Annotated in this window: 96 protein-coding genes, 7 tRNA genes, 1 other RNA gene, 1 pseudogene and 1 riboswitch (2 of these 106 cut by a window edge); of the genes and pseudogenes, 72 read left to right on the top strand and 33 right to left on the bottom strand. The window is 38.6% G+C overall.

Going from position 1 to position 115343, the window contains the following annotated elements:
• A protein-coding gene (locus RICGR_RS04055; RefSeq protein ID WP_006036013.1) for an ankyrin repeat domain-containing protein crosses the window boundary here: on the bottom strand, nt 1-3445 show its 5' portion. It extends 3395 nt beyond the left edge of the window; only the first 3445 of its 6840 coding nucleotides appear in the window; its start codon is at nt 3443-3445; its stop codon lies off the left edge, out of view.
• Nucleotides 3446-3534: 89 nt separating this feature from the next.
• Between RICGR_RS04055 and RICGR_RS04050 the strand changes: the two genes are divergently transcribed.
• Nucleotides 3535-4473 carry a hypothetical protein gene (locus tag RICGR_RS04050; RefSeq protein WP_006034800.1) on the top strand — a complete coding sequence of 313 codons (939 nt, stop codon included), beginning with the start codon at nt 3535-3537 and terminating at the stop codon, nt 4471-4473.
• 37 nt (nt 4474-4510) lie between these two features.
• A non-coding RNA gene (ssrS, locus tag RICGR_RS08165) (6S RNA) lies at nt 4511-4671 on the top strand.
• Between the two features lie 51 nt (nt 4672-4722).
• On the opposite strand, the gene RICGR_RS04045 is transcribed toward ssrS, so the two are convergent.
• Entirely contained in the window at nt 4723-5478 is a 756-nt protein-coding gene (locus tag RICGR_RS04045) for a pteridine reductase (RefSeq protein ID WP_006035378.1), read from the bottom strand.
• 29 nt (nt 5479-5507) lie between these two features.
• On the opposite strand from RICGR_RS04045, the gene RICGR_RS04040 reads away from it, so the two are divergent.
• From RICGR_RS04040 to RICGR_RS03960, 17 genes are all read left to right on the top strand, one after another.
• Nucleotides 5508-6686, top strand: a complete 1179-nt coding sequence (locus RICGR_RS04040) for a class I SAM-dependent methyltransferase (protein ID WP_006034945.1) — start codon at nt 5508-5510, stop codon at nt 6684-6686.
• 58 nt (nt 6687-6744) lie between these two features.
• Entirely contained in the window at nt 6745-6963 is a 219-nt protein-coding gene (locus tag RICGR_RS04035; protein WP_006035557.1) for a hypothetical protein, read from the top strand.
• A 19-nt stretch (nt 6964-6982) separates the two neighbouring features.
• On the top strand, nt 6983-7546 hold the full coding sequence (icmQ, locus tag RICGR_RS04030; protein WP_006035473.1) for a Dot/Icm secretion system protein IcmQ: 564 nt from the start codon (nt 6983-6985) through the stop codon (nt 7544-7546).
• Between the two features lie 102 nt (nt 7547-7648).
• Entirely contained in the window at nt 7649-8761 is a 1113-nt protein-coding gene (gene icmP / locus RICGR_RS04025) for a type IVB secretion system coupling complex protein DotM/IcmP (RefSeq protein ID WP_006035248.1), read from the top strand.
• A 98-nt stretch (nt 8762-8859) separates the two neighbouring features.
• Nucleotides 8860-11211 carry a TraM recognition domain-containing protein gene (locus RICGR_RS04020; RefSeq protein ID WP_006035697.1) on the top strand — a complete coding sequence of 784 codons (2352 nt, stop codon included), beginning with the start codon at nt 8860-8862 and terminating at the stop codon, nt 11209-11211.
• Nucleotides 11212-11575: 364 nt separating this feature from the next.
• The gene (locus RICGR_RS04015) at nt 11576-11797 is read left to right on the top strand and encodes a hypothetical protein (RefSeq protein WP_006035301.1); all 222 of its coding nucleotides are present in this window, start codon (nt 11576-11578) and stop codon (nt 11795-11797) included.
• 33 nt (nt 11798-11830) lie between these two features.
• Nucleotides 11831-12469 carry a type IVB secretion system apparatus protein IcmL/DotI gene (locus tag RICGR_RS04010; RefSeq protein WP_006034711.1) on the top strand — a complete coding sequence of 213 codons (639 nt, stop codon included), beginning with the start codon at nt 11831-11833 and terminating at the stop codon, nt 12467-12469.
• Nucleotides 12470-12472: 3 nt separating this feature from the next.
• Nucleotides 12473-13408: a DotH/IcmK family type IV secretion protein gene (locus RICGR_RS04005; protein WP_006035539.1), complete on the top strand. Its 936-nt coding sequence runs from the start codon at nt 12473-12475 to the stop codon at nt 13406-13408.
• A gap of 4 nt (nt 13409-13412) precedes the next feature.
• Nucleotides 13413-15584: a TrbI/VirB10 family protein gene (locus RICGR_RS07495; RefSeq protein WP_006034910.1), complete on the top strand. Its 2172-nt coding sequence runs from the start codon at nt 13413-13415 to the stop codon at nt 15582-15584.
• 32 nt (nt 15585-15616) lie between these two features.
• Nucleotides 15617-16330, top strand: a complete 714-nt coding sequence (locus RICGR_RS07490; protein ID WP_006035659.1) for a hypothetical protein — start codon at nt 15617-15619, stop codon at nt 16328-16330.
• Nucleotides 16331-16335: 5 nt separating this feature from the next.
• A complete protein-coding gene (locus RICGR_RS03990) occupies nt 16336-16953 on the top strand; it encodes a hypothetical protein (protein WP_006035147.1) in 618 nt (205 codons plus the stop codon).
• A 41-nt stretch (nt 16954-16994) separates the two neighbouring features.
• Nucleotides 16995-17417 carry a hypothetical protein gene (locus RICGR_RS03985; RefSeq protein ID WP_006035789.1) on the top strand — a complete coding sequence of 141 codons (423 nt, stop codon included), beginning with the start codon at nt 16995-16997 and terminating at the stop codon, nt 17415-17417.
• Nucleotides 17418-17451: 34 nt separating this feature from the next.
• A complete protein-coding gene (locus RICGR_RS03980; RefSeq protein WP_006035176.1) occupies nt 17452-17850 on the top strand; it encodes a DUF6750 family protein in 399 nt (132 codons plus the stop codon).
• 12 nt (nt 17851-17862) lie between these two features.
• Entirely contained in the window at nt 17863-18456 is a 594-nt protein-coding gene (gene icmJ / locus RICGR_RS03975; RefSeq protein WP_006034709.1) for a type IVB secretion system protein IcmJDotN, read from the top strand.
• A 12-nt stretch (nt 18457-18468) separates the two neighbouring features.
• The gene (locus RICGR_RS03970) at nt 18469-21489 is read left to right on the top strand and encodes a hypothetical protein (RefSeq protein ID WP_006035698.1); all 3021 of its coding nucleotides are present in this window, start codon (nt 18469-18471) and stop codon (nt 21487-21489) included.
• 85 nt (nt 21490-21574) lie between these two features.
• On the top strand, nt 21575-23407 hold the full coding sequence (locus RICGR_RS03965) for a hypothetical protein (protein WP_006034952.1): 1833 nt from the start codon (nt 21575-21577) through the stop codon (nt 23405-23407).
• A gap of 57 nt (nt 23408-23464) precedes the next feature.
• Nucleotides 23465-24559: a methyltransferase domain-containing protein gene (locus RICGR_RS03960; RefSeq protein ID WP_006035057.1), complete on the top strand. Its 1095-nt coding sequence runs from the start codon at nt 23465-23467 to the stop codon at nt 24557-24559.
• Nucleotides 24560-24561: 2 nt separating this feature from the next.
• On the opposite strand, the gene RICGR_RS03955 is transcribed toward RICGR_RS03960, so the two are convergent.
• Nucleotides 24562-24813, bottom strand: a complete 252-nt coding sequence (locus tag RICGR_RS03955) for a BolA family protein (RefSeq protein ID WP_006035843.1) — start codon at nt 24811-24813, stop codon at nt 24562-24564.
• A gap of 5 nt (nt 24814-24818) precedes the next feature.
• Entirely contained in the window at nt 24819-25358 is a 540-nt protein-coding gene (locus tag RICGR_RS03950) for a septation protein A (RefSeq protein WP_006034743.1), read from the bottom strand.
• 69 nt (nt 25359-25427) lie between these two features.
• Here RICGR_RS03950 and RICGR_RS03945 point away from each other — a divergent pair, with 69 nt between their 5' ends.
• The 5 genes from RICGR_RS03945 (at nt 25428) to RICGR_RS03925 (ending at nt 31188) form a co-directional block, all read left to right on the top strand.
• Complete coding sequence (locus tag RICGR_RS03945; protein ID WP_006035455.1) at nt 25428-26054, top strand: L-threonylcarbamoyladenylate synthase; 627 nt, start codon at nt 25428-25430, stop codon at nt 26052-26054.
• 84 nt (nt 26055-26138) lie between these two features.
• Nucleotides 26139-27509, top strand: coding sequence for a glutamate--tRNA ligase (gene gltX, locus RICGR_RS03940; protein WP_006034698.1), 1371 nt, complete (start codon nt 26139-26141; stop codon nt 27507-27509).
• A gap of 109 nt (nt 27510-27618) precedes the next feature.
• Nucleotides 27619-30051: a hypothetical protein gene (locus RICGR_RS03935; RefSeq protein ID WP_006035315.1), complete on the top strand. Its 2433-nt coding sequence runs from the start codon at nt 27619-27621 to the stop codon at nt 30049-30051.
• A gap of 92 nt (nt 30052-30143) precedes the next feature.
• Nucleotides 30144-30219, top strand: a tRNA-Ala gene (locus RICGR_RS03930).
• 159 nt (nt 30220-30378) lie between these two features.
• Nucleotides 30379-31188 carry an HAD family acid phosphatase gene (locus tag RICGR_RS03925; protein WP_040615489.1) on the top strand — a complete coding sequence of 270 codons (810 nt, stop codon included), beginning with the start codon at nt 30379-30381 and terminating at the stop codon, nt 31186-31188.
• A gap of 112 nt (nt 31189-31300) precedes the next feature.
• Here RICGR_RS03925 and RICGR_RS03920 read toward each other — a convergent pair whose 3' ends face one another.
• Nucleotides 31301-33637: an Rne/Rng family ribonuclease gene (locus RICGR_RS03920; protein ID WP_006035803.1), complete on the bottom strand. Its 2337-nt coding sequence runs from the start codon at nt 33635-33637 to the stop codon at nt 31301-31303.
• 690 nt (nt 33638-34327) lie between these two features.
• Between RICGR_RS03920 and RICGR_RS03915 the strand changes: the two genes are divergently transcribed.
• From RICGR_RS03915 to RICGR_RS03900, 4 genes are all read left to right on the top strand, one after another.
• A complete protein-coding gene (locus tag RICGR_RS03915) occupies nt 34328-34660 on the top strand; it encodes a hypothetical protein (RefSeq protein ID WP_006035197.1) in 333 nt (110 codons plus the stop codon).
• A gap of 331 nt (nt 34661-34991) precedes the next feature.
• Nucleotides 34992-37571, top strand: coding sequence for a DNA gyrase subunit A (gyrA, locus tag RICGR_RS03910; protein ID WP_006035985.1), 2580 nt, complete (start codon nt 34992-34994; stop codon nt 37569-37571).
• Between the two features lie 23 nt (nt 37572-37594).
• The gene (gene pyrE, locus RICGR_RS03905) at nt 37595-38146 is read left to right on the top strand and encodes an orotate phosphoribosyltransferase (protein WP_006035387.1); all 552 of its coding nucleotides are present in this window, start codon (nt 37595-37597) and stop codon (nt 38144-38146) included.
• A 101-nt stretch (nt 38147-38247) separates the two neighbouring features.
• Nucleotides 38248-38760 carry a CvpA family protein gene (locus tag RICGR_RS03900; protein ID WP_006034787.1) on the top strand — a complete coding sequence of 171 codons (513 nt, stop codon included), beginning with the start codon at nt 38248-38250 and terminating at the stop codon, nt 38758-38760.
• A gap of 16 nt (nt 38761-38776) precedes the next feature.
• On the opposite strand, the gene RICGR_RS03895 is transcribed toward RICGR_RS03900, so the two are convergent.
• Together RICGR_RS03895 and RICGR_RS03890 are read right to left on the bottom strand one after the other, a co-directional pair.
• Nucleotides 38777-40621, bottom strand: a complete 1845-nt coding sequence (locus RICGR_RS03895) for a hypothetical protein (protein WP_240992217.1) — start codon at nt 40619-40621, stop codon at nt 38777-38779.
• 16 nt (nt 40622-40637) lie between these two features.
• On the bottom strand, nt 40638-41384 hold the full coding sequence (locus RICGR_RS03890) for a UDP-2,3-diacylglucosamine diphosphatase (RefSeq protein WP_006035686.1): 747 nt from the start codon (nt 41382-41384) through the stop codon (nt 40638-40640).
• Nucleotides 41385-41497: 113 nt separating this feature from the next.
• On the opposite strand from RICGR_RS03890, the gene gltX (RICGR_RS03885) reads away from it, so the two are divergent.
• Together gltX (RICGR_RS03885) and cysS are read left to right on the top strand one after the other, a co-directional pair.
• Complete coding sequence (gene gltX, locus RICGR_RS03885; RefSeq protein WP_006035981.1) at nt 41498-42904, top strand: glutamate--tRNA ligase; 1407 nt, start codon at nt 41498-41500, stop codon at nt 42902-42904.
• Nucleotides 42888-44288 (top strand): cysteine--tRNA ligase, encoded by a 1401-nt coding sequence (gene cysS, locus RICGR_RS03880; protein WP_006035199.1) that lies wholly within the window; start codon nt 42888-42890, stop codon nt 44286-44288. The genes gltX (RICGR_RS03885) and cysS overlap by 17 nt, the downstream gene beginning before the upstream one ends.
• Before the next feature lie 36 nt (nt 44289-44324).
• Here the strand turns inward: cysS and RICGR_RS03875 are convergent, their stop codons facing one another.
• Nucleotides 44325-47351, bottom strand: coding sequence for a hypothetical protein (locus tag RICGR_RS03875; RefSeq protein WP_006035411.1), 3027 nt, complete (start codon nt 47349-47351; stop codon nt 44325-44327).
• A 184-nt stretch (nt 47352-47535) separates the two neighbouring features.
• Nucleotides 47536-49047: an MFS transporter gene (locus tag RICGR_RS03870; protein WP_006034918.1), complete on the bottom strand. Its 1512-nt coding sequence runs from the start codon at nt 49045-49047 to the stop codon at nt 47536-47538.
• A 100-nt stretch (nt 49048-49147) separates the two neighbouring features.
• On the opposite strand from RICGR_RS03870, the gene RICGR_RS03865 reads away from it, so the two are divergent.
• Both RICGR_RS03865 and RICGR_RS03860 read left to right on the top strand, forming a co-directional pair.
• Entirely contained in the window at nt 49148-50065 is a 918-nt protein-coding gene (locus tag RICGR_RS03865; protein ID WP_006035216.1) for a L,D-transpeptidase, read from the top strand.
• A gap of 139 nt (nt 50066-50204) precedes the next feature.
• On the top strand, nt 50205-50738 hold the full coding sequence (locus tag RICGR_RS03860; RefSeq protein ID WP_006034802.1) for a DedA family protein: 534 nt from the start codon (nt 50205-50207) through the stop codon (nt 50736-50738).
• A gap of 85 nt (nt 50739-50823) precedes the next feature.
• Here RICGR_RS03860 and RICGR_RS03855 read toward each other — a convergent pair whose 3' ends face one another.
• Both RICGR_RS03855 and RICGR_RS03850 read right to left on the bottom strand, forming a co-directional pair.
• Nucleotides 50824-54234 carry a UvrD-helicase domain-containing protein gene (locus RICGR_RS03855; protein ID WP_050764013.1) on the bottom strand — a complete coding sequence of 1137 codons (3411 nt, stop codon included), beginning with the start codon at nt 54232-54234 and terminating at the stop codon, nt 50824-50826.
• Nucleotides 54215-56884 (bottom strand): PD-(D/E)XK nuclease family protein, encoded by a 2670-nt coding sequence (locus RICGR_RS03850; RefSeq protein ID WP_006035141.1) that lies wholly within the window; start codon nt 56882-56884, stop codon nt 54215-54217. The genes RICGR_RS03855 and RICGR_RS03850 overlap by 20 nt, the downstream gene beginning before the upstream one ends.
• Before the next feature lie 366 nt (nt 56885-57250).
• On the opposite strand from RICGR_RS03850, the gene RICGR_RS03845 reads away from it, so the two are divergent.
• A complete protein-coding gene (locus RICGR_RS03845; RefSeq protein ID WP_006035751.1) occupies nt 57251-57655 on the top strand; it encodes a DUF4383 domain-containing protein in 405 nt (134 codons plus the stop codon).
• A gap of 24 nt (nt 57656-57679) precedes the next feature.
• Here RICGR_RS03845 and RICGR_RS03840 read toward each other — a convergent pair whose 3' ends face one another.
• The 5 genes from RICGR_RS03840 to thiM all read right to left on the bottom strand — a co-directional run bounded on the left by RICGR_RS03840 (nt 57680) and on the right by thiM (nt 64514).
• On the bottom strand, nt 57680-61384 hold the full coding sequence (locus RICGR_RS03840) for a hypothetical protein (RefSeq protein WP_006035159.1): 3705 nt from the start codon (nt 61382-61384) through the stop codon (nt 57680-57682).
• A 173-nt stretch (nt 61385-61557) separates the two neighbouring features.
• A complete protein-coding gene (tenA, locus tag RICGR_RS03835; protein ID WP_006035566.1) occupies nt 61558-62202 on the bottom strand; it encodes a thiaminase II in 645 nt (214 codons plus the stop codon).
• Nucleotides 62187-63023 carry a bifunctional hydroxymethylpyrimidine kinase/phosphomethylpyrimidine kinase gene (gene thiD / locus RICGR_RS03830; RefSeq protein WP_006034908.1) on the bottom strand — a complete coding sequence of 279 codons (837 nt, stop codon included), beginning with the start codon at nt 63021-63023 and terminating at the stop codon, nt 62187-62189. Before thiD ends, tenA begins: the two co-directional genes overlap by 16 nt.
• A 5-nt stretch (nt 63024-63028) precedes the next feature.
• Nucleotides 63029-63655, bottom strand: a complete 627-nt coding sequence (gene thiE / locus RICGR_RS03825) for a thiamine phosphate synthase (RefSeq protein ID WP_006035213.1) — start codon at nt 63653-63655, stop codon at nt 63029-63031.
• Nucleotides 63645-64514 (bottom strand): hydroxyethylthiazole kinase, encoded by an 870-nt coding sequence (gene thiM, locus RICGR_RS03820; RefSeq protein WP_006034673.1) that lies wholly within the window; start codon nt 64512-64514, stop codon nt 63645-63647. The genes thiE and thiM overlap by 11 nt, the downstream gene beginning before the upstream one ends.
• Nucleotides 64506-64617, bottom strand: a riboswitch (TPP riboswitch). Its footprint overlaps the gene before it by 9 nt.
• A gap of 73 nt (nt 64618-64690) precedes the next feature.
• Here thiM and scpB point away from each other — a divergent pair.
• The 11 genes from scpB (at nt 64691) to RICGR_RS03765 (ending at nt 76852) form a co-directional block, all read left to right on the top strand.
• Nucleotides 64691-65257, top strand: coding sequence for an SMC-Scp complex subunit ScpB (scpB, locus tag RICGR_RS03815; RefSeq protein ID WP_006035059.1), 567 nt, complete (start codon nt 64691-64693; stop codon nt 65255-65257).
• A 119-nt stretch (nt 65258-65376) separates the two neighbouring features.
• Entirely contained in the window at nt 65377-66114 is a 738-nt protein-coding gene (gene rluB, locus RICGR_RS03810; RefSeq protein ID WP_006035908.1) for a 23S rRNA pseudouridine(2605) synthase RluB, read from the top strand.
• A gap of 263 nt (nt 66115-66377) precedes the next feature.
• Nucleotides 66378-66749 (top strand): succinate dehydrogenase, cytochrome b556 subunit, encoded by a 372-nt coding sequence (gene sdhC / locus RICGR_RS03805; RefSeq protein ID WP_006035314.1) that lies wholly within the window; start codon nt 66378-66380, stop codon nt 66747-66749.
• Complete coding sequence (gene sdhD, locus RICGR_RS03800) at nt 66743-67126, top strand: succinate dehydrogenase, hydrophobic membrane anchor protein (RefSeq protein ID WP_006035883.1); 384 nt, start codon at nt 66743-66745, stop codon at nt 67124-67126. The genes sdhC and sdhD overlap by 7 nt, the downstream gene beginning before the upstream one ends.
• A complete protein-coding gene (gene sdhA, locus RICGR_RS03795) occupies nt 67101-68867 on the top strand; it encodes a succinate dehydrogenase flavoprotein subunit (RefSeq protein WP_006034825.1) in 1767 nt (588 codons plus the stop codon). The genes sdhD and sdhA overlap by 26 nt, the downstream gene beginning before the upstream one ends.
• A 58-nt stretch (nt 68868-68925) precedes the next feature.
• Nucleotides 68926-69624 (top strand): succinate dehydrogenase iron-sulfur subunit, encoded by a 699-nt coding sequence (locus RICGR_RS03790; protein WP_006035622.1) that lies wholly within the window; start codon nt 68926-68928, stop codon nt 69622-69624.
• Nucleotides 69625-69757: 133 nt separating this feature from the next.
• Complete coding sequence (locus RICGR_RS03785) at nt 69758-72547, top strand: 2-oxoglutarate dehydrogenase E1 component (RefSeq protein ID WP_006035514.1); 2790 nt, start codon at nt 69758-69760, stop codon at nt 72545-72547.
• A 30-nt stretch (nt 72548-72577) separates the two neighbouring features.
• Nucleotides 72578-73789, top strand: a complete 1212-nt coding sequence (gene odhB, locus RICGR_RS03780) for a 2-oxoglutarate dehydrogenase complex dihydrolipoyllysine-residue succinyltransferase (RefSeq protein ID WP_006035876.1) — start codon at nt 72578-72580, stop codon at nt 73787-73789.
• A gap of 89 nt (nt 73790-73878) precedes the next feature.
• On the top strand, nt 73879-75051 hold the full coding sequence (gene sucC / locus RICGR_RS03775) for an ADP-forming succinate--CoA ligase subunit beta (RefSeq protein WP_006035297.1): 1173 nt from the start codon (nt 73879-73881) through the stop codon (nt 75049-75051).
• A gap of 41 nt (nt 75052-75092) precedes the next feature.
• Complete coding sequence (sucD, locus tag RICGR_RS03770; RefSeq protein ID WP_006035775.1) at nt 75093-75962, top strand: succinate--CoA ligase subunit alpha; 870 nt, start codon at nt 75093-75095, stop codon at nt 75960-75962.
• Nucleotides 75959-76852, top strand: a complete 894-nt coding sequence (locus tag RICGR_RS03765; RefSeq protein ID WP_240992216.1) for a PLP-dependent cysteine synthase family protein — start codon at nt 75959-75961, stop codon at nt 76850-76852. Before sucD ends, RICGR_RS03765 begins: the two co-directional genes overlap by 4 nt.
• A gap of 96 nt (nt 76853-76948) precedes the next feature.
• Here RICGR_RS03765 and RICGR_RS03760 read toward each other — a convergent pair whose 3' ends face one another.
• From RICGR_RS03760 to RICGR_RS03745, 4 genes are all read right to left on the bottom strand, one after another.
• On the bottom strand, nt 76949-78676 hold the full coding sequence (locus RICGR_RS03760) for a hypothetical protein (RefSeq protein WP_006035230.1): 1728 nt from the start codon (nt 78674-78676) through the stop codon (nt 76949-76951).
• A gap of 110 nt (nt 78677-78786) precedes the next feature.
• A complete protein-coding gene (ychF, locus tag RICGR_RS03755; RefSeq protein WP_006035512.1) occupies nt 78787-79878 on the bottom strand; it encodes a redox-regulated ATPase YchF in 1092 nt (363 codons plus the stop codon).
• A gap of 5 nt (nt 79879-79883) precedes the next feature.
• Entirely contained in the window at nt 79884-80480 is a 597-nt protein-coding gene (pth, locus tag RICGR_RS03750; RefSeq protein ID WP_006034914.1) for an aminoacyl-tRNA hydrolase, read from the bottom strand.
• Nucleotides 80481-80485: 5 nt separating this feature from the next.
• On the bottom strand, nt 80486-81199 hold the full coding sequence (locus tag RICGR_RS03745) for a 50S ribosomal protein L25/general stress protein Ctc (RefSeq protein ID WP_006035637.1): 714 nt from the start codon (nt 81197-81199) through the stop codon (nt 80486-80488).
• Nucleotides 81200-81492: 293 nt separating this feature from the next.
• Between RICGR_RS03745 and RICGR_RS08035 the strand changes: the two genes are divergently transcribed.
• From RICGR_RS08035 to RICGR_RS07485, 3 genes and pseudogenes are all read left to right on the top strand, one after another.
• The gene (locus tag RICGR_RS08035) at nt 81493-81624 is read left to right on the top strand and encodes an Rpn family recombination-promoting nuclease/putative transposase (RefSeq protein WP_081441685.1); all 132 of its coding nucleotides are present in this window, start codon (nt 81493-81495) and stop codon (nt 81622-81624) included.
• Between the two features lie 23 nt (nt 81625-81647).
• Nucleotides 81648-81905 (top strand): annotated as a pseudogene (locus tag RICGR_RS08030) (Rpn family recombination-promoting nuclease/putative transposase); the annotation flags it as partial.
• A gap of 11 nt (nt 81906-81916) precedes the next feature.
• A complete protein-coding gene (locus RICGR_RS07485) occupies nt 81917-82258 on the top strand; it encodes an Rpn family recombination-promoting nuclease/putative transposase (protein WP_240992215.1) in 342 nt (113 codons plus the stop codon).
• A gap of 181 nt (nt 82259-82439) precedes the next feature.
• On the opposite strand, the gene RICGR_RS03735 is transcribed toward RICGR_RS07485, so the two are convergent.
• From RICGR_RS03735 to lolB, 4 genes are all read right to left on the bottom strand, one after another.
• Nucleotides 82440-83390, bottom strand: a complete 951-nt coding sequence (locus tag RICGR_RS03735; protein WP_240992263.1) for a ribose-phosphate pyrophosphokinase — start codon at nt 83388-83390, stop codon at nt 82440-82442.
• A gap of 51 nt (nt 83391-83441) precedes the next feature.
• Nucleotides 83442-83516, bottom strand: a tRNA-Gln gene (locus RICGR_RS03730).
• Nucleotides 83496-84371: a 4-(cytidine 5'-diphospho)-2-C-methyl-D-erythritol kinase gene (ispE, locus tag RICGR_RS07690; protein ID WP_006035475.1), complete on the bottom strand. Its 876-nt coding sequence runs from the start codon at nt 84369-84371 to the stop codon at nt 83496-83498. The genes RICGR_RS03730 and ispE overlap by 21 nt, the downstream gene beginning before the upstream one ends.
• A 3-nt stretch (nt 84372-84374) precedes the next feature.
• Entirely contained in the window at nt 84375-85040 is a 666-nt protein-coding gene (gene lolB, locus RICGR_RS07480) for a lipoprotein insertase outer membrane protein LolB (protein ID WP_006034887.1), read from the bottom strand.
• A gap of 97 nt (nt 85041-85137) precedes the next feature.
• Between lolB and RICGR_RS03720 the strand changes: the two genes are divergently transcribed.
• From RICGR_RS03720 to uvrY, 7 genes are all read left to right on the top strand, one after another.
• Complete coding sequence (locus RICGR_RS03720; protein WP_006035571.1) at nt 85138-85863, top strand: 16S rRNA (uracil(1498)-N(3))-methyltransferase; 726 nt, start codon at nt 85138-85140, stop codon at nt 85861-85863.
• Between the two features lie 239 nt (nt 85864-86102).
• On the top strand, nt 86103-88325 hold the full coding sequence (gene rnr / locus RICGR_RS03715; protein ID WP_006035405.1) for a ribonuclease R: 2223 nt from the start codon (nt 86103-86105) through the stop codon (nt 88323-88325).
• 46 nt (nt 88326-88371) lie between these two features.
• A complete protein-coding gene (rlmB, locus tag RICGR_RS03710; protein WP_006034806.1) occupies nt 88372-89133 on the top strand; it encodes a 23S rRNA (guanosine(2251)-2'-O)-methyltransferase RlmB in 762 nt (253 codons plus the stop codon).
• 113 nt (nt 89134-89246) lie between these two features.
• A complete protein-coding gene (locus RICGR_RS03705) occupies nt 89247-89480 on the top strand; it encodes a hypothetical protein (RefSeq protein WP_006035363.1) in 234 nt (77 codons plus the stop codon).
• An 86-nt stretch (nt 89481-89566) separates the two neighbouring features.
• Nucleotides 89567-90049, top strand: coding sequence for a tRNA adenosine(34) deaminase TadA (gene tadA, locus RICGR_RS03700; RefSeq protein WP_006034758.1), 483 nt, complete (start codon nt 89567-89569; stop codon nt 90047-90049).
• Nucleotides 90050-90393: 344 nt separating this feature from the next.
• Nucleotides 90394-90483 (top strand) — tRNA-Ser (locus RICGR_RS03695).
• A gap of 34 nt (nt 90484-90517) precedes the next feature.
• The gene (gene uvrY / locus RICGR_RS03690; protein ID WP_006035331.1) at nt 90518-91195 is read left to right on the top strand and encodes a UvrY/SirA/GacA family response regulator transcription factor; all 678 of its coding nucleotides are present in this window, start codon (nt 90518-90520) and stop codon (nt 91193-91195) included.
• Here the strand turns inward: uvrY and RICGR_RS03685 are convergent.
• Complete coding sequence (locus tag RICGR_RS03685) at nt 91192-92046, bottom strand: hypothetical protein (protein WP_006035933.1); 855 nt, start codon at nt 92044-92046, stop codon at nt 91192-91194. The genes uvrY and RICGR_RS03685 overlap by 4 nt on opposite strands.
• Nucleotides 92047-92348: 302 nt before the next feature.
• Here RICGR_RS03685 and RICGR_RS03680 point away from each other — a divergent pair, with 302 nt between their 5' ends.
• From RICGR_RS03680 to RICGR_RS03605, 16 genes are all read left to right on the top strand, one after another.
• Nucleotides 92349-92648, top strand: a complete 300-nt coding sequence (locus RICGR_RS03680; protein WP_040615153.1) for a hypothetical protein — start codon at nt 92349-92351, stop codon at nt 92646-92648.
• Nucleotides 92649-92830: 182 nt separating this feature from the next.
• Nucleotides 92831-94657 carry an excinuclease ABC subunit UvrC gene (gene uvrC / locus RICGR_RS03675; protein ID WP_006034882.1) on the top strand — a complete coding sequence of 609 codons (1827 nt, stop codon included), beginning with the start codon at nt 92831-92833 and terminating at the stop codon, nt 94655-94657.
• Between the two features lie 109 nt (nt 94658-94766).
• A complete protein-coding gene (pgsA, locus tag RICGR_RS03670; protein WP_006035351.1) occupies nt 94767-95315 on the top strand; it encodes a CDP-diacylglycerol--glycerol-3-phosphate 3-phosphatidyltransferase in 549 nt (182 codons plus the stop codon).
• 37 nt (nt 95316-95352) lie between these two features.
• Nucleotides 95353-95428: transfer RNA gene (locus RICGR_RS03665), tRNA-Gly, on the top strand.
• 126 nt (nt 95429-95554) lie between these two features.
• Nucleotides 95555-95628, top strand: a tRNA-Cys gene (locus RICGR_RS03660).
• A gap of 20 nt (nt 95629-95648) precedes the next feature.
• Nucleotides 95649-95734 (top strand) — tRNA-Leu (locus RICGR_RS03655).
• A gap of 53 nt (nt 95735-95787) precedes the next feature.
• Nucleotides 95788-96111, top strand: coding sequence for a ferredoxin FdxA (fdxA, locus tag RICGR_RS03650; protein ID WP_040615469.1), 324 nt, complete (start codon nt 95788-95790; stop codon nt 96109-96111).
• Between the two features lie 87 nt (nt 96112-96198).
• Nucleotides 96199-97872, top strand: coding sequence for a hypothetical protein (locus RICGR_RS03645; RefSeq protein WP_006035736.1), 1674 nt, complete (start codon nt 96199-96201; stop codon nt 97870-97872).
• A gap of 119 nt (nt 97873-97991) precedes the next feature.
• Entirely contained in the window at nt 97992-98690 is a 699-nt protein-coding gene (gene tsaB / locus RICGR_RS03640) for a tRNA (adenosine(37)-N6)-threonylcarbamoyltransferase complex dimerization subunit type 1 TsaB (RefSeq protein WP_006035019.1), read from the top strand.
• On the top strand, nt 98683-98874 hold the full coding sequence (locus tag RICGR_RS03635) for a Trm112 family protein (protein WP_006035441.1): 192 nt from the start codon (nt 98683-98685) through the stop codon (nt 98872-98874). The genes tsaB and RICGR_RS03635 overlap by 8 nt, the downstream gene beginning before the upstream one ends.
• Before the next feature lie 55 nt (nt 98875-98929).
• Entirely contained in the window at nt 98930-99955 is a 1026-nt protein-coding gene (gene pheS, locus RICGR_RS03630) for a phenylalanine--tRNA ligase subunit alpha (RefSeq protein WP_006034650.1), read from the top strand.
• A 1-nt stretch (nt 99956) separates the two neighbouring features.
• On the top strand, nt 99957-102326 hold the full coding sequence (gene pheT / locus RICGR_RS03625) for a phenylalanine--tRNA ligase subunit beta (RefSeq protein WP_006035634.1): 2370 nt from the start codon (nt 99957-99959) through the stop codon (nt 102324-102326).
• Nucleotides 102327-102333: 7 nt separating this feature from the next.
• On the top strand, nt 102334-102642 hold the full coding sequence (locus RICGR_RS03620) for an integration host factor subunit alpha (protein ID WP_006034897.1): 309 nt from the start codon (nt 102334-102336) through the stop codon (nt 102640-102642).
• A 77-nt stretch (nt 102643-102719) separates the two neighbouring features.
• Nucleotides 102720-102796: transfer RNA gene (locus RICGR_RS03615), tRNA-Pro, on the top strand.
• Between the two features lie 125 nt (nt 102797-102921).
• Entirely contained in the window at nt 102922-103368 is a 447-nt protein-coding gene (locus RICGR_RS03610; RefSeq protein ID WP_006035046.1) for a universal stress protein, read from the top strand.
• 145 nt (nt 103369-103513) lie between these two features.
• Nucleotides 103514-103738: a DUF378 domain-containing protein gene (locus RICGR_RS03605; protein WP_006035834.1), complete on the top strand. Its 225-nt coding sequence runs from the start codon at nt 103514-103516 to the stop codon at nt 103736-103738.
• A gap of 126 nt (nt 103739-103864) precedes the next feature.
• Here the strand turns inward: RICGR_RS03605 and RICGR_RS03600 are convergent, their stop codons facing one another.
• Complete coding sequence (locus RICGR_RS03600) at nt 103865-105064, bottom strand: DNA recombination protein RmuC (protein ID WP_240992214.1); 1200 nt, start codon at nt 105062-105064, stop codon at nt 103865-103867.
• 23 nt (nt 105065-105087) lie between these two features.
• Here RICGR_RS03600 and RICGR_RS03595 point away from each other — a divergent pair, with 23 nt between their 5' ends.
• Nucleotides 105088-106941 (top strand): transglycosylase SLT domain-containing protein, encoded by a 1854-nt coding sequence (locus RICGR_RS03595; protein WP_006035975.1) that lies wholly within the window; start codon nt 105088-105090, stop codon nt 106939-106941.
• Nucleotides 106942-107076: 135 nt separating this feature from the next.
• On the opposite strand, the gene RICGR_RS03590 is transcribed toward RICGR_RS03595, so the two are convergent.
• On the bottom strand, nt 107077-107406 hold the full coding sequence (locus RICGR_RS03590) for a BON domain-containing protein (RefSeq protein ID WP_006035488.1): 330 nt from the start codon (nt 107404-107406) through the stop codon (nt 107077-107079).
• Nucleotides 107407-107725: 319 nt separating this feature from the next.
• Complete coding sequence (gene ssb, locus RICGR_RS03585; RefSeq protein ID WP_006035212.1) at nt 107726-108184, bottom strand: single-stranded DNA-binding protein; 459 nt, start codon at nt 108182-108184, stop codon at nt 107726-107728.
• 261 nt (nt 108185-108445) lie between these two features.
• On the opposite strand from ssb, the gene uvrA reads away from it, so the two are divergent.
• Nucleotides 108446-111319 carry an excinuclease ABC subunit UvrA gene (gene uvrA, locus RICGR_RS03580; RefSeq protein WP_006035414.1) on the top strand — a complete coding sequence of 958 codons (2874 nt, stop codon included), beginning with the start codon at nt 108446-108448 and terminating at the stop codon, nt 111317-111319.
• 84 nt (nt 111320-111403) lie between these two features.
• Here the strand turns inward: uvrA and RICGR_RS03575 are convergent, their stop codons facing one another.
• The 5 genes from RICGR_RS03575 to RICGR_RS03555 all read right to left on the bottom strand — a co-directional run.
• Nucleotides 111404-112051 carry an outer membrane beta-barrel protein gene (locus RICGR_RS03575; protein WP_006034988.1) on the bottom strand — a complete coding sequence of 216 codons (648 nt, stop codon included), beginning with the start codon at nt 112049-112051 and terminating at the stop codon, nt 111404-111406.
• A 197-nt stretch (nt 112052-112248) separates the two neighbouring features.
• A complete protein-coding gene (locus RICGR_RS03570) occupies nt 112249-112851 on the bottom strand; it encodes an outer membrane beta-barrel protein (protein ID WP_006034920.1) in 603 nt (200 codons plus the stop codon).
• Nucleotides 112852-113064: 213 nt separating this feature from the next.
• Nucleotides 113065-113685, bottom strand: coding sequence for an outer membrane beta-barrel protein (locus RICGR_RS03565; protein WP_006034874.1), 621 nt, complete (start codon nt 113683-113685; stop codon nt 113065-113067).
• Nucleotides 113686-113969: 284 nt separating this feature from the next.
• Entirely contained in the window at nt 113970-114545 is a 576-nt protein-coding gene (locus RICGR_RS03560; protein WP_006035848.1) for a porin family protein, read from the bottom strand.
• Nucleotides 114546-114713: 168 nt separating this feature from the next.
• Nucleotides 114714-115343, bottom strand: the 3' portion of a protein-coding gene (locus RICGR_RS03555; protein ID WP_006036004.1) for an outer membrane beta-barrel protein. It continues 9 nt past the right edge of the window; 630 of the gene's 639 nt are visible here — the last part of the coding sequence; its start codon lies beyond the right edge, outside the window; the stop codon is at nt 114714-114716.

Below are 115343 nucleotides of genomic sequence, written 5' to 3'. Positions count from 1 at the left end.
TAACACCGATCCACGCTTCCGTATTATGACTATCCTTTTTTAATGCTTTAATTTGTTCGTACATATCATACGCAATGAGTAACCCTGTTCCGCGACGGATAACAGGGGTAACACCCGTTCGCAAAATGCGAGCTTGACTGTTTTTTCCAGCGGCTAACAAACGTGTTGCTTTTTCATCCAAACGTTTCGCGAGATTTACAAATAAATGACTCGAACCGGTAAAGGTCGCTAAATTAATGGCGGCAGTCGGATCACCACTGAATAAATTGACGATTGCTTTTTCAGAAAAAAGGATGCCCATGAAGCGAGAAGAAAATTGGTTGACTTTATTAAGATGCGTCATTATTTTTGCATGATGCGTTAATCGGGCTACTTCTTCTTTTTTTGTTCCACCCATGCGTCTCCATGAAGAAAGATAGTTTAAAATTTTAGTGGGTGTGCTGCCTTTTAATTTTTTCAGATAATCCAATAGTAATTGACTATCTATGATACATTGGGCAGCACGTTTACGTTTCGTCCCCTCCAAGCAGGGTAGTTGTTCAGGATCAAAATCGAGCGGAATAGTTCCGTCCATATCTATTGCGATGTTCCTGATGATATCGTTATTTCGTTGTTCAACGAAGACTGCTGAATCGGGATCGTTCTCATTGGTATTCACGACGTCGCTTTTAACAAGCGGCGTTCGTAGGGCTTGATGAGAGTCCAGTGCTGCTCTTCCGACCTGCTCGTTATAGAATGCCAACAAGGGATAAAATCGTTGATGGTTCCATGCTTCTGTTTGACCCGCAACTTTTTCATAATGAAGAAATTGTTCCTGTATTTGCTGCTGCTCCTCGAAAGAAAAATTTATTTTTCGTGTTGCTTCATTTTTTGAAAAATCAACACGATTTAATGGGCGTAAATAATCTCCTTTTATCCATTGCAATTGAAAATTAACTTCGCGTGATTCAAGACTCGTATCCGGGAAATTGGGTGCAGCATGGATTAATCGCTGGGATTCCACATCAAACACAATCGCTTCGGGTGATGGTTTATCACCCAGATCAGACGATTTAATCACGAATCGATCTTTCTCCGCGTAGATTTGTTTTAAAACTTGCTCGATGTTGTTATCTGATATGGTGCTTGTGTGGGATGCGAGACTGATCCGATCTCGTGCGCCACTGAGATAAAGATCGATTTTAGATCCTTCCGAAAATTCCCGGAGTAGTTGCTCGATAAAACTTAAAGGGCCTGAAAATTGGTCAAAATGAGAAAGGACGACTTTTTTACGGATTGGATCAAACGCAACAACAGCAATACACTGTTGAATATTATACGTCCCTAATGGCGCATTCTTCGCTATTCCTAATTCCCGCTGTAATACGGTATGTGCCATATTATCCAATGGACCTTGCGTCATTTTATAGATTTGATAAAAATAATACGATTTTCGATCCATCAGTGCATAAAGCGTCTTTGTTGAGAGAGGAAAAGATAAAGAGGATGGTCTATAGATTGCTTGCTCCATTAATTCGTTATAAAGCGTTGCAAGTGCTAGATGACCCTGTAATTTTTCCTGTTGATCCAAAGACTGCACTTTATTTAAATTGATCGCTTCATACGCTGCGATTGTCGATGGTCCCTGGGAAAGGGTTATTTTCGCTAGCATTTGATACGCGTTTTCGAGCGCTCCATACGCGTTTAAGCGATGATAAATTTCAATCGCAGCTTCTATATGCTCCTTTGCGTCATTATAATTATAATTATTTATTTGTTCTTCAGCGCTCGATAAATAGAGCGAAGCTTGAATGTGATCAGTTTGATACGCTTGACTATCCATCGTCATTAAATCGGGAAAACTGCTGGGTAATTTTAAGAGTTGATTTTTCCAGGAAAAATACTCTTCTTGCCGGACGCTCGTTAAGCTTTCAAGATACTTTTTATCCAGAAAGTTATTATTGATATCGTCTCTTATTTTCATTGCTTGACAATGATAGTTATCCACCGCTTCGATTAACAAATGATCGTTTTGAGAGGATGCGAGTTCATCAAAATTTTTTAAGTGAAGCGATAACCGGTTGATATCCTTGATGATCTCAAAATCTTTCATGGCAGCGTTAAAAAACGCATTATTTTTTAACGAGGTGAGTGCTGAATCTATGTGATTAATGGTTTCTCTTAATTGAATGAGTTGATCACTCGTTAAGGGTTCCCATTCAAATGTTTTATGGATCGTACCATCATTTAGGTTTTGTAAATCACTCATGCGATAACCGAAACGATCCATCAACTTATCGAGTTTTTTTTCTGACGTCTTTAATTCCTGAATGAAGGAATCAATGCGCGTCGATTCCTGTAATAAATCTTCAGCGATATCTTTTGCAGTTTTACCTTCATAATTGACAATAGCCAGTTCGTCGTTCGTTGCAACACGTAAGAGGAGTTTTAAAATGTTCGGTCCCCGTCTCGCCGCTTTAACCGCTTCATGTAAGGCAGTATTGCCTGCTTTATTGGGTATACTTAAAAGCTTACGATTTTGAAATAAATAGTCTTTTTGATAAAGTAACTTAACCACAAACTCGTTACTTCGGATAACAGCAGTATGTAAAGGTGTGTTTCCGAATTTGGTTTCTTTCATTTCAAGTGTGTCGAGATACGGAATCATTAATTCAGCAATTTCTTTTTCTTTCTGCATCACATCCCGTTGAAATTTTTTTTCGATTTGACTTCGATAGTTGGCAACGATATGTAAGGCTGTTTCACCGTCGCGATCAATAAGATAAGGATTGGCTTGACCTGAATGGATGAGTTCCTGAATCAGTAACGTGTATTTATACGTCACTGCACGATGTAAGGCTGAAAAATGGTCTGGTCCTGTTTGTAGATTAACATTGACACCGCGACTAATTAATTCTCTTACAATCGATGCGCCTTTTTGTTCTGAGGAATGGTCAATTGTTAGATCAGAAAGATCGCCCGTGTAGGGTTGGTTTAATGTATCTGTTAATTGTTCGAACGCAAGCGTCGTTATGCTATCAATAGTCGCGACTAACGGGACCGTTTCACCCTGATAATCGACTAATTCTTCACCTCCATCGTCATATCGATTTCCGTGGAGTATTTGGTTGCTATTGCCTAAATTTGGATCGGCTCCGTGATATAATAATTGATTGACTGAATCAACGTTTAATCGACTACATGCATCATATAAAGGTGTTTTATATTCATTATCCAAATAATTAATCTCATGACCCATTTTTATAAGCAAATTAAGAAGTTCAAGATCTTCTCGTTTGGCCGCTTCATGTAAAAGTGATTGACCGTTTTCTTTATTAATAATAAAAAAAGATCCAGGATTTTTATCCTCTATTATTTGAGCGGATAACGAAAGTGAAAAAGGATCGGCCAACGCATTATATCGAGTATAAAATTCCTCTGGAGGTACCCCTCTATAATCAAGCATTTTTTATTTTCCATCCATTGATAAGTGTATGTTCCGCGCTTATAGTATCCACATTAAATAAAAATAAAAATAACAAAAAAGGTAATTTTATGCCAACTTTTCTAGAAGATTTTGAATGGGTTTCGAGAGATTCAGAACGCGATCAAGAATCAATAACGAAACCATTAACGCGGCCAAGCAACAATTTTCGTCATTTTCGTTTAAACGCAACCCAATTAAATAATCTTAATTTATCCTATCTCATTCGGTTTGCTACTGAAAATCAGTATGTTATTCAAGAGGGGGTGATAGAAACAGAAGATCGAAATATTTCCACTCACTATAAACAACTATCCAAAAATAATAAAAATACTTTTGTTATCTTTCAAACCGTTTCTGATGTTAAATCATCCACGACACTTAATAATCTCGCTTATATTAATCAGGTTATTCAACGTTTTATAGAAAAAAATCCCGAATTAAATGCCATTTTACTACTTCCATTCAATCAGAGTCGTTTCGGAAAACGACACAGTGTTTTAGTTGAAGTGTTGCTCAGAAAAACAGAATTAATTAAAATAATCCTTCATAATTCGCAATCCAAATGGGCCAGCATTTCCTATCCCAATTGTTTAAAAGATTTAAAACAAACGCTACAAATTAAAGATATTCAACAGTTCAATTATGGAAAACAAAACGATACAATTTCCTGTGGATTTTTCGTCCATCGTTATATTCAATCCATTTTGGAAAATAAAAACGCCAACCGATTAGTGGATGTTTATGTTACGTTGAAAGCGAGGGAATCTAATCCGACCTTAATAGAGGATACACTGAATGAAAATGTGTTAAAAAAATACCCTGATGCGCGAAAAATAACCGAGTCGGGTTCTCCATTACCGTGGGTAGAAAACGATCTTGAGAGAACATTGAATAAAAGGTGTTATGAAACCTTAAATGGTTTAAAGCTCGATTTTGATGACTTCGAGGGAGCTCTTTGCGAAAAAACACAAGAAACGCATGAGCATACCATGGCTTTTAGACGATAATTTGCAATTTCGTCTAAAAAGACTACACTGAAGGGTGAAAGTTCCGTTAGATAGCGCTTGAAGTTTGATCCGAAACGGTTGGGGATAGTCTTGATGCATGGTGTGCAAGCCTGCTTAAAGTAGGAAGCCTAAAGTGCATCACAAATCACCATCATAGCATTGTTGCTTTCAAGTCAATAGGCCACTGACGGAACTTTTTCTATTTTATGGATTAAATGTTAATTACATTCAGTGGCTTTCTTCATTTGACTAATAACCGAGCGATCGACCTCCATCGACAGTCATCACTTGTCCTGTCATAAAGTCGGCGTCTTTCATTAGAAAAGCGACTGTTTTTGCAATATCGCGGGGTGTTCCAGCACGCTTTAAGACACTCCGTGCAATAATTTTTTCACGTAAATCGGCATTAAATTCAGTGTCGTCATCCGGCCATAAAACAATGCCCGGTGCAATCGCGTTTACCCGAATGTGAGGTCCTAATTCTTTGGCAAGACTTTTTGTGAGCATCACTAATCCCGCTTTGGCAATACAATAAACGGAATAATTTTTTAAGGGGCGTTGTGCTTGAATGTCAACCAGATTAATAATACACCCTTTTTGTTTTTTGAGATAAGGCGTTGCGAGCTGGGATAAAAAAAAGGGGGCTTTTAAATTGCTGGCCATCATATCGTCCCAGATATCGAGCGTTGCGCTTGCAAAAGGCGTTGGATAAAAAGAAGAAGCATTATTGATTAACACATCCAGCCGCCCCCATTGGTTGATAACCGTATCGATTAAATGCTGAAGGGACGTTGTTTTACATAAATCGGCGCCAACGGAAAGGGCGGAATCAGGTCGTTGTTGATTGAGATGACAGCATAATTGTGTCGCCTGTGATCGTGATGTTCGATAGTGGATGGCAATCCGCATTCCCAACAGGTGACAATAGCGCGCTATTGTGGCGCCGACGCGTTTTCCCGCTCCTGTGATTAGCAAAACTTTATTTTCTGATTTAGAATCTGACATTGATTTGACCTTATTTGATTAGCGTAACAATGATAACGATACCCTTAGATTTACCCGTCCCAACGTCGGCATTACAAGTGCAAAGTGATGCCTTATGCCAACTCATTCGCGAAGAAATAAATCGAGCTGCTTCGCTCTCTTTTTCACGTTTTATGACGCTTGCATTATATGAACCCACGTGGGGATATTATACAGCGGGTTTAGAGAAGTTGGGTAAACGGGGTGATTTTATAACGGCTCCAGAAATTTCCCCTTTATTTTCACAGTGTGTGGGTCGGCAATATCAACAAATCGTTATGCATTTAGGCCAAAGTAACATTTTGGAAATAGGTGCGGGAACGGGCCAAATGGCGGTTGATTTATTGCTCTTTTTAGAACAACAACACAGTTTGCCCGACACGTACATGATTTTTGAAATGAGTCCAACCCTGAAGCAACGTCAAAAAGAACGTTTAAAACAAGCTATTCCTCATCTATTTCCATTCATTCAATGGCTGGATGATTGGCCGAAGAAGCCGATAAAAGGGGTTATTTTAGTAAATGAGGTGGTGGATGCCTTGCCTGTGGATCGGTTTGTTTGGCATGGCGAATGTATTTATGAGCAGCGTGTCAGTTATAAAAAAGGTCGCTTTTGTTATCAGTTGAGTCCCGTTAGGAACGGATCTTTATTGAATCAGTTAACCCAATTAAAAAAAAATTATTTTCTGACGACGCCGATTTATCAATCGGAAGTATGCCAGCAATTGGAACAGTGGGTGAATAAACTCAGTGACGCTTTAGAACAAGGGGTCGCATTCATTATGGATTACGGTTACACCGCGAAAGAGTATTATCACGCCGATAAGGTGAACGGAACGCTTCGGTGTTACTACCAACATCGAGTCCATCAGGATCCGTTAACGTTGATTGGGTTACAAGATATCACAGCGTCAGTGGATTTTAGTCGTTTAGCCCATGCTGCAGTGCACACCCAATTTAAAGTGGCGGGCTATATCCCCCAAGCTGCTTTTTTACTGAATAATGATTTGTTACCGCTCGTAGAAAAATGTTATGATGGACTCTCCTCGTTGGATGTCAATCGACAGGTGCATTTACTCACGTCGCCGAGTGAAATGGGGGAGCTTGTTAAAGTCATGGGCTTGACCCGCAACTGTGATTTTTTCTCACTAAATGGATTTAAATTTTATGATAAACGGATGCGTTTATAGATTGAATGAATTGAATTAATTAAAGAGTGGTTAAACTACAATAAGGGATAGGTCAACTATGATTTTTTCTAACCGTAAAAATGAAAGCAGTCTTGAGCGTGAAGTTTTAGTGGTATTAGAGGGCTTGGATTATTTGAGTCAAAGAGCGCGCGTTTTTTCTGATAAAATACAGCATTCAAACCCACAGCTTTTCCCTGCTGCGGATTGTTTAACAACCATGGCGAATAAAATTGAAAAACTGGCATTTAAATCAACACCAGGATTGAACCTGAGTTAAAAAATTTGGAGCGCAATGTATGCTTCACCATGAGCAAGAAAAGGAGGTTGCTTTAGCGATAAAAAAAATATTAGATGAAGGGATAGCACAAGGACCCTGGCAAGCCAATTTATTTTTAAAAGGGATTAAAAAAAAATTAGAAGAGATGCGTAATGTATTTGTGAATCGAATCGGGTTGGATTATTTCAATGAAGAACACAGAAACCCTGATGCAACCATCGAGGAACAAAATATTGAACTTTATATTGCTCTCTATCAATCACAAGGGTGCAATATGAATAAATGGCAAGAAGTTGTTTTATCGCTAACAAACTATACAATGGGACGGCGCATTTATGACAATGAAACAGATGTTAAAGCAGCGGTTCGTTTAAGCGATAGAAATTTAAATCATGCCTATGTGGTCGTTAGCGTACCCCGCGATGCAATATTCGAAGATACAACAGAAAGCTTACGCACCGATCGTGAAGGGCGCCAATTAGTGAGTTTGCGCCCAAAGGCCATACAAATAAAGAATATCAATCGTTTGGTGCATGCCACCGGAGAATATAAAATGATTAGAAATTTTTTAGTCAAAAATTAATGCTGCTGTTTCAATGAATGACAGCTTAAGCAGAGATAACGGATATATTTAGGCATAATCCCAACAAAAATTTAAGACCGAAGTCGGTAAAAAAAAATCATTATGGCCGCTCCTGCACAACAACAATCCGCTGATAATTCACTTGCACCTTTATGGATTATTCTTTGCATCTTTCTTTTAGGATGGTTGCTGTGGGCTTTTTTTCATACACAAATTGTTGCATTTGCTTTGCAGATTAAGTTTTGGGAGTCGCGTTTAATTGCCTGGGTCATACCCACAGAGACACAACTTCCTTTAGATATTCATCGCCTTATTCCTTCACAGGTTTCTTTTTCGCAATTACTCGATGTGAGTTCTGTTCTGGGTCATTATCTTCGTTATCCAATCATGCTTCTACTCGTTGTGTTCGCTTTAATCATTTATTTTAGTCATGTTAATTTGCAATTTAAAAAATTTTATACTATGCAAACGCTTGCTGAAGCCGAACGAAAAAATTGGCCCCAAATTTCACCCGTTATTAAGCTGGATTTAGTGAAAGAAGATATTGATAAAGGACCTTGGGCTATGGCGTTATCACCCATGCAATTTGCCAAAAAATATCACCTTTTACATGAAGAAAAAATTATTCCGTCCATGACAATGACCGCCAAAAAACATAATCAGCGAACCGTATCCATAAAAAGGGAAGCTGCACGTCAAATATTTATTATGCAATGCGGAGAATATTGGCAAGATATTGACGCCTTAAAGCCCGCAACGAAAGCATTATTTGCCATTTTTGCCGCAAGAGCGAATCGCGACAGGGATGGCGCATTAAAAGTATTATTACAAATTGCAGAGTCAACATTCTACGGACGGCTTAACTTTTCAGGCGTTGATGCCTTATTAAGCAAACATAAAAATACGCATACAGTCCAAGGGGTGATACACCATCATGCGTACGTTTTAACCGTTATGGCCTCGATGTTAGAATGGGCAAGAAAAGACGGCGTTTTAGCCACTGCAGATTTTTTATGGCTTAAACCAACCGACCGAATATTGTGGTTTATGTTAAATTCAGTGGGTCGTCAAACCGCCTTTGCAGAAGTGAGTGGACCTTTTGCGCATTGGAATGTTGAACGTGCAATGGGTCGGCGGCTCATGATGCCTCGTGTAGAAGAGGCAGTCAATGGCTTAGAAGCCGCTGTTAAAGATACACTTTATATTCCCGATTGACGTTTTAGATCGTCTTTCAATAAGAAACACAGGGACCAATTAAGCATGAACTTAAAAAAAACGTTTTTTTCAAATACTCCTTTAGGGTGGGGTACCTGATGGTAGTCGCGCGCGGTTTAGAACAAAAACACGAACAGGATCCGCGACGATTATTACGCGATACGCGTATACTTTCTCAACGCTTTGTCGATTTTTTCAAAAATCCGCAAGCAGTAACCATTTTATTAATCGGTTTTGCGGCTGGCGCTTTTTTTATTCCAGCAATGGCGGATATTATCTTTTTATTGGGTATTTTTTCCTTTTTTTATGCCTATACCCGTAAAACTAGTTTACCTTTTCGAATGCCCCAACGCGCGCATCAACTGGATTATAATGATTTAAAACCCGGAAGTAATAAGCCGCAAAAAGCACGGGGTATTTGTTTGTTTGGGAACGAGTTATCCAGCAAAGAAGAACTCTGGTTTAGCAACGACGATATGCGGACACACTGCTTAATTTTTGGTTCGACGGGCAGTGGTAAAACCGAAGCGTTAATCTCTTTAGCATATAATGCGTTAGTTCAGGGGAGTGGGTTTATTTATGTCGACGGAAAAGGGGATAACAGTTTATTTGCTAAGGTTTTTTCAATGGCGCGCTCTATGGGCCGTGAAGATGATATTTTAGTGGTTAATTTTATGACCGGTGCCCGCGATATTGTTGGGCCTCAAGAAAAACGATTATCCAACACGATGAATCCTTTTGCCAATGGCTCTTCAAGTATGTTATCCCAGCTTGTTGTTAGTTTAATGGATGCGAGTAGCAATACTCCTGATGGAGATATGTGGAAGGGGAGAGCGATTGTATTTGTTGAAGCCTTAATGAAACTGTTGGTTTATATTCGTGACCAAGGTGGGATTCTACTGGATGTGAATGTGGTGAGAAATTATTTTGAACTATCGCGCGTCGAAAATATTGTTGTTGATAAATTATTTCCACGCGATGGTCAAGAACCCTTAAGTTTAATGGATGTTCCCGATGTCGTGTTAGAACCCATTACGAATTACCTCATTAATTTACCCGGCTATGATAAATCTAAAAAAGGAAAGCAAGTCTCCCAAGTTTTGGAACAGCACGGTTTTATTACCATGCAGTTAACGCGTGTGTTTGGTTCTTTAGCGGATACCTACGGTCATATTTTACGAACAAATTTAGCGGAAGTCGACTTAAAAGACGTCGTACTGAATCGCCGTATTCTTTTAGTCTTGTTACCGGCTTTTGAAAAATCACCGGATGAATTATCGAATTTAGGTAAAGTGATTATTGCCTCTTTAAAAGCAATGCTCGCGGCAGGCTTAGGCGAAGAAGTTGAAGGCGATTATCGCGATATCATTGAACGTAAACCAACCAATGCGTTAACGCCTTATTTATGTGTATTAGATGAATATGGCTATTACGCCGTTCCAGGGTTTGCTGTCGTTCCTGCTCAGGCACGTTCGTTAGGATTTTCCATCGTTTTTGCAGGACAAGATTTGCCTGCCTTTCAAAAGGCATCAAAAGAAGAAGCGGCCTCAATTGGTGCCAATTGTAATATTAAATTGTGTATGAAATTGGAAGACCCTTTAGAAACCTGGGATTTTTTCTCAAAAAGTGCCGGTGAAGCATGGGTGACTAAAGTGGATGCTTTTCAAACGCGAGTTGAAAGTGTATTAAATAATTATGCAGATACACGGAGCGCTTCTTCGGAAAAGCGAGCGCGTATTGACTTATTGGATTTAAAAGAACAGCGTGAAGGCGAAGCGCACATTTTGTTTAAATCAAAGATTATTCGTGCACAATTATTTTACGCGAATCCACGCCCTGTTGCTCGAATGCGATTGAATCAATTTTTGAAAGTAGGATTACCGACGAATCGTTATTTATTAGATCTACAATCACGGCTACAAAATTTTCAGACAGTGACCCGCAAAACACAATTTTTATTGAATAAGCTGGATGAATCACCGCTGATTGCTCAATTATCGCAAATTTTAGCGCAGCATGCTGAACGGACCCCTATTAAAGCGGCCCTATCTGCTTTATTTGCAATAGAGCCCAAAGAGACGATAAGAGAAGAAACGCTCGTGGAAGAAGAAATCTTAACGGATAATGAATTAAATATATTTAAACCACTGTTAATCACGCCGCAACTTGCCAATGTGATATTAATCAATAATCCTCAGTTTAATGAGGCGTTTTTAAAACGATCAACGACGCAAAAATTGCTGGCCGTGATAGAAAAGGTTTCAGGTAAATTTGAAAAACATGCGCAGAGTATCGCCGCTGAAATTATTCATGATATGGCGCTAGCGACGCATTATCCACCCGCGCTCAATCATCTCTTATCAGGGGAGGAGATCGCAAAAGAGGTAAATAAACTCGTATTAGCTATTCAAGAAGAACAGGCGTTGAATGAACAAAAATCGGATAATTAAATGAATGGATGGCAAATCAAAATCGCGATAGCCGTTATTTTTCCTTGCTTGTTAGATAGAGCGCGCATTCAAAAAATGAATGAAAAGTGATGCCATCAATTTATCTACTCACATGAGAATCGATTGTTTTTCGAGGCGAGTGAGAAAGCGAAACGATAATGCTTCTTTTTATCGTTAAGTGAGCAACATTCTGTTTTTGGTGAGTTTTTTTCGAAAAAAAACTGAAAAAAACAACACGTGATGGTGTAATAAGCGCTTGAATAAAATGTTGAAAAAATTGAAGAGGGGGTAGCTTTTTTAACGAGAATTGAGTTATAGTTCATAAAAATAGGGCTAAGTTAAAAAAAAGAGGTCCGTAGTGGGGATGCGACTTGAATTGGTTAAATCACGAAAAGGGTTTTACCGAGATAATTATAACCGGGTTTGTACTGCACTTTTGATGACTTTATTGATTATTTTTATACTGAGTTTATTCGTTCTTTATTTCACTATTTTTTCCCCTACACCGGATTTTTACGCAACTGCTCAAAATGGACAATTAACCCGTTTAATTCCCTTAAAACAGGTAACCGATAGGCGTATTTAATTAATAAAAATAAGTTAGAAAATTGAGATGATCATGAAAGAAGATGCGCTACAAATCGTTAAATTACGTAACGAGTTTTATCGAGATAATTATAGAAAAGTTGTTGCCGCGTTATTATTTAGTCTTTTCGTCATCTTCATTTTAGCAGGCGGCTTATTTTATATCGTGACCCATCCTCCTGCACCGCGTTATTTTTCCACGAGTAATGATGGCCGTATTGTTCCTTTAGTTCCTTTTTCGCAACCTAATTTAAGTAATGCAGCCCTATTGGAATGGGCGAATACAGCGGCAACCGCGGCCTATAGCTATAATTTCGTTAATTATCGGCAAGCACTGCAGCATGCTGCCGATTATTTTACGCCGGAAGGTAAACAAATGTTTTTTTCGGCAATAAAAAATTCGAATAATTTACATGCCGTGATTAGTAAGAAATTAATTGTTTCAGCAGTGGCGACAGGTGTCCCTGTCATCTTAGAGCAAGGATTATTAGCGAATCGTTATACGTGGAAAGTACAAATTCCAATGCTCATTACGTTCCAAAGTGCAAGTCAATTTTCCCAACAAGCAGTGACGATCACATTGTTAATTGTTCGTGTTTCAACGTTAACATCGCCACAGGGTATTGGTATTGCGCAATTTATTGTATCGGGAGACGGAGGAGTAACCGGTTAAACTATGTATTTTTTTAATGTTCAAAAAGGAAATCGTCGTTTTATTTTTAATGGTTTAGTCGGGATCGGTTTAATGGCTTTATGCACGCTCTCATGGGCCGTGACACCGGATCTTGCTCACCATGGAGTAGAAACCCTTGCAGAAGGGAATAAAGATTCAGTTTCAGTGCACGACCTTAACAAAGTTGCATTTGGTTCGATGACGCAAGCCATGTTGCCGATGTCGCCGGAGCAAATAAAACGCTTAAGAGCGCTTTTTAATCAAACGCAAGCGGCCGCAGCGACAACACCGGGTACACCACCGCGCCCTACGATTTCCTCTCAATTTGTTCAATTAGAACCGGGCGCGACTCCAACGGTTATTCGTTTAGCCGAAGGTTATGTCACAACCTTGGCATTTCTTGATTCAACCGGTCAACCTTGGCCTGTGGAGAATTACGATATTGGCAATCCACAAGCATTTAATATCCAATGGGATAAAAAAAGTAATTTGCTCATGATACAGGCAACTTCATTATATAACGTTGGAAATTTAGCGGTTCAGTTACGTCATTTAGAAACGCCTGTGATGGTGACACTGATTTCAGGTCAAAAAGCGGTTGATTATCGCGTTGATTTACGTATTCCCGGCAATGGCCCTCATGCGAAAGCCCTTTTAGGGAGAAATCTTCCACAACGTGCTAATCCGGTTTTATTAAATGTATTAGAAGGCGTTCCTCCGCCGAAAAATGTCGCATTAAAGGTTTCAGGCGGTCTCGCGCAAGCGTGGTTAATGGACAATCATCTTTATCTACGAACGCGTTTAACCTTAATTTCACCGGCTTGGATCGCGTCCATGTCGAGTCCTGATGGGATGAAAGCGTATGAAATGCCTAAAACACCGCTTATTTTGGGTTTTGAAGACGGACAATCGATTCAATTAAAAATTGAAGGATTTTAAAAAAATGAAACTTCAATTAAAAAATATGATCTATTTATTTAAAAATATCCGTACGCGTAGCATTATTATAGTCACAGGATGCATCCTTCTATTTGGTTTTTTATATGGGTTTATGCACCTTACCAACAAAAAACCACCCGTTGAAAATACATCCATACAACTGAAAGAAACGCCGGATATTGATTCCATTCCGGGAGGATTAAAAAAACCACCGTCTACGGATTATCAACGTTTGCAAGCACAACAGAATCTTGAACAAGCGGCGCGTGCTGAAAAAACGGGTGTCAGTGTTATTCCGACACTACTCGATTCAAATCAATTTCATGACGAGGAAAATTCACTCCAAATGAATCGCTGTCAAAAAATGAATAATGCCTGTTCTCCCACTTCCTGTGATAACGGTGCAAAAGTCTCCTGCGAAAATACTCTCTTCTCAATGAATGGACCCTTATCCTTTTTACAACCCAGTCAATTGAAATCAGGAACGTTAATTTATGATATGCAAGGAAAAGTCATCGGACATCTCGGTGCTGATGGCAAAGTGCGGGATGAATCTGGGCAACGGATAGGCAAAGTAGGGCCAGATGGTTTAGTTCGCCGGGCAGAAGGGAACGTTATCGGTAGCGCAGCAGTGCCTGCACGGGGTGATTCTGTTTATGATGCCACAGGTCGTTTGATTGGAACAGTAGGTTGGGAAGGAAAAGTTCGTGATCCAAAAGGGCACCTGATCGGCATGGTCGGCCCGGACGGTATTGTACGCGATGCTCAACATAACGTTATCGGTAAAGCAGGTGTTAACAGAGTCGGTGCACCCGTCTATGATACAGAAGGTCATCGGTTAGGTACGATTGATGCAGAAGGTCGGTTAAGTGATGCGTCAGGTAAGGTGTTGGGTGATGTTGATTCGAATGGTGTTGTGCGTAATTCTTCGAACGACATCATTGGCCATGCTGACTTAAGAGGAATTCATGAAAAAAGGCAAGCGATTCCAGGCGCGCCGGTTTATGATCATCAGGGTCGATTAATCGGTACATTGAATAGTGATGATGACGTTCGCGATGAGCACGGGAACGTGATCGGTCAGTTAGATAAGGAGGGGCTAATTCGTGGATTAGAGGGGAAAATTATTGGCAAACTGGGTGCCACGGCGCCTGGCGCGCCGGTTTATGATCGCCAAGGTCGTTTAGTCGGAACGGTCAGTAGCGATGGTATTGTAAGAGATGTGCAAGGAAAAGCATTAGGAAAATTAAGTTCAGATGGAATGATTCGCGATGCGCAAGGAAAGGTTTTGGGCAGCATCGCCGCTTTTCATCCCAAAAACCTTGAATTAGGTACGAGCAATGAGCCAACACCAGCGACAGTTCGTTTACTTCCGGATACGATAAGTAATTCATCTAATCCAGAATTACAACGCGTTTTAGAGAGACAAGCACAACAAATTTCTGCTCAAAAGGCCGATCAGTTACAAGAACAAATGCAAACGGCGATGAGTACGCAAGCCAGTCAGTTGTTTACAGCATGGGCTTCACCGAATCAACGCTATGTAACGGGCATCCCTGATGTCGATCGCATCCAGGATGGATTGAACACCCCATTGGCCGAAAAAGGGGATACAAAACCGCCTGCTGTTAAAGCCGGAACGATCTTGTATGCCATATTATTAACGGCTGTTAATAGTGATGAACCGGGTCCCGTACTTGCAGAAATTGTACAGGGAAAATTTAAGGGTGCACGTTTAATGGGAACGTTGAGTAATCAGGGTCAAAAAATTTTACTTTCTTTCAACACGCTAACCCTTCCTCATTTATCCAAAAGCGTAGCCATTAATACGGTCGCTATTGATGAAAATACCGCGCGTACTGCATTATCAAGTGATACGAATAATCATTATTGGTTACGTTATGGAACGTTATTTGCTTCTGCTTTCCTTCAGGGCTATGGTCAATCGTTTTTAGATTATGGTAATAATTATTCTGGTGCGGTGGTGATTAATCCGAGTAATCAACCGATTGATCTATCCCCACGCCAACGTGTTTTTGTGGGTCTAGGTCAAGTCGGTGAGCAATATGCATCTGCGTTAAGAAATGTATTCAACACACCACCGACGGTAAAAATTTATTCAGGAACACCCATGGGGATATTATTTCTTTCAGATTTGTCGGCATTACCGAATTAATTTTTAGTTAATTTTTTAAGAGTGAGCGCATAATGGATAACAAAAATAATAATAACATCGATGAAGAATATAAATTTCAAGATTCAACAGAATCAACGTCCAATTTTTCCAGTATCGCCAATAATAAAGATTTCGCATCGACGTTTTTTGAAAAAACGCGACGCCGCCATATTTTTTTACTATTATTGATGTTGGCGGTGAGTCTCGGTATTTATAAAGTCGTTAGTCAGTTAATGCACCGTGTCTCTGCTTCGAAATCAGTAACTGCAAAAATACAAAAATCGACTACAGTGGTTAAGCCAACCGCATTGCAAATGAACAATGCGATCATGAATCGGCTGAATCAAATTGAACACCAGCAACATGAATTTCAATCACAGATCCAAGGTGTTGACTCAGAATTTAATAACCTTAAATCAACGCTTGCCGATTATCATTCACGTTTACTGAGCCTCGATGAACAAACACAACAGTTGCAGACTCAACAAGACACTTTTTTGCAGAAACAAAAAGATGAAGAAATGAAACGAATTCAAGAAAAAAAGTTAGCACCTAAACCTATTTATTATGTGCGTGCTATCATTCCAGGCCGCGTCTGGTTAAGCTTACAGGATGGTTCAACCCTAACCTTAGGTTTAGGGGATAAATTAACGGGCTATGGCGTTATCACAGCCATCAATCCGGAACAAGGGACAATTTCGTTAAGCTCAGGAGCGGTTATAGGATACAATCCAGATGATAGGTAGCGGCCATGCACTTATTTTCAGACATGACGATGATAAAAAAACAATGGAAAAATATTCTTTTTCTACTGATTTGCTTCTTTTTAAGTGGTTGCAGTAATGTCCATTATGCGCATGTGGAAAACATGTTGCTCACCCTGTCAAATCAATTTCCTAATATTTATCGACTCATTACAGCGTTATCTTACTTAATGGGCATGGCGTTTATTTTTCGTGGGATCTATCAATTAAAGGTTTATGGAGATTTACGGACAATGATGTCAGTACAAACGAACTTTAAAGCGACGATGATGGTTTTTTTTGCAGGTACGGCATTACTGTATGCCCCGACGGCATTTAAAAGTATGTTGTTATCGACATTTGCAACGACCAGTGTGACTGACCCAATGAGCTATATGCCAGCCAATAGTCTATCGACGCTCTTAGCCTCTAAGGCCGTTTTGCGCTTTGTCCAATTAATCGGTACTATCTCGTTTATAAAAGGGTGGGTAAGCCTGACCCATGTTTCGAACCCGAATGGCCGCAGTACGATGGGTAAGGCTGTTACGCATATTGTTGCAGGTCTGTTAGCCATTAATATTGAAGGCACAAAAGAAATGTTACAAGCAAGTTTTGGTATCAGTTAATGGAGTGTGGTATAAATGAGAACGTTTGGAGTGTTAAAAAAATGAAAAATAAATATCTTACGTCCAAGTTCCTGCAGCGCAGTTTATTAGGTTTATCTCAAATCGTTTTGCATATCAGTATCTATTTCTATACGGGTTTAGCGTTCGCGGCCGATGGGGATGAGAATTTAGGCAAAGTGGCGAGCACCATTACAGGTTCTTTTGGTCAGCTGGCAAAGCTCATTACTGCCGGTGCTTATATGGCAGGTATTGGTTTTTGTATGGCGTCGATGCTTAAATTTAAAGCACATAAAGATAATCCCACGCAGATCCCTATTGGAACGCCCATTGCGTTACTGTTTATTGGGGCCGCATTGATATTTTTGCCCAATATATTTCGTATTGCCGGTTACACGATTTTTGGCGGGACCGGCGGCGCAGGAGGCGTGAGTGGTACAACAGGCCTTCCTGGAGGAAATTTGTAAAATTTTTTGGGAAAAACACAGGGTTAAACACACCATGAAAAACATAAAAGAAGCGTTGATGAAAGGTCGTATGCAGCGCATTCTCTCTTTATTAACGGTGATGCTGGGCACTTTATATGCAGCGTCGAGTAAAGCCGATGGTGTGATGACATTAGGGGATATGGCGCTAACGATTACTAAATCCTTTGAAGGCTTGGCAAAGCTGATTACAGCGGGTGCTTACATGGCTGGGATAGGGTTTGTGATGGCCTCAATGCTCAAGTTCAAAGCGCATAAAGATAATCCAACCCAAATTCCAATTGGAACACCTATCGCCTTATTATTTGTGGGATCGGCCTTGATTTTTTTACCGCACATATTTGTTATTGCCGGTTACACCATTTTTGGCGGGACTGGCGGTGCGGCTGGTATTTCAGGCACAACGGGTTTGTAGGATTTTTTGTCAATGTATCCTATTAAACTCAATGTTAATCCCAAAGGTTGGCGCTTGTTCATGCAACGAAAAATGGATCGACGTTTCGATGAATTTAGTTATAAAATTTGGAAGCGTGATGATTTTACGTGTCAATTTTGCGGTTTACACTCCAAAAAATATCAAGAGGTTATTAATTTAGATCAAAATTACATGAATAATAAAACCTCTAATTTAGTAACAGCCTGTAGTTTATGTACACAATGCTTTTTTTTAGAGGCCGTTGAATCCTACGGTGGGGGTACTTTAGTTTATTTACCCGAAATATCGCAAAATTATTTAAATGGTTTCTGTCATGTCCTGTTTGTGGCCATGAACAATAATACACACTATAAAGAAACAGCGCAAAATCTCTATCGAAGTTTGAAATTGCGTGCTCAGGTCATCGAAGATGAATGGGGAATGCAGTTGCAGGAACCTGCTATTTTGGGCCAACTCATTATTGAAGCAGACGACAACCGTTTACTCGATAAGAAAATTTTTAATACCATTCGTTTATTACCTTCGCGAGCAGGGTTTAGGGTTCAAAATAACGAGTGGTCCGGTTCAATTCACCCTTATTTATAATAACAGACGGGTATGGCGAAATTTCTAGATTCGTTTTTAGATGGGATAGATTCTTTTCTAGCCTGGTTGAGTACATCACTGAAACAGACGATGGAATCTTATTGCGATTTAGAAACAGCCGATAGTTCTACGGTTCTTGTTGCGCATGACGGATCGTTAATTTCCGTTATCCAAATTTTAGGCGTGACGCAGCTCATAGGAACCACTGAGTTTCAACGTTTGCATGAAGGTTTAACACAATCTTTACAGATTGCACTTTCACGCTCAGGCCATGCACTACAAGTTTTATTTCAATATGATAGAGCACAAGCAACGCATTTAATAAAAGAAATTTTAGAACCAGGGAGGCAAACCAGTGATCGATTAAATATGGAATTAACGGATTTATTTGCCGAACGAATTAATTTTCTATCGAAACATTGTGCTTCTGAAGTGGTTTATTTTGTTTTATGGACACGTCCCTCGAGTTTGACCACGGAACAATATCAGCGTTCGACAAAAGAGAAGTTAAAATTTATTCGCGAAAAAAAAATAACGCCTTCACGTTTCACACAAAATGTCATTGCAGCGATACCTGATTTACGCGATACGCACGATGCTTTTATTCGTTCGATACGTCATGATTTAGCGAATTTAAACATCACCGCGAATTTATTGGAGGTTCACGATGCGTTACATGCGATACGTTTTGTGGCTGATCCCACTTTTACGGATAAAAATTGGCGTCCAGTCTTACCCGGCGATAAAATACCTTTAAAGGAATATGATCGATCGCGCAATACGCTTTCAGATATTTTATGGCCCTCATTGGCGCGTCAAGTATTACCCCGGGATGCGGAAAATATTGATTTGAGAACCGTACGTTTTGGTGACAAAATTTATTCTTGTGTGTTTATTGATCTTTTACCGAAGGAAATTAAACCGTTTAATCTATTATTGCAGCGGACGTTATCGGCACGAATTCCTTGGCGTATTTCTTTCTTTGTGGAAAGTGATGGTTTACGTTCGATTAAGCTACGGTCCGTATTGGCGTCTATACTGAGTTTTTCTTCAGCGCAAAATCGTTTACTCAGCGATGCGAATCATTTATTGCAGTATGTTGCCATTAATACAGACGACGCGGTGGTGAGATTGCGCGTTGCGGCCTGCACATGGGCACCGGAAGGAGAAATAGGCTTATTACGTACGCGTACAGCGGAGTTAGCCAAAGCGATTGAAGGGTGGGGATCCTGTGATGTTTCTGAAGTGTCAGGTGACCCTTTTGGCGGCGTGGTTTCAACACTGTTAGGCATTTCTGCAGAAAGCGTGGCAACACCGACGATACTTCCTTTTTCGCAATTAGTTTACATGCTGCCGATTACACGACCCGCGTCTCCATGGAAAACGGGCGCACAATTATTTCGAAGTCCGGATGGAAAACCGTGGCCGTTCCAACCCGGATCCAGTGAACAAACCACATGGATTGATCTTATCTATGCGCGCCCTGGTTCGGGTAAATCCGTCTTGTCTAACACGTTAAATTTGGCCCTTTGTCTGGCAGGAGGGTTACAACGTCTCCCGCGGATTGCCATTATTGATATTGGTCCATCGAGCAGTGGTTTAATTTCTTTATTACGTGAGGCATTGCCGGTATCGAATCGACATTGGGTTGCCTATCATCGTTTACGCATGAGTGCGGATTATTCGATTAACCCTTTTGATACACAATTAGGTTGCCGCTATCCCACACCACAAGAGCGTAGTTTTTTAGTTAATTTTCTAACGTTGTTAACGACACCGCTCGGTGCCACTAAACCCTACGATGCCATTTCGGATATGGCGGGTCTCGTGATTGATGAACTGTATAAAGGTCTTTCCGATGAAGGTATGCCGTATTCCTATACGGTAGGTATTGAACCTTTAGTGGATGGAATTTTAGAAGAAATGGGTTTTATTGCCGATCAGCGAACAACCTGGTGGGAAGTGACCGATGCTTTATTTATTTCAGGTTTTTCACATGAAGCCATGTTAGCACAACGGTATGCGATGCCTTTATTAGCAGACGCCGCGTCGATCTGCCGGTCGCCGATGATCGAAGATTTATATGGAAAAGTCACCGCACCCACCGGAGAAAGTTTAATTAATGCTTTTTCACGAATGATCTCGAGCGCGATTCGCGAATATCCTATTTTATCTCGCGTGACCCGCTTTGATTTAGGCGAAGCGAGGATCGTTTCACTCGATTTAGATGAGGTTGCCAAAAGTGGTGGAGATTCAGCAGATAGACAAACTGCAGTCATGTATATGTTGGCGCGTTACATACTGGCTCGGAATTATTATTTGAGTGAAGAAAATTTAAAAGATATCGCCGGTCAATATCGTGAGTACCATAAACAACAGATTGCAGAGTTACGCGAAGATCCAAAACGGATTGTATTTGATGAATTTCATCGCACCTCAAAGGCCAAGGCAGTCCGTGATCAAGTCATAACGGATATGCGCGAAGGTCGAAAATGGAATATTCAAATTGCTTTACTTTCTCAATCCCTCGATGATTTTGATTCAGTGATGGTCGAATTTGCCACTTCAATTTACATTATGGACGCCGGACCCGCACAGTCCATTGAAAAATCAGCAGAAGTTTTTGGTTTATCACCCACGGCTAAAATTGCCCTACGGACCCGTGTGCATGGTCCGCGTGAAGGCGGAGCAACCTTTTTAGCCCAATTCGCGACGAAAGAAGGAATGAATACGCAGTTGTTGACATTAACGTTAGGTCCTATTGAGCTGTGGGCCTTTAGTACCACCGTGGAAGATGTCAATTTACGACACCGACTTTATCGAAGTTTAGGTCCCCTCGAAGCACGGCGTGTATTAGCGCGTTTATTTCCCAATGGGAGTGTTAAAAAATTAGTGGAAAGACGTTTAGCGGCGTTAAAGGAGGAGAATGGCGTTATTACGGAAGATGCCAACCTGGGAATGATTGAACAAATTGCAGAAGAAATTTTGAAAAATTACCGAAAAGATCCAGCATGCGTTGCAAAAATAACCTGAATAGGAATACGCGATAGAATTTTATAGGTAGATAAACATTAAAAATAAAACGTAATCCTCAATAGTAATAAAAAAGGAGAATAGGATGAGAGATGAAAATCAGGAAGCGAAGGATAATTTTGTAATTTTACAAAAAAATGAAATAACCCAAATGAAACAGGAGGTTTTGGATATTTTGGATACGATCCGTTTTGGAAATCATCGCTTAGAGAAACAATGTGAACGCGATGTTGAATTATTGAGTCTCGCGTTAATCGACTATGGCTTCACTGAACACCATAGATTAAAAGCGGATACACTCTTAAAAAGTATGTTGCTTTTATTTTTTAGTCAAGTTTATTATCGACATTCCCAAGACCGCCGTTTCTACCCATTAGATACGTTGAATACTGACCTCAAAAACAAGACAACATTAACCAATTTCCCTATCGCCTCGATTTTATTACATGGGAGTCGTATTCTTATTGAATTTCCGAGTGAAATGGCACACGAAATCGCAGATTGGTTGATTGTCGATCAAAATAGCTGGCGGTATCTTGCAACGCATCATATTAGTCCTTTAAAAAACGTTGAAGTGATTGATCCTAAAAACAACCCGTCAGCACTTCCTTTTTATAAGTTTTTAAAAGAAGAAAAAGTCAATGGAGCACAAGCGGCGTTTCATTTTATGTCCGATGCCCTGTCATCCAAAATGACAACCTATTTAAACTTTCCTGCTGAAGACACGGACGTGTTCGGCCATTGCGATCGGAATGGGCATTATGGATTTGATTTAGCATTAGGCGGTGTGGGTAATCTACATTTTGCGTCCCAAAAAACAATTCAAAATAATGGCGAGCATGGGCATTTATACATCAATTTTTACCCCGGTGAACCAAAAAAGCATGCCGGTTTATTATTAGGGATTGAACAATCCGCTCCTGGTCAATGGGATCAATTCGGTTCTTGGCATGATTTTAATATCAATGAAAAAAAGTATAGCGCATCAGGAGGTGATTTTTTTTGTAAAAGGCCTGATGTATTAGAAATTTATCAGAACGATTATCAAGGTTTAACCATTCTTCCTTTTGCCAGTTATTATGACAGTCTTTGGAGCTTTATATCGAAGGATACATGGACTTTAATTAAAACATCGTTTGAAAAATGTAAAGCAGCGTTGAGTTTATTAAGTAGAGAAAAAAAATTGTCTTTTATTCGAGATATTTTGACGTCATCGGGTGGCGTGAACAACGATGATTTTACTCGTTGGTTTGGTGCGTATTCTCAAGAGATTTTGCAAGATGATTTACTCATTCAGTCTGAAAAACAATCAAGTGAAGTAAAGCACATTCAGCTTCAAAATCAACTTCAAGAGTTAGCATTTAAAAATGAGCAATTTAATAAAAAATTAATCGAATTACAGCAACACATGACGGATATTCAAACAATAAACAACCTATTATTATATAATCTTGCAAAATGCTTTATGTTATCCGTTATTCGGCAGATGGGGTGGCGTGCGAATAATCATACTATCCGAAAAAAAATTTTAAAGAGTGTACAAGAAGTTTATTTTGAAATAAAAAAACATCCTATCAGGGAATTATTAAAAAGCTTTATTACAATGCATTTAATAAATAACCAGGGTGTCCGTTATCGATCAATTTATTTCGCCAAAGCCTGCTTAACTTCTTTGAAACGTCCGCAATATCAACCTTTAATTCCCATTTTATTTTTTAAAAAAAATAAAATTAACTATATGGACTTACTACGATTAATAACCGACACTGAAATAGAACGTAAACCAAAATTTAATTTAAAAAAATATCCAAAAAATAATTCTTTTTTTCGTGAAGAAAGTGTTTTTAGAAAAAACCAGTACCGTGTAGATTCTGATAATGTCAGTTTCTCAGAACGGGATAGTGTTTATACACCTTAAATAATTTTATGATAAAATTTTTTAAAGGATTTAACATTAAATAAGAGAACATGGAACATGTTAAAAAATAATTTAAACGAAGAAGTCTTATTGCGCCAATTTTCTGCCAGTGGTCAATTTGAAAACGTTCTAAAAATCTTAAATAAAAATAAAAGAAAGTCAACGTTTAATATTAATGCTCAAAGTTCTAACGGAAATACCGCATTGCATTGGGCGTGTTGTAAGGCAATAGAAAAAGAAAAGGGTTATACTTCAGACTATAGTAAAATAATTCGATTATTAATCGAGCACAAAGCGGATTATCTTATAAAAAATAAGTGCGGGAAAATTCCCTATGATTTTTTAAAGCACATGCCGCTTGATGAGCATAGAGGTCAAACAAAACGATCGGGTATTTTAAATGAAAATGTTTCTTGTTATTTTGCCTTAATTAATTCATTGTTAAAAATAGAATGTATGAAAACGATGTTTTCCTCTGAATTTGAAAGCGCTTTATCATTGACCACTTTTTTCCATGTTATTTTAGATTCATTAGAATTATTTCGTTTTTTTCCCGATGAAAGCAAAGAGCAAGAAACCTTTCTCATTTTGAGCCTTGCGTGTGGTGTTTCTACGGAGGTTCTTCCCCTTATTATCTATTTTCAATATCAGGGTAAGAAAATTCATTATGTAGGAATTGATAATAATAGCGCTGTCATCCAGGATAATCGGTTACGGTACGCTAACTTTGAAAATGTAGAATTCATTTGTGCGGATGCGTCTAACCTGAATGAAATAACAAATAAAATCCCCCTTTATTCGATTGATTTAGCAATATTGCGTAATGCTGATTTTACCGAATATCAGAAGAGACAATCTATTTTTTGTAAAATAGTTGATCAAGTTATTCCACACTTCATGAAGCCAAATTCTCCATTGTGGATCAGTTTTCAAACAGAATATGAGTTAAATTTTTGCAAAACAAAAACAAAAATATGCCAAAATTTTAAAAAATTTCACGCGAATAACCTATGTGATACGGGTGAAATGTGTAATTTTTTTACTCAACATAAAAACCGGACCGTTGTAAATCATCCTGATCGATTTAGCATTATTTTAAATTCAGAGAGAACGACTCCTGAAGAAACGTTAGCCTGCTCTTTAAAAAAATGATTTTAAGTCATTATTTCAATTTTTAAGGCATGGATTTTACTCGGTATGAAGTCCCCGAGTGCCGCATAAACGAGTCGATGACACGCAACTAAAGATTTATTTTTAAATAAAGGAGAGGAAATATGCACTGAAAAATGGCCTGCGCCTTCTTTAGCGTGACCTACATGCTGGTCGCCTTCGTCTATTACGTTTAAATAGGTGGGCGCGAGTGCTTGATGTAATTTTTTTTGAATGTCATGAGCGAGGTTATGCATAGTGGTTATGTCTTTTCATCAGAATGAATATAGCGTGCTAAATAAATAGCTTGTGCGACTATAAATAAAAAAGTCATTCCCAGCAAGCCAAACAATTTAAAATTAACCCAGGTGTTGGTATTAAACGTATAGGCAACCCATAAATTAATAGCCCCCATTAAAATGAAAAAGATAATCCAATTTCTATTTAACGATGACCACAGATGAGAGGGTAAGACGATATTGGTTTCTAATAGATGCTGAATGAAAGGTTTTTTGCCAACGTAATGGGTGATTAAAGCGCCAAGCGCAAGCAGCCAATAAAGTGCAGTTGGCTTCCATTTGATAAATAATTCATTATGTAAAAATAATGTGCCGCCACCAAATAAGAGGATGAGGACTAAGCTAATAAGTTGTATACTAGGTACCTTACGATGTTTGATAAAGTAACCAATGACTTGTAGCAAACTAATAATAATCGCCGCGGCAGTGGCGACATAGATGCCAAAAAACTTGTAAGCGATAAAGAAAATAACAATGGGCAAAAAATCAAAAAGTAGACGCATGCGATGACGTAATAGAGAGACTTAGACCTAGTATATAACAGTCTGACTTGTTTAGGAAAGGGTTATAGTGTGAGCCAATTTCTTAAAATTCACAAAGAAAATCCGCAGCTGCATTTAATACGTATGGCAGCAAATATCGTGATGAAAGAGGGGGTTATTGTTTATCCAACAGACTCTGCTTATGCATTAGGGTGTCAACTCACCAACAAAAAGGGAATACAACGCATTAAACAAATACGTCAGTTAAAAGACCAACATTCTCTGACCTTACTGTGTCGTGATATTTCTGAAATGGCTCATTTTGCGCAATTAGAGACCCCTATTTTTCGTTTAATAAAAGCCAATACACCAGGTCCTTACACTTTTTTATTACCGGCGACATCGCATGTACCACGTTATTTAATCCATGCGAAGCGTAAAACCATTGGGATACGGATTCCAGACAATAAAATAGTGCATGCGTTATTAGAAATGAATGATCAACCGTTAATCAACACGACGTTGATTTTACCCGATTCTGATCTCCCTTTATTAGAACCGGAAGCAATTCGCGATATTTTAGGGAAACGAGTGGACTTAGTGATTGATGGTGGGTTTTGCGGTTTAGAACTGACAACCGTCATTGACTTATCAGGACACATTCCGCACATTATTCGTTGTGGTAAAGGAGAGATTAAACCTTTCCAACCCATTTGATATATACTGAAGGGTTTAATTTCGCTTGATAGTATTCTGGATAAATGCTTGCTCTTGCAAGGATAAAAAATAAAGGTCCTATTTATGAAAGTCCGTACGCGTTTTGCACCCAGCCCTACCGGTTATTTACATATTGGTGGCGTTAGAACAGCGCTTTATTCGTGGTTATATGCAAAAAAACAGCACGGGGAATTTATATTGCGTATTGAAGATACCGATACAGAACGATCAACCCATGCAGCCACTGACGTTATTTTACAAGGTTTACAATGGCTTGGATTAGATTACGACGAAGGTCCTTTCTTTCAAAGCCAACGGTTAAGCCGCTATAGAGAAATTTTAACGCAATGGCTTAAAGAAGGTAAAGCCTACCGCTGTTATTGCTCGAAAGAACGCTTAATGGAATTGCGCGAAAGACAACGTGCCAAACGTCAAAAGCCACGCTACGATGGTTATTGCCGAAATAGAAAGTCCACGCCGCCTGATCAAACGTCTGTGATACGTTTTTGTAATCCTTTAAATGGCGAAGTGGTCGTGGATGACAAGGTTCATGGTCCTGTTATTTTTCGCAATAACGAATTAGATGATTTAATTATTGCTCGGAGTGATGGATCACCCACCTATAATTTTACGGTTGTCGTCGATGATAGTGATATGCACATTACACACGTTATACGCGGGGATGATCATCTTAATAATACGCCTCGTCAGATTAATCTATTGTTAGCGTTAAATGCTCCTTTACCGGTTTATGCACATTTACCGATGATTCTCGATAGTGAAGGTAAAAAACTTTCTAAAAGAACAGGCGCTGCCAATATTTTAAACTATAAAAAAGAAGGCTATTTAGCCGACGCCGTCGTGAATTACTTAGTTAAATTGGGATGGTCACACGGTGATCAAGAAATTTTTTCTCGTCAAGAAATGATTTATTATTTTGACTTCAATCATTTAAATAAGTCTTCAGCGTCGATTAATCCTGACAAATTAATCTGGCTCAATCAACAGTATTTAAAAACAGAGGATATTAATCAAATTGTGTGTTTGTTTGCTAAAAAATGCCAAGCATTGAATATTCCAACGGATAAAGGCCCTGATTGTGTTGATGTCGTCACGTTACAACGTGAACGGGTTAAAACATTAAATGAAATGGCTGAAAAAAGCCGTTATTTTTATTTAGCGCCAGAAATTGATACAAAAACACTATCAGAAGCGATGAAAAGCATATTAAAAATAATATTACAAGGCTTTCAGGCACTGTCCACCTGGACCGACGACTCGATACACCACGTATTATTAGAAACGGCCGAAACGCTCAATTTGAAATTAGGCAAAGTCGCGCAACCGTTGCGTTGGGTTATAACAGGTCAGTCTATTTCGCCTCCGATGAGCCAAACGTTGCGCGTGCTCGGTAAAAAAGAAGTATGTGATCGCATACAACGCGTTCTAAATTAAGATGTTTTATTTTTAATATTTTAAATAGTTATGTAATGATAATAATTTTTTTGATTTTAAAAAAATAAAAAGAGACGAATTAATCTAAAATTATAAGGAAATTTTTTCTATGGAAAACCCATATTTTGATTTTATTCAACCAAATTTTTCTTTTTGGCCTTTATATAACTCTTCTAAAAGTGTTTTGCTTGACGAAGAAAAATGGCAGAATTTTTTTTTGAGTGATCCAATTAGTTTAATACTGTTTTTAAACTCAATTAATTTTAAAATTAAAAAGGTTAATTTTTTTGATTATTATCAAGAAACCAATTTATTTTTTAGATTTTTAAAAGATTTAGTAAAATCGAAGCCACGGAATATCTATGTTTTACAAGAATTGAATGGAATTATCGCAGATATCGTCTCTAAATTAAGTGTAGTGAAACGTTTTAATAAAAAACAAGAAAAAGTTGCACTGGATTATCTGAAGTTATTAGAACTCATGTTCACCCCTTCTTGTCGTTATTTGATTGAAAAAATGGATATTAATCGCTGGATGAATGATTTTGAAAAAATGACAACGAATCCATTTTCTTCGTCAGCCTTTTTATCTCAATTTCGCAAAACTTTATTGTTAAGTTTTCAATCATCAGCTTTTATAAAGAAATATCCTGTTTTGATAAGAATGATTGGTCAATTAGCGCATTCACTGGACAAGGCACAGATCAATACCAATGAATTAGAAGCTATCAAATTATTTGATCTATTGGGTGTGCTTGATCATCTATTAAAAACAAAGCAAATGGCTAAGCTACCTGAAAGACGACAAAACAATCTATCTCGACAGATTAAGAATGCACGTCATTTAATTTATATGGAATTTGAGCCTTATATTGAAAGAAATTTTTTAAAATTTATTTTTTTTAAAGCGTATCTAACCCAAAGTTACATTCATTCGACTAACCTTACTGATGTATGCAATAGTGATCGTTACCACATGCAATGTAAATCAGATTATCTTCGTTTTAAAGATACGTATTTTTGCGCAAGTGGTTTATTTCCTAAATTTCGGATTACGATTAAAAATAATAATTACTCTAAGTTAAATTTAGATAAATGGTGTGTGGATATGCGACAGGCGGAACAACGGTTTATGACGTGGATGGAGGGAAGCGTGGGATTGAAGCCATCTTATAAAATGAGTTTATATACGTTATATCTATCTGATTTCAAAAGAAATTTTTTAGTAGATAAATTGATTTTTGAACGTGACGATCGTCAGGAGGATAATCAAGCGCATAACTTACCAATGGCTTATTTTCTATCCAAAAAAAATCAGAAATTCAATTTATTAATGGGCTCAACCTATGCTTATACGACAAATCCCTTCGATCATACGCATGGTTATATGTATCACTTATGCGGACTATTTGAAAAGTACTCACTGGATTTATCACTGGTAGAAGGGCTGGCTGAGTTATATTCAAGAGGCATCTGTTCTGAAAGAAGTATCGAAGATTTACGAATTTTTGTAAATGATACCTATATTTTTGAACTTTTTAAAAAACGTCAATCACTTTTTTATTTTTATTCACTGAAATGGGTGGGTTATTTAGTGAATGAGCGACCTGAATTATTAAAAAAATGGATAATTGCTTCGAAAAATAATAATAATGAAACTTTTTATTTAACGATTGATAGATTTATTGAGAATACCTCAAATATTGAAGTGTTTGTAAATTGGTCACGTCAACAGGTTAGTGTCTGTAATGATTATCTTAATGTTTTTTCTAATGAACACCGGCCACCAATGATTTATTTAACAGCGATTAAGCATGCTTTAAATCAAACAGAAACGATACAGACATCGCACAGGCATAATGAAATGATGACTTTTCTGAATCAATCCTATGATTTTGAAATGTCAGGTCATCATAGAACATTAAATCTTGTTGATGTCCCTGAAACGAAGCAAACGAATGAAAGATTTAAGCAGCAATTAGAACGCGGTTTTCCTTTGCCACTCGGCGCATTCGTCGCGGGATTTATTTCAGGATGTTTTGATAATGTGAGTATCCTTTATCAAGAAAAAAGTCCTTTTTTTTCCACGTCACTCAAATTTGGGTTTAAACCTTTTATTTCTGCATTGATAAGCTCGGATCTCAATGTTTTATTGTTTGACGAAGGACAGACATTACAGGAAAAAGTGAATACGTTGATTTTTTATTTTTCATTCAATTTTTTAGCCGTTTTTTATGGAGAATCACTGAACAAAAAACTGTTTGAACGGATTCAGAATAAAGCACTTTGTTTTTTTGTACCTCTATTAACGTGGACGCTGTTATGGAATCCCGGCTTCTTTTTTTCGGAAGAACGCGAACTATTTTCAACACTTTTTTTGCAATTACTCCAAGGGTTTAGTTTTAAACTAGGAGGAGAAGCCTATGGATATGCAAAAAATATAACCCGTTTTTCAAGTTTGTGGCATAAAAGTCAGCCTAAGATGACTGAAAATAATGAATTAAGCAACAACATAGAAATGAGAATAAAATCAAACCCTTGAATGAGCAAAAACTTAAAAAAAATAAAGCACGGGAAGGATTCTGTGTTGACAGCCTAAAGGACTACGGTACAATAACGTCCAGAGTATTTTGTGGGGCTATAGCTCAGCTGGGAGAGCGCTTGCATGGCATGTAAGAGGTCAGCGGTTCGATCCCGCTTAGCTCCACCAGAATGAATCGTTCAATTTTAAACGTTCTACTTTTTATTTGAAAGTGTTTCATTTTTTTAATGTATATAAAAGAAAACAAAAAATTTTTAAATAAAATAAATGACAAGCAAGTGACTGTCCTTCCATCGCATACGGTTGTCGATGAATGACCGGGTAAAAATGAAAAGATTCACGCGAGTGATGGTTTTGATATTCACTTCGTTACTTGCTGCTAACGTTCAATGTCAACCGATTTGCGCACCCGATGCACGAGCGAATCCAGCGATTGTTCAGGCGGTTAAATGGGTTCGCAACGCTGCAGAGAAAAAAGCCAGTTATCGTCAAATTTATGCGGTGGGATCAGCTTATGTTTTACATTGGGTTCAACAGCATCACCCTCAAAACAAAACATGGGGCGTTGTTTTAGACATTGATGAAACCGTATTAGATAATTCCTGGTATTATTATCAATGTAAGAATTTAGCTGCCAATGCAAAAGACTTTGAACACTATGTCACTATACCAAAAAAGTCACGTGCATTACCCGGCGCCGTAGCCTTTACCCGGTTGGTTCATTCATTGGGCGGTTATGTAAGCTTGGTTTCCAATCGTGATGGTTCTTATGTTGATCAATCCGGAGTAACCAGTTTACAAGCGACGCTTGATAATTTAAAACAAGAAAAAATCACCTTTGATCAACTTATTTTAGCGAATAATAAAAGTGCTAAACACCCGACAGACAAAAATCCACGATTCAACGCTATTTTATATGGTGCCTATGACGCTCATGAAATGGTGTGCTCTAACACATTACCACCACACACAGTGATTGCTTATTTTGGAGATAATATCCAAGATTTTCCAAAATTGAGCCAATCTGCGTTCGATGGCTTGCCCAATGATTCGCCACAATACGCCAAATTTGGTCGAGGTTATTTTATTTTTCCTAATCCTTTATACGGTAGTTGGCAAACCAATCCTTCTTGTTAATAACACGGCTGAGCATACTGAATATAGAGAGGATTAGAAAAAATGCCGAGATTAATTCCTCATAGCTTCTTCTATGGGGAATTAACCGGTATCCGCATTTAAAAATTAGAAATTAATTTTTTGTTTTTTGTCGCTCATAATGACTATATGCACGATGACGCAATTTAGGTTCACCCCCATAACGTCGTGTATTGCGACGAGGGGAATTGGTTGAAGAACGTGTAGATAGTGCTGTGTTTGAATGAGAGATTACGGCTTGAGCAATCGGATCACTTGATCCTTTTTCCTCAAACGCGGGCGTTGATTTTTTAACGACATGTTGAGATGAGGCCGCTGTTTTTCTGCTATTCAGATCGGGCGAGGACACGATACTTTTTTCTAGGCGCTGTGGTGATTGTTGATGATTGATTTTGTTGTCTTGTTTTTTTGTAGATAAGGGTTGTTTTCGCTTATGAATAGACGATTTTTTTTCTGTGGTGATAGCAGGAGTCGGTTTAACGGCTGATGGTGATTCATAGCGTTGCGTAGGATATCGATTATAACGATGATGCGACGATTTAAATGAGTGAGAGGAAGCGTGTTGTTCGTTTCCACCACTGTCATTATTCAACTTCTCTTTTTCATCACGCCGATGACGTACGCGGTTATGGTTATGACGTGTTTTTGAATAACGCCGTCCAGAAGTGTACTTATGTGCTTCATGAGAATAAGGTGTTGTTATTTTATTTTTTGAAGGTTGTTTTTTATTAAGGTCCGTTTTAATTTTGCCGAAATCTTTTAGCATACCGAGCAAGCGACCCAGTAAACCGACCGTTTTATTTTTATTATTTATAAAAGTAAGTGGTTTTACAGCAGGTATCTCTACCACTTTAGCGGAAGGTGAATGATGGAGTAATGAAGATTCTAGATGCGATTTATCAAGCATTTGATAACTTGCAGCGTCATTTGTCTTCAGGTTATTTGTTTTACTAAAACTGGTAATTTTGTATTGAGGGGATTGCCAATAGGGATTGGGTATTAATAAAAGGTTCACGTTGTATTGATGTTCAATGTGTTGTAGTGCAAGACGCTTTTCATTGAAAAGATAAGTGGCGATATCGACGGGTAATTCAACACGAATATGTTGAGTCGATTTTTTTAATGTTTCTTTTTCAATTGAACGGAGTAAAAATAAAGCGAATGATTCAATCGTCCGCACCGTTCCTTGACCGTTACATCGTGAGCATAAGGTTTCATTGGCTTTTCCTAAAGAATGACGTAAGCGCTGTCGTGACATTTCGAGCAATCCAAATGTCGAAATTCGACCGATTTGGATACGCGCGCGATCCTTTTTAACGGCTAAACGGAAACAATTTTCGACTTTACGTTGATTTTCTTCTGAGTTCATGTCAATAAAATCGATAACGATTAAACCACCGAGATCACGAACCCGTAATTGATGAGCAATTTCTTTTGCCGCTTCGAGGTTGGTCGCGACAGCCGTTTCTTCAATATCTTCATTTTTTGTAGAGCGTCCTGAATTGATGTCAATAGAAACTAACGCTTCAGTTCTGTCAATAACGATAGTGGCGCCGGACGGTAATTCTATTTTTCGTTTAAAAGCGGATTCAACGGCTTCCTCTATATCAAAATACATAAATAAGGGGATGTGATTTTGATACAGTGAAATTCGGGAGACAAAATCAGGTCGGATTTGCTCAATGTATTGCTTAATTTTTTCGTGGATTTTTTTATCATCAACGATGATTTCATCAATGTCTCGTCTTAAATAATCACGGACTGAACGTGTGATCAGATCGCCTTCTTGAAAAATAAGAAAAGGTGCAGGACGTTCATGGTAGGCTTTTTGAATAGCATTCCATTGCTGGATGAGTAGATTGAGATCATTTTTTAACTCCGAAAACTCTCTACCAACACCGGCGGTACGTAAAATAAGGCCCATATTCTTTGAAAGTTCTGTTTGTTCGATGAGATCGTGCATGAGATCCTGCATTTCACGTCGTTCGTCACCTTCGATACGACGTGAAATACCACCAGCACCTGGATTATTAGGCATTAATACTAAATAACTACCCGGTAAAGTAATGTAAGTCGTTAACGCAGCGCCTTTATCGCCTCTTTCTTCTTTTTCAATTTGCACCATCAATTCTTGACCCACTTTGAGTGAATGCTTGATCGATTGCAGATCGTAATTTTTTCCTTTGAGGTAAGAAGGAGCAATTTCTTTAAAAGGTAAAAAACCATGACGCTCAGCACCATAACTAATGAAAGCCGCTTCTAAACTTTGTTCAATACGACTAATTTTTCCTTTATAAATATTTGATTTTTTTTGTTCCTGGCCCGTATACTCCATATCCAAGTCAGATAATTTATTCGCTTCAAGCAGCGCAACTCGAATTTCCCCGGGTTGGTTTGCGTTGATTAAAATTCGGTTTTTTTCATTATGCATTGTTGAATCCTAATTTAATAAAGGCTCAACGAAGCTTGCTTATTTGTCAGAGTGATCATTTTCTCGTGTTAAACGAAACAAAGTTAACTATTGTTATCTTGAAACAATAATCAATGAGTTCAATCAAAAACGCACTAAATCGAGAAGGTTCCTTAAACCCTGAAATAGCTGGGTTTTTAACACGGATTATATACTTGCATAATTTGAACTACTGTTTCTTGCAGTATGGACTGCGTGTAAAATGTGCACGTATAAGAATGTCGATCCAATAAAAATTGCAAACTAAGAAGCCAGAGTAATTTTTCTCATCTTTGGACATCTATCCTTTGGCCCAAAAATCAAATTTAAAAAAAGTAAACTATTTTACTTCGCTTTATTTACAAAACGTGATTTTTTATCATGCGCTTTGTTTTATGTCAGTAAATAGGAAGAGAGTTTAACCTGACTATAGACTGACATGGAGACTAAATCTGCACTTATTATATAACAGCATTTAGTAGCTTAGCAATGAAAAGGAGATATTATGTTGCACAGGACTTAGGCACGAGAGGGCTAAATTTTTATGATATTTTGTTTTACACGAAAGTTTTGCTATGCTTAAGTTGGTTTCTACGAGGGGCTACAGATTTGTAAGCCTTTTACTGATAAATTTGTTATTTTGTACTATTTTTTAGATGGGGAATTTTGCTTATGTATAAGAAGTTTTTAGTTTCTATGCTGTTGACAGCGGCTTTAGTGGGCTGCAATCATCAGCCTTCTGATAAGCAAGGAGATCAATCAGATACTACAACAACACCTGTTCAGGACCAAATGGTTAATCCAGAAAATTCATCTGGATCAGATGCGCAAATGTCTGTTAGCCCACAACCCGAATCAACACAAACACCGAGTGATGATGCAACTGCCGTTACACCCGCTACGCCAATAACACCCAGTGAACCTTCTCATCCTGCCGATACAGCGCCAAAAGCAACGCACGATGGTGATTCTTCATCAAACAACGCGGCTACGGGGACGCCATAAAGGTTCTCTACATTGCAGCATCAGGAAAAGGAAGGATGGAAAAATCCGTTTGGGTTTAAGAATAATTTCGGGGAATGTCTATTTTAAGTGGTCTAAAACCGCTTAAAATAGACAGAAAAATGAGATGCTTTTCTTTTAATTGAATAAAAATTTAGCGTTTTATCGTCAGCGTTTTAATAAAATAGCCTGCTGTTTTTAGCTATTTATGGTATACTTTTCCTATTTTTTAGCGGCCACTCAATGATGCTCGTTCCGTACGCGCTAAACGGCTGTTTAAGTATGGCAATGAATTGTATTAAAATTTTTTATAAATCGTAGGTTTTATGCGCGTATGGCAGACTCGGCGGCGAATGAAATTACTTCCATAACGGTTGAAAAAGAACTGAAGCAGTCCTATTTAGCCTATGCAATGAGTGTCATTGTAGGCCGGGCTTTACCCGATAGCCGAGATGGTTTAAAGCCTGTTCATAGGCGCGTTTTATTTGCCATGAATGAGTTGGGTAACGATTGGAATAAGCCTCATAAAAAATCCGCTCGTGTCGTGGGGGATGTCATCGGTAAATATCACCCACACGGAGATGCGGCTATTTACGATACCATCGTTCGTATGGCTCAACGTTTTTCCATGCGCGCAGTATTAATCGATGGCCAAGGTAACTTTGGCTCTGTGGATGGTGACTCCGCAGCATCCATGCGATATACCGAAATTCGCATGTCGAAGTTAGCCCATGCGTTATTAGCTGATTTAGCCAAGGAAACGGTTGATTTTGTTCCTAACTATGATGAAACTGAACACATTCCCAGTGTGTTACCAACGCGTGTGCCTAATCTTCTAGTTAATGGTTCTTCAGGGATTGCAGTGGGTATGGCAACGAACATTCCACCCCATAATCTCGCTGAAGTGATTGATGCCTGTGTTGCTTTATTGAATGATTCTGAATTAAGCATAGAACGTTTAATGCACTTTATTAAAGGACCTGATTTTCCGACCGCAGGGTTAATTTATGGTAAGCAGGGGATAATTGAAGCTTACCATACCGGTCGCGGACGATTATTCGTCAGGGCAAGAGTGCAGATCGAACAGGATGAAAAGTCAAATAAACAACGAATTATTGTGACTGAACTTCCTTATCAAGTGAATAAAGCAAAGCTGATTGAAAAAATTGCTGAATTAGTGAAGGAGAAACGTATTGAAGGGATTACCGCCTTACGTGATGAATCCGATAAGGATGGCATGCGTGTGGTTATTGAAGTAAAGCGTGGTGAAAATGTTGATGTTTTATTAAATAATTTATTTTCCCAAACGCAATTACAAGTCACCTTTGGTATTAATATGGTGGCTTTGGTCGACGGTAGGCCTGTCTTACTTAATCTTAAACAATTAATATCTGAGTTTTTAGCGCATCGCCGAGAGGTGGTTACACGACGTACGATTTTTGAATTACGGAAAGCCCGGGAGCGTGCTCATCTATTAGAAGGTTTGGGTATTGCGTTAGCCAATATCGATTTAATGATAGGTTTAATTAAAGCGGCGAAGGATCCGGCAGAAGCTAAATCTCAATTGTTAGCCCAGGATTGGTCGTTAGGCCTGGTTGCTGAAATGCTCACTAAAACGGATGATTGGGCGGAGCATGAATATGGTGTAAAAAAGGACAGCAATACGTATCGGTTATCGCCTGAACAGGCACAAGCGATACTTGATCTGCGTTTACATCGGTTAACAGGACTTGAACAAGAGAAAATTTTAAAGGAATATCGTGAACAATTAACGATCATTATCGATTTATTAGATATTTTGAATCAACCCGAACGCTTATGTCGCGTTATTCAAGAAGAGCTTATTGCGATTAAAGAGGAATTTCTCGATCCACGGCGTACTGAAATTATTACCGTGGATGCTGAAATCAATGAAGAGGATCTCATTCCTGCTGAAGATGTGGTGGTGACCTTATCACACGAGGGTTACGTTAAACGGCAAAGCTTAGATGTTTATCACGCACAACGTCGTGGAGGTCGAGGGAAGTCATCCGGTGATGTCAAGGAAGAAGATTTTATTGAACATTTATTAATTGCCAATACCCATGCAACGTTATTATGCTTCTCAAGTATAGGTAAAGTGTATTGGTTGAAGGTCTACAAATTACCTGAAGGGAGTCGTATTGCGAAAGGTCGGCCTATCATTAATTTGCTTGCATTAGGTGAGAATGAACGGATTACCGCTGTATTACCTATACAAAATTATAGCGCCGAGCATTTTATTTTTATGGCAACGATGAAGGGTACCACCAAAAAAACCAGTCTGATTGATTTTTCGAGGCCACGCCATGATGGCATTATTGCCATTGATTTGCGTGACCATGATCGTCTCGTGGGTGTTGCCTTAACGGATGGTCAACAGGATGTTTTATTATTTACTGATGCCGGTAAAGTGATCCGTTTTAATGAAAGTAACGTGCGTTGCATGGGGCGAACGGCCTGCGGTGTACGAGGCATTAAATTACAAGAAGGACAACGTGTTATCTCGCTTATCATCGCTAAGCCGTATGGATTAATATTAACAGCCACACGTCATGGTTATGGTAAATGTACGCCAGTTCATGATCATCGGCTGACGAGTCGTGGTGGCAGCGGCGTGATTGCCATCAAAACAACCGCACGTAATGGTCAGGTTGTCGCCGCTGTACAAGTATTACCCTCGGATGAAGTCATGTTAATTACGAATAAAGCCACTTTAGTACGTACACGCGTTGCTGAAATTCGCGTCGCGAGTCGTCATTCGCAGGGCGTACGATTGATAAGATTGAATGAAGGTGAAACCTTAGTGGGTTTAGAACGTATCGAAGAAGATTTGATAACTGAAAATCCCGATTCAGTCGATGCACTTCATTTGGATCATGAAAAAAATGAATAAAATCTAACGTTTAAATTTTCCCAATGCAAAATAAATCTTTACTCGATGTGCTCATTAACAATAATGTGATTAAGCGAGGTCAGTTTACACTCCGTAGTGGCGAAATTTCGCCTATTTATATTGATTGTCGTTCACTTATTTCAGACCCTTCTCTTTTACGGGCTGTTTCAGTTGCGTTGTGGAATAAGATAAAACCGGTTAAACCGAATTTATTATGTGGTGTTCCCTATACAGCGTTACCCATGGCAACAACTATTTCCTTGGAACAAAATCTACCGATGTTAATATGCCGTAAAGAAATAAAAAATTATGGTACAAAAAAACAGGTTGAAGGTATTTTTCAAGTAGGCCAAAATTGCTTAATGATTGAAGATGTCGTGACAACAGGCAGTAGTGTGCTACACGTCATTGAAGTTTTAAAGAATCACGGTTTGCACGTCACCGATATCGTTGCGCTGGTGGATAGAGAACAAGGCGGAAAAGAAACAATAAAAGCAGCAGGTTGTCAATTACATTCTGTTTACACATTAAACGAAATTTTACACGCTTCATTTTATTCCAATAAAAAAATTTAAATATTATTCAATCAATCTTTTCACACCTTTATAAAACTAGTTTATACTTATAGCCTGGATAGGGTGTGTTTTAGTTGTAAAATGTTTATTAAGGTTATCTGATGTCTACATTTAATTGGATTGATTATACCATTATTGCCATCATTGCATTATCCGTATTAATCAGTGTAATGCGTGGTTTTGTACGTGAAGTTATTTCATTGGTTATTTGGGTTGCAGCGATTGCCGTTAGTTTTATTTTTTATCGTTATATTGCCGATTTGCTGGTTAATTTTATTCACTCTGATTCAGCAAGATTAGTCATTAGTTTTGTGGGTTTATTTTTAGTGACCTTAGTATTGGGTATGCTCATTAATTATTTGATTAGTCAATTGGTTGCTAATACAGGATTAAGTGGGACCGATCGAGTATTAGGCATTATTTTTGGAATTTCTCGTGGAATTTTAGTGGTTGTTTTATTGATGATGCTGATTCGATTAACACCGTTTGCCAAAGAAGAAACGTGGCAGGAATCCGTGTTAGTCCCTCATTTTCAGGCGTTAGAAGATTGGCTGCGTAGTTTTTTGCCTCCTTCATTGCATCATTCTATTGACATGCCACAGGGGGATTATTGAGTGTGGTTGACCTGATTTACAATGTTAATTGATGGGAAAAATGGTTTGTCGATTCAGTGTTTTTAGAAAAGTCGTTTCGGCATAGACTGTTAAGCGGAAAAAAACAGATAGGTTTCATGGGTTTGGATGCGTTGTTTGTAACGTCTGATTGACTCGCGCTCAATTTTTCTGACTTCCTACTATCAGAGTGAAGTGCTTTTGATAGAGCGTTCATTCTATCTAAATCGACCTCAACCTCTTTTTTTAATAAGTCAACTGATTTTCCTTGAAAACAGGATAATTTTTCGAGAAATAATGCGATGAAGTGGTTTGCTTGATCACTTTCTAAAATGGCATGGAGTCGTTTTTCCGTATGAAAACCACAATAATAGAACATCCATAGAACGTGAAGTGCATCTTTAGGAGATGTAAAATCAAAAATTTTATCCAGATGTTGTTGTATAAATGTTTGTTCTTCTAAGCATCCATAACGATAAGCATTGCTGTTAAGCCAGTTTAAAACATCAACCTGTTGTGAGTTCTCTGTTAATGAGGTGATTAAATGTTCGATGACTGAATGGATCTGTGATTTTTTAGGGGGGAGATAACCTGTTTTTCTACAAAATAAACCCATATCACACAATAGACTTGCAAACGATTTAATATCCGTTGTTTGGCTTAGTTTTTTTAGGATCAGTTGATAATAGTGTGCATTCATTTTTTTGTTTTTATGGCGTACAAGATATTGTTTCCATGCGTTGATTAATCGGCTTATTGTTTTGGTCAATAAATCGATTAAGTTTTTTTTAAGAAATAATCTGGGTTTTGATGCACGATCTAATGATTTATGGTGGGTAGGTAATTGACTCGGTTCAGAAGAGAGAAGATTTTGAGACGCATTATTTTTCTGATCGAATGAATACAATGGGTTATTGCGGCTAATTAAATTATTTTTTAATAATGAATTCGTGTTGAATGAATAAAACGTTGTTAAAAACTGATCGATAACCTCTTTTGTCAAGCAATTATTTTCTTTCGTTAAAATGGATAGTTTTTCGAGTAAACTTTTTTTTTCTTTGAGCCTAGTATTCAATACTAAGATTATACTTTTGATGGTTAAGCAAGAATAGTGATCAAGTATTAAAAAAATATTTTTCGTTGTTTTACTGTGTAATATATGGGTCGCTTGTTTTAGTTTTCTAAAGATCGAATTATAAGTCTCTCTGATAAAGGGCGTTAATAAAAAATTATTTTTTATTAAAAATTTATTATTTAATTTAATAAGAGATTTTTCGAGTAATTCAAAATCCAAATAGGGTTGTTTAAAAAGATAACTGACTTCGTTTTGATTCAGAAAACCATGCTTATTCATTATAGCGAGAATATTAGCAATTTTTTTACAATGTTTATGTTCTAAAATAATATCCATGTAAGGTTCAATACTCATTTGTGGTGTTCTGCCTATAAAATGCCTGTTTTCTTGCGATGAAGTATGAGGATGTGCAGGAGATTGTTTTTTTTCTAAAAAATTTTTTAATTGGATAAATTCGTTGTTCAGTTGATCTTGAGATTTATATAAATTGTAATAATAAAGTAAACAGAGTGTATCCAATACTCGTTTAGGGTACGGGGAATCTATGATTTTATGGATATAGTGACCTATAAATTCCTGCTCTCCGTAGCCAATACAATTCATATAATAATCGTTAAACCATTTAAGAACACTTAAAACATCGCGTTGGTAGATGCTTTTAGGTTCAAGGGCTTCTAATTCGTTGATAGGTGTTAATAAGTCAGGATTTTCTAAATTTTTAATGGCGTGTAATAACTGGCTGAATTGAGTGGAAGTCATACAATAGTGGTTAGAAATTAGGTTGGTCATAAGCAATCAATTGTTTTTAAAAAAAAGAGGTTGATGTATTGAAATAGAGGAGTTTGATCGGATCATGAGGACTGGCGATTAAGACATGACCCATTGTAGGTGACCAATCACCTAATGTAAAACGTTTCATCCAGGTTATGTTCGCTTGTTTAAATAAATGAATACCCGGTCGATGGGTGTGACCGTGAATAACTTGCAATGTAGTGGGGTATTGGTTTAAATAAGCGCATAAATCACTAAAAACAATATCATATTGCGGGTCAAAAGAATGCCCCGCGCGTTCTGGATGATGACGTAAATAAAACGCAATTTTTTGACGCCATGACCGAGGGAGATGTAAAAATAACGATTGACAAAATGCATAACGTGACCAACGCCGATAACGTAAATAAGGTTTATCCAATGTACAAAAGCGGTCACCATGGGTGAGTAATGTTGGGGTGCCGTAAAGCTCAATGAGGGTCGGATCGGGCAGATAGCAACAGCCAGTTTCTTGAATAAATTGTTTACCAATGAGAAAGTCACGATTGCCTGGCATAAAATAAAGTTTAATTCCTTTTGCGCGCGCTTGGGAAAGACCGGTTATAATAGATTGATGAAAAGGAGTCACATAATCGTCTCCTATCCACATTTCAAAGAGATCGCCGAGTAGATACAATGCTTCTGTTTGTTGGGTTTGTTGACGTAAAAAATTTAAAAATAATTGGCCCATAGCCGGTTGGTCGGGATTTAAATGCAAATCAGCGATAAAGAAGGTCGACATAAGGCTCAATGATAGCGTAAATTAAAGCGTGCCGTCATTCAAATAATGTTCACTTTAAAAATAACAAGGTTTGGATATTTTAATCACATTTACTAAAAATTGATAAGCACATCATGATTATGAAAACTCGTTTTGCACCTAGCCCTACTGGACATATTCATTTAGGCAATGCTAGAACTGCTTTATTTAATTTTTTACTGGCTCATTCGCAATCAGGTTGTTTTTTACTCAGAATAGAAGACAGTGATGCCACGCGTTCATTGTTGGCCTTTTCCAAAGAATTAGAAGATGATTTACGATGGTTAGGATTGCAATGGCAGGAGGGTCCTTTTCAAGAAAAAGGGTTAGGCCCTTATTATCAATCGCAAAGACAAGCAATTTATGCGCTTTATTATGAACAATTAATCAGTATGGGTCGGGCTTATCCGTGTTTTTGTAGTGAAACCGAATTATTAATGATGCGCAAGCAACAATTAGCGCAGGGGAACCCCCCTCGTTATAATGGCCGTTGTCGACAATTAACGGCCGATCAAGTTGCTGAAAAAAAAGAGCACGGTCAATCTGCCAGTTTACGTTTTCATGTTCCATCTCAGCAAACCCTTCGCGTTGATGATTTTGTTAAAGGGGAACAAACTTTTTTTACGGACGATATCGGTGACTTTGTGATTCAACGGAGCGATGGTTCAGCGGCGTTTTTCTTTTGTAATGCCATTGATGATGCACTCATGAACGTGACGCATGCGCTACGTGGCGAAGATCATTTAACCAACACACCACGTCAAATTTTATTATTACAAACCTTAGGTTTAAGGCATCCCAATTATGGTCATATAGCATTAATTGTGGGTGATGAGGGTACACCGTTATCCAAACGAGGCGGAAGTTTTAGTATTAAAAAATTGAGAGAAAGGGGTTATTTTGCTGAAGCGTTACAGAATTATTTAGCCCGTTTAGGTCACACCTATACGAACCCAAACTTTCTTGATATTTCTGCTTTAGCAGAACAATTTTCATTGAAACGGCTTGGTAAATCGCCGGCACGTTTCGATGAAGCACAATTATTGTATTGGCAAAAGCAAGCGTTATTACAGCTTCCTCATGAAAAATTAGTGGAATGGTTAGAGACGAAAACCCGAAACAGAGTGCCCCGTTCAGCCCAGTTCGCGTTTGTTGAATTAATGCGATCGACGGTTTGTTTTCCTGAACAAGCTAACGTATGGGCAATGATTTTCTTTTCGGAAAATCCATTAAATTTTACAGATGAAATGAAGGATTATTTAAAAAAGGTTGATCCGATGTATTGGCAGGAACTATTAATTTTATTAGAACAAGCCCCGCTTGATTTTAAAAAACTTCTCAAACAACTACAAGAAAAATTAAAACTCACAGGGAAGTCTTTATATATGCCGTTACGGTTAGCATTGACCGGTTATCACGATGGTCCTGAACTTGCAAAATTAATTACGCTATTAGGCATTGAAAAAATTCGTGAGAGAATAAACTATGCTAAAAATTTATAATACATTGACACAAAAAAAAGAAGCGTTTAAACCGATGATTGCCAAGAAAGTAGGAATGTATGTGTGTGGGATGACGGTTTACGATTTTTGCCATATTGGACATGCCCGCGTGGTCGTCGTTTTTGATGTGATCCTTCGATACTTAAAAATGCAGGGCTATCAAGTGAATTATATTCGTAATATCACGGATATTGACGATAAAATTATCAAACGCGCGCAAGAAAATAATGAAAGCCCTTTCGAGCTGACTCAGCGCATGATTAAGGCGATGCACGAAGATTTCAATCGATTAAATACATTACCTCCCAATGCCGAACCGAAAGCGACCGATGCTATTGTGTATATTATCGCTTTAATTCAACGCCTAGTGGATAAAGCCTATGCGTATCGATCCGAAAATGGAGATATTTGTTTTGACGTCAAAAAATTTAAAACCTATGGTGATTTAGCGCATCAGAATGTGCAAAAATTACGTCGTGGTTTACGTGTAGCGGTTGATATCACAAAAAAAGACCCGTTAGATTTTGTCTTATGGAAAAAAGCAAAATCAGGGGAACCTTCTTGGGAATCACCGTGGGGACCGGGACGTCCCGGTTGGCATATCGAATGCTCAGCGATGTCCATGGCGGCTCTCGGTGAGCATTTTGATATTCATGGGGGAGGTTTGGATTTAGTGTTTCCCCATCATCAAAACGAAATTGCGCAATCAGAAGGAGTCACCGATAAAAAATTTGTCAATACATGGATTCATGTGGGTTTTGTACAAATCGATCGGCAGAAAATGTCAAAATCATTAGGTAATTTTTTTACGTTGCGCGATGTTTTAAAACAATATCCTGCCGAAGTTGTTCGTTATTTCTTAATATCCAGTCATTACCGTAGCCCCATACAGTATAGTTTGGAAAATTTACAAGCCGCACAGGCTGCTTTGCAACGTTTGTATACCAGCTTACGAGGTTTAGTCGGAAAAGGACCACAAAAATTTGTGTTGGAGGAGAGTTCAAAAGAATATCAAGAAAAATTTGAGCACGCGATGAATGATGATTTTAATACGCCGGATGCGTTAGCCATTCTGTTTGAATTAGCACGGAGAATTAATCGATTACGAGAAACAAATAGTAAGCACGCACAACGTGACGCAAACTGTTTACAATATCTTGCAAGCTTATTGGGTATTCTACAACAAGAACCTGAGCAGTTTTTGAAGCTTAATCAAGAGAAGGATCCCCATTTAGTGGAAAAAATTAATGGCTTAATGAATGCTCGGAATCATGCAAGAGCGGCTAAAAATTGGCAAGAAGCCGATAGGATACGCGATGAACTACTCGCTTTAAATATTGTGTTAGAAGATACAACAACCGGGACACAATGGCGAAGAAAATAATTTCTCTCATCAGTTACACAAACACAAAGAAACAGTTTATAAACGATATGGACGATGCGTATTTTTGCAATCGCTCTCGGATGATGTTATTTCTTTAAAATTATTTTCAATCAGTTGGCTTAATGGATGATAAAACTGACCCAGTTCAGCATGTGCGACTTCGGGATATTTCGTTTTTAATGCCTTTAAATCGTGAAGCGTAAATTCCTTTTTTAAGAGGTCTTTAAAGGCTTGAGTGGCGGATTCAAGTTGTTTATTCATGTGTTTTTTTAGCGGGAAAAAGCCTGAGCAGTACCGTAAGGTCTTTTTATCCCAAGCGATCTTATAAAAATGGTCAACGAATAGTTCGTTATGAAGATAAAGTGTTTTTTGAATGATTGCATGATCGTGGATTAAGAAGAATGTTTTGCAAATAAATTGTTTAAAAATAGCATTGTTTTTTAATTTTCCAAAATAATCAAGTGTGTCATTGAAGAAATTTAAAAAATGAATAGCCGAATCAGGCTGATAGTTCAAACTCAGACGTAATAAATTTCTTTCATCCTTTTCATGGATAAGTAATAATTGTTCTAATTCGTGATAAAAGCTATCGATGTGCTGACGGATAAAATTTAAAATAATTTGAGTACTTTCCGGTTGAAAGCGAGCAGCAAGATGCAAACACGTGTATCCATTTTTATTTTCCTGAAAAATAATTTCTTTTACTGTTTTTTGTGTGAATCGATTCGCGATAAACGTTAAAATGAGTTGGAGGCTATCCGGATTATTAAAGGATGCGCCTAAACTATTCCAACCATTTTTATTTTGTTGTAAAAATATTTTTTTCAAGGTGTTGCTATCAAAAATTTGAGTTTGAAATTGGATAAAATCAAAAATAAGTTTGAAAGCCTTGGGTTGATAATGAGTCGCTAACATGAATGCATTATAACCTTCAACATTTTGTATTAAAAATAAATTTCTTATCGCTAAATAATTCCGTTTAAATTGATTTCCTTGGAAAAACTGTAAGAGTAAGGCAAGGTTATTAGGTTGATGAACGGCAGCATGTAAACAAATTCTTTTCGTGTTAGAGCGGGGTAAAAAAATGGATCGTAATAAAAAGCTAGGATCAATATGGTGACTATGTTGATATAAAAAATTTAAGTAACTGCGTAGTGTATTTGAATAGGATCGTGCGCCCCAATATAATAGATCCCCGATGGAATCGTTTAAAACGAGTTCAAGCCATTTTTTGTTTTTAGAATCGTTAAATTTTTGATTAATAAAATCTAAATAATGATTAATCTCATTTTCTGTTTGATAACGCACTAATAGCGTTAAAAAATTTAAATGAGAATAATGATCTGGATTAAAAATTTTTTCAATTGCATTTTTGTCAAAATAAGCTGAGTTTTTTTTAAAAAAATCAAGAATAAATTTTAGAGTGTTGGGTTGATAACGCGCCACTAAACTCGTAAAACAATGCCCATAAGACTGTTTAATAAGAAATAGTTTTACAATTTTTTCTTTTTCAAATCGATAGATGTGTTGATTTAATAAATTCAAAATAAATTGTAACGTTTCTGCATGATATTGCCCGGATAACATTAAAAGGGTAGAACCCTCCGCGTTTTGGATCGATAACAAATCTAAAAATAATTGATGTGCGTTTAGTTCATTAAAAAATAAAAAATTAAAAAAATAGTTGATTATTTCAGGTCGATAGCGGACTGCTTTTAAAAGAAAATAATGATTAATAACAATGCCTTCTTTGGTCGACGTATAAATTTTTTGAAGAATGGTCGATTTATTTTGCGTAAAAAAAAGAATATAAGTGAGGCGAATTTTTTTAAAAAAAGATGTTTTATCGTCAAAACAATACGATTGTTGTTTTAAATAGGAAAAAAAATTATCAATAGAATTAACTATAAGAGGATTTTGTATGAGTTTACACCAATACTCCGGAAATTTATTATAAATGAAGCTCAGATCCTCAAGCAATGCATCATCATTTTTTTCATTCAGATAATAATAAATACATTGATTTTCGGTGGCTAAATTCGCTTTCTCAGGAACTAACGCGTGATAATAAGCATAATCGACTAAAGTGACTATTTGAGGCTCAGTGGTAAAATAGCCTTCACGGTTTAATTTTTGAAAAAAAAGCTGTCGTATTATTGGCCAATTAATATCATAGATTCGTGTGGGCTCACCGAATTCATCAACCTTATCCAGAATAAAAAAAGGAGAAAATGGATGATGCGTTTCAATAGGATTATCGTTTAAGAAAATGTGTATGATATCCCGCATTTCTTCTGCGGGGCCGATGGCGTAACCCGTTTCTTGAGGCCCACAATAACGTTGTTGACTTAATAGCGCTTCTAATTGTTCGGCGAGTAAAAAAGGAATTTTAAATGCGGTGTAGTGTATTGGAAATTGATTTTTGAGATATTCTCGAATAGTGATGCCCGATAATAAACTTTTATAAGGATCATTTTGAAAAAACGGTTCTATTGCAAGACCTTCTTTTTTAGCAATACGATGGACCCGATTGACAACATGGACTTGGTAGCATGTATGAACGATATCTGCGAAATAAGACGCAATCGTTTGAACGATGCTTTTTCGTGCTAAATATAAGAGTTGATCGAGATTTTGAGGAACGTCCAGTAAATGGACCAGTTTGTTTACACGAATATGAAAGCCTGGGGTACATAATTGGATATCTTCGGTTAATGCAATGAGTATTATTTCAACCCATTTTTTTTCGAGAGGGCTACATTGTTGATTGAAATTGCCTATAATCCGATGATAAAGAAACGCTAATTGATTTTTCAACAGGCGTTTAAATGGATAACGAGCATCAGGGCCAATATGTTTAAAAAAGATATTTTTTTCGAGCGATGGATTTATTTTTCGACATTCATTTTCTAAATCAGTCAACCATGTTGTAGTCAATTCTGGTATTTCATTCAACGTGGCGGTTAATGGCGGTGTGTTTTTAAAACATTGATTGAGATTTAAAGCGGGATCAAAAACATATGTCGTATTGATTAATCTTACTTTTTTTAAGAAAACATACATTCGTTTAATACGTATAATCGAAATCAATAAAAAGGCCGCATTGTAAATGAATTTTTTATTTTTTAAAAGAGCGTGTCAATTTTTAAAGAAATTAACGTTTTAGCATGGGCGTTCTCATTTTATAAAAGAAGTCTCATGACTTTGGAATAGTCTACAACGTGAATTAATATCATTTTTTAACGAACTATTTTTGGGAAGGGATTTTGAATATTAAAGCGAAGGTCATTGAAACCAAAAAAGCAGCAACAAACATGGTGAAACTAAACGCGGTGACATACGATATAGTCATTGTATGTTTTAACCAGGCTAGATTTTCTACCGATAAATGATTGACAGCACGCATTGCGTGTTTGGATTTCGCTAATAAACCATCAATTTGAGATTCTTTAAGTGAAAAAGAATGCATATAATGTTTTAAACGAAAACTGAGTTGCCATTTATTGACACTGCTGAGCAACCCAGCTAATACTGCTAAACCCATGGACGTTCCTAATTGCCGAGCACCATTGAGTAAGGCGCTTGCTATACCACGCTGTTGGGTACCCACTATAGTCATTGCGGTGGCCATGATTCCCGATAAGATGAGTGGCATGCCAATACCAAAACCGAGAAAACCAGGCAATAAAAGAACATAACGTTGATGATGACTGAAAATACCGATCCAAATAAGACTTAAAATAACGAGCAACGCCCCCCAAGACATGGGTTTTTTAGGTCCATAGCGATCGCGTAAATGACCACCGATAGGTGCCATAAAAATAAGCGGTAACATGGCCGGTAAAAGAAATAAGCCTGCTTTTAATGGCGTGTAATGAAGTATATTTTGTAAAAAGAGAGACCAAAATACAAAGATAATCCCCACCGATTGAATCATCAATAAAATGCTAAATAAAATAGAAAAAGTAGAATTTTTAAAAAGATCTAATTCGACAAAAGGATGATGATGGTGAGTTTCCCATACAATAAAAACACCAAGACTTATGAAACTAAAGAATAATAAACCCACAATGGAGGGAGAAGTCCATCCCCAATGAGAGCCTTCCATAAAGCTTAATACAAAACTACTAATAAAAAGTGTGGAAATAAAAAATCCTAACCAATCGATATTTAATTTTTCAGTACGTGTCCAACCGGGAACAGAAGCAAAGGCTAAAATAATACTGATTAATGCAATGGGAACATTAATCCAGAATACTGCGCGCCAATCAAAGAATTGTGTTAAAAATCCACCTAATAAAGGGCCTAATGCAAGAAAAATGGCGGCCAGAGCGACATACATGCCCAACGCTCTGCCTCGTTCTTTATCGGGAAAAGCATTCGTGATTAAGGCATTCGTTGAGGGCATCATTAATGCCCCTCCGATACCTTGTAGGCCACGTAAAAGAATGAGCCAACTGCTCGAATGGGAGAGCGCACAGCCAACCGATCCCATTAAAAACACAATGACACCCAATAAAAAAGCCCGTTTATGGCCCCATCTATCACCAATTTTTCCACCCAGTAAAATAAAAGTGCTTAAGGTTAATAGATAAGCGTTGATGACCCATTGTGTGAGACTACTCGTGAGATTTAATTCCCGTTGGATAGCCGGTAAGGCGACAACCAAGGCGGTTTGGTCAATAAATATCAGCGACAAGGAGGTGGACATGGCAAGAAGTATCCACCATTTACGATTATTTTCAGTCAACTTCAGCATACTATTTCTTCTTAGCCTTTAAAAATAGACTATTATTTTATTAAGAGTAACGCTTTTTTAAAAGCGAAATAACCGCCCTCATAGAGCGGAAGGAGCAATTATGCGTATACTCATAAGATTTGGTTTATTAATTGCATTACTTGTTCTATTCTTAATGATGCACGGCGATAGTTTTGCCGCGCGCGGGTGGTTATTACAAAGCTTATGTAATGATCCTAGGCTCTACTGTTTAGTCGTCGCGCGAGGAGAGACGTGGTATACCTTATTTCCTAATCCACAACGCCGCGCATTAGTTCAACGGATTAACCGTATGAATACAGGTCTTTGGCCTGGAATGAGAATTGCAGCACCCCGCGATCTCAATGCCATTAATTGGATGGAGTATACACCATTTTCACCGTATAGAACGCCTTCGGGTCGAAAAATGATTGTTTATTCACCCGCTTTAAATGCCTGGGCGGCGTATGGTCCTTCCGGAAATATTATTCGATGGGGCCCCGCTTCCAGTGGACAAAATTGGTGTTCTGATTTAGGCAGGCCGTGTCATACCCCTTCAGGACAGTTTAAAATTTATGACAAACGGGGTCCGGGTTGTCGATCAACTAAATTTCCTAAACCCTACGGGGGTGCACCGATGCCTTACTGTATGTTTTTTAAAGGTGGGTTTGCGATGCATGGTTCTCGCGGTGGTGTACCGGGTTACAATGCAAGCCATGGTTGTGTTCGTTTATTTGTTGATGATGCCTATTGGCTGAATAGAGAATTTGCAGATATTGGTACACGGGTCATTATTTTACCTTATCCACCTTCGCATTCGCGACAACGACAGGTCTATGAGGAGGATGACGACGATGATGATATAATCGGAAACAATGAGGATTTCGATTTTTTTAATAATCAAATTGCTGACAATACAGAGCCCCTAAAATTAGATGATTATGCACTGGATCAACATGAAAAAAATAATGAACAAAATGAAGCTGAACTGAAAAAAATTGAAGAAGCGATGACCCATTAAATTCCCTTGGTGATTGAGACAATAAAAAGAAAAAACAAGCAGGATAAACATGAAACGAATAGACTTCAAAAATTTTATAGCCCCATCTTTGAGCGGTGTGGACAGGCACCTTTTTTATTGAATTTAGACGCATTTAATTATGTCTTTACCCACGTTGTTGGATCAATTTTTACCTTGGCTTAATCATTATGGTAGTTTCGCTATTTTTATTTGGTTTGGTCTTGGGATTTTTGCCTTGCCTATTCCTGAAGAGTCCTTATTATTATTGCTAGGATTTTTAGTGGCGAAAGGAAAACTGGCTATTTTTTCAAGTTTTATAGCCGCTTTTGCAGGAAGCTGTTGTGGAATTACAGGAAGTTATGCCTTAGGTTTAGCAACGGGACATTATCTGAGCCAAAGTTGGGGTCGGTATATCGGTTTAACTGAAAAGCGTTATCAGAGTGCTCACCAGTGGTTTGAACGTTTTGGCAAATGGGCGTTGGTTATCGGTTATTTTATTCCGGGTGTGCGTCACCTGACAGGTTATGTGGCGGGCGCATTAAAGTTACATTTTCGATATTTTGCGTTCTTTGCTTATTTCGGGGCCTGTTTATGGGTGATTTTATTTATGAGCATGGGATATTTTTTTCACAATCATTGGCCTACTGCTGCTGAAATCTTACCCCACGATTGAGTACTTGACTAAAAAACGGGTTATCAATTTTTTATTCCTGGAAATCAATAGAATGCAAAACAGTATAAACCAAACGAGTCCATGTTTAAGGATAATATTCACTTTCAATCGTTTTTAATGGAGAAGCATTAAACTCCCATGCGCACCACAGTGCAGTCAATGGAAAATATAAACCACAACAAATTTTTTTGGGTTTATCGTGTAAAAAAGCGCGCGCATAACCGTTTAATTGTTCTTGATGACGTTGTTTCGCTTCCTTTAAAAAAAGGTCCGGTTGATTGCCTTGATAATTCGTTGTTTTATAGTCAATAATCCAACGACTACACGTCGCAGGATCAATAAATGTGCGATCAATAATAAAATTTTCACATTTTCCATGAAGGATGACGGTGATCGCATATTCTGATTCAGCCATCCAGTGCTGTTGACTTAAAATCCAACGTGCACGCGGGCACGCGATGACTTTTTCGAGGCAACGCTTCAGTGTTATTAAAACGTTAGGTATCTCTGAATCCAATAATCCATAGTGCGCCAACAAGCCCGCCAACAGGGTTTGTGACTGATTTATTTTTTTAATCCAGTGTTCTAAACCGTCCTGACTGATTTGATACAATAAACGGTGAATTACTGTCCCAAATATACGTTCGGTATGAGAATGCCAGTGATAGACAACGGGTTGTGATGGCATTGTTGTGGGGATTTCGAAGGATTTCATGGGTGAAACGGGTGATTGCCAAGTCGCGGGTAAACGTTTTAACACAGTTTGAGTGGTGCTGTTTTTTTGATTGACTCTCGATTTGGAAACGCTTAATAAATGTTCTGACTTAATCGACAAAATGGGCCATAAATGATGGAGTAGCGATTGTTTATCCGGTGATTGAAGTTTTCCGGCGCTATCTTGGGTAAAGGTACCGAAGAGATGTAAAGATTTTTTAGTACGGGTACAGGCCACATAGAGTAAACGAATGCGTTCCGCTTGATTTTTTTTCTGTTCTTCAGCGAGTAAATAATTATAAATGAGGTCAGGTTCTTGAGGATCGATGGGAATAGGTGCCAGTAGAAAATTTTTTTGATGTAAAACCGATCGTTGTTCGCTATAGAGTAATAAAGGATAAGGCTCAGGACGATTTGAACGATGTAAGCCGGGTAAAATAACATGATCAAATTCTAAACCTTTGGCTTTATGTAAAGTCATAATTTGCACGGCATGTGTGTCATGGGATGTGCTTTGCGTGTAGAGGGTTTGCAATTCTTCATGAATCCTTAAAAAATCAAAAGAATCACCTTCAGTTTTAAGCTTAGTCGCTAAAAAATTGAAATAAGTTTCTATGTCATCCATTTCCTCCCAATGCGATAACGTGGTCGGTCCCCCTAAGTACAACCAGGTTTGCTTCACCCATTGAGGGAATGAAACACGACCTTGTTGCTGTAAACTATATTTTAAAACGGGTACGATGCGACGGAGGCGCTGTTTAGTCTTTAAGCTGAGCGGGATTTTTTCAAATTCCTTGAGCTGTTCCCAAATCGTTGTTTTTTTGTTTTTATCATTCCATTGTATAATCTGATAAAGATCACGGAGTGATAATCCGCAGTAGGGTGACCGTAATAAGGCAAGCCAACTGATCGAGTCACCGAAATGATGAAGTGCACGGGTTAAACTTAACAGATCTTGTAAGGCTGATTTTTCGGCAAGACTATCAATTTCGAGCGCTTGATAGGGGATTTTCGCTTGACGCAAGCGAGGTAAGATAGGGTGTAAATGACTGCGTGAACGAACTAAAAGTGCAATGGAGCCTGAAGGATCTTCCCGTTTGATTTTTTGAATCGTTGTTACAATCTGTTCGGCTTCTGCAATTTCCCCCAAAACGGAATCCTCAGCGAGTTGCCAATAGGTGAATACAGATTTTTCCGCTTGTGAGGAACACGTGTAAGCGTCTGACGGAGAATAACCAATGGCATCGATTGATCGATTCGGATTGTCTGGTAATAATTGACTGAAAGAGTGGTTGACCCAATCGACGATACCGGATGTGGAACGAAAATTAACACGTAACGTTAACGGTTGAAGGGGGAATGAACCAATTCCCCGTTGACGAACCTCTAAAAATAAACAGACCTCCGCTTTCCGAAACCGATAGATGGATTGCATGGGATCACCCACTAAAAATAAGGTACGACCATCTTGTTTTTCCCAACCTGTAATGAGTTTTTCAATAAGACGTAATTGTAAAGGAGAGGTATCTTGAAATTCATCAACCAGTAAATGTTGAATGTGATAATCCAAAGCGAGTGCGAGATCCGTAGGATTTTCTGGATGGCCTAAAGCCGAACAGGCAGCGAGTAAGACTTCCGTGTGATCGACTTTCTTCTGCTGTTGAAAAACAATTTTTAGGTGTGCCACTAAAACAGGTAATAATTCAAAGAGTGATTTGAGAATCTTCCATTGTGTTTCGGTATAATGAGAGGGTGGTGCGTGTTTTAAAGCAATGAACGTTTCTTTGACGCCCGGCTGTTGGCTTAAATCATGAATTAAATCCAATAGTTGCGATTTTAAACGGTTTATTTCTGTTTTTAAGATTTTATTTTTGCTCGTTGCATCGATTGTGAAGCCTTCTGCTTTCCCTAAACGTTGACGAAACGTATCTTGAGCGGTTAATACCAAATGACTTGCGGCGTTCCAAAACGTTAAATCATCATGCCGCTTGAGGGGCGAACGTTGACGTTGTTGCAATGAAAAGTTAAGTAATTTCAAAAGTTTTTGTGCATCATGGGGATTAATCAGCTGATTTAATTGTTTAACATTGTTTTGGTTCAGATCCCATAGTGATTGTTCTAACGTTTTACGTAAGTCATCAGGGGATTGTAATAATAAGTAATCCAGCCATTGTTCACGGCGTGCTAAGAGTGGAACAAGCAAGTTTTCGAGCCGTTGAAAGTCGTTGTCCAGATGGATGAGTAATTGATTTAAAGCACTAAACCACGTTACTTTCTCATCTAATGGGTTAAGAAATTCATGGATCGCTAAACGATAGAGCCATTCTGGATTATCAGTGGGTGTCCATTGTTCGCTTAAGCCGGCCTGTAAAGGCATTTGTCGCGTTAATGATTGACAAAAACTGTCAATGGTGAGTATGCGTAACCGATTCGGGTGACTTAATAAATTCCACTCGAACGTTTTATTTTGAAGTAATGCTTTTTGAGCGAGAAAATGACGTTCCTTATCTTTATCCTGGACGGCTGTGATGTTTTTCTCGTGGGCAACGGTTAAAGCTGTCATAATGCGCAAGCGCATTTCGTTGGCGGCTTTGCGAGTAAACGTAATCGCAATAATGGCTTCTGGGTAAGGCACGCGCGCTAATAACGTCAGATAACGACGGACTAATAATTCTGTTTTTCCAGAACCTGCGGGCGCTTGAACAATAAAGGATGTTTTGGGGTCAAGTGCACGTTGACGCTCCAGTGCATCGGCTAATAATTCAAAGGTTGGTTTCATCATTTAATGGCACCAAGCGTGGATGGTTTACGCGACAAAGCAATTGCAAATCACACTGTCGACAGGTCGTCGCGCCACGTTTTGGGTGAATGTGGTTAACGCCTTGCTGAAATTCTAACGCCAGTTTTTCCAAAGAAAGCTGCCAATGTTTCAGTAGATCGGACCAATGATGGAGCGCGTGTGACGTTTTTAGTTTTTTTAAGGGCGTTAATGGCTTTAATGACGTTTCTTCTTCAGAGAGACCTTTTAACGTAATACGATTACGATGACAATACCACACTGAAAAACTACGCACTGTTTTTGGGTCACTTAAGCAATACAAAGGTAATTGAGGATAATCACAGCGTTCGTCCAACCAATCTATTTTCTGTGGTCGGCTCGTTTTATAATCGATAATCATCGCGTCGTTCCCATCAAGTTTGTCGATTCTATCGATACGCAATGACAAAATGAATGGACCTAATTTTAAATGTTGTTTTTTTTCATGTTGAGTCTCGCTGAAATGAGGTCGTTGTTTTTCTAAATCAATGAGTGTGCTTAATAAAGAAGAGAGACGTTGTCGTTCAAGCGTTGCAAAATAAGTTTTGAAAATAATCGGGCGTTTTTTGCTCCATATCTTTAAACAGGTGTTGATCGCATCATGGATATGTTGATTGAGTGCGTGTTGGGTTAATGACAATAACGTTTCTTGATTTTTTATTTTATTCCAAAATTGTTCTAAAACACGATGAAAAAGTATACCTCGTTCGCGCGCATCGAGCCCATTATTTTGTGGGAAAAAAGGGTGGGTACGTGCTTTTAAACGCCAGCGTGCAAACGCTTGAAATGGACACGCGGCTTGTGATTGTAAAAGTTGAGTACCTGAGATGAAATTATCCTCGGTGAGGGCGATACATTCATCGCTATAATATTCCCATTCTTGACTTTCCATTATTTTTTTAGCCATCGTGGAATAAGGGGGAAGATGGAGATCATTTAATTTGATTTCCGGTAAGGATTGAATGAAAACACTAGGGCGTAGCGTTTCATCGAGATGTTGTTTGGCAGTGCTAAAAATAAGTTTTTTTGCATGAGCAGTTAAATTTTTTGTTAACATGGCTGCAAAATAATATTCCCGTTCACTGGATGAAGACGGTATAGGTTGGCCGCGTTGTAACGCATAAGGAATAAAGGGATTCGGTTTCGCAGGAGCAGGCCACGTTTTATCATCAAAACCCATGACCCATAATTCATCAAAATACATCCCTGCGGCATCCAGCAAACCGAGCACTTGAATGGGTGGATCATCATGTAGCGTCTTCATTTGAAATAACGTATTTGCAATGTGACAGCGTAGGTGCCGTAAAGCAGTGTCGTGTGAAATTTCGCCGAGAATAAAATCTAAGCCGGCAAACGCGGTTAATAATTCAGACCAGCAGTCTAACAATTGATATTCTTCACGGATGAATGGTCGGTCTCCAGGCCAAGAGAAGGCGTGAAGTTTTTTAACAAAATACGCGGACCAAAAACTAGGTTTTGCTAAAAAATGACACGTGTACTTTTTAATTAAACCAAGTAACGTTTTCAAGGAACGACTTAAAATAAAACAGGTTTGTTCTTCACTTATCGTGATAAGTTGATTTAAACTCAATCGATTTTCAGCACCACGTAAGAAAATATCAAGAGAAGCACGCGGTGATTGCTCGCGCTGAAATCCACCGATATAAGGGGAACGGAGTAAGGAATGAAGAGATGAAAAAGTATTGATCGCTTTTAAATCAAGAATGAGTAGTGCGGTTTGGATAAGCCCAAATTCAAGTAATGGATTTCCTGCAGCAATGTTAAACGGAGGGGGATCGATAGAATGAGGTGCACACTCCGTAAAAATATCTGTAAAAATAGTCAATAAATGGGTTCGTCGTTCCACTAAATGAGGAATAAGGCAACCAATGTTTTTTTTAGATTGTTGAAAGGATTGATAAGCCCAAAGCGCCATCGTCTGATATTCTGTTTCTTTATCCGGTAAAGAAATACGATATTGTTTGGTTTTTGGATAAGTGGGTGCGTAATGATGAATAGAGCAACCTTGATCGTTTAAGACGCGAAGTAGATTTTTGTATTGTGGATTTATTTCATTAAATCCAATTAAAAAAATGCGTTGCGGTGGTTTTAAAATTTTTTTATGAAATAAGCACATCAGGTGATTAAGGGCGCTGGATAGGTCAATGTAAGCATGACTTTCACAATAATGAACAAACTGTTTAGCCCAGGTTTGCCACGCTTCTGTTTCGTTGCATTGCTTGAAAAAGGGTGATAAGTAATCCAGTTGAGTTTGTTGTATCAGATGCCACGCTTTTCGAGCGTTTTCGGCTGTATTCGCAATATCTAAAAAAAAAGAATGGGATGACTGAATAACAATATGCCATGCGCTATATTCTTGCAATTTATTCAGTAAACGTAAAGGGAAACCCATTTGCTCGATAAATTGTTTTTCCCAAAGTGTTTCTAACCACCGTGTAAACGTAAAGATTTTTAGTGGGAGCCATCGTTGTTTTTTTTGTTTTTCTTGATAATGCGCATAAGCTTTGTGTAAAAAAGGGATGAGACGTTTATTGCCGGTGAGTAATAAATCATTCGGATTTAATGCTCTAAAAAGCGTGTTATAGATTTCCATGATCTGCCTATTGACAACGTTAAGAATGTTCAGACTTTTACACAAGTTCGATTCAATTTAATTTATTCTCTGTCATCTTAACACCATTAAAAGTAATTTTCGGGTTGACAGGAGATAACTAATTGAAAAAATGACGTTTTTTTCTTTTGTTTAAAGCTTGTACAAATTGTAACGATGACTTATAAATCAAGGTTTTTATTCGCTTCCCCCAACTCTGTCCACAATGTTATTCACAGAATCTGTGAGTAAGCATAGATTTGTCCGTATAATGCTTAAATAATGACCCGTTTAAGCCAGAAGAAAGTGATCATTCAACGTGAAGGATAAATTTGATATTTTTTTAAAGTAAACTATACTGATGACTCTATGGCGAAAGCCAACCAAGTAAAGGGAGCTTCCGTGTTTTTAAGAGGTATGGCCTTCGTTTTTGCTATAGCTTTTATTGTATTGGGCGTGTTAGGATTTATCCCAGTACTGACACCCTATCATAAATTGTTCAGTTTTTTTTCAACGGGTATTTTATTGAACCTTTTTTACGTACTGATTGGTTTGTTTGCTTTATCTGCAAGTAGTTCAGCTTTTTATGCGCGTTTGTTTTTTAAATTTTTTGGGTGCGTGTTCGCTGCACTTGCCATTTGGAGTTTCGCGATGAATGGCAATTTGGGTATTACCCATATTAACCTTTCCGATAGTTTTTTCTATCTTTTAACCGCGATTATCGCTCTTTATTTGGGCTTTACGAGTAAACTACCTCGGCGTCTTAAATTTTAGTTTATCCTAAAAGTGAACGTAAATTTAATACTGACTTAAGCGGGGTAAGCCCATCTCTCCTTCTTGAGAAGAGTGTGGATCATTATCACAGGTTTTTTCACTGTCAAGGTGGGCTAGTTTTTGACACGCCATAAATAAAGCATTTAACGTCAATTTAGATCGAAGCAACCGATAATACTTTTTATTAAATTGTTGTAAATATTCATTTTTATCCTCTTCTCGGTTAAAAAAATTGCTTAATTCGATGACAGCTTTCAGCTCATATTCCGTTGATGAAAATAATCTAAAAAAATAATACTGATTGAGTTCATTGGCTTTTTTTAATTCTAAGTTATCCATGAGAGAATGCAGGAAAATTTTAGTTAAAATTTTTAAATTATCAAAACGCGAATAAAAATGATCTAAATTAAAATCATTTAATAAAAAGGTGGAACAATCTTTTGCTATTTTTGAAAATAATGCTTCATCCTGAGCGGAATGAGGCCATCGTGTTAATTGGTTAAAAACAAAATCAACCAGTAAGTGGTGAACCGGCTTAAAGACGTTCGGATCTTCTAACGAAGTAATAAACTTTAAAACATTTTTTAGAATAAGGGGGTATCGGGAATAAGCTATTTGAAAAGAATAATTATCTTGCTCATTTTTTTCGGTGAGTATTTCTAAAAAAATCGTAATACCTATTTTATCAATATGGTGATCAATAAAATTGAGCAGTGCATCAGAACCTATTTGTCTTTTAAGTTGAGAAGTCACTGACAAAATCGTTTTTCTAGCTTTATAATTATTCGTCAAAAAGGCTGAGATGTAATATTTTTCATCATAAACTTTTTTGAAAACAAAATCATAGATCTCCTCATTTTTAAAATAGTGAATATAGTCACTAAAAAACGCTAATAACGGTTGAACGGCTTCAATTTGATGAATTGCCGCTATCAATAATGCATTCGTATTAAATCTATCGTAGGTTAATAAGAATTCTTTAATAAATTCAGAGAGATTAGCTTGCATTTGACTATACTCAAGCAAAAGTGTAACGGACTCAGGTTGATATTTTGCCGCTATCATTAACGTACTATGTATAAGATTATTTTTTGTTAATAACAGCTGTTTAATAAATAAAGGGGAAAAAATTTTAGGATGCAATTGAATAAAATTGAGAATAATGGCAACATTTTTAGGGTGATTACGCACCGCTAACATGAAACTATTATAATCGTGATCATTGTTGTGAGCGATTAATTGAGGCCACTTTTCTGCTGGAAGAAGATCGGTATGTTCCTCAAGAAAATTAAGCGTAGGTTTTAAAGTCGGTGTATCATCCTTTGCTAATAAAATCAAAAGTGTCATATCAAAATTATAATGTTCAAAAAAAAGCTGCTCTAAAGTAGACAGCTTTTGATTAATATAAAATTTAATAAGCGGTAAAAATAATTCAGGATAAAAGCGCGCAAGCGTCAGCGTGTGATAGCCTTTTTCTGTTTTAGTAAGAAATAAAGTTTTTAAATGTTCAGAAAAAAATTCAATTTTTTCATTGATATAATCAAAAAGAATTTTTAACGATTCACACTGACGATCGGCAGCAAGCATCAGACAATTAAAATTATTAAGATTGCATAATAGGAAAAATTCAGGAATTTTTTCTAGAAAGAAATGATGAGTATGCGTATCAATAAAATGAAGAATAGCGCTTAATGCGCGTGGGCTATAAATCGAGGCTAACATGATAATAGAATTACCGTCTTCATTTTTTTCTAAAAACATTTTATTTAAAAGGTAAGGACCAAAATGATCAATATTGGCGGAAATGAATTTTAGAATGGACTGGGTTGCTTCAACTTGGTTTTGTACTGCTAACATTAACGCGGCGCACGTTTCATTCGAATTTCCGGTAAAAAAAAGTTTATGAATAGTTTTACGATCAATTTTTATATGCTGTGCTATAAAAGATAAAATTGTTTTCGTATAATCAGGAAAAAAATGAGTAATTAAAGTAACCGCAGTATAGCTATTTTTTTGCTGTTGTGTAACGAGTTTATATAATGTCTCCGTAGCGAAATGCCTAATATATGTAGTTAAAAAATTGATGATCATTTTAAATGCTTTCGCTTGTTTGATGGCGGCCAACATCAGTACATTATAGTTGTCATTTTGTCTTTCTAAAAAAAATTCTTGTAAAACCTCAGCATCTAATTCATGAATATTTTTTCCTAAAAAATTTAATAATAGATCCACGGCTTCAGCATGATAAGTAGCGGCTATCATCAATGCATTTTGATTGTAATTATTTTTCATTAAAAAAATATATTTAATGATAGAGGCGTTATGTTCGCTAATAATGGTTTTATAACGCGTAATAAAATTTAAGATAGCCAGAACAAGCAAGGGATTATATCGCGATCCTATCATGAGCAGATTTGAACCGCGTTGATTTTCTAAAAGTAAAGTGTCGGCTATTTTTTTAACATGACAATCTGTGAGCGGTAAATTTAAGTCAAATACTAACTGATAAGCAAGGATAATTTCTGCAGAATAACCCATATTCGTGGCTAATTGATCATTCAAATAGTCTATTAAAGTTGAGGCATGGGTCATAAAAAGGTTGCTTTGACTTAACTGTGAATAGTGCGTTGGAAATTTTTCATTTAATTCAACTAATTGCTCAAGTAATATCGTCAATCTTCTCTCGCTAATCAGTTCAGAAATCAATTGTTCGGTATCGTGCAATGGATTTTTTTTTAAAACGAAATTATAATAAGCGCTTTCAGTCAACGTGTTTATTATCGGAGTTTCAATAAATTTTTGATCGAGTAAGGCATTAAAAAAAGATTGATACAACTTTTCAAAATTAATGTTAACAAAACTGAAAATGAGGGGATCGTCTTTGTCATAATCGAGTATAAAATAATTAATCCAATTATTTGGATCATCGTCTACTTTATTAATATAATTCGGCAAAAAGTTTTGGATTAAATCTTCAATTTTAGTGACCAATTGTAACGATAAGCCGTTTTCGCTTTTTTTTTCGGGTTCTAATTCAGGAATAAGTTTTATAAATTCATGAATCAGTAAATTCGGTAAATTAAAAGGAGTAAATTTTTTACAAAAACTGGTTTGTAAAGCACATCGAATCGGATCTTCTGGAAAACTGTTTGTATATTGATCACCTGAAAAGTTGGCTTTTATGCCTAAACCGTCATTCGCTGCAACAACACTAAAATAATTCCATGCGTGGATTTCATTCGCGAGTGTCGAAGCGACATTATCTACAATTTCTTTTCGCACGACATAGAGTAGTTCAGTTAAATTACGAGGTCGATAAAACGAATTTACAATAATATTGACACGATTATGAAAGCCCTCCGTACAGAGCTTAATATCTTCGGTTAACTGGCTAAGAATAGATTCGCGAACATCCATGGAAAGTTTTCCTAGTTCTGAATCTAAATTCCCGAGTAGACGATGATAAATCAGTTGTAATTGTTCGGATAAAACTTTTTTTGCATTATAATAAGCACATTTACCAGCATGAAGTTCCAATGTATGATTGGATAATTCATCATTATATTCCGCAATAATGACTTGAAAATCGTCCAACCAATTTTCTTGGAGGGGCGGTAATTGAGTGATATCAATTTTAGGTAAAGGCGTATAACTTAAAGCCAGTTTTTTATTGATAGCAGGGTTGATTGGATATTCAGTGGTATTTTTTTTAAAAAATATTTTTAACATATAATGTCCCTTTTATAGTATGAAATAAACTATTTTTAAATAATTTTTTAGGAATTAAATTTAAATCGTAACCTTAAGAATATCAGTTCAATTTTATACAGACAATACGTTATAAGGAGTAAATTAATAGAAATATTTTTTAATTTAAAAAAAATTAATTTCATTAGAAAATTTTAAATGAACCAGGTTTGTTGTAAGTAAGCACCTTGCCAGAAATGCCATTCACAGAGGCTGGCTTGAGTAAAGGCGTTGATCATTTTTTGTTGGCCATGCGCGCTTGCCAGTAAAGCCAGTTTATTTAATGTGTTTATCATGTGTTCAACCGAGTCATTAAACGTTGAGCTGGAATATAAATCAATCCAATCTTGGTAGGGATTATTCAAAACGGTTTGAGAGGAAGCACGCTGTCCCACTTGTTGATAGATCCAAAAACACGGTAATAAACTCGCAACCGCTTCTTCTAAAGTGCCGGAGATCGCAAGTCGTAATAAATAATTGGTATACATAAAACAAAAAGGACTTTGTTGACGCGTTGTTAATGCGGCATGTTTTTTTAGAAAGTGACGATGAAGATCGCGTTCGGCATGTAATGCGTCCAGGGCTAATTGAATAAATTGTTCACAGTGTTTTTGATCGGACAATCGTGCTGCTGTGAGTGTCAGTGCTTTAGAAAAATCCACCAGATAAAGTGCATCTTGACTGAGATAAAAAATAAATTTTTCAAGCGGTAAACGCCCTTGGATAAGCTCTTGATTAAAGGGATGTTGATAAATTTTTGGCATCAGCGCCGAAACCGATTTTTTTAGTCGATCAAACATGGTTTCTCTTTTTTTAAAAAATAAAAGTGGTTTACTGGACCCTGGCCTTGTCCAAGATGTAAATCTTTTGCGGCTAAAAGGCATTGTGTTAAATAATTTTTTGCATGAAAAATGGCTTCAACCACGTTTAGACCTTGGGCAAGATAAGAGGCGATGGCTGCAGATAACGTGCAACCGGTACCATGCGTATTTTTTGTGTTTATTCGTGCTCGTTTAAAATAATGAATTTGTTTTTGCGAGAAATCGTAAAAAATATCAGAGGCATCGTATGGAGAATGCCCTCCTTTAAGCAGCACCGACACCTTATAACGTGTTGCCAATAAAACTGCAGCCTTTTGCATAGTGGTCGCATCGATGATTTTCAGATTTAAAAGAGATTCGGCTTCTGGAATATTGGGTGTAATCAATGTGGCTAAAGGAAATAAATCAGTCGCTAAAACCTGTATGGCCTGCGGTTTAAGAAGGGGGTGGCCGGTCTGAGTAATCATGACGGGATCAAGAACAATAAAAGGGGGTTGATATTTTTTTAAATTATGGCGGATTAAACGGATAATGCCTTCATGATAAAGCATGCCCAGTTTAACTGCGTTTATGGATAAATCAGTGAAGACAGCATCGATTTGCTGTTGAATAAAATCGAGTGGAATGTCTTGTAGACTGATAACGGCTTGTGTGTTTTGCGCAACTAAAACAGTAATAATACTGGCAGCATAACTGCCTGTTGCTGAAATTGCTTTGATATCCGCTTGAATACCTGCACCGCCCGAAGGATCAGTGCCCGCAATACTGACAACCTGTGCTAATTGAGAAGGGAAATTCATAACGATTATGATTGAGAAATAATGTGTGCGAATTTTTGACTCTGTTTAACCGGATCCGGGGTTTGAAAAACCGCTGATGCAACGGCAATACCGGCACAACCGGTCTCTAATACGGATTGAACATTTTCAAGTGTGATTCCACCGATAGCGACCACAGGTGCATTCAGTATACGCATAATCCGATTGAATTGAACAAGACCGAGCGGTGGTGTGGAAAATTTTTTCGTGACCGTTGAAAAGATGGGTCCGACACCAAAATAATCACAATCATAATGACGACATTGCTGTGCTTGTTGGCTATTTTCAATGGTTAGGCCAATAATTTTTTTATAACCACAGTGTTGACGAATCTCAGGGTAAGGTCGATCGGTCTGACCAAGATGGACACCGGCCGCATCAATCGCACACGCAATATCGGCGTGATCATTGATAATTAAAGGAATATTCCATGCCTGTAATAAATCAACTAATTGTTTACCGGTATCCATTATTTTTTTGCGACGTTGATTTTTCATACGAAGTTGAACGCAACGGACTGTATGGTTTAATACCCGTTGGACCGCATCGATGACTGACAAGGGTTCCGAGGCCTGTTCATCTGCCAGCAAGTAGTAAGAATAATCAATGTTCATGTGACACGTTCGGCTTCAGTAAATGTTGAACATCCTCTTTTTGTGCGGAATAAAAAAGGTCTAATAGGTTGGTGCAAAAGCTGGCGGGTCCATTGGACTTTTTTTCAGCATATTCGCTCACAAGACCCATAAAGGCCATGGTGTGAACGCACGCCCTCAATTTATCCGGGTTGACACTCAGGAAACTGCCCATCATGGCGGTTAAAGCGCAGCCCATACCAGTGACTTTCGTCAACAGAGCACTACCATAGCGTAATGCAACGTGTTGGGATGAACGAACAATAAAATCAGTTTTTCCGCTGACAACAACGATACATTCATATTTCTTTGCTAAGGCATAGGCTGAAGAAATCGCGTGTTCGCTGGGTTGTAACGTATCCACCCCTTTTGTTTTGATTGAACTATCCTGCAACGCCATAATTTCTGAAGCATTTCCACGAATAATGTCAACACCACGCTCAATGATGGTTAAAGCGGCTTGAGTACGATAAAAACTAGAACCTGCACCAACGGGATCCAACAGAATGGGGATTCCACGCTTTAATGCCGCATATTGACCCTGTTGAATACATGAAAGCCAATAGCTATCCAATGTTCCAATATTAATGACGAAGGCTTGTGCATTTTGAATCATGGTCTCTACTTCTTCTTTGGCATGGGCCATGAGGGGCAGAGCGCCTAATGCCAATAAAACATTCGCTACTGTTTGCATGACCACTAAATTTGTTATGTTGTGAATTAAAGGTTGGGTTTTTCGGATTTTTTCGACGTCCTGGAATAATGACGTTAAATTAAAAGGGTTCGTTTGATGGATTGATGTCCGCGTTAATTGATCGAGATCATTTTTTTTGAGAGTCATATCACATCTTCCTACGCAGGTTTTAGCCTGATCAGGTTAATAAGGGTTGAATAAGTGACTATTCTCTCAGCCTTTATTTCAAAAGGCACCCCCGGTGCTTTTCTCTATTAGATAGGAATGAACAAAAGGAGTCAAGAGGCATAGCACGTTTTAACGTAAACTGCTATAGTCTGCGCATGGAAATTCAAAAACTTAAGTTCGTTTGCGAAGCAGCTCTTTTTGCAGCGGGTGAGCCGGTTAGCTTAAAACGTCTTTTAGATTTATTCACCGACGAAGAGCGGCCTACCGCATCCGAGATGAAAAAAATACTCGCGGATTTGACACATGATTATCGCGATCGGGGCATTCACTTAAAACAACTGGCGAGCGGATATTGCTTTCAAACAGATAGCCTCCTTCATGACTGGGTAAAACGACTGTGGCCAGAAAAACCACCGCGTTATTCTCGTGCTTTTCTAGAAACATTAAGTATTATTGCGTATAAGCAACCCGTGACTCGTGGAGATATTGAAGCGATACGAGGGGTGGCAGTAAGCCCTCAGATTATTAAAGTTCTTTTGGAGCACGCGTGGATTCAGGTTGTTGGGCAACGTGAAGTACCTGGGCGTCCTAATCTCTATGCGACATCAACCTTATTTCTTGATCATTTTGGTTTAAAAACAGTGTCGGAACTACCCCCATTTCCTTCTAAAACGAATGAAGTGACCCCATGTCCGCGCGTTGACTACCATAACACGATTTAATTTTCTTGAAAGCATTCTCCTGTTTAAAGGAATTCGTATAACAGTGACTATTTTTTAAAAAAATAAATAATAAGTACGTACACGCGCAAAGAAAGAACCTTAATTGATTTTGATGAACGATGAGTGAAAAAATTCAAAAAATATTAGCCCATTTCGGCCTCGGATCGCGTCGCGAAATAGAACGTTGGATCCACGACGGTCGCGTTCATATTAATGGACAACCCGCGAAACTCGGCATGCGCATCCATTTGAAAGCGAAAGTCACGATAGATAATCAGCGGATTCGTTTAACAACGAATAAGCCATTTGAACGTCGCGTCTTGATTTACCATAAACCGCTCGGAGAAATTTGTTCACGTTCGGATCCTCGTCATCACGTCACTGTATTTGAGCATTTACCACGCTTGCGCGACCAGCGTTGGGTTATGATAGGTCGTTTGGATATGAATACCTCAGGATTATTAATTTTTACGAATGAGGGTGAATTTGCATACCGGCTATCGCACCCTTCTTATCAAATTGAACGAGAATATGTCGTGCGTGTCTTAGGGAAGGTGAATAAAAGCATGTTGGATCGCCTGAAAAAAGGGGTGATGTTGAAAGAAAAACGAGCCGCTTTCACATCTATCCAAGCGAGTGGCGGCTCGGGTGCAAATCGTTGGTACCATGTGGTCTTAAAAGAGGGTCGCAATCGAGAGGTCAGACGACTGTGGGAAACACAAGGTGTAACGGTCAGCCGTTTGATGCGGATACGTTTTGGTAACGTCAGTTTGCCTCACGATCTGAAAAAAGGACATTTTTTTGAGTTGAAAACGAAGGCGATAAAAAAACTTGCGCATTTAGTTGATTTAGATTAACTCAAAGGGATTGAGAAAAATGAATGGTTCAATTTCTCTCTTAAGGATGGATTAAGTTTTTTTAGGTAGACATGATCTTATGTAAGTAAAATTCTGACGCAAAGTCCATTATATTTTTTAATGAACCGACGAAAGGGTCAGTTGAGGATGAAAAAATCAACCCGTTTAAGACAAATGAATGTGCTGAGGGTTTGAAATTGAAATCAATTTACGCGTATAATCGCCCGGTCTTTTTTTACCCTTTTTAATAAGGCTTACCATTTGTGAGTAAACGACCTATTAACCTTAATTTATTGACGATCCGCTTTCCAATGACGGCGATTGTCTCTATTTTGCATCGGCTTTCCGGGTTTTTATTATTTTTAGCGATCCCTGTTTTTTTAATGCTCATGACATTGACCTTGCAGAGTCCTGAAGCCTTTTTTACAGTTCACGTTTGTTTTGAACATCCTTTAATGAAGTTATTTCTACTGGGTTTTTTAGCTGCACTTTTTTATCATTTATTTGCAGGTATTCGTCATCTATTTATGGATGCTGGTGTAGCGGATACCTTAAAATCAGCGCAATGGACAGCAGGGTTCGTGATGGTTGCAACGCTCGTTTTGACCAGTTTGATGGGAATTTATTTATGGTGAAAAATTTGACCAATGTCACGAGTCTTTCAGGTAATGGTTTGCGCGACTGGTTAATACAGCGAGTCACCTCGCTCGTTTTGGCCGCATACATTCTCTTTTTATTGGCTTATATAGGCTATCACCACCCTTTAGACTTTACGACCTGGCAGCATTTATTCTCTCATTTGAGCATGCGTTTATTTAGCACGTTATTTTTATTCAGTTTATTTTGGCATGCATGGGTGGGTTTATGGACGATCGTAACGGATTATATTCGATGGGCAAGTTTACGTTTGATGGTTCAACTTTTTATTATTATGACGCTATTTCTCTACTTGATTTGGGGTTTAGCTATTTTTTGGGGTGTAATCGATGGCTTTACCCACATACACATTTGATGTTGTTATTGTCGGCGCAGGAGGTGCCGGCATGCGCGCAGCATTACAATTAGCGCAAACCGGTCAGAAAGTGGCATTGATTTCTAAAGTGTTTCCGACGCGTTCGCATACTGTTTCAGCACAAGGTGGTATTACCTGTGCGTTAGGTAACGCCCATGAAGATGATTGGCGTTGGCATATGTACGATACCGTGAAAGGTTCTGATTATTTGGGCGATCAGGATAGTATAGAATATATGTGTCAAACAGGCCCACAAGCGGTGTATGAGTTAGAACACATGGGCTTACCTTTTTCACGAATGGATTCAGGAAAAATTTATCAACGTCCTTTTGGAGGGCAATCTAAAAATTTTGGCGGCGATCAAGCCGCGCGTACCTGCGCAGCAGCGGATAGAACCGGTCATGCCTTATTACATACCTTGTATCAACAAAATTTAAAAGCGAAAACGCATTTTTTTAATGAGTGGTATGCTGTTGATTTGGTGAAAACAGCCCAAAACCAAGTTGCTGGCTTAATCGCATTATGTATTGAAACAGGTGAAGTTGTTTTTTTTCATAGCCGTGCCACTATTTTTGCTACGGGTGGGGCTGGCCGAATTTTTCAATCAACGACCAATGCGATGATCAATACCGGCGATGGTATTGGTATGGCCCTACGGGCGGGTTTTCCGGTTCAAGATATGGAAATGTGGCAATTCCATCCGACAGGGATAGCCGGTGCGGGAGTATTAGTCACCGAAGGTTGTCGCGGTGAAGGGGGTTATTTAATCAATAAAAAGGGCGAACGTTTTATGGAACGTTATGCTCCTCATGCAAAAGATTTAGCATCGCGTGATGTGGTTGCACGTGCGATGGCACTCGAATTACGCGAAGGTCATGGCTTTAATCCGGAAGGGACGGACTATGTCAAATTAAAGCTTGATCATCTGGGTGCTGATTTGATTAAAAAACGGTTACCCGGAATTCGTGAATTGGCATTAACATTTGCTCATGTCGATCCCATTACAACGCCAATTCCCGTTGTGCCGACCTGTCATTATATGATGGGAGGCTTACCCACCAATGTTCACGGTCAAGTGATAACGCTGGATATTGAAGGTCAAGATCAAATCGTTGAAGGTTTATATGCGGTTGGAGAATGTGCTTGCGTTTCCGTGCATGGCGCAAATCGATTAGGGGGGAATTCTTTATTGGATCTCATTGTTTTTGGTCGCTCGGCAGGTTTGCATGTCAGTGAATCGTTAACCCAGGATTTGTCATTATCAGTGGTTACACAGGATGATATAGAAAGAGCATTAAGTCGATTCAATCGTTGGGAGCAGGCTAAACACGGTGAAAATTGGATTGAAATACGCAAAGCGATGCAAAAAGTGATGCAAACGGATTTCGGTGTATTTCGTACAGCACATTATATGGAAGAAGGGCTCATTAAATTAAAAGAATTGAGAGAACGTTTAAAACAAGCCATGTTAACGGACCACAGTCAAATTTTTAATACGGCACGGATAGAAGCCTTAGAGCTCGATAATCTTATGGAAGTGGCTTATGCTTCAGCGGTGTCCGCTTTAACGCGTGAGGAAAGCCGAGGGGCGCATAGTCGTGAAGACTTTCCAAAACGGGATGATAAAAACTGGTTAAAACATTTACTCTATTTTTCGAAACCGGAGTCGATAGCGTTGAGAGCCGTTAATCGCAAACCGTTAACGGTGCCACCCATGGAGCTGAAAGAAAGAACATACTAAGGTATCCACACAGCACCTTTTATTTGATTTTACTGACGATGACTCATTAGGCTTAATTATGCAATTTTCTATTTACCGTTATGATCCTGAAATCGATAATCAACCTTATATGCAGGATTACACCTTGGTGATAAAAGAAGGTCACGACATGATGTTACTGGAAGCCTTAGAACAGTTAAAGGAAGAGGATCAAACGTTAACATTTCGTCGTTCTTGTCGTGAAGGTGTTTGTGGATCGGATGGTATGAATGTGAATGGTAAAAATACGTTAGCGTGTATTACACCACTCTCGTCATTGCGTTCACCTATTGTGTTAAGACCGTTACCAGGCTTCCCTGTAATCCGGGATCTGGTCGTGGATATGGAATCGTTTTATCATCAATATGAAAAAGCACGCCCCTATCTCATGAATGCGAAGGAACCGCCGGTTAAAGAGCGCTTGCAATCACCTGAACAACGTGAAAAATTAGACGGTCTTTATGAATGTATTTTATGTGCGTGTTGCACGAGTGCTTGTCCGTCGTATTGGTGGAATCCCGATAAATTTTTGGGCCCCGCAGCGTTATTATGGCTCTGTCGTTTCTTGGTAGATAATCGGGATGATGCAAAAGACCAACGTTTAGCAGAATTGAATGATCTCTTTCGTTTATTTCGTTGCCGGACCATTATGAATTGTACATCGGTATGCCCTAAAGGGCTTAATCCTGCGAAAGCGATAGGCCATGTACGCTCGGTACTTTTACAAAAAGAGGTATAAAGAAGCACGCGTCGATCATTTCAATTATTTAAATAAATACAATAAACTATTCATTCCTAAGCGTTTATTTACTTCAAGTTTAATAGGAGTAATCGCTTAGACAACCAAAGTAAACAGGATAAATGTAACCGCCATGACTGAGCAATGTAAATCGGCGCAGGCCTTGCAGAAAAATTCTTATCTATTTAGTGCGAATGGAGCCTATTTAGAAACACTTTTTGAACAATATTTACACGATCCAAGCCAACTGAGTACAGAATGGCAAACCTATTTTAGTCAGCTTGTGGATAATGAAAAGGATGTATCGCATGCCGATATACGATCCTATTTTGCTGAATTAAGTCGTCGCCCCGCTGAAAAAGGCACCACATCCTTTTCAAAGGACCTGCCGTATAAATTACAACGATTAATCGATGCTTATCGTCGCTATGGACATTACCAAGCACACTTGGATCCTTTGGCACTCGCACCTAAACGAGAAATCGTCGATTTAAATTTAGAGCACTATGATATAAGTGAACAGGCGCTTTCGTCCATCGTGCATCTGAACGGTTTACTCGGATTGCAAAATGTGACAGTAGAAAGTGTACTGAACCATTTAAAAAAGATTTATTGTCGGAGTATAGGTTTCGAATATGAACATATTGCGTGCCATGCACAACGGACGTGGTTGCAAGAACGTATCGAATCAGTAACCGGAAAACCGGATTTTTCGGCCAAGGTTAAAAAAAATATTTTAAAAGGTTTAATTCGAGCGGATGGTTTAGAGAAATTTCTGGGTAATAAATTTGTTGCACAAAAACGGTTTTCGTTAGAAGGGGGGGATAGTTTAATTCCTTTATTAGAAGCGTTAATAACGGATGCAAGTCGTGCTGAAGTCGAAGAAATTGTGATAGGTATGGCGCATCGGGGAAGGTTGAACGTACTCATTAATATTTTAGGAAAATCGCCGGCTCAATTGTTTGAAGAATTTGAAGGTAAGATGATTCAAGAAAACCGATCCGGCGATGTCAAATATCACAAAGGCTTTGCAGCCGATTTAAAAACTGATCACGGTGTTATGCATGTGGCGATGGCGTTTAATCCGTCCCATTTAGAAATTGTTAATCCGGTGGTTGAAGGGTCAGTCCGCTCACGTCAAGAACGACGTCAAGAGGGAGGTCAACAGCAGGTGTTACCATTATTGATCCACGGTGATGCTGCTTTTTCCGGTCAGGGTGTTGTGATGGAAAATTTTGAATTATCACAAACCCAAGCGTATGGAACCGGCGGAACGTTACATATTGTGTTGAATAACCAACTCGGTTTTACAACCGATCCACAAAATGCGCGTTCAAGTTGGTATTGTACCGATCCGGCTAAAATGGTCGATGCGCCTATTTTTCACGTCAATAGTGATGATCCAGAAGCGGTGTTGTTTGCCATCCAGCTTGCATTTGATTTTAGACAAACTTTTCGAAAAGATGTTGTGATTGATTTAGTGTGTTATCGGCGTCATGGTCATAATGAAGCGGACGAACCTGCTGCGACACAACCTTTACTGTATCAAACGATCAAAGCATTACAAACACCCAAACAACGTTACGCAGATGTACTGATTCGTCAAGGTATTGTGACGTCTGAAGAGGTTCAACGTTGGTCGGATGATTATCGAAATCGATTAGATCAGGGTGAACCCGTGGTACAACGGCTGACTCCAGAGTATCAAAATCCCTATCGCATTGATTGGCGTCCTTATCGCTATCAAGCGTGGCGGTCGACCGTGAATACGGGAATTGATCGAAAACAATTAAAAAAATTGGCGACACAACTGGAGACCTTACCCGAAGGCTTTGTATTGCAAGCACAAGTGGCTAAGATTATGGCTGATCGTCAAAAAATGACGGCGGGCCATTTGCCCTTAAATTGGGGGTATGCCGAAATCATGGCTTATGCTACTTTATTACAGGAAGGTTACGGCGTTCGTCTGTCCGGTCAAGACAGTGAACGAGGGACCTTTTTCCATCGTCATGCCGTTCTCCATGATTTTAATACCAATCAAATGTACGTCCCTTTAGCTCAGATTGCTCATTCACCTCATGCATTTACTGCAGTGGATTCTATACTTTCAGAAGCTGCAGTGATGGCCTTTGAATATGGTTATGCGATTTCTAATCCGAATAGTTTAGTGATTTGGGAAGCGCAATACGGTGATTTCGTGAATGGTGCACAAGTCGTTATTGATCAATTTTTGAGTTCATCCGAACAAAAATGGGGGCGCTTGTGTGGTTTAGTGCTTTTTCTTCCGCACGCTTACGAAGGTTCAGGCCCTGAACATACGTCCGCCCGTTTAGAACGTTTCTTACAGTTGTGTGCGCAAGACAATATGCAAGTCTGCATTCCAAGCACACCTGCACAAATTTTTCACGTTTTACGCCGACAAATGTTACGACCTTATCGAAAACCTTTAATTTTAATGACCCCAAAAAGTTTACTACGCCACAAATTAGCGGTATCAACGTTACAAGCGTTAAGCGAGGGTCAGTGGCAATCGGTTATCTCTGATTTTGAAGTTGACGCCAACGCCATAAAACGGGTCGTTTTATGCAGCGGTAAAGTGTATTACGATTTATTCGAAATGCGTCGCGAACAAAAACAACAAGGTGTGGCATTGATTCGTATCGAGCAACTTTATCCTTTCCCGGATATCGAGTTGAAAGCGGCACTGAAACCTTTTTCGAACGTGAACGATATTGTATGGTGTCAAGAGGAATCAAAAAATCAAGGTGCTTGGTATTGGATTCAACATCATCTTATTTCGTGTCTTGAAAAAAATCAGCATTTACGCTATGTGGGTCGTTCAGCTTCAGCAGCGCCTGCAGTCGGTTCGCCGTTAGTGCACGCAGAAGAACAACACACATTGATTAAAGAAGCGTTAACGTAAAAGCATACATTTTAAAGAGGAATCCAGCAGATGAGTATTGAAGTCAAAGTCCCCATGTTGCCTGAATCGGTTACGGATGCAACGATTGTGACCTGGCATAAAAAACCAGGTGAAACAGTTAAACGGGATGATAATTTAGTTGATCTGGAAACCGATAAGGTCGTTTTGGAAGTCCCTGCATCCGCTGACGGTATATTAGGTGACATTATAAAACAAACAGGCGCCGTTGTGAAAGCAGGTGAAATTTTAGCGTATCTCAACACGGAAAAGGAAGTCACTATGAAACCAGAACAGCCCGCTCATCAAGAAACAAAAATCGAAACTGAAGAAAAAACAAAACACGATAATCGTGCCGAACCGGTGGCAGGACCCGCTGCAAGACGAAGTGCTGCAGAACAAAATCTACCGTTAAAGAATATTACAGGGAGCGGTAAAGCGGGCCGCGTCACACGAAACGATGTATTGCAACACGCCCATTCACCACGTCAAAACCCTTTATCCTCAGAGAGCGATGCACGGTCGTCGTTACGTCATGCAGATGACCGTTTAGAAAAACGAGTGCCAATGACCCGTTTGCGTGCGCGTATTGCCGAGCGTCTTTTAGCCGCCCAACATCATGCTGCGATTTTGACAACCTTTAATGAGATTAACTTACAAAATGTGATTGCCTTGCGTCAACGTTATAAAGAGAGTTTTGAAAAAAAACACGGAATACGTTTAGGATTCATGTCTTTTTTTACGAAAGCGGTTATCGAGGCCTTGAAGCTTTTTCCAGCCGTGAATGCTTCTATTGATGGCAACGATATCGTGTATCATGGTTATTTTGATATTGGTATTGCTGTTTCAACGGATCGTGGGCTGATGGTCCCTATTTTACGTGATGCCGATCGTTTGTCTTTTGCCGATATAGAAAAAACAATTTCCAATTATGGTCGTAAAGCGAAGGAAAATCAGATTGCGATTGAGGACATGACAGGCGGCACATTTACCATTACGAATGGTGGCGTTTTTGGATCATTACTGGCAACGCCGATTATTAATCCGCCGCAGAGTGCAATATTGGGGATGAATAAAATTGAAGAGCGACCGATAGCAGAAAAGGGACAAGTGGTTATTCGACCCATGATGTACGTTGCACTCTCCTATGATCATCGTATTATTGATGGTAAAGAATCCGTCAGTTTTTTAAAAACAATTAAAGAACGATTAGAAGATCCTGCACGTTTATTGATTGATATTTAAGGGTTCGATAATGCTTCTTTCCAAACGACCTGTCAGAACGATCGGTTGTCGTATTAAAAAAAAGTAATCATGAGGAGAAAAATAAATCCATGAATTTACATGAATATCAAGGTAAAGCGTTATTGAGCGAATACGGTCTACCCGTTCCACGCGGTAAGCTCGCAAGTACAGTCGAAGAAGCGTTGGCCGCTACAGAAGCCTTGGGTGGTTCTGCATGGATGGTCAAAGCACAGGTTCATGCAGGAGGAAGAGGAAAAGCGGGAGGCGTCAAGTATGTTACTTCGAAAGAAGCCGTTGCAATTGAAGTAAAACGATTACTGGGTCAGCGCTTAGTGACGCCTCAAACCGATGAAAAAGGACAACCGGTTAACCATGTCTTGATTGCACAACCGTGTGATATTAAACGGGAACTTTATTTAGGCGTCGTGCTGTGTCGAAGTACGCAGCGCATTATCATGATGGCCAGTACCGAAGGCGGCGTTGAAATTGAGAAAGTGGCTGAAGAAACACCTGAAAAAATCGTGAAGGTAATTTGTGATCCTTTACTTGGAGTCATGCCTTATCAAGCGCGCGATTTGGCCTTTCAATTAAAATTAACACCAAATCAAGTCAAAGAATTTACCTCAATTTTATTAGGCTTAGGTCGGCTCTTTGTTGAACGCGATCTGAGTTTGATTGAAATCAACCCCTTAATTTGTGACGAAAAAGGTCATCTAATTTGCTTAGATGCTAAAGTAGTTGTTGATGACAATGCGTTATTTCGCCAACCAGAATGTCGTGCGATGCGTGATCCATCACAAGAAGATGCACGTGAGAACCGTGCGCATGATTGGGAATTAAATTATATCGCGTTAGACGGCGATATAGGTTGCATGGTGAACGGTGCAGGTTTAGCGATGGCAACGATGGATTTAATTAAATTACAGGGGGGTAATCCTGCTAATTTCTTAGATGTTGGCGGTGGCGCTACGCAAGAGCGAGTAGCAGAGGCCTTTAAAATTATCTTATCGGATGAAAAAGTGAAGGGTATATTAGTGAATATTTTTGGCGGCATCGTCCGCTGCGATATGATTGCCGAAGGGATTATAGGTGCTGTGAAAGAAGTCGGTATTAAAATTCCTGTTGTCGTTCGTTTAGAAGGGAATAACGCAGATGTTGGCGCAAAAAAATTATCTGAAAGTGGATTAAATATTATTGCCGCTAAAAGTTTAACCGAGGCTGCAGAACACATCATTGCAGCCGTTAAATCAACGGCCGCCTAATAGGGCGGAAAAAATAAACATTTTTTATTGAAGGTAAAGGTATGAGTATACTAATTGACAAAAATACAAAAGTCATTTGCCAAGGCTTCACAGGAAAACAAGGAACGTTTCATTCTGAACAAGCGATTGCTTATGGTACAAAAATGGTGGGTGGCGTTACTCCAGGAAAAGGAGGCACTCAACATTTAGGGTTACCCGTATTTGATACCGTGGCGGATGCTGTTGCTAAAACAGGAGCTGATGCCAGTGTGATTTATGTTCCTGCGCCTTTTTGTAAAGATTCTATTATCGAAGCCGCTGATGCGGGGATTTCATTCATTGTTTGTATTACAGAAGGGATTCCCGTATTAGATATGCTGGACGTGAAAGTGTATTTGGAAACTAAGAATATAGCGCGTTTAGTAGGACCTAATTGTCCGGGTGTGATTACACCAGGGGAATGTAAAATAGGGATTATGCCCGGTTATATTCACCAATCGGGTCGTGTCGGGATTGTCTCTCGTTCGGGCACCTTAACCTATGAAGCGGTTAAACAAACGACGGATTTAGGATTAGGTCAAAGTACGTGTGTCGGTATTGGGGGCGACCCAATTCCTGGAATGAATTTTGTCGATGTGTTACGTTTATTTCAAGAAGATCCTCAAACAGAGGCTATTTTGATGGTCGGTGAAATTGGGGGTAACGCAGAAGAAGAAGCTGCAGCCTTTATTAAAACCAAGGTGACCAAACCAGTGGTCGCGTATATTGCCGGCGTGACGGCACCTGTTGGAAAGCGGATGGGTCATGCCGGTGCAATTATTTCAGGTGGTAAAGGCACTGCAGCTGAAAAATTTAAAGCCTTAGAAGCAGCAGGGGTTTATACCGTAAAATCACCTACCGATATGGGTAAAAGGATTGCTCAATTATTATGATTTTAAATTCTATTTTACGATCAATAGGCAATACGCCACTCGTTAAATTAGAAAAAATAGTTCCTTTTAAGCAGGTTACACTTTTAGCCAAATGTGAATTTACCAATCCAAGTGGGAGTATCAAAGATAGAATTGTTGATTATATTATTACTGATGCTGAACAACGGGGGGTATTACAGCCGGGGGGGAGCATTGTCGAAAATACTTCCGGTAATACGGGCGCTGCAATTGCTTTATTAGCGGCGATAAAAGGTTACGCGGCCATTTTGACGATGCCCGATAAAGTGAGTTTAGAAAAACAAAATGCTTTACGCGCTTATGGTGCCAAAATAGTCATTACCCCAACGGCTGTACTTCCAGATTCCCCTGAACATTATGTCAATGTGGCTAAGCGTATTGCCGCTGAAACACCGAATAGTTTTCGAATCGATCAATATGACAACCCTAAAAACCCCGAAGCGCATTATCTCAGCACAGCTCCAGAAATATGGCAGCAAACATCGGGTAATATTGATATTTTTATTGCTTCAGGGAGCACTGGCGGAACGGTTTCGGGTATTGGTCGTTTTCTCAAAGAAAAAAATCCGACTATAAAAGTGTTGATGCCCGATCCGATTGGATCAGTTTATTACGACTATTTTAAAACAGGAAAAATTTATAAAAAAAGAAACAATAATTATTTCGTTGAAGGGGTTGGTGAAGATCATATTGCAAAAGCATTGGACTTTTCCGTTTTGGATGATGTTATTCCCTTTAGTGATCCGGATGCGTTTATGATGGCACGGCGTTTGGCGAAAGAAGAAGGCCTGTTAGTAGGCGGCTCCTCAGGCGCTAATGTATGGGCTGCATTAAAAATTGCTGCCGAATGCAATCACCCACGACAATTGTAACCGTGCTCCCTGATAGTGGAATTAAATATCTGAGCAAAATTTATAATGATGTCTGGATGAAAGCGCATCATTTACTTCAATAATCATTGGAAATATCTATCGAAAAGAACTTGCTTCTATTGTTGGTGAAATACTCAGCGTGGAAAAATCGTCAAACTCTCGTTTAAGCGCAATGATTTTAGCGGCATCTTCCAATGCGAGTTGTCGTTCTTTACTATCATTGGCGTCAAAAAAATGGATACCAAAACTTTTTCTCCATTTTTCTTGTACAGTCGAGGCCTTCACGTCAAAAAGTTCTTGCATTCGTTGATAAGAAACGCTATCTTGTACTCCGGTTTGGATACGTTTTAGAAGTTCTCGACGTCCTTCAATTTTTTCTTCTTCGTCTCGTTGCGTTTTATTCCATTCGATCAATTGTTTATTTTTATAAGTCCTAAAGGCAGGATCGTTAGTTAAACGATAAAATTCAGATAATACCTGTTGTAAAAGTGTTAAATGAGATTCAGCGCTTGCTTGTAAATCCAGCGGTAATTTTTTTAAAATAAGTTTTGAAATATCGAGGGAGCTTTCTAAATAATCATCATTAAAAAATTTTAAAAAAGTGCGATGGATAGAGTGCCGCGTGTTTTCTTTCGGAACGTGAACCATATAATTATCTTTGATATAAGTTTTTATTGAAAGAATGCTCGTGTCAACAATAAACGTTATACAGTCAAATGAAAAATCGGAGCTATACTGAAGTGAAGGTTCGGTATTAAAAAGTAATTTTAGTTTATTTAAATTTAACGATTTTTGGGTTAAAGCATGAATAGCAAACCATTGAAATAAGCTGAGCGAATAATCAACGTTCTCAAATTGAGTCAGTAAAAGAAACATCCAATTGTTCTGAATGAATTCTTTTTTTTGTACCGTTTTTTGAAAATTAAATGCAGAGAGGATGAGATAATCGATACGAGCAGATGCATGAGGTAATTTTTTAAAGCATAAACTAAAAAAATAGGAAATATTTTCTTGAAATTTTTCAGAGATTAAAAATTTTTCAAAAAAAATAAACTGTTCCTTTAATTCAAGTTTTAGAATGCGTGAAAAGAAACGAGGATCTTGGTTTTTTAAGCATTGAAATAAAAACGATTCAATAAAAGTGAATGAAAAAAGCAAATCGGGTTGACACAGGAAAATAAAATCAAGCAACCGTTCAATAAGAGGATCGTTTAAATGGGCTTCTAATGAACAATTTAAAAATCGTTGTTCGCATTCTTCTCGGATTAATGAAGAAAAAATGGATTGATAAGCAACTAATTTGTTATCAGGTAAAGATAAAATCAAAGTGAATCTATCTTCAAATTCAAATTTATTTTTTAAACGTTCGCACCATTTTAAATGGCGTAAAGTACAGTTGTTAGGAATTAAACTTAATAAATAGTCCGTATAAACGTGAGAAGGAATGTGGTTGAAGACCCTGTTGAGAAGGGATATATACCCATTTCGATCATTCGGATCAAATTTTTCAAACAAGACTCTTATATGTTCTTTAGTAAAACATTCGAAGTCAGTGGTTAGAATATCTAAAACGATTTCGTTTGCTAATTTTTGTTCTGTTTCTTCTATTGCATATTTTTTTAAAAGATATAATAAATCAGGAAGTTGTACTAATGAAATTTTTTTTTGTCTCTTACTTTTTAGCCCATTAATAAATTGACGACATTGAAAATAAAAAGTGCTTGACGGCGTATACAGTGAATAAAGGTTACAGAGAGGAAGATAGTAACACACTAATAATAGCCAGCGTTGGGGGATTTTATTATCTAAGTGTTCTAAATCCATAAACTCTCCATTTTAGAGCGCGATAGACACTCACTCCATTATCTATTTATTATAACAAAAACCCGTTGATTTAAAATGAAAAAAAATTCTGAAATGAATAAACGTTAATACTAAACATTAAATAAAAAATGGATAATATCACCATCATGAATTTGATACGTTTTGCCTTCTAAACGCCATTTGCCTGCCTCCTTAGCGGCTTGTTCACCCTGATAACGGATGAAATCATCATAGCTTATTACTTCAGCGCGGATGAAACCTTTCTCGAAATCAGTATGGATACACGCTGAAGCTTGCGGTGCAGTCGCCCCTTTACGCACTGTCCAGGCACGGACCTCTTTGACACCTTGTGTAAAATAGGTTTGTAGATTCAGTAATTCATAGCTAGCACGTACTAAACGATCCAAACCCGTTTCAGTCAAACCACAGGCATGTAAAAATTCACGCTTTTCTTCATCATTTAAATCGATGCAATCTTCTTCCAGTTTTGCGCAAATCGGAACAACTTTAGCATGAAAAGAGGCCCCATAGGTTTCTAACTGTTTCAATAAGGGATTATTAAGAAAACCTGTTTCATCAACATTGGCAATGTATAATATCGACTTTAGCGTTAAAAAAGAATAAGGGCGTAATAATAATATTTCTTCGGGGCTCAGTTGGAGTTGAGAGAGTAAACGACCTTGGTTCAATTCAGGAATCATTCGTTCTAATAGGTTTTTTGTTCGTTGCGCCGACTTGTCGTTCGCTTTTATCGCCTTAGTAAGGCGTAATAGGGCTTTTTCAGCGCTTTCTAAATCTGCTAACGCTAATTCGGTATGGATAGTTTGCACATCAGTAATGGGGTTAACGTGATCTGCAACGTGAATGATCTCTGAATTTTCAAAACAACGAACGACATGAAGAATGGCATCGACCTCACGGATATGCGCTAAAAATTGATTACCTAAACCTTCACCGTGCGCTGCACCGTGGACCAAGCCGGCAATATCCACAAATTCCAGTGTGGTTGGAATTATTTTTTGAGGTTGAACTATTTTGGCCAATGCGTGAAGACGCTTATCAGGAACGGGTACGATGCCAATATTGGGTTCGATGGTGCAGAAAGGATAATTAGCGACAGCGATGCCTGCTTTTGTGAGCGCATTAAATAAAGTAGATTTTCCGACATTGGGAAGTCCTACGATACCACATTTCAATCCCATAAACGTTACCTATTACTTTGTTGCGTATGCAAAACGTGCATTGCGCGTTCTGGTTGGCCTTCTGCAAAGAGACGGAGTGTACTGTTTGCGTCTTCGATCGCTTGATTTATACGTTGTTTATCGGCAATAGAAGGGCTACTCAAAACATAATGATGAACCTTATCACGATGACCCGGATGACCGATCCCTAACCTTAAACGCCAGAAATCTTTTGACTGTAAATGCCTCATGATATCTTTTAAGCCATTATGACCACCGTCTCCACCACCGTGTTTATAACGGGCTATACCCGGTAATAAATCGAGATCATCATGGACAATTAAGATAGCTGAAACGGGAATATGGTAAAAATGAGCGATGGCTTTAATTGCACGACCTGATTCATTCATAAAGGTGGTTGGAATGAGGATCCAGCACTTTACCGCAGACAGAGACCACGCTGAGATCAAGGCATGAAACTTATTTTCTCGTTTCAAAGGGGTTAGATCGCGCTGTTGTAAAAGCGTTTCAATCAGCCATGCACCAGCATTATGCCGGCTTTTCGCATAGTCTTTACCAGGATTTGCTAAGCCGGCAATCAATTGTATCGGATGAGATGACATGATACTCAGCGTTCATCTTTATTTTTTTCAGCCTTTTCGTTGTTTTCATGCGTTTCAGTATCTTCTTTGACGTTAATAGCAGGTACTTCAGCTGATTCAGGGGCTGCAGTGAGATCTTCTTCAACAACAGCACGCGGTATATGAATGTTGACTAAGGGGCGGTCTTCTTCATGACTAATCGCAGCGGTTAATTCGACACCTTCAGGCAAATGGAGTTGCGATAACGAAATAGATTCATCTAATCTGAGTTTTGAAACGTCGACTTCGAGATATTCTGGAAGCGAAACGGGTAAACAGCGAACTTCGACACTGGTCAATAACTTCGTTAATACCCCTCCTTCGTCTTTGACACCAGGCGCCTCTGTTTCACCTTTAAAATGCAAAGGAACGGACATCGTAATTTTTTCTTTTGCGGAAACCCGTTGTAAATCCATATGGAGAATATAAGGTTTATAGGCATGCCGTTGCAGATCCTTGAGGACCGCTTTTTGTTCGGTACCTTCAATGTTGATGGTTAAAATATGCGAATAAAACGCTTCATTTTCAAGCGCCCGTAATACTTGATTATGCTCCAAAGAAATAGGCAAAGGAGGTTCTGAGGCGCCGTATAAAATAGCAGGAACGCGGTTCTCAAGACGACGGAGGCGGCGGCTCGCACCTGACCCAAACATCTTCCGAGTTTGCGCTGTGAGTTCAAACGAATGATTTGTTGTTGACATGGATTTCCTCAAAAATTCAAAAAATAAACTGTCCCGCGACTAAGATAGGCCGTAGTTTACGGAAATTTTTAAAAAAACACCAGTATTTTTCGGCTTTCAAGTTTCTCTATTTCTTTAAAGGAGAATGGGGGTAGAATTATTTTTACTTGCATGAAGAGCAGAAATAAACGCACAGATTTATTTAAATGAATAATAAAGAAATAGTATATTATTAAAAATAGAGATTAATTATCATCATTTATGATATTCTGTGATAAGCATCTCGTCGCAATCACAATAAGGATAATAAAACCGTGTCGATTCAAATTCATAATGCGCACGATGCCATTTTTAAGACGTTTTTTACGGATATTGACGTTGCCACCCACTTCATCACGATTTATTTACCCAAACACATGAAACAAGCCTGTGATTTTTCGACGTAAAAGATTGAGCCGGGTCTTTTGTCGACGCAGATCTGAAACAACATCATTCTGATATTTTGTACTCGTTGAAAGTCAATGGGATGTGCGGTTATGTTTATCTCAATCTCGAACATCAAAGCACCGCAGAAGAACTGATGCCTTTTCGCATGCACCGCTATAAAGTGTCCATTATGCAGCAGCATCTAAACCTTGGATACAAAAAATTACCGGTTGTTATTTCGATGCTTTTCTACCATGGGAAAGGTCGGTACCCTTCGCTTAAAGCTCATCGATTGCGTTGAGGACACGCCCTTTGCAAAAGCACATTTCTTTGATGACCCTGCTTGTCGATCTCAATGTACTGCCGGATGAGGAGATCTATCGACACAAAACGCTTGCTTTCTTAGAAATTGTTCAAAAACATATTTTTACCAGAGATCTAGAGGATATCGCCGATCATATTATAAAGCTAATTAAACGGGTGAAGCCTGATCATGATTTGTTCAATCAATTGATATATTATATGTTAGTCAAAGGTGAGACTGCCAATGTGAACCAGGTGATTGAGAAGCTTAAAACCATCGAAGACTATGAGGAAGATATTATGAACGCAGCACAGCAATTAAAACAGCAGTCGTCAGGAAGGTCGGTATGAAGGAGAGTACCGTATATTCAAGATCTAACTCATTAATTAACCAACAAGAGGGTTTTTATAAAACAAACCAGGCATAGAATCTAGTCTTGTTCACTTAATTCTAAGCTTGATGCAAGATTGAAAGCTCCAACCATTTTTTTCATGACATGAGATGAGATAAGGATAAGTTCTTAATACATAATCAATCGACAAACATTGAACTGACGGATTCCTCAGAGTTAATACGACAAATTGTTTTTGCGAGCATATCACTTAAACTCAATTGACGAATTTTTTCGCAGTGTAATGCATCATCACTTAAGGGAATGGTATCCGTCACAACGAGCTCATTGATATAGGAATGACGTATGTCAGCGATGGCGTTACCGGAAAGTACCGGATGTGTGCAATAAGCCGTGATTAAATTAGCACCATTTTCCTTTAAAGCCTGCGCGGCTAAGCAAAGTGTCCCTCCCGTATCTACAATATCATCGACCAATAAACAGTTACGATCGTTAACTTCACCAATAATATGCATCACTTCAGTTCTATTGGGTCCCGTACGTCGTTTATCAATAATAGCAATATCGGCATCGTTAAAACGTTTAGCGATAGCGCGTGCACGAACGACACCACCCACATCAGGCGATACGATAATAAGTTGTTCGTGACCTTTAAAAATCTTTTGACCTTCCATATCTTTCAAAATTTCTGGCGTGGCGTAAACGTTATCAACAGGAATATCAAAAAAACCTTGAATTTGATCGGCATGTAAATCAACCGTCAGTAAACGACTAATCCCTACAGCGGTCATCATATCAGCGACCACGCGTGCAGTAATTGGAACACGCGACGAACGAATGCGTCGATCTTGTCGGCCATAACCAAAATAAGGAACAACAGCAGTAATTCGTTTTGCTGACGCTCGACGCAAGGCGTCAGCCATAATAATAAGCTCCATTAAATTGCTATTAACCGGTGGACAGGTTGGTTGGATAATAAAGACGTCTTGTCCTCGTACATTGACTAAGATTTCTACCATGATTTCGCCGTCACTAAAATGACTCACCGTTGCTTGACCTAATTCCTTATCTAAATGGTTAGCCACTTTTTCTGCTAATGGCCGATTAGCGTTACCCGTAAAGAGCATCATTTCAGACACAAAGAAACCTCATTGTATAAATTAAAAAGGTAGATAAAAAATTGGCTGGGGTGCTAGGATTCGAACCTAGGAATGCCGAGATCAAAACCCGGTGCCTTACCACTTGGCGACACCCCAATTTTTCATTATTACTTGTAAAGGCGACGTGGTTAAGCCTTTACATATAAAACCCCGATAAGGTGCTTTAATTTTTTCCAGTAATGCTTCAGCGGCTATTTTTGTTTCGAGTGTTGCAAAAATACTCGCGCCAGTCCCTGATAAACGAGCAGGAGCATAATGATTTAAGAAGTCTAAACCTTCTGCAATCAAAGGATAATCCTGCCGAACAATGTATTCAAAATCATTCTGCGTAGTGAATGATCCGTTTAAAAAGGTTTGTATTTTGAGGCGTGTTGTGCTGTATGTCAATTGGGGATGTGAAAAAAGTTTTGTTGTCGAAATAGAGACCGGTGGGACCATCACAACAAACCATTTTTCAGGTAATTGAAGCGCTTGTAATTTTTCACCAATCCCTTCAGCCCAACTGGTTTCTCCCTGAATAAATACAGGCACATCAGCACCGAGTGTCGCACCTAACCGTAAGAGTTCGTTGAAGGAAAGTTTAAGTTTCCATAAATGATTTAATACCACAAGCGTAGTTGCGCAATTAGAACTTCCTCCACCTAAACCACCGCCAATCGGAATACGTTTTTTAATAAATATATCGACACCTTTCACATTGGCGGATCTATTTTGTAATAGTTTCGCCGCTTTAATGGTTAAATTATCGTCATGAGCGATAATTGCACCGCTGACAGGATTTAGTAAAGATAAACAGGTGCAATTGATTTGAGGATCTGAACGCAACGTGAAACTTAATTCATCGCAATAATCAACGAGTTGAAAAACCGTTTGCAATTGATGATAACGATTGGGTTGACGGCCTGTCAGATGTAAGAAAAGATTAAGTTTAGCAGGCGCTGGCCAGTACATAGGTTATTTAATGTCCCAATGGTTGAGTGCAACGCGGATTTTCCATTGGCCATTGAACAAATCAAACTGGTCTGGTAAATCAATGTCGCCAAAATGAGTAAAATGTCGGTAAACAATTCGCCAACCCGATTGACGGAGTTGCATGACACGATTATAAGCATCTAAATTCATGGTATAACGGAATTGTGGTGCAGGTAGCCCTCGTAACCAATAGTAAAAATAGGATACGGGTAAACTTAAACCCAGTTGATGCTGCAAGAGTTGTTCCGGATTTTTCGCCTGATAGGTGTATTGAACGGTTTTGAGGCTGACGTGTTGTGAATTTCCAATGAGTACGGCGCTTTGTGTCGGTATAGGTCCAAAAAAGTTGAGTTGATAATGATCACCCATTTGTTTCCAACGAAATGAGGCATTCACCCCATGTCCAATGTTTTCATGAGCAGCGAGATGACCACCCACACAAAAATTTTGAATGGCATTCAGTTGTGTTTTACGCTGCGACCAAGGAAGATAGTGATTGACTTGTTGGGGTTGTAAACGTTTTGAAGGAGTTAATGTAAAGCTTGCGCAGCGACTTAATAAAAGAGCTAAAAAAACGATGTTAATTTTTTGTATAAAAATTTTACAATAAACGATAAATTTTGCATTAGAATTGACGTGTTTACACATTAAAAGTTCCTATGCACTAAAAAATAACGAATTCGCATAACACATTACACCGTGTGAATGCGAAATTCTATTCAAAAAGTGAGGATTGAAACATTTTATGCGTCTGACGCGTATCTATCAAGCACACGCTTTAAATACAGGACAGATTATTTCGTTATCTCAAGAGGCGGCACATCATTTAATTCGCGTACTTCGTTTGCAAGTGGGTGACGAATGTATCATTTTTAATGGTCAAGCTGGAGAATTTCAAGCGACAATTATTGAACGAATTAAAACGACAGCGCGGGTGAAGCTCGGTGAGTTTAATGCAATAAACCGTGAATCACCTTTGCAAATTACTTTAGTGCAAGCAATACTCCACTCGGATAAAATGGACTATCTCTTGCAAAAAGCTGTCGAGCTTGGCGTAACGCACGTTATTCCATTATTAACGGCACATAGCACCTTAAAATTAACGCCCGACCGATGGGAAAAACGTTACGTGCATTGGCAAGGAGTGATGCGTGGGGCGTGTGAACAATCTGGAAGAACAAGGATACCCATCTTAGAAAATCCAATGACCTTCGATGTCGCTATGATGGCCCTCAAGGCTGAAACGCGTATTATTTTGCAACCCGCGGCTAAAAAAATGCTTCATTCCTTACCATTTTGTCAGCGTGTTGTTTTATGCATAGGCCCGGAAGGGGGGTGGTCTCTGAACGAATTGGACAGCGCACAAAAAATGGGGTTTCAAGCCATGAAAATGGGTCCGCGTGTATTACGTTCAGAAACAGCAGGCGTGGTGGCCATGAGTCTATTGCAAGGCTTATACGGTGATTTATGACCGAAAAACGGGGTCAGTTAAGCATCGATAGGTTTGATGGGGTCGTTTTTTGAACAGGGACGACAGAAGACTCTATTTAGTTTAGGATAGGACTGTTAAAAAAATGTAAAGGATACAGATGCTTGTTACCATCGGAGTGATTTTGATTTTTCAAATGATATATCTAAACTTATTTCATGCGTACTTTGAAGATTTACAGGATAAGCATAGGCATTATAACGCATTAACAAGTGATAATTATGGTAAAAAGATCAAAATCGATTGTTGACCCTCATGCGGCGCGAGAAGCACGTAAATATGATAACCCGATTCCAAGTCGTGAGTATATTTTAGATTATTTAAAAAAATGTGACCATTTGATTAAGCGCAAAGAATTGAGTCAACAATTGGGCTTAACGGATTCCGAACAGCAAGAAGCGTTGCGACGCCGCTTGCGAGCAATGGAACGGGATGGACAAATTGTATTAACACGCCATGAAGGTTATGGATTACCGGACAAAATGAATTTGGTACGAGGTCGAGTGATAGGTCATCGAGATGGTTTTGGTTTTTTGGTCCCGGATGATGGAAGTGACGATCTCTACTTAAGCGCACGACAAATGCAATGTGTTTTTCATGGTGATAGAGTATTAGCACGTGTTATTGGAACAGATAGACGTCATCGTCGTGAAGGTGCTATCACAGAAGTCTTAGAACGAAACACACCCTCATTGGTAGGACGGTTTTTTAAAGAAAAAGGGGTCGCTTTTGTTGTCCCCTCAAATAACCGGATTACACAAGATATTTTAATTAGTGTTGATGATTCAAATGCAGCGATTTCGGGTCAAATTGTGGTGGTTGAAGTCACACAGTTTCCGAGTTTTCGTCAACAAGCGATTGGTCGTATTACAGAAATATTAGGCGAGCATATGGCGCCTGGCTTAGAAATAGAAATAGCCATCCGGAATTACAATTTGCCACATGTTTGGCCCGATTCGGTAAAAAAAGAAATCGAAGCGTTACCGACCGATGTATTGCCTCATGACGAACAAAATGACCGGATTGACCTAAAAGCACTTCCTTTTGTAACAATCGATGGCGCTGACGCAAAAGATTTTGACGATGCCGTGTATTGTGAACCTCAAAAAAAACAATGGCGTTTAATCGTAGCCATTGCGGATGTGAGTTATTATATTAATCCACAAAGTGAATTAGATAAGGAAGCCGAAGCCCGTGGAAATTCAGTGTATTTTCCAAATAGTGTATTGCCGATGCTCCCAGAGGTTCTTTCTAATGAGCTGTGCTCTTTAAAACCTAACGTCGATAGGCTGTGCATGGTGTGTGATATGCTCATTTCGAATCACGGTGAACTGAAACGATTTAAATTCTATCCGGCAACGATCCATTCTAAAGCACGTTTAATTTATAATGACGTTTCTGCTTGGCTAGAAGCAAATAAATCGCCCTCAAATTACAAAAATTTATTTCCCCATCTACAAAATTTGCATCGCCTTTATCAATTGTTACGTCAAGTTCGTGAAGCACGCGGAGCCATTGATTTTGAGACCACAGAAACACAAGTTATATTTGGCCCGAATCGAAAGATTGAACAAATCATTCCAACCGTTCGCACGGTGGCACATCGTATGATTGAGGAATGTATGCTTCTTGCCAATGTGGCGGCTGCGAAATGCTTACTCAAAGCTAAAATCCCCATTTTATATCGTATTCATGCACCACCTGTGGCAGAAAAATTAATCGATTTAAAACGTTTTTTGGCTGAATTGGGTTTGCGTTTTCCCGGTAAACAGCAGGTTAAACCTGAAGATTATTCACATTTATTAAAAATCATTGAAAAAAGGCCGGATGCGCATTTAATTCAAACGGTATTATTGCGTTCGTTAAGTCAAGCGATTTATAGTCCAGACAATAAGGGACATTTTGGTTTGGCATTTGATGCCTACACGCATTTTACGTCACCTATACGACGCTATCCTGATTTAATGGTTCATCGCGCAATTCGCCATGTGCTCGCGAAACGTAAACCTCAAAACTTTTTTTATGACAAAATTACGATGGTCCGCCTCGGTGAACATTGCTCAACCACAGAAAGACGGGCGGATGAAGCAACACGTGAAGTGCTTGATTGGTTAAAATGCGAATATATGCGTGACAGCGTGGGCGAAATTTTTAATGGTATTATTACGCATGTAACGGGTTTTGGTTTTTTTGTAGAATTAGAAAATATTTATGTGGAAGGTTTAGTCCATGTGAGTGCACTGCATAATGATTATTATCAATTTGATGCGAATCGACATTGTTTGCAAGGCGAACGGACTGGAATAAAATACCGTATAGGAGATAGATTAGCCGTACGCGTGGGACGCGTTGATCTTGATCAACGTAAAATTGATTTTGAATTAATCGAGTCAACCGTTCAAAAAACTTCCAAAAAAATTAAAAAAGTTAAAAAACGAAAATAATTTTTGCTTTTTCTTATGTTTTTTAAGAGGATATAAAGCATTCACCATGCGTAATCAACCTGAAAAAGAATTTATATTTGGTTTTCACACGATCACGGCCTTATTAAAATCAGCACCACAGAAAATTGATACGCTTTATTGTCGAGAAGACCGTCAGGATAAACGAGTCCAGTCGATTCGAAATCTAGCAAAGTTGCACGGTATTCCTATAGGAACGTTGTCTAAAGTGCAATGCAATGAAATAGCACCGAACGCGGTTCATCAAGGTGTGTTTGCTAAAATAAAAAAAACATCACGGTTAAATGAACAGGATTTAATGATTTTTTTGCATCATCGTCTGCACAATAACCTGAATCCACCTTTTTTGTTGGTATTAGATGGTGTTCAAGATCCTCATAATTTAGGCGCTTGTTTACGTTCTGCGAATGCAGCCGGTGTAGACGCCGTCATTATTCCACAAGATCGCGCCGTTAATAAGACACCTATCGTGCAGAAAACAGCAGCTGGTGCTGCTGAAGTAACCTCACTTTTTACGGTGACTAATTTAGCAACGTGTTTGGAAAGATTGAAAAAGTGTGGAATATGGTGTTATGGTTTGGATCAATCAGGCACACGGCTCATTTATGATGCGCCATTGACAGGTCCATTAGCGCTCGTATTGGGTGCTGAAGGCAAAGGTTTGCGTCGTTTAACCAAAGTGTGTTGCGATGATTTGGTGGCTATCCCGATGGTCGGTACAGTCGGTAGTTTAAATGTTTCTGTTGCTGCGGGGGTTGGTTTATTCGAAGTCGTTAGACAAAGACAATAAAATTGAACTATGGTAGTATTTACCCGCCATGGCGAATGGCAATAGATATACAATACAGTTCAATTGATGTATAAAACCTAACTTTATATTTAAATTGTAAGGAGATTGTGGATATGTGTCGTAAATTTTTCCCAGCGATAGTCGTTATTATTGCGGTGTTGATGGCTATTGCGGCGAGTCTGGCTAAACCGGATTCTGTGGATACGGTCGTCATGGTTTCTCGTTTTTTTGATATTATGCTACCCATTTTAGCGGTGGGTGGTTTGATCAAATATTTATGTTGCTCTCATTCACACAAAACGTGTCATTGTGGTTGTGAAAACTGTAAGTTATGCAGTAAAAAATAAATCATTTATTTTTACTACGCTCTCCCTTATATCCCATGACTTTTACCGTGTACCGTGGACAGTGAAAAAATAAAATAAATTGAGACATGTTAAGCAATAGGATAGCCGTTTCACAGCGTGATACAGCCTACATGCAGCTCGCTTTAAATCAGGCTGCGCATGCAAAACGATCGCATGAAGTTCCTATCGGCGCTATTTTAGTATGGAACGACCACGTGATTGCGACAGCCTATAACCAAACGCTAACGCGTTGTGATCCAACAGCGCATGCTGAAATTGTCGTGTTACAGGAAACAGCGAAACAACTCAAAAATCATCGTTTATTAGATGCCACACTGTATGTTACTTTAGAACCTTGTTTAATGTGTGTAGGAGCGATGATCCAAGCGAGGATTAAACGTCTTGTATTTGGTGCCTACGATGCCCGTTTAGGCACAATCATGCATCAATTACATCGCTTAAAAGGTCTTAATCATTCTTTTGAAGTGGCGGAGGGTGTTTTATCGGAGGCTTGTTCAAAAGAATTAAAGCAATTTTTTAAATACAAACGTTGTCGACATGGAGCGTGAGCGTTTGTTTTTGGGTCACTGCTTTCAACGTTTTTATGTTATAAAAGGGTCAATGTTGAATAAAGAGTGAAAATTTTATTCAGTTTTTTGCTCGGTTGTTTATAGTCTACATCCTAATTACTTTATGCTAATATAACCCATGACACTTATTTTACATTAATGGTTACCGCGTTTTTGTAGAGTTAACTCACGTGGTGTTAGTTTTTTCAGAAAAATTGATGTGATAAAAATGGGAGTGATGCGTTTGGTTTTTTTAAAATGATAAAGATGGACGAATGAATGATCAGGAAAAATTTTGAATGTATGGTTTTGCGGTTTAAATAGAAGCTACAGATTAAAAAGTAGGAGGGATGGCTGAGTGGTTGAAAGCAACGGTCTTGAAAACCGTCAAGGAGGCAACTCCTTCCAGGGTTCGAATCCCTGTCCCTCCGCCAAAAAAATGAAATTGACAAGAGGAGTTGGCATTCTATGATTAACGTCGTTATCGTTGACGATCATGCGCTGGTGCGTTTAGGTATGAAGCGATTGTTGGAGGATGTTCGTGATATTGCTGTCGTTGGTGAAGCTGAAAATGGTGAAGATGCGATTAATTTGGTCAAAGAAACGAAACCTGATGTCGTTTTGATGGATTTAAAAATGCCAGGAATCGGCGGCTTAGATGCAACACGTCGTTTAATGCGTGTTAATTCTAAACTTAAAATTATTGTGGTTACGGTCTTTAGTGAAGGTCCTTTTCCTGATCGCTTAGTGCGTGCTGGAGCGGCAGGATATATTACTAAAAATACCAGCGCTGAAGAGTTAATTACAGCGATCCGTAAAGTAGTTGCTGGCCAAGTTTATATTACTTTAGAAATTGCGCAAAAAATGGCTTTGCGTCAGGTCTCTGATGCATCCAAATCACCTTTCGCTCAACTTTCTGAACGCGAACTACAAGTGATGTACATGGTGACACACGGTACTAAAGTCAATGGTATTGCAAAGAAACTTTGTTTAAGTCCTAAAACCGTGAATACGTATCGCTACCGTTTGTATGAGAAATTAGGTGTACATAATGACGTTGAATTAACCCACCTTGCGTTACGTTATGGTTTACTGGAAGAGGAAGAAGGTTATAACGATAAATCACAAGAATCCCCTCCGGTTTAGGAAGTGAATGCAGTAACAGCCGTTGCTGAATTTTTGAGTAGTGTGCAAAAATCTTTTTCCTTGATGGTATCTAAGTCAAATTCTCTATTTATCGATTTTTTTGAAGATGTGACAAAAATAATATCGTCACGCGTTTTATCTATACTATGTAAATAGTTTTTTAACTGTGACAGCAAACTCGACGGCGCGGGTTTAAATAATGTCGTTATTAAATTTTGAGGCGATTTAATTAAAGCTTCATAAAAGTAAGATAAGCAAAGATAGATAGTCCCATGATTTTGCGCTAAAACATGATCGGCTATTGTGTCAGAAAGTGTGCTGATAGCGAGCGGTTCAGCCGGAATGTTTTGAGGTAATTTTTCTAAAAATTGGACATAGACCTGATTAAACGGGAAAATAATAAAATTAAATAAAATTTTTTGAGCATGAAGTGCATTCGTATTACCAACAAAGTAAATTGATTTTCCTTGGTGGATAAGTTTAATGAGCGTGTTGAATAGTTCACTCGATTTGCTATTGAATTCTATTAAAGAATTCCAGGCGGATTTTATTGCATTTTTTAAAATTTCAATTCTTTCGGGATTGGATGCATTAAGATTCTTTGCTAAACCTATAAATTTTAATAATTCAATTAAAAATTGATGAGACGTATATTTTCCTAAGTTAAAATCGGCGACCAGTTGAGATTGAAGAATCGCTTGAAGTTGTGTGCTAAAATTTTTTAACACTTCTTTTTCTTCATCTATATTTAACAGATCATCAATACTAATTCGAGGGTGTTTATTAAATTTTATGAATAAGGATAACGGGACAATGAAAACATTTTTTTGTTTCAATAGTATGTTTGGCATAAAAATCCCTCTCTATTTTTATTTAAATCCCAAAAGCCCTACTTTACATATTATAGGATAAGCTGACAAGTAAAATGGAGTCAATAGTCAGGGGGTTAAAAATACGGTAAAAAATGTTATAACGGACCAATAAATAATCAAAAAAAAGACAAAAAACTATTTTTTTAGCATAAGTTTTGGCTTTGAACTATGCTTCGTTGGCTGGGATTGAAAAAGATGGGTTTGTATACGTTAATGAACGTTCTCAGTAAACGTCCTCCCATTACCCTTCATCCATTTTTTAACTTAAAGGAGGTTTTTTAATGTCTTTATTAAAACCAGCCGTCATATTATTTTTGCTTGTTTTTTCATTAAGTCCTGTTTGGGCACAGGAGAGTGATTGTTGTGCGCAATTACGTCAAGAAGTGCAAATGATTAAAGAACAGCTCAAAATGCAACAAAATCAACAAATCAATATCTCTAAAGCGCTCACTCAGCAGGAGACCACGAGCAAAACTGGCTTCAAAGGCGTCGGTGTTTTAGTGGATGCGTTAGCGACTCAATTTCCTAATTTACCCGCGTTAAAAACAGTGAAACAAATTTTTGACAATATTAATAAATAAAGGTTTTAATCCCATCATACGTTTATTTTATGGTCAACGAGATTACCCCCGGGTTTAACCGGGGGTAATCTCGTTCGATAGTTGACAAATGGAACATTGAAACGGTTATATCACTTGAATTGTTCAAGAGTTATGCGGAATATAACCTTTTGGTTAAATGAAAAAGGGTGAAGGTGTGTCCGTTGAGTGTCGTCATAGCAAAATTAAGAAAACAACTCGCTTTTATAAGCCAAAGTCCCGGCGTTTACTTATTTTTAAATGCCGAGGGGCAGGTTCTTTATGTTGGAAAAGCACGTCACTTAAAAAAGCGTATCGGCAGTTATTTTCGAGCACAGCAAAATCGTCGTATTGCCTGCCTCATGCGTCAGGTGGTAACCATTGAAACCACGAGTACAGAAACTGAAAACCAAGCGTTATTGTTAGAAAGTAACCTCATTAAGGAATTAAAACCACGTTATAATATTTTATTACGTGACGATAAAAGTTATCCCTATATTATTTTAAGCAGACATCAACGTTATCCTCGTTTAGCTTTTTACCGAGGATCACGTTGTAAAGAATACCGTTATTTTGGACCTTTCCCAAGTATTGCCGCGGTAAGAGAAACGTTAAATTTATTACAGAAATTATTTAGACTGCGTTCGTGTAAGGATAGCTTTTTTCGTAATCGAACAAGACCCTGTTTACAATATCAAATTAAACGGTGTAGCGCACCTTGCGTGAGCTTCATTACACCAGAACATTATCAACGTGATGTCAACAATGCACGATTATTTTTACAAGGAAAAAATCAAACTATTATCGATGACATGGCGCAACAAATGGAATGCGCAGCGCGCGCATTCGATTATGAAACAGCAGCTCGTTTGCGTGACCAAATTTCGGCATTGCGTGAAATTCAACAAAAACAAGTGATTACGACAGGGCAAGGTGATCTAGATATTATCGGTTTAGCAGAACAAAATGCAGTTTATGGTTTATATGTTATGAATGTACGTCATGGAAGGTTACTGGGCGGTAAAACTTATTTCCCCGAGGTGCCGTTTAAACAAGCAGCCGATGATGTATTATCCGCATTTATAAGTCAATTTTATTTACAGTCTGAGGTTTCTCATTTTATTCCGCCTCAAATTATTTTGGCGTTAAAAATAGCTGAAAATGATTGGGTGAGTGCGGCGTTATCAGAGCGAGCAGGGTATAAGATTCGGCTATTCAGCCGGCCAACCGGTGAAAAGAAACAGTGGCAAACCTTAGCGGATAAAAATGCGCAGCAAGCTTTAGTTCGCCATCTTTCTAATAAATTAGCTTTTTACAAACAACTCGAATATTTACAAACCGCGTTGCAATTGGACAATTTACCACAACGGTTAGAATGTTTTGATGTCAGTCACACACAAGGTGATGCGACCGTTGCATCCTGCGTCGTTTTTGATCAAGAAGGCCCGCGAAAAATGGATTATCGACGATTTAATATTGAAAATATTACCCCCGGAGATGATTATGCTGCATTACGTCAAGCGTTGATGCGTCGTTATAAACGCTTAAAAAATGACGAAGAAAAATTACCTGATTTACTTTTGATTGATGGTGGAAAAGGTCAATTAAAGCAAGCGGAACAGGTTTTAGAAGAATTACAGATTAATGGTATTTTAGTGATAGGTGTCGCAAAAGGACCGGGACGTCGAGCGGGGCTGGAACGTTTATATCTTTCAGATCACCTTCAAGCGATTCACTTGCCGGAAGATTCATTCGCTTTGCGTGCTCTTTTAACGCTTCGTGATGAAGCGCATCGTTTTGCAATTATCGGCCATCGGGGTCTTCGATCAAAAAAACAACGATCGTCTATTTTAGAAGATATTCCAGGGATTGGTGCAAAAAGAAGACGTGAATTATTACGTCAATTTGGAGGATTACACGCGTTGAAAAACGCGAGTGCAGAAGACCTTGCCAAAGTGCCTGGAATTAGTAAGCGTTTAGCAGAGCAAATTTATTTTGCTTTAAAAGCCTAGATGAACCCGCTACACTATTTATGTCGTGGTCTTAACTAGAGCTCTATTGTTAAAAAATTACCAAAGCGTGAAAAATTTTGATTCGACTAGCAAAGGGTATATACATTCCATGAGTATTCCCAATATATTAACTTTTTTGCGCATTCTTTTAATTCCCTTTTTTATTTTATTATTTTACTTACCTTTTCGAGGAAGTCATATCGTTGCTGCACTTATTTTTATTTTTGCAGCCATGACCGATTGGCTCGATGGGTATTTAGCGCGGAGTTGGGATCAAGTTTCTAAATTAGGCAGTTTTCTTGATCCGGTGGCGGATAAATTAATGGTGATTACGGCACTAATATTATTAGTGAGCGATCGGGCCTTACCTTACTTAGCGATTCCTGCGATTGTTATTAGTTGTCGTGAAATTATGGTTTCAGCGTTGCGTGAATGGATGGCTGAAATTGGTAAACGTAAACAGATGGCTGTCACGATGTTAGGGAAAATAAAAACAACGTTGCAGATGTTAGCCATCATTTTATTATTACTTTACAAACCCGGCGCTTGGATGGGATTTGCTTTTGCAGGTTACCTATTACTTTATCTTGCTGTTTTTTTAACATTGTGGAGTATGTGTTTATATTTAAAAGCAGCCTGGCATGATTTATCTTCTTGACAGTAATTTTGATGCGGTTACAATATCACCGCGTTTTGCGGGAATAGCTCAGTTGGTAGAGCGCAACCTTGCCAAGGTTGAGGTCGCGAGTTCGAGCCTCGTTTCCCGCTCCACATTTTTTATGAGTGAAGTTTAGAGTGCTGTTTTATCCATACAAAAATTAAAAACGTGTTAACCGCTTAAGGGGTTGTTTACAATAAGGCGAGTAAAGTACCCTGTGATAAAACTATTTTTAGTTTGGCTGGGTGGCAGAGTGGTTATGCAGCGGCCTGCAAAGCCGTGTACGTCGGTTCGATTCCGGCCCTAGCCTCCATGAATAGATGAATATCCATTGCCCGGGTGGCGAAATGGTAGACGCAAGGGACTTAAAATCCCTCGGTGGTAACACCGTGCCGGTTCGAGTCCGGCCCCGGGCACCAGCTTTTTTATAGCAGATTTAATCGATCAATTTTATTGTGTATTGTTGAAATTAATGACGTTTTTAGTAACCGAAAAATGTATTCGTTGTAAATATACAGATTGTGTTGAAGTCTGTCCGGTCGATTGTTTTTACGAAGGACCCAATATGCTGGTGATACATCCCGACGAATGCATAGATTGTGGATTGTGTGAACCTGAATGTCCGGTGAATGCGATTTACGTTGAAGATGATTTACCTGATAAATATAAGGAATTTTTAGCTTTAAATAAGGAGCTTTCAAAAAAGTGGCCCAATATTGTACGCCGGAAAGATCCGCCTCCCGATGCAGATGAATGGAAAGATAAAGAAGATAAGTTAGTTTATTTGGAAAAATAACGTTTGTTCGAAGGAGGTCACACATCGACCTGAATGATATTCGTTTAAATTCAATTCAGTCGTTAAATAACAAGGAAAAATCATAAAATGAACCCTGATATATTGGAGCTCGTTAAAAAGAATAAAACGATTCCCCATTTTTTTAACCGTTTAACACCAAAAGATAAAAAATTATTATGCTTGAAAAAAGCGATTCACAAAGGAAATTTTCGAGCAAAAATTTGGAATCATACCGATTGTAACTTATATCTTATTTATCTTATCCAAGAAAAAATGATTCCTTTTTGGCAGGGAATTACTGCATACGTCTATTTGATTGCAAAAATGCAATATACGCAGACGCAATCATTGAGTGAAGACGATCAGGATGTCAAGTTAAATTATTCAGTAAGAATAATGCTCCTCACTAAATCAGGAAAAATAACGGCGTTAGGTTATCGCTATTTAGTAGGGGTTATGCATTCTTTTGAAAAAATAAATATTTATTTGGATTTTGAATCGTTGGTAAGGTATGTGCTTGAATTGCCACGTATCGAACAATGGCTTATCGAAACCGAATGTGATCATCACATGAGTCTATTGAAGACCAAGCATGATTCCGATCGTTTAATGCTTATATTGATCCATAATATATCGTTTATTCAAAATATATCGAATTATGGTGATGATCCGACACTACAATATCTCGTGCCTTCTTCATCACTCATCAATTATTGCTTAAAAGCACTCAATAAAAAACCCATGTGTATGCGCCCTATTTTGGGTAGTTTAAGTTTAGAGCGTTTATATCAATGGCATGAAAATGATTTTCATCCCGTATCACTCTATGCGCCGCAAGTTTTATCTAATCCTAAAAATGCAGATGGATATCGTTGCGGTCCTTTTCCGATGTGGCTCCATGATATCGGCCATATATTTTGGGCCAGTATGTTATCTAAACGAGAGAGAGAGTATATTTTCGCGACCTATATTCCGGCATTGCGTCATTTACATACATTAGCAGAAACAGTTCACGACGAATCCAGCATTGAGCGGCTTAAAGCTATCCAGCAATGTACGAATGATTTTGATTTGACTGATATTCTGTATTACGCTGACCCCGTGAAACGCTTAAAAACTTATCTTGCCCATACGATGGGTAAGCATCCCCTTTATCCTATCTGCTTATATAGCGGCGTTCATGAATTTGAACCGATCGGTTGTGCAGAAGGCGATACATTTTATTTTTTACTTCATTATGCTTTATTTAGTGATAAAACACCGGATCATTATAAAGCAGTTTACCAAATGTTAATCGACTTCGTGGCAACGGGTTTCGGTTATAGAGACCCACGTTGTATTAATGCATTAAAAATACTGGCTAAAAATGCAGCCCACTATGCGGACGCTTTATTTTCAAGCGAACAGCCTATACAACTAAGAATTAATCATTTGTCGTGGAAAAAACTCTTAACGACGCGAGGGATGAGTGAAGAACTCTGGTTGGCAATAACGAGCGATCCGGCGAGAGCGCAAGAATTGTTAGTGATGGTCGAACAGGGATTCATTTTTTTTCATCCTTATGCCTCAATGACACTGGCGAAAAGACTGACCTTTATGCAGTATTTAAATCAATTTTCGACCCATGAAACTTATTACAATTCCTATCCTTGTGCAAATAACGTGGTTCCCTTTCGATCGGGTTTTTTTAATCATCGACCTCATGATACACCAAGTGAATTTTTTGTTTCTGGGTCATCCGCGCTTACGCACAGGGGTTAAGTTTTTGAAAAATAATACAATGCTGTACTTGCTAGAAATAAATAACTCAAGGATGTTGAGCCGACCGAAAAAATTGATCAAAATCTATTAGAAAAATAATATATTTGGATGAAATTAAAATGAAATCCATCACTTTATTAGCGATTGATACCTCTACAGAAGCGTGTTCAGCCGCATTGATGTGTCAGGGCAGGGTAGAGGAACGTTATCGATTTGCAGCGCGCACACATACACAACTGATTTTACCCATGATGCAATCTTTGCTCGAGGAGGCGTCCCTTAAACTCAATGATCTCGATGCATTAGCGTTTACGCGAGGGCCAGGGAGTTTTACAGGCATACGTCTTGCCGCAAGTATTATTCAAGCCAGTGCTTTTTCCGCGGATTTACCGGTGGTTTTAGTGTCCAGTTTGCATTGTTTGGCACAAGGCACTTATCGGGAAAAACAAGCGAAACAAGTGTTTGCAGCCATTGATGCCCATTTACAGGAAGTTTTTTTTGCATCCTATCGGTTAAATCCTGAAACATCCCTTATGCAGGCCAGTGGATCTGAACAATTAGGCTTACCTCAAGAAGCCCATACCGATTTAACAGACTTTGTCGGTGTAGGAAGTGGCTGGGATCGCTATCATGCATTGTTTAAAAAACAATTCAATAACCGGTTGCAGCAATGGTACCCACAACGCTATCCTAGGGCGTATGATGCTGCCATACTGGCAACCCACGCCTACCATCAGGGCGAAACGGTAACAGCGGGTGAAGCATTACCGACTTATTTAAGAGAAACAGTGGCTCAACAACGAGGTTTCGATGGATAAATATTTGCTTAGTATACTTGTTTGCCCATTATGTAAAGCAAGTCTTGTTTATGAAAAATCAGCACAAGAGCTTATTTGTCGTTTTGATCGTTTAGCTTACCCTATTCGAGATGAAATTCCTGTGATGTTAGCGCACGAAGCAAGAAAGATATCATTAGAAGAATATGACCGATTAAGTGAATAACAGGATGAGGATGAAGGATCGTTCTATCACATTCAAGAGAAAAGGTTAACGCATTATGAGAGATGATTTACAACAACTTATTGAAAAAGCAGAACAATCCATTGCTCAAGCGAAGCGATCATTTGAATTAGAGCAATTGCGAAGTTCACTTTTAGGTAAAAAAAGCGTTTTAAATGAGCATCTTAAAAGATTAGCGCAATTACCCGTCGCTGAAAAACCTAAAGTCGGTCAAGCCATTAACCAAGCAAAACAACGAATAGAAGCCTTGCTGAAAGCGCAAAATGAATTATTAATAAACCAAGAAATCAATGCACAATTGATGCGCGAAAAAGTGGATGTAACGTTAGCAGGTCGTGGTCAATCGATGGGCAGCTTACATCCTGTGACACGGACTCGCGAGAGGATTGAACGTTTTTTCAAGGGAATCGGATTTACTGTAACGGAAGGTCCTGAAATAGAAGACGACTATTATAATTTTGAAGCATTAAATATTCCAAGCAATCACCCCGCGCGTGCGTTGCATGATACATTTTATTTTCCCAATGGCTTATTGTTACGCACGCATACCTCTCCCGTTCAAATACGGGCGATGCAAAATCAACAGGCAAAGCTCCCTGTAAAAATGATAGCGCCCGGTCGTGTTTATCGTTGTGATTCTGATGTGACCCATACACCGATGTTTCATCAAGTTGAGGGTTTACTTATCGATGAAACTGCAAATTTTTCTGAGCTTAAAGGATTATTAACCCAATTTTTACAGCAATTTTTTGAAAAAAATGATCTTGCGATTCGCTTTCGTGCGGCTTATTTCCCATTTACAGAACCTTCTGCTGAAGTGGATATTCACTGTGTGATGTGCGGTGGCGAAGGCTGTCGTGTGTGTAGTCAAACAGGATGGCTAGAAATCCTTGGTTGCGGGTTGGTGCATCCTCATGTATTAACAAAAATGGGTTTGCAGCCCGATAACTGTCAAGGTTATGCATTCGGGATGGGTATTGATCGCTTGGCCTTATTACGTTACCAGATTCCAGATTTGCGTTTGATGTTTGAAAATGATTTACGCTTTTTAGAGCAATTTTAATATGAAATTGAGTGAACATTGGTTACGGGCATGGGTAAATCCTGCGCTAAGTACTCAACAATTGACTGAACAAATGACCTTGGCCGGTTTAGAGGTTGCCGCCGTCCATCCCGTTGCTGGATCATTGAGTCATGTTGTGGTGGGTCTCATCGTCAGCACATTACCCCATCCGAATGCTTCGCGTTTGCAAGTATGTGAGGTGGATATAGGCGCTAAGATATTGCACATTGTGTGCGGCGCTAAAAATTGTCGAGCAGGGTTAAAAGTCGCTGTTGCTCAAATAGGCGCTCATTTACCACCGAATAAATCAATAAAAGAAACAACTATTCGAGGGGTTATTTCACAGGGTATGCTTTGTTCAAGTCATGAACTCGGACTTGAAGAGGTATCGACCGATGATGGAATTTTAGAATTAGCCAGCGATGCGCCACTGGGTCAAGCGATTTATGATTATTTACAATTAAATGATTATATTTTGGATATTCATTTAACACCAAATCGTGGTGATTGTTTAAGTGTCCAAGGGTTAGCACGGGATATATCGGCCATGACGCAACAACCCATGGTAAGACTGCCTATTGCTGAACAGTCTGTTGTAATAAAGGATAAAATGCCGCTCAACGTCATGGCCACACACGCGTGTCTCCATTATTCGGGGAGAATAATTCGTAACATCCATTCACAAGCCCAAACACCGTTATGGATGCAAGAACGTTTACGTCGTAGTGGTATACGACGAATTCATCCCGTCGTGGATGTCACCAATTATGTGATGTTAGAGCTGGGGCAGCCATTACATGCATTTGATTTAACACACATAAACGACGAAGTGTGTGTGCGTTATGCGCAATCGGAAGAGTCAGTCCATTTATTAGATGGTAAAACAGTTCGTTTAGATTCCAAAAGTATCGTTATTGCAGATAAGCGTAAAATTCTAGCCCTTGCAGGAATCATGGGAGCAGCCGATTCAGCCGTGACTTCAGAAACTCAGCATGTTTTTTTGGAAAGTGCTTTTTTTACGCCGGAGAGTCTAGCTGGACGAGCGCGATATTATGGGTTGAATACGGATTCAGCGTATCGTTTTGAACGCGGTGTTGATCCAGCAATGACTTTGCCTGCTTTAGAACGCGCGACGCAATTGATAAGTGAAATAGTGGGAGGAGAAATAGGACCACGTGTGCACGTCAAATCACCTATCAAATCCATAGAAGCGATAAAATTTCATCCAACGCAATTGAAAAAACGAATAGGACTTTCGTTAAATGAAGAAAAAATAAAAGCGATTTTTAATCGCTTAGGAATTAAAATTCAATCGATTGACGGCCAAACATGGCAGTTAATACCGCCGACGTGGCGTTTTGATCTTTCACTTGAAGTTGATTTTCTTGAAGAACTCGCACGTATCCATGGTTATCAACGAATCCCAGTCACATTGCCGAATAGTTCTTTAAAATTTCATGTAGAACCAGAAACCCAACTTTCACGAACACGCATCCATGACCTATTGATTGATAGAGCGTATCATGAAGTGATCAATTATAGTTTTACAGCAAGCAGGCTACAAAAAATTTTAACCCCCCAAAAAGAGACGTTAAACTTATTGAATCCACTGTCCAATGAGTTTGCTGCTATGCGGTCAAGTTTGTGGCCAGGGTTGCTGAATACGTTGCGTTATAATCAGCAACGCCAACACTCTCGTGTTCGTTTATTTGAAACGGGTCTTTGTTTTTATTATCACGAAGGGACGCTTGTACAAAAGGAATATTTAGCGACGGTTGCAAGTGGTCAACAATTACCCGAACAATGGGGTGTTGCAAATACCCCTTTAGATTTTTTTACCGTTAAATCCGATGTAGAAGCGCTGGCAAGCCTTGCTAAAAAGAATATCCATTTTATGCCCGGAACGCACCCCGCATTACATCCTGGACTATCGTGCAATTTACACGTGGATGATGAGGTGGTGGGTTATTTTGGTGCATTACATCCTCGACTTATCACAGAACTACATCTCACTGGACCTCTTTTTTGCATTGAACTTGAGATTTCAGCAATCACTGAACGGCCGTTACCACATTTTAAATCCTATTCGAAATTTCCCATGGTCAGACGGGATATCTCATTTTGGGTTGATAAAAAATACGCTGCCCAAACTATTTTGCAGTCCGTAAACCAGCATGCAGGCCCATATCTGTATCGATCATTTTTCTTTGACGTTTATGTTAACGAGCAAGAATCAGAAAAACGTAGCCTCGCCTTGGCGTTATGTTGGCAACATCCTACACGGACGTTGACTGATGCTGAAGTGGATCATTTAATGAAAGTGGTTATTAGCGATTTAAAAAATAACTTTACCGTTCAATTAAGGGAATAGATGGATTATGACCGTGTTAACCAAAGCTGATTTAATTCACAGTTTAAGACAACAAGAATCCAGTTTGAGCCGCCTTGTCGCAAACAAGTTGGTCGATGCTTTTTTTGAGCAGATTATGTTCGCTTTAGAGCAGGGGGAATCCGTGAAAATTTCTGGCTTAGGTCGTTTTCGCAGACGTCTGAAGAAAGAACGGCCGGGCCGGAATCCCCAAACGGGTGTCACTACACAAGTATCTTCACGAAATGTTGTTTTGTTTCAAGCCAGCCAAAAATTAAAAATGAAATTAAAGAAACAAAAATTTAAAAATTTTATGTAATTTTCGTTTATAAGTAACGGGTTAGGTTAATGGAGAGTTGCCAAGTCAGCACCATTGACATTACAATGTGCGATCTTCGGGGCGTAGCGCAGCCTGGTAGCGCACCTGCATGGGGTGTAGGTGGTCGCTGGTTCAAATCCAGTCGCCCCGACCAAAAGGATTTTGGATTTTGTTGGATTAAAATTGAACGTCTATCCCTATCATTGTTGTTTATCTTTTCGTGCTTAGTGTAGGATAAAATGGAATAACGCTGTTGTTTAAAAATGAGGAGATAAAACAATGTCTATTTACAAAAATATCTTAGTTGCAATAGATTTGCATCCAACCTGTGACGAAATTATATTAAAACGCGCGCATGCTTTCGTGAAGGAAGGGCAGGGCCGACTATCAGTGATTCATGCTGTGGAGCATATTAATGCCTATGGCGTTGCACAAGCCTATCCTGCAGTGATTGACTTAGAAGGTGAAATGCTTTCAGAAGCAAAAAAACAATTAGCAGACGTTTCAAAAAAATTTGATATATCGGTTAAGCAACAATATGTCGAAGTGGGATCACCTAAAATTGTTATACTCGATAAGATGAAAGAATTAAAAACGGATTTAATTATTATTGGTAGCCATGGACGACATGGTATTGGTATTTTATTTGGTTCGACGGCCAGTGCGGTTATTCATCATTTATCATGTGACGCGTTAGTGGTAAAAATACCTGAATTAAAAGCGTAAAATCCGTTATGTTTTCTACCCGATGGCAGAATTTGTTTATCTTAAATTTTTGAGCTACAGTAAGGGAGTATTGCTGAAAAAATGAGCCAAAAATAAAACGTTTACTGCAGTATGTGATTTCACTTGCTTAAATAAAGGAGTATTTATGTTCAAAAGTCCAAGCGTTTTAGACTGGATTGCATTAATTATCTTATTTATCGGTGGTTTAAACTGGGGTTTAGTCGGTTTATTCCATTTTGATTTAATTACCGGTATCTTTGGAGACTATAGCCCTATTGCAAGAATTATTTATATTATCGTCGGGTTAAGTGCTATCTATGTGCTTGTGCGTGCTATTAGTTGTTGCAAAAAGCATGTTTCAGTACCTTAAATTTTTGTGACTCAGACGCCCCCGTCTTGTACGGGGGTCCGTTTACGTTTTGGCTTTTAATGTCGTTATTTTTTTTAATTTAAATATAAATTTTATCCCATAACCAATTAAGAACCCCAACACACATCATTGTAATAAATCAGTGCTGAGCTCTACTTTTTCTATTTTTTCAAACCGAGAAGTGATTTTATCTGCAGAAGTTTTAGCCTCTTGGATATCGGTATACGCTTTTTGAATATGACGAAATAAATGATCCATCCGTTGTTTAAATCGTGAAAAATCTTTTGCTAAAACGCCAAGGTGTTCTTGAATTAAATGGATTTGTTCACGGGTTGCTGCATCTTTTAAAATAGCACATGTGGTGGTGAGCACGGCCATCATCGTTGTGGGTGAGACTAACCAGACGCGATGGCGTTGTGCTTCTTCCACTAAATCGTAATAATGAGCGTGAATTTCAGCAAAAACAGCTTCAGCAGGAATAAATAACAACGCGCTTTCTGCCGTTTCACCGGGAACAATATATTTACTGGCTACTGCATGGATATGATGGCGAATATCTTGACGAAACTGCGCTGCTGCTGCGCGTTGTTCATTTTTCGATAGCTCTATTTCGGTTAATTTTCGAAAACCTTCTAATGGAAATTTAGCATCGATGGCAATACTACCGGTTGGTTCGGGCAACAATAATAGACAATCGACTCGTTTACCATTGCTTAACGTATGTTGCAAGCTATAATTTTTAGCAGGTAATGCATTTTCGATTAAAGCATGAAGCTGTATTTCACCAAAAACACCACGAGAACGTTTGTCAGCGAGAATATGCTGCAAACTCACCACGTTACTCGAAAGTTCCGTAATGCGTTTTTGTGCTTCATCAATTAACGACAGCCGCTTAACGACATCTGCAAATGTGGCAGTGGTTTGTGCAAAACCATCAAATAGACGTTTTTCAACTTGACCGCTAATCAGTAGTAGTTTTTCTTGTGTATTTTCCGTTAATTTATCCATACGTTGACCGATCTGTTGCAAACCGTGTTGCAAGCTATCTTGTAATAATTTTAAGCTATTTAATTGATGTCGATCAAATTCTTGTCGATAAGTATTCAGTTCAAATAATAGTTGCTCCTTATTCGCAGCAGCATGACGCTGATCAAGAACACGCGCATCGTGCAATTGATTGAGTAAACGGTTGATATCTATCCAACGACTTTCCATTTGAGTTAATTTGTCATGTTGTCGTTCTAATTTGTAAAAATGCAAGAGCATAAAACCGACCAAGCTGGTAAGCAACGCTAAAGTGATATATATAAAATAAAGAGGCATCATTCTTTCCTACGTTTGAATAGGTTATGGAAATGCTAAAAATCACTGTTTTTTTGCTGAGTTTATTATTAGTACCTTGCTCCGTTGATGCTGAAACTAAAATAACACAGCAACGAAAACTATTTTGGCAAGCAAGACAATTGCTCATGAATCAACAGTATCAGCAATTCTCAGTTTTAAAAGTTAAACTGAAAGATTATCCTTTATATCCCTACTTACTTTTTATCAAATTAAAAAAACAAGGGTCTTCTGTCAATAGCGACGAAGTGGACGCTTTTTTGAAAAGCTACCATGATACACCCTTAGCGGTAAAATTACGTGCAGATTGGTTAACTTATTTAGCGCGAAAGCACGATTGGAATCATTTCATGGATTATTATCAACCGCGTTATGGAACCTCTTTACAATGTTATTACCTTCAATCGTTATTAGCGACTCAACAGAAACCATCCGTTGCTTTCAAAAAAATATCAAGTCTTTGGTTACAGCTTCATTCCCCGCCACATGCATGCCGTCAAGTGTTTAATCGTTGGGAACAATTAGGCGGTTTGAATTCGAAATTAATTTGGCAAAAATTAGAACACGCATTGAGTAAAAATAATCAACGCGTTTTCCAGGAGATTGCTCAATTTCTATCTCCCGCTGAGCGTCGTTACGTGAAACGTTGGTATCACGTGTACCGCTATCCTTTACTCATTATAAAACCTTACCAATTCAATGTGGATAATCCGATTGATCGAAAAATCGTATTGTTTGGAATGAAACGGTTAGCTAAAAAAAATCCCATCGCGTTGGCTGAAAACTGGTTTAAAATGAACCAAATCTACTCCTTCAAGGAAGCAGAAAAACAGCAAATATGGGCCGATTTAGCCGTTAGTTTAGCAAGACGCGCAGATTACAACGCTGATTACTGGTTAAAAAAAATTAAACCTGCGTATGCGGATACCACATTACGAGAATGGCGTATACGAAATAGTTTACTCACGGGACAATGGGAAAATGTGCTGTATTGGATAAATCATTTATCGCAGAAAGAACAACAGCAACCCTGTTGGCGCTATTGGCGAGCGAGGGCATTAGCAGAAACGCATCATCTTGATGCAGCGCGGACTATTTACACGCGTTTAGCCAAAGAGGTTGATTATTATGGCGTGCTGGCAAGTGGGCGATTGAATTTAAATTATCACCCTGCACAGTCTTGCATAAAAGGAGATCGTGTTGCGTTATTTAATAATTTAGGGTTGCAGCGTGCTAAAGAATTGCTGGCTTTAGGTTTTGTGGGTGAAGCGCGCCAGGAATGGTTATGGGCATTGGATAATTTGAGTATTCCTGCGCGTCAAGCGGCTGCCCAATTGGCAAAACAATGGGGCTGGTATGATTTAGCTATTTTGGGTGCCCGTAAAGCGAACATTCATAATGATATTCGATTACGTTTTCCTTTTGCTTATCGGCATTCGGTTCTCATTGCAGCGCGAAAAACCCATTTAAATTCAGCGTGGGTATGGGCGATTATGCGACAAGAAAGTGCCTTTATGTGGAATGCTAAATCCAGTGCGGGTGCATTAGGTTTAATGCAAATTATGCCGAATACGGGTCGTCAATTAGCACGTAATCTTGATTTACATCCTGTTGATTTACTCGATCCTTATCAGAACATTCGTTTAGGAAGTATTTATTTAAGAGAATTATTAAATTTATTTGAAGGTGATGCGCTCTTAGCGACCGCCTCGTATAATGTAGGCCCGCATCGAATTAAACACTATCAAGACTTGTATCAGCGTTTACCGAAGGATGTTTGGGTAGAAATTTTACCGTGGAAGGAAACACGTGATTATGTAAAAGGGGTACACTTAGCACGTACTATCTATAACCAAATTTAAAAAGTAATAGAGGAAAGGTATCCCAAAAAACTGACTTTGATCTTTATGAAAGATGATAGATAAAGAAAAACAAGTTATTGGCTTGTTTTTCCTTATCTATTCGTTTTATGCTGACTTGAAAACAAGTCGTTTAAATTAGCGGTGCGCTTTTTTTACAACAATGTTATTGGTTACACCGGTGACGCCTTCAACTTGTTTCGCCAACATACCGGCTTTTTGTTTTTGTGACCAGTTATCGGCAAAGCCAGTCAATTTAACTTGACCCTTATAGCTTGATACTGAAATAGCCAACCCTTTGACAGTAGGATCAGCTAATAGTTTTGATTTTACTTTTAAAGTAATGACACTGCTGTCAACATATTGACCTGTACTTTCTTTTTGCATCGCATGTCGATTGCCCATAGCCATCGTAGATACCATAGGTAATGCAACTAAGCTTAAAACAACAAATAATTTGACTTTCATAGTATGAGTACTCCTACTTGAAAATGAATTGGGTTCATTGGGTGTAAACATTATTCCCTATGGAGTTAGATTTTAAAATAGATGACTGAATAACCAAATCAATAATAATACAGCAATAGGTATGCCTAATAACCAAGCAATTAAATATTTCACAATCCTTCCCCCTTACACCCTCTTTTGAGAATAAATATTCCTTATAAAAAGAGTAGTCAAGTCGTTCAATAAATCAAGTAAACTCATTTCTGAAAGAAACTGTATATTTTTTATACACAGCATTTACCCGGTCTATTTAAGAAAGAAAAGTAATAAAAAACAACCGTTAAAAAGGAATATCGTCATCAAATGTTTCATTGGCCATTTCGGGTACTGGAGGGGTTTCACGTTTGGGCCGAGTAACCGCAGAAGCCGGAGATGCTTCACCGGGTACGGTATTGCTACCGCGACTATCGAGCATTTGCATTTCATTGGCGATAATTTCAGTGGTATATCGATCGTGGCCCGTTGTTTTATCTTGCCATTTACGGGTTTGTAGACGACCTTCAATATAAACTTTAGCCCCTTTTTTTAAATACTCAGCAACAATTTCAGCAAGACGCTGAAATAAAACGATGCGATGCCATTCAGTACGCTCCTGAAGCTCACCGGTGTTTTTATCTTTCCAGCTTTCACTGGTGGCGAGGTTAATATGAGCGACCGCTGTGCCGTTAGGCATGTGACGAATTTCGGGATCAGCACCTAAGTTGCCGATTAAAATAACCTTATTAATGCCTTTAGCCATGTCAAATACTCCACAATAAAGAGACGCTTTAACCGCTTGAATGTTAACGGTCTATTACTTTTATTCATTTGTAGCGTTGCAAAATTTATGCAATCACGTGTTTATTAAAAACCATTCAGTTAAATTTTAAATCGTGCGACTCAAAAAAGAAAGTAATAAAAAGGGGTTTTTTAGTTTCTTTTCGTCATTTTCACAGTTATAGTGTGAGGTTTCAAACAAGTGGGATGCTTTTAGCCCGGGTTGAAACTTTTACGTTTATCTATGCATAATATTATTCGTATTCAGGGTGCTCGTACGCACAATCTTCAGAATATAAATCTTACTATTCCCCGTGATCAGTTAATTGTAGTAACGGGCTTGTCGGGATCCGGTAAATCCTCCTTAGCCTTTGATACCCTCTATGCAGAAGGTCAGCGTCGTTATGTCGAATCGCTTTCATCTTATGCACGGCAATTTTTATCGATGATGGAAAAACCGGATGTGGATCATATTGAAGGGCTTTCTCCTGCAATTGCAATTGATCAAAAGTCAACCTCGCATAATCCGCGATCGACCGTAGGGACAGTCACTGAAATTTATGATTATTTGCGCGTATTATTTGCCCGAATTGGTGAACCCCAGTGTCCTTTTCATCACATTAGTCTTGCCGCACAAAGTATCACTCAGATGGTAGATACCTTGATGGCTTTACCAAATGAAACCCGTCTCTTTATTTTGGCACCGAAAGTGCAAGAGCGAAAAGGTGAATTTAAGCCTTTACTGGATGAATTGCGAAGTCAAGGGTACTTACGCGCGCGTATTGACGGCAGATGGACTGAATTAGACCAAGTATCGCGTTTAAATGCAAAACAAAAACATAGCATTGAAGTCGTCGTCGATCGATTAAAAATAAAACCAGACAATCGCTTACGTTTGAGTGAATCCTTAGCGACAGCGGCTTCGTTGAGTGAAGGATTGGTCATTGTGGTTTTGCAGGATAGTTCAGAAAAAAAACAAAAAGAACTCGTGTTTTCCGAACGTTTTGCGTGCCCTGAATGTGGTTATAGCCTTAGCGCATTAGAACCTCGATTATTTTCTTTTAATAACCCATCGGGCGCATGTCCACAGTGTGACGGTTTAGGTCATGAACTGATTTTTGATCCCGAAAAGGTTATACCGAATCCTGAATTAAGTATCGCTCACGGCGCTATTGTCGCATGGGATAGTCAAAATCCTTATTATTGGGCGTTGTTATCTGCTTTAGCACAGCATTATCATTTTTCTTTGGAGTCACCGTTTAACGTATTACCCGCTCACGTTCAAAAAATTATTCTCCACGGCAGTGGTAAAGAGGAAATAAAATTTCACTATGAAAGTGAAAAAGGTTATGTCTATCGTAAGAAAAAACCGTTTGAGGGTGTGTTGCCTACCATGCAACGTCGTTACAAAGAGACCGAATCCGATTCGGTTCGCGAGGATTTAGCTTATTTTTTGGCTTCAAAACCCTGTTCTCAATGCCAAGGCACACGACTTAATGCGGGAGCACGCCATGTTTTCATTGACAATAAAACCATTAGTGATTGGGTGGCGTTGCCGCTCGATCAACTCAAAGTATTATTAGAAAAATTAAATTTATCAGGCCAACGCGCACAAATTGCTTTAGGTTTACAAAAAGAAATTATCGATCGTTTAACCTTTTTGATTGATGTTGGCTTAAACTATCTCTCCTTAGAACGAAGCGCGGATACTTTATCGGGTGGCGAAGCACAGCGGATACGTTTGGCCAGTCAAATTGGTTCCGGTTTAGTAGGCGTGATGTATATTTTAGATGAACCTTCAATAGGATTGCATCAACGGGACAATAGCCGTTTACTCAGTACCTTGCTTCGATTACGTGACTTAGGGAACACCGTCATTGTTGTTGAACATGACGAAGAAGCGATACGACACGCCGATTTTGTGGTTGATATGGGACCGGGCGCTGGTGCGCATGGAGGTTGTGTTATTGCGCAGGGTTCACCGGCTGCGATTATACGAAACCCTCATTCGTTGACCGGCCAATATTTATCAGGCGAGCGACGGATTGAGTGCCCCAAAAAAAGAATAAAATTTGATAAAAATCGGGTCATCAAGCTAGTAGGTGCGAGTGGTAATAACTTAAAACAGATTAATGTTGAGATTCCGTTGGGTTTAATGACCTGCGTTACCGGTGTATCCGGATCAGGAAAATCAACGTTGATCAATGATACGTTATATCCCATCGCCGCTCGAAAATTAAATGCGGCTATCTTACCCCAAGCAGCACCTTATCAAACAATAAGTGGCTTCGAACAACTGGATAAAGTGATTGATATTGATCAAAGTCCAATAGGACGTACACCGCGCTCAAATCCTGCCACTTACATTGGTTTATTGACGCCGATTCGAGAACTATTTGCAGCAACCCCTGAGGCGCGTTCACGCGGTTATAAAGCAGGACGATTTAGTTTTAATGTAAAAGGGGGACGATGTGAAGCCTGCGAAGGAGATGGTGTACTGAAAGTAGAAATGCACTTCTTAGCGGATGTGTATGTGCAATGCGATGTCTGTAAAGGTCAACGTTATAACCGGGAAACACTGGAAATCGTTTATAAAGGAAAAAATATTTATCAAATCCTCGAAATGACGGTCGAAGAGGCGTCCGTATTTTTTAGTTCGGTACCCGTATTGGCGCGAAAATTACAGACCTTGATCGATGTCGGTTTGGCTTATTTACATCTCGGACAACGCGCACCCACGTTGTCCGGAGGTGAAGCACAGCGCGTCAAATTGGCGAAAGAGCTCAGTAAACGCGATACCGGCCAGACGCTCTATATTTTGGATGAACCGACGACCGGTTTACATTTTTATGATATCGAACAATTATTGAAGGTTCTTTATCGTTTACGTGACCGAGGCAATACCGTGGTTATCATTGAACATAATTTAGATGTCATTAAGACGGCCGATTGGATTATTGATCTCGGTCCTGAAGGGGGGAGCAAAGGAGGTGAGATTGTTTGTGTGGGGACACCGCTTCACGTTGCCAAGCAACCTCATTCCTATACGGGTCAATATTTAAAGCCCTTATTCGGTAAACGGAGCTTATCCAGTGAGAATGGGAGCCGCCATGGCTGAAGAAAAGATAAAACTACATAACGAAAAAAAATAAAAACCCCTACTAGAATATAGGGGTTTTTTTAGCGTTCAGAGAACGGCTTCTTAGCCAAATGTGTAGCCAATACCGACCGTGGCAAAATCAATGTTACCAGGTTTATGTTTATAACCTATCGTTTGAATATGGGTGAGTGAGGTATCAACAAACACATTGGGCGTTAGGTTATAACTTGCACCAACAGCCGCTTCGGGTGCAAAGATATGTTTCTTAACACCAAACCAAGCATTTTGGTTATCTTTGACGTCTCCAAAATGAGAAGTGATTGTGCTGGTTAAATAAGCCACACCTAATTTACCGTAGACGTTCAATTTATCCGTAACCGGTAAGATACCTTTTGCAGCAACATCAATGGCATTTTGTTTTAAGGTTTCTGTGGCCGGTGCAAGGTAAGGGGGAGGATTATCAAAAGCCCTTCCTTTTTGGTTTTCTAAACGAAGATAGCCTAATTCAGTCGCAAAATAAGGATTCACTTGATAACCAATGGCTAAACGACCGGCTAAACCTATGTTATTCATGGTAAAGCCTGGTGACTCACCGTTCGCTCGAGATTGAAAAAGTTGAGTGAGATGTTTTCCAAGGTGATTATTCGCATAACCCGCTTGACCGGTAACATAAATACCTGACGCATGAGCAGCTATTACACTGAGTGCGGAAACACCGAACACGCCCATTCTGATTATTTTTTTAAACATATTATTATTTTCCTCGTAGGAATTAACGCGTTAAAGAAGGATTATTTATCACTTATATAAATCCGTGTCAATTTTTTTATCAATTTTTATTATATAAAAAGCGTTATTCAAGAATATAGAAAGGGGTCGTAAGCGAGATAACTAAAAAAACCCCTAGAAAAGGGGTTTTTAATCGCTGAACAGAAATGAGACAAAAATTAGCCAAAAGTAAAACCAAGACCAATCGTTGCCATATTAATATTACTGGGCTTATTTTTTCCAATCGGTTGGATATGCGTAAAAGCCGTATCAATAAACATGTTAGGTGTCACATTATAGGTTAAACCGATACCGGCTTCAGGTGCCCAACTCTGTTTAGCAACAGGCTTAATAATAGAATGTTGATTGATCGTATCACCACTTAAATCAGTGACTAAATAAGCCACACCGGCTTTCGCGTAAAGATTAAACTTATCAGAAAGGGGTAAAATACCTTTACCGACGAGATCAAAAGCATGCTGGTTAATGGTGATAGACTGATTAACAGGTGATTTTAGTTTCGCTTCTTGGTCCGCTAATTGTAAATAACCCATTTCAGCGGCTAAATTAGGGTTAAATTGATAACCAATCGCTACACGACCCGCTAAACCACCTTGATACTTCGAATCAACCTTACCGGATGGAAACGGTTTAATAAAGCGTGTTCCCGTGTGGGCGTAGCCTAATTGACCTTCAATATAAGCACCGGGTGTTGTCGCATGAGCCGTTGCTATACTGAGTGCCGAAAAACCGAGGCTGATGGCCATTATTTTCTTTAACATATTATTATTTTCCTCGTTGTTTAACTCGTTAAACCTGCCTTATTTATCATCTTTAAAAATAAATGTCAATTATTTAATCAATTTTTTTGATAAATGATAAAATAGGATACTAAATACCGGGTAGCGCCACTTAAAAAAGAATAAAAAAGAAAATAGAGCGTTTCATTATAAAAAACCCCTTAAAAAAGGGGTTTTTTAAGCGTTAAAGAAAAATTAGCCGAAATTGTAGCCAAGACCTAATGCAACAAAATCGATATTTCCGGGTCTATTTTTTCCGATCGGTTGAATATGCGTCCAAGAACTATCGATAGAAACGTTTGGTGTAATGTCGTAGCTCACACCGATAGCTGCTTCAGGTGCTAATTTATGCTTAGCAATCATGTTGGAAATAGGGCGACCGTTAAACGTATCTTTATCAAAATCAGTGGTTAAATAGGCAACGCCTAATTTACCATAGAGATTAAGATTAGTGTTCACAGGGAAAATACTTTTGGCGACTAAGTCAATAGCATGTTGTCTAAGGCCTAGGTTATCGCTTATGAGTGTTTCTGCTTTGTCTTTACCAACAAGAGTGACATGTTTTTTCATGGAATGAAAATAACCTGTTTCTAATGCGAAATTTTGGTTAAATTGATAACCGATGGCAACGCGCCCACCCAGACTGGATTCACTGAGATTATTATTGTCAATTCTATCCTCAGTGGCGAGATGCATATTGTTATTCGCATACCCAACCTGACCGGTAACATAGACACCCGGTGCCGCCGCATGAGCTATCATTGCACCGAGAGCAGAAACACCGAATACAGTCGTTGTTAGAACTTTCTTAAACATTATTATTATTCTCCTAAAAGAGTTTAACCAGTTAAACGAACCGCTATTAAACGGTTAGATTTTTTTTTTGTCAACTTTTTTGCGTAAAAAATGAAACGTTTCAGCTTATTGATTTTAAAATTTTTTTTGTAACGAGACTATGTTGGGAAATAAATTGACATCAATCCTTCTATTGCAAAAACACGGTCTAAATTTTTAAAATTTTATGAAGGATCATAGAGGAAATACGGATTGCTCAGTCAGTAAAACGAAAACCTCAATAAGAGGTCTTCGTTTTATGTGTTTTAACCAAAGTTATAACCGACACCAACTGCTAGAAAGTCGATGTTACCGGGACGTTTGCTTCCAAATGTTTGGATATGCGTGAGTGATGTGTCAACAGTAACATTCGGTGTTATGTCATAGTCCATACCGACAGCCACTTCAGGTGCAAATTTACGTTTAGAAATTTCATGATCGTTTGGATTAAGTTTAGTGGTTAAATAAGCCACACCTAATTTACCGTAGACATTGACATTGTTGGTGATGGGTAATGCGCCTTTCGCAGCGACATCAATCGCATACTGTTCGTTTGAAAACGTTGCTTTTCCCTTTTTAGAGCGCTCATTAGAGTTCTCATTAGAAAGTTGTAAATAGCCCGCTTCTACAGCCAATTGAGGGGTCAATTGGTAACCTAAGGATAAGCGGCCTGCAAGACCATCGTTTGCAAAATTCGCTGGATTCGATTCCAAACGAGATTTTATGTGAGTATCTGCGTAGCCGATTTGACCATGCACATAAAAAGGGGTTGCTGCATTGGCTGTTATTACAGCACATGCACTTGCAGTTAATACACCGGTCATAAGTATTTTTTTAAGCATTGTTGTTATTATCTCCATGGAAATAATTGTTATTAGAGATAACTATTTAATCGTTAATTGAAATTAATGTCAATTTAATAGGCGTAAAAAGTGAAAAAACCTTCAGAAAATTTTTACGTCAATTTTTTTATTAAAAATCATGGAATCATTTTTCAAAAAATAGTTGGGTTATCCAAAATAATACGCGACGCCGAGTGAGTAGAAATCACTGCTCGGTGCGTGATTATCTCCCCCCATTTTTTGAATACGATTCCACGAAAATTCGACAGGAACATTGGGTTTGAGTGTATAACTCATCCCTAAACCGAAAGTAGGTTCTAATGTGTTGGAATAAGTGTGCCCCGTTCCGCTATAAGGGGCAATGACAGATACTGATCCGTGTGCGTGAGGGTGCAGATAAGCGATTCCCAATTTGGCATTCACGCTTAATTTACACGTGATAGGAACGATACTTTTTACCGTTAAATCAAAGGCACTCGATTGACTGGATGCGTTTACTGTGTATTCGGGAGTACTCACGAAAATATCCGTCGGGTTAACATGTCGATAACCTCCTTCTATGGCCCAATATTGATCAAATTGGTAACCAAAACTAAGACGGTAAGCAAAAGCCCACTGATTTAACTCAGGTAAGGGTACGGGCGAAGTCCCGTTGTTGAGCGTCAGCAAATGCATGGTGTTAATAGAGGTATTGGCATAACCCAATTGCAGACCTGCATAAAAACCGGCCATTTCAGCCCGCACGTTTTGCGTACAGAAAAGGGTTATCGCGCCCGTAAGTAAGGCCGTTGTATTTCT

This window comes from Rickettsiella grylli (genome assembly GCF_000168295.1).
Taxonomy (GTDB): Bacteria; Pseudomonadota; Gammaproteobacteria; order Diplorickettsiales; family Diplorickettsiaceae; genus Aquirickettsiella; species Aquirickettsiella grylli.
This window is presented reverse-complemented; position numbering and strand designations above follow the sequence as displayed.

What these genes read in the sequence shown, in the direction of transcription:
- RICGR_RS03840 (WP_006035159.1), bottom strand. Translation starts at nt 61,384, where the DNA reads ATGTTAAAAATATTTTTTAAAAAAAATACCACTGAATATCCAATCAAC.
- rlmB (WP_006034806.1), top strand. Translation starts at nt 88,372, where the DNA reads ATGCGTAATCAACCTGAAAAAGAATTTATATTTGGTTTTCACACGATC.
- RICGR_RS03950 (WP_006034743.1), bottom strand. Translation starts at nt 25,358, where the DNA reads ATGCGTCTACTTTTTGATTTTTTGCCCATTGTTATTTTCTTTATCGCT.
- sucC (WP_006035297.1), top strand. Translation starts at nt 73,879, where the DNA reads ATGAATTTACATGAATATCAAGGTAAAGCGTTATTGAGCGAATACGGT.
- RICGR_RS03760 (WP_006035230.1), bottom strand. Translation starts at nt 78,676, where the DNA reads ATGGATTTAGAACACTTAGATAATAAAATCCCCCAACGCTGGCTATTA.
- RICGR_RS03955 (WP_006035843.1), bottom strand. Translation starts at nt 24,813, where the DNA reads ATGCATAACCTCGCTCATGACATTCAAAAAAAATTACATCAAGCACTC.
- RICGR_RS03890 (WP_006035686.1), bottom strand. Translation starts at nt 41,384, where the DNA reads ATGTCGACCTTCTTTATCGCTGATTTGCATTTAAATCCCGACCAACCG.
- tadA (WP_006034758.1), top strand. Translation starts at nt 89,567, where the DNA reads ATGTTAAGCAATAGGATAGCCGTTTCACAGCGTGATACAGCCTACATG.
- thiM (WP_006034673.1), bottom strand. Translation starts at nt 64,514, where the DNA reads ATGACTCTCAAAAAAAATGATCTCGATCAATTAACGCGGACATCAATC.
- RICGR_RS04035 (WP_006035557.1), top strand. Translation starts at nt 6,745, where the DNA reads ATGATTTTTTCTAACCGTAAAAATGAAAGCAGTCTTGAGCGTGAAGTT.
- RICGR_RS03635 (WP_006035441.1), top strand. Translation starts at nt 98,683, where the DNA reads ATGGATAAATATTTGCTTAGTATACTTGTTTGCCCATTATGTAAAGCA.
- RICGR_RS03845 (WP_006035751.1), top strand. Translation starts at nt 57,251, where the DNA reads ATGGCGAAAGCCAACCAAGTAAAGGGAGCTTCCGTGTTTTTAAGAGGT.
- gltX (WP_006034698.1), top strand. Translation starts at nt 26,139, where the DNA reads ATGAAAGTCCGTACGCGTTTTGCACCCAGCCCTACCGGTTATTTACAT.
- cysS (WP_006035199.1), top strand. Translation starts at nt 42,888, where the DNA reads ATGCTAAAAATTTATAATACATTGACACAAAAAAAAGAAGCGTTTAAA.
- ychF (WP_006035512.1), bottom strand. Translation starts at nt 79,878, where the DNA reads ATGGGATTGAAATGTGGTATCGTAGGACTTCCCAATGTCGGAAAATCT.
- RICGR_RS03680 (WP_040615153.1), top strand. Translation starts at nt 92,349, where the DNA reads ATGTCTTTATTAAAACCAGCCGTCATATTATTTTTGCTTGTTTTTTCA.
- icmP (WP_006035248.1), top strand. Translation starts at nt 7,649, where the DNA reads ATGGCCGCTCCTGCACAACAACAATCCGCTGATAATTCACTTGCACCT.
- RICGR_RS03850 (WP_006035141.1), bottom strand. Translation starts at nt 56,884, where the DNA reads ATGGAAATCTATAACACGCTTTTTAGAGCATTAAATCCGAATGATTTA.
- pheT (WP_006035634.1), top strand. Translation starts at nt 99,957, where the DNA reads ATGAAATTGAGTGAACATTGGTTACGGGCATGGGTAAATCCTGCGCTA.
- RICGR_RS03900 (WP_006034787.1), top strand. Translation starts at nt 38,248, where the DNA reads ATGTCTACATTTAATTGGATTGATTATACCATTATTGCCATCATTGCA.
- RICGR_RS04040 (WP_006034945.1), top strand. Translation starts at nt 5,508, where the DNA reads ATGATAACGATACCCTTAGATTTACCCGTCCCAACGTCGGCATTACAA.
- gyrA (WP_006035985.1), top strand. Translation starts at nt 34,992, where the DNA reads ATGGCAGACTCGGCGGCGAATGAAATTACTTCCATAACGGTTGAAAAA.
- RICGR_RS03610 (WP_006035046.1), top strand. Translation starts at nt 102,922, where the DNA reads ATGTCTATTTACAAAAATATCTTAGTTGCAATAGATTTGCATCCAACC.
- tenA (WP_006035566.1), bottom strand. Translation starts at nt 62,202, where the DNA reads ATGTTTGATCGACTAAAAAAATCGGTTTCGGCGCTGATGCCAAAAATT.
- RICGR_RS03965 (WP_006034952.1), top strand. Translation starts at nt 21,575, where the DNA reads ATGAGAGATGAAAATCAGGAAGCGAAGGATAATTTTGTAATTTTACAA.
- fdxA (WP_040615469.1), top strand. Translation starts at nt 95,788, where the DNA reads ATGACGTTTTTAGTAACCGAAAAATGTATTCGTTGTAAATATACAGAT.
- RICGR_RS03865 (WP_006035216.1), top strand. Translation starts at nt 49,148, where the DNA reads ATGCGTATACTCATAAGATTTGGTTTATTAATTGCATTACTTGTTCTA.
- RICGR_RS03935 (WP_006035315.1), top strand. Translation starts at nt 27,619, where the DNA reads ATGGAAAACCCATATTTTGATTTTATTCAACCAAATTTTTCTTTTTGG.
- pth (WP_006034914.1), bottom strand. Translation starts at nt 80,480, where the DNA reads ATGTCATCTCATCCGATACAATTGATTGCCGGCTTAGCAAATCCTGGT.
- sdhD (WP_006035883.1), top strand. Translation starts at nt 66,743, where the DNA reads ATGGTGAAAAATTTGACCAATGTCACGAGTCTTTCAGGTAATGGTTTG.
- RICGR_RS03735 (WP_240992263.1), bottom strand. Translation starts at nt 83,390, where the DNA reads ATGATGCTCTTTACGGGTAACGCTAATCGGCCATTAGCAGAAAAAGTG.
- scpB (WP_006035059.1), top strand. Translation starts at nt 64,691, where the DNA reads ATGGAAATTCAAAAACTTAAGTTCGTTTGCGAAGCAGCTCTTTTTGCA.
- rluB (WP_006035908.1), top strand. Translation starts at nt 65,377, where the DNA reads ATGAGTGAAAAAATTCAAAAAATATTAGCCCATTTCGGCCTCGGATCG.
- RICGR_RS04005 (WP_006035539.1), top strand. Translation starts at nt 12,473, where the DNA reads ATGTATTTTTTTAATGTTCAAAAAGGAAATCGTCGTTTTATTTTTAAT.
- lolB (WP_006034887.1), bottom strand. Translation starts at nt 85,040, where the DNA reads ATGTGTAAACACGTCAATTCTAATGCAAAATTTATCGTTTATTGTAAA.
- RICGR_RS04010 (WP_006034711.1), top strand. Translation starts at nt 11,831, where the DNA reads ATGAAAGAAGATGCGCTACAAATCGTTAAATTACGTAACGAGTTTTAT.
- RICGR_RS03875 (WP_006035411.1), bottom strand. Translation starts at nt 47,351, where the DNA reads ATGTATGTTTTCTTAAAAAAAGTAAGATTAATCAATACGACATATGTT.
- RICGR_RS03605 (WP_006035834.1), top strand. Translation starts at nt 103,514, where the DNA reads ATGTTCAAAAGTCCAAGCGTTTTAGACTGGATTGCATTAATTATCTTA.
- RICGR_RS03685 (WP_006035933.1), bottom strand. Translation starts at nt 92,046, where the DNA reads ATGCCAAACATACTATTGAAACAAAAAAATGTTTTCATTGTCCCGTTA.
- RICGR_RS04020 (WP_006035697.1), top strand. Translation starts at nt 8,860, where the DNA reads ATGGTAGTCGCGCGCGGTTTAGAACAAAAACACGAACAGGATCCGCGA.
- RICGR_RS03745 (WP_006035637.1), bottom strand. Translation starts at nt 81,199, where the DNA reads ATGTCAACAACAAATCATTCGTTTGAACTCACAGCGCAAACTCGGAAG.
- RICGR_RS04015 (WP_006035301.1), top strand. Translation starts at nt 11,576, where the DNA reads ATGCGACTTGAATTGGTTAAATCACGAAAAGGGTTTTACCGAGATAAT.
- RICGR_RS03565 (WP_006034874.1), bottom strand. Translation starts at nt 113,685, where the DNA reads ATGTTTAAGAAAGTTCTAACAACGACTGTATTCGGTGTTTCTGCTCTC.
- RICGR_RS03705 (WP_006035363.1), top strand. Translation starts at nt 89,247, where the DNA reads ATGTGTCGTAAATTTTTCCCAGCGATAGTCGTTATTATTGCGGTGTTG.
- RICGR_RS03765 (WP_240992216.1), top strand. Translation starts at nt 75,959, where the DNA reads ATGATTTTAAATTCTATTTTACGATCAATAGGCAATACGCCACTCGTT.
- RICGR_RS03570 (WP_006034920.1), bottom strand. Translation starts at nt 112,851, where the DNA reads ATGTTAAAGAAAATAATGGCCATCAGCCTCGGTTTTTCGGCACTCAGT.
- ssb (WP_006035212.1), bottom strand. Translation starts at nt 108,184, where the DNA reads ATGGCTAAAGGCATTAATAAGGTTATTTTAATCGGCAACTTAGGTGCT.
- odhB (WP_006035876.1), top strand. Translation starts at nt 72,578, where the DNA reads ATGAGTATTGAAGTCAAAGTCCCCATGTTGCCTGAATCGGTTACGGAT.
- RICGR_RS03895 (WP_240992217.1), bottom strand. Translation starts at nt 40,621, where the DNA reads ATGACCAACCTAATTTCTAACCACTATTGTATGACTTCCACTCAATTC.
- RICGR_RS03595 (WP_006035975.1), top strand. Translation starts at nt 105,088, where the DNA reads ATGGAAATGCTAAAAATCACTGTTTTTTTGCTGAGTTTATTATTAGTA.
- RICGR_RS03790 (WP_006035622.1), top strand. Translation starts at nt 68,926, where the DNA reads ATGCAATTTTCTATTTACCGTTATGATCCTGAAATCGATAATCAACCT.
- RICGR_RS03990 (WP_006035147.1), top strand. Translation starts at nt 16,336, where the DNA reads ATGCACTTATTTTCAGACATGACGATGATAAAAAAACAATGGAAAAAT.
- icmQ (WP_006035473.1), top strand. Translation starts at nt 6,983, where the DNA reads ATGCTTCACCATGAGCAAGAAAAGGAGGTTGCTTTAGCGATAAAAAAA.
- sucD (WP_006035775.1), top strand. Translation starts at nt 75,093, where the DNA reads ATGAGTATACTAATTGACAAAAATACAAAAGTCATTTGCCAAGGCTTC.
- RICGR_RS03915 (WP_006035197.1), top strand. Translation starts at nt 34,328, where the DNA reads ATGTATAAGAAGTTTTTAGTTTCTATGCTGTTGACAGCGGCTTTAGTG.
- uvrA (WP_006035414.1), top strand. Translation starts at nt 108,446, where the DNA reads ATGCATAATATTATTCGTATTCAGGGTGCTCGTACGCACAATCTTCAG.
- RICGR_RS03720 (WP_006035571.1), top strand. Translation starts at nt 85,138, where the DNA reads ATGCGTCTGACGCGTATCTATCAAGCACACGCTTTAAATACAGGACAG.
- gltX (WP_006035981.1), top strand. Translation starts at nt 41,498, where the DNA reads ATGATTATGAAAACTCGTTTTGCACCTAGCCCTACTGGACATATTCAT.
- RICGR_RS03980 (WP_006035176.1), top strand. Translation starts at nt 17,452, where the DNA reads ATGAAAAACATAAAAGAAGCGTTGATGAAAGGTCGTATGCAGCGCATT.
- RICGR_RS07495 (WP_006034910.1), top strand. Translation starts at nt 13,413, where the DNA reads ATGAAACTTCAATTAAAAAATATGATCTATTTATTTAAAAATATCCGT.
- RICGR_RS03560 (WP_006035848.1), bottom strand. Translation starts at nt 114,545, where the DNA reads ATGCTTAAAAAAATACTTATGACCGGTGTATTAACTGCAAGTGCATGT.
- tsaB (WP_006035019.1), top strand. Translation starts at nt 97,992, where the DNA reads ATGAAATCCATCACTTTATTAGCGATTGATACCTCTACAGAAGCGTGT.
- rnr (WP_006035405.1), top strand. Translation starts at nt 86,103, where the DNA reads ATGGTAAAAAGATCAAAATCGATTGTTGACCCTCATGCGGCGCGAGAA.
- RICGR_RS03600 (WP_240992214.1), bottom strand. Translation starts at nt 105,064, where the DNA reads ATGATGCCTCTTTATTTTATATATATCACTTTAGCGTTGCTTACCAGC.
- RICGR_RS03590 (WP_006035488.1), bottom strand. Translation starts at nt 107,406, where the DNA reads ATGAAAGTCAAATTATTTGTTGTTTTAAGCTTAGTTGCATTACCTATG.
- RICGR_RS04045 (WP_006035378.1), bottom strand. Translation starts at nt 5,478, where the DNA reads ATGTCAGATTCTAAATCAGAAAATAAAGTTTTGCTAATCACAGGAGCG.
- RICGR_RS03645 (WP_006035736.1), top strand. Translation starts at nt 96,199, where the DNA reads ATGAACCCTGATATATTGGAGCTCGTTAAAAAGAATAAAACGATTCCC.
- sdhA (WP_006034825.1), top strand. Translation starts at nt 67,101, where the DNA reads ATGGCTTTACCCACATACACATTTGATGTTGTTATTGTCGGCGCAGGA.
- RICGR_RS03960 (WP_006035057.1), top strand. Translation starts at nt 23,465, where the DNA reads ATGTTAAAAAATAATTTAAACGAAGAAGTCTTATTGCGCCAATTTTCT.
- RICGR_RS03785 (WP_006035514.1), top strand. Translation starts at nt 69,758, where the DNA reads ATGACTGAGCAATGTAAATCGGCGCAGGCCTTGCAGAAAAATTCTTAT.
- uvrY (WP_006035331.1), top strand. Translation starts at nt 90,518, where the DNA reads ATGATTAACGTCGTTATCGTTGACGATCATGCGCTGGTGCGTTTAGGT.
- RICGR_RS03860 (WP_006034802.1), top strand. Translation starts at nt 50,205, where the DNA reads ATGTCTTTACCCACGTTGTTGGATCAATTTTTACCTTGGCTTAATCAT.
- RICGR_RS03575 (WP_006034988.1), bottom strand. Translation starts at nt 112,051, where the DNA reads ATGTTTAAAAAAATAATCAGAATGGGCGTGTTCGGTGTTTCCGCACTC.
- RICGR_RS03985 (WP_006035789.1), top strand. Translation starts at nt 16,995, where the DNA reads ATGAAAAATAAATATCTTACGTCCAAGTTCCTGCAGCGCAGTTTATTA.
- thiD (WP_006034908.1), bottom strand. Translation starts at nt 63,023, where the DNA reads ATGAATTTCCCTTCTCAATTAGCACAGGTTGTCAGTATTGCGGGCACT.
- RICGR_RS03855 (WP_050764013.1), bottom strand. Translation starts at nt 54,234, where the DNA reads ATGATGAAACCAACCTTTGAATTATTAGCCGATGCACTGGAGCGTCAA.
- RICGR_RS03870 (WP_006034918.1), bottom strand. Translation starts at nt 49,047, where the DNA reads ATGCTGAAGTTGACTGAAAATAATCGTAAATGGTGGATACTTCTTGCC.
- RICGR_RS07490 (WP_006035659.1), top strand. Translation starts at nt 15,617, where the DNA reads ATGGATAACAAAAATAATAATAACATCGATGAAGAATATAAATTTCAA.
- RICGR_RS03920 (WP_006035803.1), bottom strand. Translation starts at nt 33,637, where the DNA reads ATGCATAATGAAAAAAACCGAATTTTAATCAACGCAAACCAACCCGGG.
- RICGR_RS03970 (WP_006035698.1), top strand. Translation starts at nt 18,469, where the DNA reads ATGGCGAAATTTCTAGATTCGTTTTTAGATGGGATAGATTCTTTTCTA.
- RICGR_RS03620 (WP_006034897.1), top strand. Translation starts at nt 102,334, where the DNA reads ATGACCGTGTTAACCAAAGCTGATTTAATTCACAGTTTAAGACAACAA.
- thiE (WP_006035213.1), bottom strand. Translation starts at nt 63,655, where the DNA reads ATGAACATTGATTATTCTTACTACTTGCTGGCAGATGAACAGGCCTCG.
- pyrE (WP_006035387.1), top strand. Translation starts at nt 37,595, where the DNA reads ATGCAAAATAAATCTTTACTCGATGTGCTCATTAACAATAATGTGATT.
- pheS (WP_006034650.1), top strand. Translation starts at nt 98,930, where the DNA reads ATGAGAGATGATTTACAACAACTTATTGAAAAAGCAGAACAATCCATT.
- pgsA (WP_006035351.1), top strand. Translation starts at nt 94,767, where the DNA reads ATGAGTATTCCCAATATATTAACTTTTTTGCGCATTCTTTTAATTCCC.
- ispE (WP_006035475.1), bottom strand. Translation starts at nt 84,371, where the DNA reads ATGTACTGGCCAGCGCCTGCTAAACTTAATCTTTTCTTACATCTGACA.
- icmJ (WP_006034709.1), top strand. Translation starts at nt 17,863, where the DNA reads ATGTATCCTATTAAACTCAATGTTAATCCCAAAGGTTGGCGCTTGTTC.
- RICGR_RS03925 (WP_040615489.1), top strand. Translation starts at nt 30,379, where the DNA reads ATGAAAAGATTCACGCGAGTGATGGTTTTGATATTCACTTCGTTACTT.
- RICGR_RS04050 (WP_006034800.1), top strand. Translation starts at nt 3,535, where the DNA reads ATGCCAACTTTTCTAGAAGATTTTGAATGGGTTTCGAGAGATTCAGAA.